This window comes from Haloparvum alkalitolerans, from assembly GCF_055381565.1.
The window spans coordinates 220,357-332,270 of the sequence record NZ_AP043938.1 but is presented as its reverse complement, the minus strand read 5'-3'; the positions used below and the strand labels follow the sequence as shown (position 1 = coordinate 332,270).

The following is a 111,914-nucleotide window of genomic DNA, read 5'->3' as shown; positions in this document are numbered from 1 at the left end:
GCCCGGAGGCCTTCGAGCAGGGCCGCGGGATGGACGCCCACAACGAGGTGATGCGCGACATCCGCGCGGAGAAGTCGGAGACGTACGACCCCCACGAGCCGACCCGCGTCTGGGTCGACGAGGACAACACGCCCGACGGCGTCAAGCAGTCGCTCACGATCATCCTCAACACCGGCGGCTGTCGGTGGGCCCGCGCCGGCGGCTGCACGATGTGCGGCTACGTCGCGGAGTCCGTCGAGGGCGGCAGCGTCGCACACGAGGCGCTGATGGACCAGATTCAGGTCTGTCTCGACCACGAGGCGGAGAACGCGGACGAGCCGGCCGACCTGATCAAGATCTACACGTCCGGCTCCTTCCTCGACGAGCGCGAGGTGCCCGCCGAGACTCGGCGAGCCATCGCCGAGACGTTCGCGGACCGCGAGCGAATCGTCGTCGAGTCGCTGCCGGACTTCGTCGAGGCCGACCGCGTCTCGGACTTCACCGAGGTCGGGCTGGAGACGGACGTGGCGGTCGGGCTGGAGACCGCGACCGACCGCGTGCGCCGCGACTGCGTGAACAAGTACTTCGAGTTCGCGGACTTCGAGGAGGCTTGCGCTGAAGCGCGGTCGGTCGGCGCGGGCGTGAAGGCGTACCTCCTGCTCAAGCCGCCGTTCCTCGCGGAGCCGGAGGCGGCCACGGACATGATCGACTCCATCGAGCGCTGTGCCGGCGTCGAGGGGTGTCACACCGTCTCGATGAACCCCTGCAACGTCCAGCGCTACACGATGGTCGACGAGCTGTTCTTCGAGGGCGGCTACCGCCCGCCGTGGCTCTGGACCGTCGCGCACGTGCTGGAGGCGACCGCGGACGTCGACGCCATCGTCGTCTCGGACCCCGTCGGTCACGGCTCCGAGCGCGGCGCCCACAACTGCGGCGAGTGCGACGACCGCGTCCAGACCGCAATCAAGGACTTCGACCTCCGGCAGGACCCCTCGGTGTTCGATCAGGTCTCCTGCGAGTGCGAGGCGACGTGGGAGTACGTGATGGACGCCGAGACGAGCTACAACATGCCGCTGGTTCGATAAGTCCGCCATCACGCACCGCCGCGGAGAGGGTTCTTCTGAACCGGGACAGAAATGCCCCCTTTTGAACCGGGACAGAAATGCGTCCGCGGTCCTCGTTCGGCGGCCGATTCGCGTCGCGTCCCGCCACAGGCAATCCCGGCCACCGTCGCCGGCCCTTTTTGTCCCGGCCGCCGAGGTACGGGTATGGTTCGCGTCACCGCCGGCGCCCGACTCCACTTCGGGTTCGGGAACCTCAGCCTCTCGCACGAGCGCCTCTACGGCGCGCTCGGGGTTGCGCTCGTGGAGCCGCGCGTGGTCGTGGACGCTGAGCGCTCGGGCGAGCCGTCGGCCACGCTCGGCCTCGACGGCGCGGCGCGGGACCCGGACGCACTCGCGGCGGACCTCGACGCGTACGTCGAGCGCGCCTGCGAGCTGCTGGAGGTGCCGGGCGCGGCGGTGACGCTCCGCGAGACGCTGCCGCGCCACGCCGGCCTGGGGAGCGGGACGCAACTCGCCCTGGCGGTCCTCGCGGGCGTCGCGCGGGCCCACGACCGGGCGCCGGCCGTCCGCGAGCGAGCGCCGGAACTCGGCCGCGGGGGGCGGTCGGGCGTGGGGGTCGCGGCGTTCGAGCGCGGCGGGTTCGTCCTCGACGCCGGCCACCCCACCGCCCGATTCACGACGGACAGACCCGACGTCGGGAGCTGGGAGGTGCCGCCGGTCGCCGCGCGGCACCCGGTCCCGGACGACTGGCGCTTTCTGGTTCTCACGCCCGACGCGCCGCCGGGTCGGAACGGCGACGAGGAGGACGCCAGCATGCGCGCGGCCGTCGAGCGCGCGGAGCCGGGAATCGCCGACCGCGTGGCGGGCGTGGTGACGCGGCGCGTGCTCCCGGCGATCGCGGAGGGACGCGCGGAGGCGTTCGGCGGGGCGGTCGCGGAGGTCGGCCGACTCAACGGCGCGTGGTACGCCGACGAGCAGGGCGGGGTCTACCGCCCGCCCGTGGGGGACCTCGTGGCGACGCTCGACGACGACCCCGCGGTGTTCGGCGCCGGACAGTCGTCGTGGGGACCGGCGGTGTTCGGCGTCACCGACGCCTCGCGGGCGGACGCGGCCGCGGCGGCGGGCGAGGCGGCGCTCGACGCGGCCGGCGTCGACGGGACCGTGCGGATCGTCCGCGGACGGAATCGCGGCGCACGGACCGACGCGGAGTGACGGCGGTCGGCGCGTCCCGTCGGCGAGGGTGGCGGCCGGGCGGTGCATGTGAGTGCCGTAACGGCTAAACCGCCGGCGAGAGGCGTGCACCCATGGCGAGTATTCCGTTCGGCGTCGCCCGGCTCGACTCCATCCTGGGCGGCGGCGCGCCGCCGGGCAACGTCGTGTTGCTGTCGGGGGAATCCGGTGCGGGTGCACGGGAGTTCCTCTACACCAGCGCCGCGATGAACGCGCTCGCGCTCGGCGACCAGGAGCTGTTCGACCTCTACTACGGGGACCTCGAGCCGGACTCGGCCGTCCCCCCGGAGGTCCACTACGTCTCGTTCACCTCGGACAAGGCCGCGATCCGGCGCGAGATGGAGTACACGATGGACGAGGAGATCGTCGACGCCGCCATCGACCGGATCTCCTTCGCCGACCTCTCGGGCGCGTACTTCCAGCTCAGCCCGATCCCGCGGGACTGGTACATGGGCGAGACGACGACCCTCCAGGAGCTCGGCAACCGGTCCGGGCGCGAGGACGTCCTGACCGCACTCGGCGACTACCTGAGCGCCAACGCGGCCGGGAACCTGGTCGTCATCGACTCGATCACCGACCTCGTCTCCTCCGTCTCCGACGAGATCGAGTGGAGCGACATCGCGATGCTGTTGAAGGGACTCAAGAAGGCGGCGTTCCACTGGGAGGGCCTCATCCTGCTTCTGGTCAACGAGGACGCGCTCTCGGCCGAGAAGACGGGCGCGCTGATGGACGCCGTGGGGGGAACGTTCCGCTTCACGTGGGAGACCGGCGGGTCCCAGCGCGCGCGGACGATGGTCGTCCGCGAGTTCCGCGGCGTCCTCTCGCGGCTGGAGGAGGAGAACATCGTCCGCTTCGAGACGGACATCCACGAGGGGGGACTCGACATCAGCGACGTACGGAAGATCCGCTGATGGACCCCCCGGAAGCTTACTTACGTCTGCGTGGTAAACGGGACACAGAGATGGTGGGTGCGCGACGATGACGCTGCCCGAGGAGCTCTCCGGGGGCAATGAGGACCCGACGGAGATGGACCGCGAGGAACTCCTCGCGCAGGCGGTCGTCCGGCTTGCCGACGAGAACGACATCGACGTGCCGGACGCGGAGACCGTCGAGCAGCTTCGGGCGCGCGTCGACGAGCTCACCGACGGCGACGCCGGGGAGCTCCGGTCGGACGTCGAGACGCTGGAGGGCGACCTCGAGTCGCTCGAAGCCGAGGTCGACGACCTCAGGACGACCCTCGAGGGGGACGTACAGGACGTCCGCGAGCGCGTCGTCGAGGTGCTCCGAAAGGTGCAGTCGAAGGCGGCCGAGGACCACTCCCACCCACCGCTTGCGAGCTCGTTGGACTCGCTCCGCGACGACCTGGCCGCCCTGGAGAGTCGGATCGACCGCGTCGAATCGCGGGTCGACGGCCAGCTCGACGAGGTCGAGGGGACCGTCGCGGAGTACGAGGAGACGCTCGACGGAGTCGAGGAGAAGCTGAACCGTCTCGCCGGCGCGGTGGTTCGGCTCCAGCGGCGAACCGGGAAGCTCGACACGGAGCGTGCACAGCGCGAGGCCGCCGCGGAGCTGGCCGCGGTCGCGAACCGCCACGGGGTGACGGACGCCGACTGCGACAACTGCGGGAACACCGTCCACGTCGGCCTGCTGGCGGCGCCGCGGTGTCCGCACTGCGAGAGCACGTTCGAGTCGGTCGAACCGAAGTCCGGCTTCTTCGGAACCGCGCGGTTGATAGTCGGCGACCGCCCGGCGCTGGAAGGCGAGTCGGAGCCGTCGACCGAGGCCGACGACATCCTCGAGGGCGGCACATGACCGACGGTGAGGGGCCGTGGGACGACGACCGCGACGACCGCGACGACCTGTGGAGCGACGACGACCCGCGGAGCGACGACGGCGATCATGACGAGGACGAGGAGGTCGGCTGGACCGCGCCCGACGACGCGGACGGGGACGGCGACCTGACCGAGCTGGACCCGGAGGAGGTCGAAGTCGACGTCGATCCCGGACTCGACGCGGGCGGCGCCCCCGAGAGCCCGTTTGCCGAGGTGGACGCGGACGTCGAGTCCGAAGACCCCTTCGCGGACCTGGACGCGGGCGCCGGCGCGGAGGGGTCAGAGACCGACCCCTTCGAGCAGATGGAGGTCGGCGACCTGGACGAGGACGTGTGGGAGGCGCTCTCCGAGGAGGAGGAGGCGCCGGTCGGTCCGGCGCCGGCCGCGGAGGCCGGCGTCGGTGCGACTCCGGTCGACGAGGACGAGGAAGGGGGCGACCGCGCGGACCACATCGTCGACAAGCGGCAGTACTGCCAGAGCTGTCCGTACTTCACCGATCCGCCGGCCGTCGCCTGCGAGCACGAGGGGACGGCGATCGTCGAGGTGACAGACGAGGACCACTTCCGGGTGCGCGGCTGCCCCATGATCGCGGAGGAGGGGCCGCAGTTCGACCGCGGCTGACCGCGTCCGCGGTCGCCGGCGCGCCGCCGTCACCGCCCAGACGCGGGACATAAGGGCGCCACTCCCCTACGACGACCATGCAGTTTTGCGACGAATGCGGCTCGATGATGGTGTCGGTCGACGGCGAGATGGTCTGTCAGAACGACGACTGCGGCGCCACGTCCGAGCAGGAGGAGGGCCTCGCCGAGCAGTTCACCTCCACCGAGGCGCAGAGCGACGACGACGTGATCGAGACCGAGGAGGGCGCCAACTTCGAGGGGAAGCCGACCGCGACCGACGTGGTCTGCGAGGAGTGCGGCCACGGCGAGGCGTGGTACACGATCAAACAGACCGGCTCCGCCGACGAGCCCCCGACGCGATTCTTCAAGTGCAAGGAGTGCGGCCGGCGGTGGCGGGGGTATAGCTAAGGCTTACCTTAGCCTGCGTATTTCGACAGATACGGGTTATAGGCCGTGGTGAGATTAACCGCCGAGTAGTCTACTTAAAATAAGATTCGGTCAAGTTAGTTATTTACACCCAGATTAATCAAGAACACACACCATAATTGTCTTTGAGTGGGATGTGGTGGGGACCTCAGAGACGACATAACAAATTTACGCTGATGCATCAATTAGAACAGTATGTTTGCAGAATTTCTATCGATGATAATTCTTGTCGCGTTTTGGATATTCGGAGTTTATTATATTTATCTCTCTAATAAAGGGACAGTATGGGAACCACTCGACAAAGCAGTGGTTGTATCCGGTAAAGTTGTCTATTATATCTTATTATCCGCACTTATTCTTGTCATGTCTCCGATAACAGTCATATTATTGCCATTCTTGTACGCACTATCAATAAGTTGGGACGATATAAACTGGTACGGTTAAATATTTTTGAAATATTTGTCATATCTCACAAGCGCAAGAGAGATTAAGCGCGCCCGGCTCCGCCAATCAGGGATCGCCCGCGCTCCCCAACCGCGGCGACAGAAAACGCCCCACGGCCTTTGCGACCTGCCCGCTTTTGCCGACGAAGAAGTGGTCGGCGTCGATCTCCGCGACCGACAGCCCGAGTTCGCGCGCGCGCTCGACGACCGGCTTCCAGTCCGCGGTCGTGTCGCGCGTCGCGTAGACGACGCGCGTGGGGGTGCCGGCGTCCGCGAGCGCGTCGAGCGCCGCGACGGCGTCCGTGTCAGGGTTGAGCCGGGCCGCGGGCGCGAGCGCGGCGACCGCGCGGAGGTCGGGGTTGCTCGCGGCCGTCACGAGCGCGACGCAGCCGCCGAAGGAGAACCCGAACAGGCCGACGCGGTCGTACCGCTCGCGGGCCCACGCCACGGCGTTGTCCGCGTCCGTCGTCTCGCCGTACCCCTCGTCCCAGTCGCCGTAGTCGAAGCGTAGGCAGTCGATCCCGCGCTCCGTCAGGAAGTCGCTCACCGCGCGCAGGCGCTCGTCGCCGCGGTGGCCGCGGTGCTGGGGATGGGGCGGGCAGGCGACGACGCAGGCGTCGGCGTCGGACTTGGCAGCGGACTCGTCGTCGACCGAGTCGAAATCGGCGACGTCCAGACTCGCGCGCACGTCGCGGCCGCCGGGGATCAGGACGGTCTCGCTCATGGGTGGTGGTGCAGAAATGCCGCGGCGGCGTCAGGGGACCTGCGTCACGCGGTCGACGCCGTCGAGGGCCTCGAGCTCCGCGACGACCGCGTCCTGATCGACGTCCGCCTCGTAGTAGAAGACGAGGTCGAAGGTGCCCTGCCGGAGGAGCTGCTGGCACTCCCAGACGAACGCCTCGTCGTCGAGCGTGCGCCCCTGGAACTGGTTCGAGGAGAAGTCGGGGTCGTCGTTGCCGGCCTCGATGTACGCCTCGCCCTTGCCCGAAAGCTCCGCGAGCACGTCGTTGATCGCGACCGTCAGCTCGTGCATCTCCAGATCCTCGTCGCCGCCGAGGTCGGTGTGGACCACGCAGCCGACGAGCTCGATCTCGCCCGGTTCGATCAGCGCGAGCGTCCGCTGGTAGAGGTCCTCGTCGAGGGTCTCGCTCATTGGCCGCTCTTCGCGCGGCCGGGATAAACGGATGGCGGTTCGCGGCCGTCGCGGTGCCACCGCTCCTCGAGGCCGTGGGGCTCCTCGTCGCGTCCCGCAGGCTTGACGTACGCCAGCCGCCAACGTCGGGTATGGACATCGCGCCGTTCGGCCTCGAGCGCTGGTTCGCGGAGTACGAACACGAGGCCGACATCATGCTGGCGGAAAGCGGGATCCGGTCGCTCGACGCCTCGCGGTTCGACCTGAACCCGGGCGAGCTGGGCTACGTCATCCCGACCAACGGCGACCCCGACTTCCGCGCGGCGGTGGCCGAGCGGTACGACCGGAGCGTCGACGAGGTGCTTTTCACCTGCGGCACGCAGGAGGCGAACTTCCTCGCGTTCCTCTCCATCCTCGGGTCGGGCCCGAGCGCGGGGAGCGGAGCGAAGGGCGCCGGCGACCACGCGGTCGTCGTCACGCCGACCTATCAGGCGCTCCATGCCGTCCCCGAGGCGTTCGGCGAGGTGACCGGCGTCGAGCTCTCAGAGGCGGACGACTGGCGGCTCGACCCCGACGCGGTCGCGGACGCCGTCCGCGAGGACACCGCCGTCGTCGTCGTGAACAACCCGAACAACCCGACCGGGCGCTACCACTCAGAGGAGACGATGCGCGCCGTGTACGACGTCGCCGCCGAGAACGACGCCTACCTGCTCTGTGACGAGGTGTACCGCCTCCTCGCGGAGGACCCGCTGCCGCCCGTGGCGTCCTTCGGCGAGCACGGCATCTCCACGGCCAGCCTGACGAAGGCGTACGGGCTCGCGGGTCTGCGCTTCGGCTGGCTCGCCGGCCCGCAGGAGGTCGTCGACGCCGCGTGGGGCTGGAAGGACTACACGACCATCTCCCCGGGGATCATCGACCAGCACGTCGCGAAGCAGGCGCTCGGCCGGCGCGAGGACCGCATCCTCGAGGAGAACCGCGACCTCGCGCGCGAGCACCGCCGCACCGTCGCCGAGTGGGTCGAGGCCCGCGGGCTGGAGTGGCACGACCCGGTCGGCGTCAACGGGTTCGTGACGGTCCCCGACGCCTTCGACGACGCGGAACACTTCTGTCGCACGGTCGTCGAGGAGGCCAGCGTCGTGCTCGCGCCCGGGCACCTGTTCGGCTACCCGAACCGCTTCCGGATCGGGTTCGGGCTCCCGACCGAGGAACTGGAGGAGGGTCTCTCGCGCGTCCGCGAGGTCATCAGGGACCACGGGGGTGCCTGAGATGGGCTTCTTCGGCGAACTCGCCGAGGACGTGAAGGGGTTCGTGACGGATCCGACGGACGAGCAGAAGGCGATCGCGGCCGCGGTGCTGACGATAATCGTCGTCGACCGCTGGGCGTGGTACAACGACATCCCGTTCGTCGTGCAGTCGGTCGGCGCGGTGATGGCCGGGTTCGCGGTGTTCTTCCTCGTCAGCTACCTGCTGACCGGCCAGTTCGTCCCGCCGGACGAGGAGGGCCCCGAGGAGTTCGAGGACGAGTTCCACCCCTGATAGGGGAGAAAAACGGCCGCGACGGCGCGCGTCTGGTCCCCTTTCTGCGGCCGGCTTCTCACCTTTCCGTCGATACCGAACCGAGCGATCAGCGCCGGCCGAGCAGCGCCGCGGCCAGCAGCGCGAGGAGCGCGACGACCGGCCCGAACCCTGGCACCGAAACGCCGCTCTCCGACCCGGACTCCGCGGCGCCGGTCGAGTCGCCATCACCGGTCTCCGCGGGCGCCGACGTCGTCTTCGCTTCCTCCCCCCCGCCGCCGAACGACTCGAACGCCGGCTCCTCGACGTACGCCGGGTCCGCGTCGGGGCCGCCGCCGGAGACGTTCACGTCCGCGTAGGCGTCCGCGACCGGCTGCGGGTACTGACTCGTCAGCAGGACCTCGCTCCGCGAGGCGTCGATCCGCGCCGTCGCCGGGTCGGCCTCATCCCGGACGCGGAAGGTAACCGTCGCGAAGTGGGCGACGCCGGTCGTGGCCTGCTCGCGTGGGTTCCGGAGCGACTGGTCGACGCTCACGACCCCGGACTCCGCGTTTCGGACGCTCTCGGCGTAGTCGGGCGAGTCGGCCGCGTCCGCGGACGCCTCGGCGAACCAGTCCCCGGGCTCGACGCGCTCGACCGCGAGGTGGCTCGTCGGGTAGTCGAGCCACAGGTCCACCGCCGCCACCTCGGCGTCGCCGTAGGCGCCGTGGCTCTCCAGTCCCACCCTGACGGAGACCGTGTCGCCCGGCTCCGCGGTCGTCGTCTCCGGCTCCACGGAGAACACGGCGACGTTGTCGCCCGCCGCGGCCGGGCCGACCGCCGCGCCGAGGCCGACGCCCGCGAACAGCAGACACGCGAGTGTGGCGGCCGCGAGCGGGCGAACGCTCGGGCGGCGGACCTCGGGACCGCCCGCCCCGTCGTCCCCGCCAGCGCCGGCGCGGGTCACTCCGGTACCTCCAACTCGACCTCGACCGGCGGCATCTCGCGAAACGCGGTCTGGTAGCCGGCGTGTCTGGCCGCCTGCGGCGGCGTGTCGACCGTCAGCGTCACCGCGTCTCCCGTCCGGGCGTCCGACAGCGCGGCGCCGTAGTGGTACCCGAGTTCGTGGTCCAGCGTCGCGGTGAGGGAGCCGGACGAGACCGCCTCGCCCGCCCGGCGCTGCTCGTACGAGAGCGCCGTCATCGGGAGCGAACTCCGGTTGTAGGGCGTGCGCGGCGAGACGGCGAGGTACCGCTCGTCGCCGTCGACGAACCGGGATCCCGCCGCGACCAGGGTCGTCGCCAGCACCGCGTCGCCCGTCACGGGACGGCCCTGCAGGGTTCCGGGCAGGGCGTCCGCGGGCGGGAGCTCCCCGGCGTCCGGGGCGCGCTCGTAGGTGCCGTATCTGTGCCCCGCCTCGCCTCCCGCCCAGCGCTCGACGCCGTTGGGGTGCGGCTCCTCCGCCGTGTCGGAGTTCTCCTCGGTCCCCTGCGACCCCATCAGGGCCATCGCGTTCGCCAGCGCGCCGCGGCGGCCGCGGTCGTCCTCCGCGACGTAGACGATGCCCTCGACCACCTCGCTCCGGAACTCGTCGTCAAAGGTGAACGTGAACGTCCCCGTGCCGCTCTCGTCGAAGCGGCCGGCGTAGTCGCCGGTGAGGCGTGCGTCGACCGCTCCGACCCGGACCGCGACCTCGTAGGTGCCGTCCTCCCCGAGCGGCACGTTGTCGCCGGCGTGCAGGCCCATCTCCTGTGAGACCATCGGCCACGGAACGTGCGTCGACCCGGACTCGCCCTCGCGACCGACCGTCAGTTCGAGGCCGGTCTCGGCGGGGATCACCGCGCCCGTCTCGGGGTCGCGGACGGTCACCATCAGGTGGACGTCCTCGGCGCCCGAGGGCTCGGTCCGTTCGACGGTCTCGCCCGTCACGGTCCAGAAGGCGTGCGGATACGTCACCATCGGCACCACCTCGTAGGGGCCGGCCCGGATCGGGTCGAGGTGTCGCATCGCCTCGAAGTGGGTCGGAACGTACACCGCGGCCGGCGGGTCCTCGACGCGCGCGAGCGTCGGGCCGCCCCCGGCGCCCGTCCCGGTGTCCTCCGTCGCCGTTTCGGCCGGGCTCGAGACGCCCGGGTCCGCTTCCGACCCGTCGCCCGCACACCCCGCGAGCGCGCCGGCGAGGCCGGCCGCGCCCGCGGAGAGCGCGCAGCGGCGGGTGAGCCGGGTGGCGATCCCCGTCTGTCGGTCAGGCGACTGCGCGTCGTCGGTCGGTTCGTGCGGAATGTCATCGTCGGTCATGTGGTCGTGTGGGGCGGGGATTCGTGAGGGTCGAGGCAGGCGGCGTTCGTGAGAGTCGCGTTCGTCACTCCGGGGTCGGCGTCGGCAGGGCGCGGTGGCGCCGCGGCGGGAGCAGGTAGTTCCCGCGCCGGCGCACGAAGACGTACTGCAGGATGCCGTTGTTCACGCGGCTCCCGACCGCGGTCTCGTCGGCGATGTCCGCGCCGGTCATCGCCGCCCGCACGCGGACGAACTCCTCGATCCGGCGCTGGTTCGTCAGGAAGTGGACGCCCGCGTGGTCGCCGTCGGTTGTGTCGAAGTCGCGGCGCAACAGGAGCGGCGCGCCGTCCTCGCGGGCGCGGGCGGCCTTCTGCGCGTGGCCGACGACGCCCGACTCGCGGGCGTACGCCACCGCATCCTCCGGCAGGTCAGCGACCGCGGGGTCCGCGCCGAGCTTCTCGCCCCAGTCGCCGACGCGCTCCTCCGCGGCGTGGACCGGGCTGAACAGCTTCGCGACGCGCTGGGCGTGGCTCTCCTGTCGCCACCACGCGTTGAGCTGGAGTCGGAGCGCGGCGACGTGCTGGGTGGTCGCGCCCGAGAACGGGCCCTCGGCGATCGTCACGCGGTCCTCCGTCGCCTGCGACGCGCGGAAGCCGTTCCGGAACCCCATCATCAGCGGCGCGCCCTCCGGGATCGGCGCGTCCTCGGGGAGCCCCGAGACCCCGCGGTGCTCCCGCGGGAGGCCGGCTCCGACGAACCCGGTTCGGCGGTCGACGGGGTCGAGCACGCCGGAGAGGTCCGGAACCGACTCCGCGCGCTCGCCCGACCGCACGGTCGTCGCCTCCCCGAACAGCGCCTCGTCCGCGGACAGAAGCGCCGCGGGCGCGTCGCTGGCGAGGTGGGCCAGGAGTGGCGCCTCGTCGAACGCCGGGTCCTCCATGTCGGTCAGGGCCGTCGGCGCGGGCAGGTCGACGGACGCGGGGAGCGACGCGTCGAACCGGTCGAAGTACGCCGACGCGTAGCCGACCGTGAACAGGAGCCCCTCGTTCGACCACGCGAACGCGCGTTCGAGCGCCGAGAGCGCTTCTCGAAGCGTTTCGCGGGCCGCTTCGCGCTCCTTGTCGTCCGTCGGGTCGACCGCGAGGCCGGCGTACCGGAGGACGTGGTGTCGCGGCGGGCGAACGTTCCCGTCCTCGTCGGTCGGGAGCGCGTCGTTCCACGCGTGCTGCCGGTCGGGCAACGCCGCGGGGTCGCCGGTCGGTACGTCCGCGAGGTCGCTCGCGCCCCCGTCGGTCCCGTCCGCCTCGGCGCCGCCGTCCGCACCGGAACCGGCCCGCGGCGCCTCCAGACACGCCGACAGCCCGGCCGCGCCGCCGAGCGCGACGGCCGCCTTCAGGAACTCGCGGCGCGGCGTCTCCGAGGGGTCGGGGAGGCCGTCTGTCGGGTCCGGGAGGGTCATTCGCGTGTGGGGTGTGGGGTCGCGGATAAATGAGAGCGTCGGGCGTTCCCGCCCGCACGAAGGACGGTCGCCGAGACAGGGCCGACGCGCCGTTCCGCCGACTCGGGGCGGTCGGCGTGCGCCGTTACTCCGACTCGTCGGCCGCGTCGTCGTCCGCGAGCCGGTCGTAGAGGTACGCGCCGCCGGCGACGCCGGCCGCGCCCGCACCGACGCCGAAGCCGGGCGCGGAGTCGCCCGTCTCGCCGCCGGCGTCCGTCTCCTGATCGCTACCGCCGTCCGCCGTGTCGGCCTCGGTGGCCGGCTCGTCGGTGGTTCCCTCCGTCGCCTCGTCGCCGGTCTGTGCCGCCGCGTCGGCGTCGATCCGGCCCTTCAGCTTGAACGCGTCGTAGCCCGAGGAGTTCGGCAGGTCGACCGTCTCGCCGTCGGACTCGTAGCCGTAGTGCTCGTCGTTCGGCTCGAACTCGCCGAAGACGCGGACGACCGGCTCCTCGGCCGAGGTGGCCAGGTCCGCGAGCGCGTCCGCCGCGAAGGTCACCTCGACGGCGTCGTCGGTCTCCGAGACGCCCTCGGCCTGCACGACCGCCCCGGTGCGCGAGACCGCGCGGTAGGTGTCCTCGACGACGCCCTCGGAGGCCTCGGGGTTGGGCAGCGTGACCGTCGTCGTGTCGCCGTCGACGGAGACCTCCGCGTCGCCCAGGTCCTCGTCGACGCGGATCATGCGGTGCTCGCGCTCGGGCGCGACCGTGTCGCGCTCCTCCAGCTTGTCGATGGTGTACGGGCCCTGGAACTGCCCGGACTGGAGGACGAGCTCCCCGTCGCCGATGACGGAGTTGCCCGCGACGTAGTCGTTGGTCGCGACGAGGTACGTCTCGTCCTCGTCGTAGGGCTCGCCGCCGACGAACAGGTTGTCGATCTCCCCCTCGTCGTCGTGGCCGGTCCACTCGTAGGAGACGCCCGACACCTGGATGGCGGGCTGGGCGCCGTACTGGCTCGGGAGCGGGCGCACTTCTCCCTCGAGGTACTCGTACAGCTGTGCGCCCGAGAGCTCGTACACCTCGATCTCGTTGGGGAACGGGAGGATGTCCATCACGTCGAGGCCGGTGATGGGGCCGGGGCCGTACGTGCTCCCCGACCGGATCCCGCCGCCGTTCTGGGTCGCCACGTCGATCTCGCGGTCGAGGTCGCCGACCTCGCGCGCGAGGTCGGTCATCAGGTTCCCCCAGCCGGTCTCGATGGCGTAGTTGTCGAAGGTGGCGTTCAGCTCCACCTCGGACTCGACGATCGGCTCGCCGAGCCGGTCCTCTAGCTGACCGAGGTATTCCTCGGAGAGCGAGGCGAGCTCCTGGTCCGGCTCGACCGACTGCACGTCGACCGGCGTGTAGTTCTCTGTCTCCTCCGGGGGGCTCTCGTCGTCGCCCAGCGCCTCGGAGTTGTAGAAGTCGAGGCGCTCCCAGTCGGACAGGTCCCCGGACTCCATGTCGAACGTGAGCCGGCCGAGGTGGTCGAACTCGTCGCCGAACTCGGCGATGACCGTATCGTTGACCACCTTCGGCCCCGCGAACGTGATCCCGGAGTGGGAGCCCACGATGGCGTCGAGTCCGTCGACCGCCTCCGCGACGCGCTCCTGCTGGCCGCTGGAGATGTGCGCCGCACAGACGACGAAGTCCGCGCCCATGTTCTCCTTGAGCGCGGTCGTCGCCTCCTGGGCCGCCTCCACGTTGTCGATGACCTCGTACTCCTCCGGGTAGTCGGTGATCGAGTAGAAACCGTTGACGACGAGTCCGAAGACGCCCAGCGTGACGGAGCCGGGGTTGATCGTCAGCCAGCGGTCGGTGCCGGGGATGGCGTCGCCGTCCGGCGTCCGGAGGTTCGCGACCGTCCACGGGAACTCGCTGTCCGAGAACCGCTGCTCGGCCACGTCGATGCCGAAGTCGAACTCGTGGTTGCCCGCGCCGACCGCGTCCGGTTCCATGTAGTTGAGCGCCTCGATCATGTGTGCGCCCTCGTACTCCAGTCCCAGCAGCGACGGCGCGAGGTCGTCGCCGTTCCCGATGAAGGCGCTGTTGCCGTACTCCTCGCGGAGCCGAGCCGCCTCGACGTAGTAGCGCGCGAGGGTCTTCTCGGCGTCCGAGGCGTCCTCGAACCGACCGTGGAAGTGCGTGTCGTGAACGATGGTCAGCGTGTCGCCGTCCTGTGCGGCCGCGGCGCCCGGTGCCCCGCCGAGCGCCCCGACCGACAGACCACCCGCGGCCGCCGCGAGCAGGGTCCGTCGGCGCGTCTCGATACGGTCGTCCGCGGGTGTCTCACCCATGGCAATTCGTGTTCAAGGCTCTTTCTTGTATCTTTCCCTCGACGAATCGATGACATTTATCCACATATGGAGGATCGTGGACCCGAACGGAACCACGGGGAGTCGGGGGCGAGAGACACCCGTCGCTCGGCAGTTCGTGCAGAGTTTTTGCGAGGGAAGAACGCCCCGAGAGCGCCCTTCCGCATCACGGGGGGTGGACCCCGGCGATGCGAGGGATGCGATTTGAACGCATGGACCTCTACAGGAGCGGATCTTGAGTCCGCCGCCGTTTCCAGACTTGGCTACCCTCGCACGCGAGTTCCGGTACAGGAGCGTGCGTGTTTAACTCGTCGGTTCGTGGCCGCTCCGTCTCCGAGTCGGACGGTCCGCGGCCGGGGTGACGGGGCGCGGCCGAGTCGCCAACCGACCAGGGGCAACCGTTAGGCGCCCGCGGACCAAACACGGCCCATGGACGACCACACCCGTGATCCGGGCGTCGCCCCGCCGCTCGGCGACCCCTCCGGGTGGCGCGCGGACGACCGCGTCTGGGAGCACGCGACCCTCCGGCGCGCGACCGAGCACGGCGTCCGCCTGTTCAACGCCGGCGAGTACCACGCCGCCCACGACTGCTTCGAGGACGAGTGGTACAACTACGGGGCCGGGCGCGTCGAGTCCGCCTACCTCCACGGGATGGTGCAGGTCGCCGCGGGCGCGTACAAGCGCGCGGACTTCGCGGACGACGACGGCATGCGGAGCCTCTTTACGACCGCGCTGGAGTACCTCCGGGGCGTCCCGGCGGACTTCTACGGCGTCGACGTGGGAGACGTCCGCGCGACCCTGGACGCCGCGCTCGCGGACCCGGCGGCGATCGACGGGTGGCGCATCGAACTCGACGGCGCGCGCCCGGACGCGTACCCGGCCGACCGCGAGTACGCGGAGCGACTCGAACACGGACCGTGAGGCGTCCCCCGGCGCCGGCGGAGGCGCCCGCGGGAGCCGCCGGATCCGAACCCCACTTATCCGCCGGGGTGTTGGGATCCACCATGGAAGTGTTCGAGGTGGGGGAGGGCACCCCGGAGATCGCGGTCGTGGGCGGGATCCACGGCGACGAGCCCTGCGGCGTCCGAGCTGTCGAGCGACTGCTGGCCGACGACGAGGACGTCGAGCGGCCGGTGAAACTGATCATCGCTAACGAGGAGGCGCTGGCGACGGGCGAGCGGTACGTCGACACGGACCTCAACCGCGCGTTTCCCGGGGACCCGGACGGGAACGCCCACGAGGAGCGGCTGGCTCACCGCCTGCAACAGGAGCTGACCGGCTGTACGACGCTGGCGATCCACTCCACGCAGTCGTACGCGGAGCCGTTCGCCGTGATCGACTCGATGGACGAGGTGACCCGCGGCGTCTGTCCCCACCTGCCGGTCGACATCGTCATCCAGACCGACCGGTTCACCGAGGGGCGCCTCATCGAGCACCCGCACACCATCGAGGTGGAGGCGGGCGAGCAGGGGACCGACTCGGCCGCGGACAACGCCTACTGGCTCGCGCGGGCGTTCCTCGCGGCGACGGGCGCGCTCCCGGCGCCGGCCACCGATAGCGTCGTCGACGCCGGCGGCCGGGACGAGATCGACGTCTATCGGCTGTTGGAGCGGATCCCGAAGCCCCCGGCGGCGGACTACGAGGTGTTCGCGCGCAACTTCGAGCGCGTGCGGGCAGGCGAGGCGTTCGCCGCCGCGGACGGCGAGCGGCTCGTCGCCGACGAGGACTTCTACCCGGTGCTGCTGTCGGCGCACGGCTACGAGAACCAGTTCGGCTACGTCGCGGACTACGCCGGGTCGTTCGCCTGACGCGGTCGTCCCGAGCCCCTCAGCGGCACGCGGCGCGTTCTTCCGCTACTCCCGCGTCAGCTCCAGCACCGTGAGCGTCTCGAACGGGAACGACTCCTCGACGGCTTTCTCGTGTTCGAACCCCGCCGCCTCCGCGAGCGCCAGCACCTCCTCGTACCCGGTCAGCGAGCTCACGAGCAGCAGGACGCGTCCGTCCGGCCGGAGGACGCGCCCCACGTCCGCGAGGAACGGCTCGATCAGCTCACGGCCGGTCTCACCGCCCGACAGCGCCGCCTCCATCCAGTCGGACCACTCGTTGTCGGGCTCGGTCGGCAGGTACGGCGGGTTGAACAGGACCGTCTCGAAGCTGCCGTCGGCGAACGGCGAGAGCAGGTCCGCGCGGACGACCGACAGCCCGCGGTCGCGCGCCTCGCGGCAGGCGTGCGGGTTGAGGTCGCTGGCGACCACCTCGCAGTCGGTCCCCGTCGCGACGCGCTCCGCGACCCACCCCGAGCCGGTCCCGACCTCCAGGGTTCGGCCCGCGGCGCGCTCCAGCGCCGCCTCCGCGAGCAGGCCCGAGTCCTCGGCGGGCTGGTAGACCGCCGTCTCGGCACCGCGGCGCTCGGCGAGGTCGGTCATCGGTCGCCGCCCCCGTCCGAGGCCTCTTCACCCCGACCCCGGTCGTCGGCGTCGTCGAGGCGGACCCCGACGCCGCCCTCGCGGGCGGAGTGCGTGCGCTGCGGGAACGGGATGGTGATCCCCTCCTCGGCGAACGCCTCGTGGACCGCGGCGATGACGCCCGTGCGCGTGCGCCACCGCTTCCGGGAACTGGGGTTGTCGATCCAGTAGCGCACGCCGAGCACGACCGCCGAGTCGGCGAACCGCTTGCCGACCACCTGCGGCGACGGCATCTGCAGGACGTTGTCGACGCCCTCGACCGCCTCGACGGCGACCTCTGCGGCGCGCTCCGGGTCGTCCTCGTAGTCGACGCCGACTTCGACCTCGATGCGGAGCCGGTCCTCCTTCGTGCGGTCGAGCACCGGGTTTCCGCCGATCACGTCGTTGGGGATGGTGACGTGCTCCCCGTCGAACGTCCGGATCCGCGTGTTGACGATGGTGATGTCGGTGACGACGCCCTCGTACTCGCCGACCTCGACCCAGTCGCCGATCTCGAACGGCCGCGAGAACATCAGGACGATGCCGGCAAGCACCGCGCCGAGCGTCTGGCGGGCGGCCATCCCGACCACGATGCCGAGGAAGCCGGCCCCCACGAGGAGGCTGCCGAGGTTCTCGGTGAACAGTCCGACCACCACGAGGAACGCGACCGCGTAGATCGTCAGCTGCGTGAGCCGGTAGATCACCTCCTGCTGATGGTCCGAGACCGAGTCGCCCGCGCTCACGATCTCGCGGATCACCTGGCCGACGAAGTCCGTCAGCGCGTAGGCGCCGCCGAGGATGACGATCGCGAGGACGATCTCCGGGACCTGGCCCGCCAGGTCGAGGTTGCCGTACGCGTCGTAGAGGGCGCCGCTCAGCTCCCAGACGCCGAGCATCCCGAGGACGCCCAGCGCGGTGGTCCCCGCAATGGCCGTCGACAACACCAGCCGCTGGACCGCCCCGAGGTCGCCGCCACGGCGCTCGCGGTATCGCCGGACGATGAACCGCACGGCGAGGATCGAGATCACGATGGCGACGGTGACGGCGAGACGCGTCGTCGTGTTCAGCGACAGTTGCGCGAGGTCCGTCACGGTGATCACTCCGGCTGGCCGTGCTCGCGCGCCAGCTCCGCGAGCGCCGCGAAGCCGGCGGGCGCGAGGTCACCCGGCCGCTTGCGGAGCAGGTCCTCGTCTGCCGCCTCGACGACCGCCTCGGGTGCGCCCAGCCCGGAGATGTGGGCGGTGTTCCGGATCGCGTTCCGGACCGTCTTGCGGCGCTGCGTGAACAGCGCCTTCACGAACCCGAGGAAGAACGCCTCGTCGGCGACCTCGTAGTCGGGGTCCCGGGGCGTACACCGCACCACCGCGCTCTGGACCGCCGGCGGCGGCGAGAACGCCTCGCGCGGAACGTGCTCCGCGATCTCCACGTCGGCGTAGTGCTGGGCGGAGACCGAGAGCCGACCGTACTCGCTCGTCCCCGGCTCCGCGACCATCCGCTCGGCGAACTCCTGCTGGAACATCAGGACCATGGGTCGCTTTTCGGGGAACAGGCGGAAGGCGATCTCCGAGGACGCGCCGTACGGCAGATTTGCGACACAGGCGGTGAACTCGGGCAGCGCCACGTCCAGGGCGTCGCCGGTCACCACCTCCAGCCGGCCGGCCGCGACCGCGTCCGCGAACTCCTCGCGGAGGAAGCCGGCGTAGTCGGCGTTGCGCTCCACGACCGTGAGAGTCCCGTGACCGTCGGACTGCCCCCGGTCGCCCGCGTCGTCCCCGACCCCCTCGCCGCCGCCGACCAGAGCGAGCAGGCGGTCGGTCAGCGCGCCCGCACCGCCGCCGATCTCCAGCACGCGGCTCGTGTCGGTCCCGTCGGGGAGGTAGCCCGGGATACGGTCGAGCACGCGGTCGTCGACGAGGAAGTGCTGATCCTGATCGGGATCCACGGCGAGGCCCGCACGGCGGATCAGCGCGTCGGGATCGCGGTCGCCCGTCGGCCGGCCGTCCCCGTCCGCGTCGGGCGACGCCGGTGTCGATGGGTCGGTCATTGCCCGCGGCTACGCGACGATTCCGGGTAAAGCCCCCGTTTTCGGGTGCTGGCTCCTCGACGAGGGGGCCGCGGCTCCGCGGACGGCACTACCCCTCGTAGCCGACGAACCGCTGGTACTTCAGGTCCTCCTCGCGGAGCTCCTCGACGATGCGGTCGACGATCACCTCCCGGGGGCTATGCAGTCCGGAGATGCGCTCTTCGACGTCCGCGAAGCTCTCGAAGGGGCCGCGCTTGCGCTCGTCGAGGATGTCGTTCCTGAGCTTCTCGCCGATGCCCGGCAGCAGGTTGAGCTGGTGGAGTCGGAGGCTGATCGGTCCCGCCTCGTTGTAGAAGTCGACGAAGCGGCGCTCGTTCGCCTCGACGATCGCCTCGACGGCGTACTCCAGTTCCGCGTCCGCGTTGTGCGTCAGGTCACCGAGGTCGACCTCCCGGAAGCGGTCGATCACGTCGGCCGCCTCCGGTCCGATCCGGATCCGGTCACCCACCGAGAGCTCCTCGGCGGACGACAGCGTCAGCTCGTACAGCTGGAACTGGGGCTCGCCGAGCGCGTACGCGACCGGCGACTTCTGGGATGGCGGGCGGTCGTCGCCCGGACGACCCTGCGGAAGCACGTCGAGCAGGACGGCATACTCCCCGCTTTCGCCATCGGAAGCGGCGTCACTCGCGGCCGTGTCGGCCGCAGCGTCCCCGTCTGCGGTGTCCTCGTCCGCGACCGCGCCGGACGCCGAGTCTCCGTCGGACTCCGTGTCGGCGGCCTCGCCGCCGTCCGCGAGGAGGCGGCGGGTGGTCGCCGCGGTCGAGACGCTCCGGCCGGTCCCGGCGTCGTGAGAACTCATGCCCGTCACTACGAGGAGGTGATACTTAAGAAACCGCCCGCGGCGGTCGGCGTTCCGGACCGACCGCACGGACGGGACGCCCCGGTTCCTGCCGGGCGTGGGCCCCGGCGTTCAGGCGTACTTCGCGACGACGTCGAGGATGTCGTCCAGCTCGTCGCCGCTCAGCGAGTAGCGCTCCTGGGCGAACACCGAGCGGAGTTCCGTCCGGTCCTCGGGAAGCAGGTCCGCGATCTTGATCGCGGTCGTCTCGTCGACCTTCTCGAGCTCGACGAGCTCCTCGACGAGTTCGCGGGACTCCTCGCCGTCGAGGAGCGCGAACCGGTTCGCGTGCTCGATGGCGCGCGCGAGCTCGTAGCGGAGGTCGCGCTCCTCGTCGTCGGCGCGCTCGGCCTCGATCTCGGCGAGGATCTCCTTGGCTTCCGCCGTGGTGATCGTCTCCTCGTCGAGCTTCTCCTTGAAGATCGTCATCGCGTCAGTTCTCTTGGAGGCGCATGTGCGCCGCCGTGACGATGAGGGTCTTGTCCTTGCCGCCGTCGGTGATCTCCACCTTGTACGCGGAGCCCTGCTCGCCGATCACGGTCCCGGTTCGGCCGTCGAAGCGGGGGTGGAAGCGGCCCTTCGGCACGCTCGGGTCGATCTTCAGGTGGACGCTGTCGCCCTCGTCGTACTCCTGAATGGCACGCTGCGGCGGCGAAATGCCACGGTTCCGCGGTTTGTTCGCTAGCTTGTTTCGGGTCGCCTTCTGAGGCCCATTGGAACTCGGCATAGTCGTGACCCGAGGTTCCGTCGGGGCGCGTATAAATGGTGCGTTCCGCGACGGGATGCGTCACGGCCTCCCACGGCGCGTTCGCAGTCGAGATCGATGCTGAGTAGTGTAGACTGGTCCAGAACACTTGCATTTCTGAAACTCGCGGCGGTGCTGTGCGGTCACGGTGTGTTTGCGGTGCTGTCGGCGCGCGCCGCGGCGACCGCGGAGCGTGTCGCCGCGACTGCGGAGCGTGTCGCCGCGACCGCGCGAGGTCGCCGGCGCGCCACTGCACGCCGGCTGCTCGAAAATCTCCGATTCGGTGGAGGCGGCGGCACGGCCGCCTGTGGTGTCGTGCGGTTCGCGGCCGGCCCGCGGCCGGGGTTGGGGAGGTGCGAGGCCTGCGGGCGGTTGCGGGGCGGTTGCGGGGCGGTTGCGGGGCGGTTGCGGTGCGGTCGCGGTGCGGTCGCGGTGGGCGGGACTGAAAGGGGCAGCCTGCTCGGGCTTTCTCGGTGTTCCTGTCCCCGGCAGCAGCACCGACCGCAGTCACAAAAACACCACCTAGTGACAAAAAACAGATAAAAACACACCGCTCCACTAAGTTTCGGCGTGGTCACGAGGCGTTTCGAACTTCGGCTGGTTCCGAGTTCCCGATTCGGATGTGGAAAACCGCGAACGCCGTCTCCGGCGGATGTAGCGGCTGAAGCGCTCGGTTACACCGGAAACGTGGTGTGTGAAGAAGTCGCTATCGGAAACGTTCGAAGCGGATTGGCGCGTCGGTCGCGACGCGCGTCGGTCCGCTAGTGGTCCTCGTCCTCGTACACCCAGGCGGCGGTGTCGAGGCCGTAATCGACGAGTTCGTCGTCGTCGAACCAGAGGTCGATCTCACGGACGTTGGCGCCTTCTTCCTCGTGGTCCGAGGCGTGGATGACGTTGTGTCCGAGGTCGAGGCCGAGGTCGCCGCGGATGGTGCCGGGCGCGGACTCGGCGGGGTCGGTCTCGCCGACCATGCTTCGGACCTGGGCGGTCGCGTCGGCGCCCTCCCAGACCATCGCGAAGACGGGCCCGGAGGTGATGAACTCGACGAGGCCCTCGAAGAAGGGCTCCTCGGAGAGCTCCGCGTAGTGCTCGCGCGCGAGCTCCTCGTCGACCTGCATGAACTTGCCGCCGACGAGCTTCAGGCCGCGGTCCTCGAAGCGGGAGACGACCTCGCCGATGAGGCCGCGCTGGACGCCGTCCGGCTTGACCATCACGAAGGTCCGCTCGTCGTGGTGGCTCATTCGTTCTCGCCCTTGGCGGCGCGGCCGGCCTCGGTCCACTCGAGGTCGCGGGCCTCACGCCCCATGAAGTAGTTCTTCTCCGCCTTCGAGTCGACGAAGTGGAGAACGGTGCCGTCGACCTTGACGTACATCGTGCCCGTGCCGGGCTCGATCTCCTCGCCGGTGTAGTCGCACGTTCGTGTCTCTACCATGATCTACTGCCCTCCGATGGAGTCCGCGTCCCGCTGAGTCTCGCGGAGCTGGAGCACGTCGCCCAGCCGCACGGGACCCAGGACGTTTCGCGTGATGATCCGGCCCTGGTTCGAGCCTTCCTGGATGCGGCACTTGACCTGCATGGCCTCGCCGTGCATCCCGGTTTTGCCGACGACCTCGATGACCTCCGCGGCCGTCGAGTCGCCGGTGCCCTCTTCTGCGCTCATGGCGGGTTACCGGAGTTCCTCGACCTTCTCTGCGATGTCCTCGACGTCGTCGGACGCGTCGCCCGCGTCGACGACGGCGGCGGCGGCGGAGCCGACCTCCAGGCCGGCGGCCTGACCGACCTCGTCCTGCGTGTCGACGAAGACGACCGGGATGCCCTTCTCCTCGGCGAGTTCGGGGAGGTGCATCACGATCTCCTCGGGGGAGACGTCCTCGGCGACGAAGACGAGGTCCGCGTTGCCGCGCTCGACGGACTTCGTGGTCTCGTTGGTTCCTTTCTTGACGCTACCGGTGTCTCGGGCGACCTCGAGGGCCTCAAGGGCTCGTTCTGCGAGGTCGGCTGGGGTGTCGTAGTCTACGTAAACTGCCATGGTTGTTCACCTTTCCTCCCCGTGGGCTCGCGTGCTCGTGCCGTGGCCGATCCCTAACGACACTGCACATCATCAACCCCGAAGAGGCTGTACCCCGGAATACTGTGGGACACCATAAAAGCGCTTTCAATGCGATCCGGCCGTGGGACACCGGCTCATGCCCCGACGCGGCGGGGTTCGGGTCACGCGACTGACCGGTCGCGAGCGGTCGCGGCCGCGGTACGTCCCCCCGCGGGGCCTGCCCACTCCGAGTCCTTTTACCCGATGGGGAGCCACTCTCCGCCGAATGGCTCGGCTCCTCCACTACTCCGACATCGAGAACGTCTACGACACTCCGGAGCGGGCCGCCCGCCTCGCCGGCCGGATCCGCGAGCTCGACGGCCCGGACGCGGCGGTCGTCGCGACCGGCGACACGACCGCGCCGGGCGTCCTCTCGCTCGTCGCCAAGGGCCGGCAGGTGACGGACTTCTACGCGGCCACCGACACCCTGCTCGACACCTTCGGCAACCACGAGTTCGACTACGGCCCGGACGCGCTCCGCGACCTCGTGGCGGACGCCGGCCCGACCTTCGTCTCCGCGAACGTCCGCGACGAGAACGGGGACCCCTTCGGCCGCGAGGCGGGCGTGGTCCCGCACGCGGTCCGCGAGGTGGGCGGCGACCGCGTCGGCTTCGTCGGCCTCACCGACCCCGCGACCGACTCGCTGAACCCCCTCGCGGCGCCGCTGACGTTCGACGACCCGCTCCCGGCCGCCCGTGAGGCTGTCGCGGAGCTCCGCGCCGAGGGCGTCGACCACGTCGTCGTCCTCTCGCACCTCGGCTCCGCTGACGACGACCTCGCCCGCGAACTCGACGTGGACGCGGTTCTCGGCGGGCACGTCCACAGCCGCAGACACGAGTACGTCGACGGCGTCCTCCTCGTCCGACCGGGCGTCAACGGCCAGTGCGTGATCGAGGTCGACCTCGACGGTGCCGCCGACGCACCCGAGGACGGAGTCCCCCGAGATGCACCGGCCGCGACCTTCCACGAGCGCGACGGCGCGGCGCCGCACGGTGACCTCCGCGAGGCGCTGGAGCGGCGCATGGCCGCGGCGGACCTCGGCGAGGTCGTCGCGCACGTGGACGAGCCCATCGAACGCGCGGGCGAGGTCGTCCACGGCGGCGAGTGCCGGATCGGGAACTTCGTCGCGGACGCCTTCCGGTGGGCCCACGACGCGGACGTCGGCCTCTCGAACGCCGGCGGACTTCGGCAGGGAGATCCCTTCGCGGGCGCGGTGACGAAGGCGGACACGATCAGCCTGATCCCCTTCGAGGAGCCGGTCGTCGTGACCGAGCTGACGGGCGCCGAACTGCGCGCGGTCCTCCGCGAGATGGCCGCGCCGGACGTGGACTTCGGCGAGGACGACTGGTGGCACGGCCACGTCTCCGGCGCGCGCGTCGTCTGGGACGCCGAGGCGGCGGAACTGGTCGAGGCGACCGTCGACGGCGACCCGATCGCAGCGAACACCACCTACACGCTCGCGACCTCCGAGTACCTGCTCCACTCCGACCACGAGTTCCCGACGCTGGAGGAACGCCACCGCGCGGGCGAGGACGGCATCCAGCACGAGGTGCTGGCGGAGTACGCCCGCGAGCACGGCATCGACCCCGAGATCGAGGGCCGGATCCGGATCGTCGAGGGGGCGCGGTCGACCCCCGCCCCCGACGCCGCGGAGTGAGCCGGCCGGTGCCGAAAGGGGAGACTCTTTGAGGGCGCCGGTCGACTGCCCGGGCATGACGCTGGTCGTGGTTCCCGTTCGGTACCCCCTGTCGAGCCACTCGAAGGCGACCCTCAGCGAGGCGATCCGGATCGCGGACGAGCGCGACGCCGACCTCACGGTGCTGCACGTCGACCTCTATCAGGACAGCCACAACGTCACCCGGATGGCGCTCAAGCGGGCCGTCGAGCGGGAGTTCGGCTCGCTCGACCGCGCGCGCTACGTCGTCCGCAAGGGGTTCCTCGTGGAGGAGTCGATCCTCGACGAGGTCGCCGCGGAGGGCGCGGACGTGGTCGTCATCGGCTCGAAGCAGGCGGGGCGCTGGCGGCGGATGGTCCGGAAACTGCTCTCGGACCCGGACATCGACGCGTTCCTCCGCGAGAAGCTGGACGCGACCGTCATCTCCGTCGAGAACTGAGCGGGGCGAGAACCGGACCGAACGGAGCGCCGCGGCGGCCGACCGTGTGACGGTGGGACTGGGATTTGAACCCAGGAAGCCGTGAGGCTACCTGCTTTCAAGGCAGGCGCAATGGGCCACTCTGCCATCCCACCGCGACTGCGCGTTGGCCGGGCCCCGACTAATGAATGTCGGTCGGCGACCGACCGGCGGCCATCCGTCCGCCGCGACCGTCGCCCCTCACGGCAGCCGGAGACGGGTCGAGACATCGTTCCAGCGTCAGCCTGTCCGCTCCCGTCAGTGATCCCGACATCCCGGCGATATGCGTCGGCGTGCGCGAGGAACGCGCGCTACTGCACGCCGGTTGCTCGAAAAGCTCCGATTTTCGGTGGAGGCGGCGGCGCGGCCGCCTGCTGTGCGGTTGCCGTGCGGTTGCGGGGCGGTTGCGGGGCGGTACTGCCGCGATGCAGTGCGGCGCGGTGGGGATTTCTGGATGCTGCTGTCGAGAGCAGCGGAATCTGCAACAGAAACGGAACAGTCAGAAAACGCGTCGTCCGGAGAGCCGGCTGGGGCGTTCGAACTTGACGACGCCCGCGCGTTCGGACCGTCCCCCTCACCACTGCGTTTTGGACTCCCGAGACTCCCCTCGTGAAGCGCGATCAGTCCCGGATCAGCGTCGGGTCGCCGTCGTCGCCGTCGACCACGTCCAACCCGAGGTCGTGGACGAATCCGGCGACGTGTTTCGGGACGACGCGCTCGGCCGCGAACCGGGCGCGCAGCGTGGCGACCGCGTCGACCAGGTCCTCGCCGGTCGCGAGCGTCGGCGTCGCCTCCAGGAACTCGGTCTCGTTGCCCGCGTCCGCGGAGCGCTCCGCGAGCGTCGTCACCGCGGGCGTCGCGAACGCGTCCGCGAAGTCGATCGGGTCGGTGAAGCCCGCGTAGTAGCACCGGCCGCCGGTCGAGGGGCCGAGCACCGTCTCCGCGGTGCGGAGCTTCATCGCGGCCGCGTCGACGATCTGTCTGGTCAGGAGCGGCGCCGTCGGGCGGACGACCGCGACCGACCGAGCGCCCTCCTCGCGCAGCAGGTGCGTGACGGTGTTGCCCGCGCGCGCCGCGAACGTCGAGCCGACCTGCGGCTCGAACCGCACGTCGTCGAGCGACGCCAGCGTGTCCGCGGCGATGGCGCGCAGTTCGGCCTCCGGCGCGAGGTCGGCCCCGTCGCTCGCGGTGTCGTCACCGCCGCTCGCGTCGCCCGCCCCCTCCGACAGCTGGTCGGCGGTCGGGTGGTTCACGAGCAGGTCCCCCCCGGAGCGGTGGACCGCGAGCATGGTATCGCGCAGCACGGCCTCGTAGCAGTCGGCGGCCTCGGCGGCCGACAGCGGCGAGGTCTCCGCGAGGCGGGTCAGAACGTGCCCCTCCCGGGGCGGCTCGGCCAGCACGGCCACGACGGTCATGAACGCCGGTCGGAGCGGGCGACCCTTCAACCCGCCGCTTCGACGGACCGACCGCGCCGCTCGCCGTGCGAGCGCGGCCGCGTCGACCGCGACGGAATCACCGACTCTGCCGACCCTTCGTCTGTCTGTAGTCGCGGCTGAGCACGTTCTCCCGCATGTGCTCGACGAACGCCGCCACGTCGTCGTCCGTCAGCGTCTCCGGGTCGGCCATCGGGACGAGCTCGAACCCGCGGCCGCGGACCGTGGTGGCGTGTTCCGCAGCCGCGTCGAAGCTCTCCGGGCGGCGCGTGGTGTACTCGACCGCCAACTCCTCCAGCGCGCGCTGCCCCACCGGGACGATGATCTGCGGGTTGATCATCCGGATCTCCGCGTTCAGAAACGGCTCGCACGCGAGGACCTCGTCGTCGGCCGGCGCACGGTCGGGATGCCGACACCGCGTCAGGTAGGTGAAGAAGACGTTCTGGACGTCGGGCTCGACGCCGGCCGACGCGTCGGAGTCCGCGGCACCGTCGGCCCCCTCCGCGACATCGGCCGCCTCCGCGGCGCCGGACCCCTCCAGGCCCGGCCCGGACCGAACGAACCCGAGGTCCGCGAACGCGGACAGGACGCGCTCGCCGGCCGCGTCGCCGACGAAGGGGACGCCCGCCGCGTCCGCGCCCGCGGTGGGTGCCTCCCCGACCACCACGAACTCGCCGCCCACGTCGCCGTAGCCGTGAACGACGTTCTGACGCGTCTCACAGAGCGCCTCGCAGTTGCGGCAGTCGGCGTCCATCCCGAAGGGGTTCGCGAACTCGCGCTGGTGAGCGTCCACGCCCGTACTCCGCCGTCCGGAGCCAAAACCGCACCGGTCGTCGCAGTCCGGTTCCGGCCCGACCGCCGACGGCGTTCGACCCCTCCGCGAATCACGACGAGGCGAAAGTCCGGACTGGCGGCGCCCCGGAACAGGATTTATTAGCACATGTCGATAGCCCAAGGCATGTCCACCGATCCGGGTGATGGGGGAGCGATAGCGACGTTTACCGGGACGCCGGTCCTCGTCCGGTTGCTTGACCGGATCGGGATCCGGCGTCTCCTGCCGGAGCGATTCGCGTCGGAACCGATCAACGCGCTCACCGCGTACAGCGTGCTCGTCGTGTTGCTCGAGAACGGCGTGTTGCAGCTGTACAACCTCTGGGCGGGCTACGAGGTGGTGTACCTCACGAATCCGCTCAGGCTCCTCAACGCCGCGATGCTCGTCGGCGCGGCGATGGCGACGGGCGCGCTGTATCGGCGGTACGGCCGTGCCGTCGAGCGAAGCCACCTCGTCGAGCGCGCGTCGTCAACCGAGCGCTTCGCGCCGCTCGTCCCCGACCGACTCACCGCCGCCCTCGTCCTCGTCGGCGTCGCGTTCACGGTGTATAACGCCGTGGCGATCCTCACGCTCCCGGAGCTGTACGCCGTGGGCGGGCCCGAGCGCGTCCTTCGGTTCGCCGTGATCCTGCCGCTCGGTTACGTGCCGGTGTTCGCGACGTTCCTCGCGACGTACCTCTCGGTCGAGGTGCTGTTGCCGTGGCGACTGCTGCGCTCCGAGGTGGATCTGGACTTCCTCGATCCGGAGAAGCTCGGCGGAATGCGTCCGTTCGGGGAGCTCGTGAAGTTCGCGTACTACTACCTCATGCTCGGGCTCGTCGGCTACGCGGTCGCGCTCTACGGCCCCTTCCTCCTCAGCGGCGTGTTCGCGTACACCGCACTCGAACGGCCGGGGGCGGTCGCGAACCTCGGATTCACCGCGGTCTGGGCCGCGGCCGTGGTGACGATGGGGTGGGGCATCTACGCGCTCCACCGATACATGAACCGGGAGAAGCGCGAGCAGCTCCACCGGCTGGACCGCCGGGCCCGCGAGCATATCGACGACCCCTGGCGGATCGAGAACGTGGACGTCGCGGAGCCGCCCGCGGAGTACGAGCGATACCGCACGCAGGTGGAGTATATCACCTCCACGAAGGAGTACCCCGCGACGTTCACGATGTGGTCGCAGATCGCGGTCGGGATCGTGGCCCCGAAGGCGCTTCAGGTGGTGCTGTCCGTGGTCTGAGTTCGCGCCGACGGGTTCGGTCCGGGAACGCCGTCGGCTGGAGCTCCTGACGGCGTCCGGAACAGGTGGCGGGCCGAGAATCAGGCGTCGTACGGCGCTCGCGTCGAGCCGGTCCCGAACGGTCGGAGGATCGACCGCACCGGGAAGCGGCACACGCCGACGGTTCGGTCGTCGGTCAGGCCAGCGCGTAGCGGTCGTCGGTCCCCTCGACGAGTCCCTCCTTGCGGAGCGTCTTCAGGATGCTGTACAGCGAGATCTTCTTCATCCCCAGCGACTCGGCCATGTCCGCCACGCTGGCGCCGTCGTTCGTCGTCAGGTAGAGATAGACCAGCTTCGCACGCGGCGACTGGAGTTCGGGCGGGAGCGCCGGCGTCGTGGCGCCCGTCGCTGTCTCGGGTTCCATCATCATACTCGACCACTGTGGTTCGACGATAATAAACCCCCTATTCAACGAACGTCGAAAACGGGAGTATCGCCACGAGCGGCCGCCTGACGGGGGATACAGAACTAATCCGCGTTCGAGTTAGTCGCGGTTCGCGCCGCGATCGCCGCAATGCGGGCGAAAAGTTCGACCCGTGACGGACAGCCGCTCTCACGGCGCCCGGTCCTGCGCGGCCCGGAGCCCGCTCAGTACGAGCGGACCTTCGGCTCGTAGGTCTTGTCCTCGCCCTCGAGGATGACCGGCTTGTAGCCGAGCTCCGGCTCGCCGTCGTTCCACGTGATCAGCGTGTGCTTGAGCCAGTTCTCGTCGTCGCGGTGCTGGTTCTCCTTGCGCCAGTGGGCGCCGCGGAACTCGTTGCGCGCGAGCGCGCCCACGGTGAGCGCCTCCGCGATGTCGAGGATGTTCCGCGTCTCCATGGTGTGGATCAGGTCCGTGTTGAACGTCCGCGAGGGGTCCGAGACGCCGACCTCCTGGTAGCGTTCGCGGGCGTCGCGGATGTCCGCGAGCGCCTGCTTGAGTCCCTCCTCCTCGCGGAAGACGTTGACGTTGGCCGTCATCGTCTCCTGTACCTCCGAGCGGACCTCCGCGTGGTTGATCCCCTCCGAGTCGAGCAGCTCCTCGACGCGCTCGCGCTCGGCCTCGACCGCCGTGTCGAGCACCGCGTCCCCGTCCGCGGCCCCGCCATCCGCGGCCGCCGGTTCGGTGCCCTCGTCCGGGTCGACCGCGCCGACGGGCACCGGCGAGTCGATCTCCGCGGGCTCGTAGTCGTCGCTCTTGCCGGTCGTGATCTGCGGCTCGCCGAGGTCGTCGCCGGCCGCGTGTTGCCCGGCGCGCCGTCCGAAGACGATGAGCTCCGGCAGCGCGTTGCCGCCGAGGCGGTTGCCGCCGTGGACGGAGACGCAGGCGCACTCGCCGGCCGCGTAGAGCCCGTCGATGCACGTCTCGCCGTTCTCGTCGGTCTCGACGCCGCCCATCGCGTAGTGCTGGCCGGGCTTGACCGGCATCGGCTCTTCCAGCCCGTCGGCGCCCTCGAAGTCCTCCGCGAGGTGGAGGATGTTCTCCAGCCGGTCGAGGATGCGCTCCTCGCCGAGGTGGCGCATGTCGAGGTGGACGTACTCGTCCTCGATGCCGCGGCCCTCGTTGACCTCCGTCAGCTCGGCGCGGGAGACAACGTCGCGGGAGGCGAGCTCGCCGTCGTTGTTGGCGTAGCCGTGCTCGAACATGAACCGCTCGCCCTCGTCGTTGTAGAGGATGCCGCCCTCGCCGCGGACCCCCTCGGAGATGAGGACGCCCGTGGAGGGGAGCGTCGTCGGGTGGAACTGGATGAACTCCATGTCCTCCATGGGGACGCCCGCGCGGTAGGCCATCGCGACGCCGTCGCCGGTGTTGGCGACCGCGTTGGTGGTGTGGTCGAACACCTGCCCCAGCCCGCCGGTCGCGAGGATGACCCCGTCGTTCGCGCGGAAGCCCTCCACGGAGCCGGTCTTGATGTCGTAGGCGACGACGCCGTGACAGCTCCGGTCCGACGGGCGCTCCTCGTCGGTGACCGCGAGGTTCATCACGTGCCACTCGTCGTAGACGGTGACGCCGCGTTTGACTACCTGCTCGTACATCGTGTGGAGCAGTTGGTGGCCGGTCTCGGCGCCCGCGTACGTCGTCCGCGGGAACGAGAGACCGCCGAACGGTCGCTGGGAGACGCGGCCGTCCTCCTCGCGCGAGAAGGCCATCCCCCAGTGTTCGAGCTGGATCGTCTCCTTCGGGCTGTCCTTACAGAGGGTCTCGACCGCGGGGGCGTCCCCGAGGTAGTCGGACCCCTTCATGGTGTCGTAGGCGTGGTCCGTCCAGTCGTCCCCGTCCCGGAGCGCGGCGTTGATGCCGCCCTCCGCGGCCCCGGTGTGGGACCGGACCGGATGGAGCTTCGTGACGATGGCCACGTCGGCCCCCGCCTCCTGTGCGGCGATGGCCGCGCGGAGGCCGGCGCCGCCCGCGCCGACGACGATGACGTCGTGTTCGTGCATGTGTGATCGTGTGGTTACCAGAACTTGAGGTTGTTCTTGACGGCCTCCCGCTTGAGCTCCTGGATGTGCTCGGTGAGCGGGATGTCCTTCGGGCAGACGTTCGTGCAGGAGAACTGGGTCTGACAGCGCCAGACGCCGTGTTCCTGTTCGAGGATCTCCAGCCGCTTCTGTTTCATCTCCTCGCCCTCCCGTTCGTCCATCGCGAAGCGGTACGCCTTGTTGATCGCCGCCGGCCCGAGGTACTCGTTGTCTCCGGCCGCGATGTTACAGGAGGACATACACGCGCTACACCAGATACAGCGCGTGGACATCTTCACCTTCTCGCGGTTCTCCCGGCTCTGTCGCTGTTCCTCCAGTTCCTCGTCGGGAAGGTCGTCGGTCTGGAAGTACGGCTCGACCGCCTCCATCTGCTCGTAGAAGTGCTCCATGTCGACGACCAGGTCCTTCACGACGTCCGCGTGCGGCAGCGGCTCGATCCGGATCGGCGTCTCCATATCCAAGTCCGACAGCTGGGTCTTACAGCCCAGGCGCTGAGAACCGTCCACGAACAGGGCGTCGGAGCCGCAGATCGCCTGCCGGCAGGAGTGCCGGAAGGTGAGCGAGGAGTCGTAGGTGTCCCGCGCGTACATCAGCGCGTCGAGGACGGTCATCCCCTTCTCGTAGGGGACGTGAAAGTCGTCGAAGCGGGGCTCCTGTTTGCCCTCCACCTCGGGGTCGTACCGGAAGACCTTGAGGTGGACCGTGTTCTCGTCGGCCTCCGCGGCCGCCTCCGCCTCGGCGTCCGCCTGTGCGCGTTCGGCCGCGCGCTCCTGCTTCTCGGCGCGGCGGCGGTCGCCGGCGGAGGGCGCCTCGGCCGGCGCGTCCTCCGTGCTCGTTTCGCTCGTCTCGTCCGTGGTCTGTGGTGCGTCCGTACTCATGTCAGTAGATCCCGATTCCGGCCCACGCGTTCGCGGTGCGGATCCCCTGTGCGATCAGGAGGACGCTCGCGGCGATCAGCGTCCACTTGACCGCGGTGCGTTTGGTGCCCGACAGGCCCTGATTGATCAGCGCGTTGTAGACGCCGTTGACGCCGTGGAACGTCGCCGTGATCAGGAACAGCACCATCAGCGAGTAGTAGCTCCACGTCTCCATGCGGCCGGCGCTCATCAGGAACGACACCTCGTCCGCGTGGTGGACGAAGTGGAGCAGGAAGAAGTGGAACGCCAACACGCCGATCAGGAACGCGGCCGTGATCCGCTGGAGGAGCCACGAGGTCCCGCCCGGCGTGAACGAGGAGTAGCGTTCGGCCATCTCAGAAGGCCCCCGCGATGAACGTCGGCACTGACGCGACGGTGATCGCTCCCGTCAGGATCAGCGACGCGTAGAAGCTCTTGTCTTGCGATTCCAGCCCGATGCCGAGGTCCACGAGCAGGAGCCGCGTCCCGTTCAGGATGTGGAACACGGCCACCGCGAGCAGCCCGACCTCGAGGATCCGAACGAGGAGCAGGTCCTCCAGCGTGACGATCGTCTGCGTGTAGACGTCCTCGCCCGCCGTCAGCACTGCTTCCTCGGCCCCCGCCGCCGGGATCGCGGTACTCAACACGGCAATATGGGTGAACAGATAGCCCACAAGCACCCAGCCGGTGAACTTGTGGAAGATCCAGGCCCACATCCCCGCTGAGAACTCCCGCCACCGGCCGAAGTCCTCGATGAGGCCTCGATTGTACGACTGACTCATGCCGTATGCGGGTCGGTCCCGCGGTGGTTTAGTAGTTTCTAACACGGCGTGTGGCGCGCGGTCCGACCGGGTCGGCACCGTCGCCGCGCCGTCGCCTATGCGCCGCGGGCGTCCGCGGGCGCCTGTTCGGCCTCGACCACGCGGCGGGTCGGCTCGTCCAGCTCGACGAGGTGACAGAGGGGGTTGCCCGGATAGACGACGGGGTTCTCCAGCACGCCGACCAGCAGTCCCGTGAACGGCGCGGCCACCGGCTCGTTGTCGTCCTTGAACGGGTTGGTGATCGTGGCGATGCGGTCGCCCTCGCGGACCAGCGCGCCGGAGTCGTAGTGCATGTCCACGATGCCGCCCGCGTCCGCGCGGATCCACGTCTTCTCGTCCGAGCCGGCGATGATCGTGCGCCACCCCGGCCACCGGACCGACGACTGCTCCAGCAGGCCGTACTCCGCGAAGGCGGACTCGACGCCCGCGAGCGCCGCGTCGATCAGGCCGCGCTGGAACCGGTGGGCCTCGCCCATCTCGACGGTTATCGTGGGGATCCCGGCCGCGGTCGCCTCCCCGCGGAGCGTCCCCGAGGGGCCCTCGCTGTCGATCACGACGTTCGATCCGAACGCCATCCCGAGCCGGTGGACGTCCTCGTCGGCCATGTCCGCGCGGACGTGGAGCATGTTCGTCCGACCGCGCGTGGACGTGTGGAAGTCGATGCCGAGGTCGCACGGCTCGACGAAGTTCGTGAATATCTGGTGGGCCATCCGCTTGGAGCTCGTCGACCCCGCACGTCCCGGGAACGACCGGTTCAGGTCGCGGTCGTAGACGGGCAGGTAGCGCTGCTGGGCCAGGAAGCCCGGCACGTTGAGCACGGGGAGACAGACGATGGTCCCCGCCAGCTCCGAGAGGTCCCACTCGTGGGCCACCTCCCGGACGACCTCGATGCCGTTCAGCTCGTCCCCGTGGGCGGCCGCCGACAGAAACGCGGTCGGCCCGTCGCGCTCGCCGTTGATGATCGTCACGGGGATCCGGACGGGGTCGCCGAGGTACGTCTCGCTGATGCCGTATCGCAGGTTCTGGGTCTCACCCGGCGCGACCGCACCGCCGTTGTAGGTGAAGGACCCGTCGTCGCTCATGCTCGCTCGGAGCACGGCCGCGGGGATATATATGGCGACCGCGGGACCGCGGCGGTCGGCGCCAGCGACCCCGATCCGCCCGGCCGTGACTTTGAGGGAGCGACCGGCCCAAGCGTCGGTATGATCGACCTCACGGACCGAACGGTCGTCGTCACCGGCGGGGCGTCGGGCATCGGCCGCGCGACCTGTCTGCACGCCGCCGAGCGGGGCGCGGACGTGGTCGTGGCGGACGTGCGCGAGGAACCGCGGCTCGACGGGACCCCCACGCACGAGCGGGTTCCCGCGGAGACCGACCGCGACGCCGCGTTCGTGGAGTGCGACGTGACCGTCCCCGCGGACCTGGACCGGGCCGCCGCGGCCGCGGACCGGTTCGGCGGGCTGGACGGCTTCGTCAACAACGCCGGCATCTTCCGGCGCGAGGCGTACGCGGCGGTCGACGAGGCCGACTACGACGCGATGATGGACGTCAACGCCAAGGGGACCTTCTTCGGCGGCCAGGCGGCCGCCCGCCACATGGACGCGGGGGCGATCGTCAACGTCTCCAGCGTCGCCGCCGGCCACGGCAACGCCGACCACCCCGTCTACGACGGCGCGAAGGCCGCCGTCTCGAACTTCACGAAGTCGATGGCCGACGCCTTCGCCCCCGAGATCCGGGTCAACGCGGTCCGACCGGGCGTGATCGAGACCGCGATGACCACCGAGGACGTGCCCACCGTCGGCGCCGAGCGCGAGGAACGCTACGAGGGCGAGATCCCCGCGGAGCGGTTCGGCGACCCCGCGGACGTGGCGCGGGCGGTCTGTTACCTGCTGAGCGACGAGGCCGATTACGTGACCGGCACGGAGCTGGTCGTCGACGGCGGCCTCTCGGCGGTCTGAGCGGACGGAGTCCGACGGTTCGGCCGACCGGTCTCTCGGGGGCCGACCGGCGGTGCGGCCGCGGCCGATCGTTTCCGCGATCCGAGGGAATAACTGAGGAGTTTTTACCGTCCCGTCCGACGACCACGTATGACGACAGATCCGGTGCGGGTGGGTGTGCTGTCGCTGCACAACAGCAAGGAGACGAAGGCGATCCTCAACGCGGTCGAGGACCTCGGTCACGAGCCGGTGTGGCTCAGACAGGAGAACGCCGCGATTTCGGTCGAAGACGGCGAGGTGACGGTCGAGCCGGATGTCGACGTCGTCGCCAACCGGCTGCTGCTGTCGAACACCGAACAGCCAGCGGAACTGCTCGGGCTGGCCTCGACGTTCGAGCGCATTCTGCCGATGCTCAACGAGCCCGAGAGCGTGCTGGGGGCGGTTCACAAGTTCGCGACCGCGGCGACGCTCGCCGACTGGAACATCCGCGTTCCCGACGCCCTGCTCGCGCTCTCGAACGACCGGCTCAACGAGGACCGCGAGCGGTTCGGCGACGTGGGCGTCTACAAGACGGCCATCGGCACCCACGGCGGCGGCACGTGGAAGGTGGACCTCACCGAACGCGTTAACCCGAAGGTCGGCAACCGGCAGGCGTTCCTCCAGAGGCTGATCGAGCGCGACTCGGAGAAACACCGCGACCTCCGAGTGTACACGGTCGGCGACGAGATCGTCGGCGCCATGTACCGCTACGCGCCCGAGGGCGACTGGCGGACGAACGTCGCGCTCGGCGGCGCCGTCGAGGACGCGACCGACGACATGCCCGAGGAGGCGGCCGAGACCGCGCTCTACGCGGCCGAGGTGATGGAACTCGACTACGCCGGCGTCGACCTCGTGGAGGGGTACGACGGCTGGTACGTGCTGGAGGTGAACCCGACCGCGGGGTTCAAGGGGCTGTTCAAGGCAACGGGTCGGAGCCCGGCGCCGTACATCGCCAAACACGCCATCGAGCGAGTCGGCGGCGAGGTCGACGACGAGGACGTCGAGCGGATCGCCGGACAGCTCGACGACTCCCGTCCTGCCTCGGCGCCGGAGCCGAAGGCGACCCCGGACGAGCTCCCGATGATCGGCTACATCGAGGAGGTCGTCGTCACGGGGACCTCCGGCTCCACGCAGGCGCTGGCGAAGTCCGACACCGGCGCGACTCGGACCAGCATCGACACGAAGCTGGCGGCCGAGATCGGCGCCGGCCCGATCAAGAGCATGACGCGCGTGAAGTCCGGCAGCGTGAAGTCCGGCAAGGCGCGGCCGGTCGTCGACCTGGTCATCGGCATCGGCGGCAACCAGCACACCGTCACCGCGAGCGTCGAGGACCGGAGCCACATGGACTACCCGCTCCTCCTCGGCCGCGACATCCTCGAGAACTACCGCGTCGACGTGCGTCGCCGCGCCGACGCGGACGCACAGGAGGAGAAGGAAGTGAAGCGGTACATCGAGGAGTAGGTCCCGGCGTTCGACCGTTCGCGGAGCACCGCGCGAGCCTTTTTGTCCGATACCGCGCCACCCGTCCCGTGACCTGACGACGCGCTCCGCGGCGAACTCGGCGGGCGTCCGGCGCACCGCCGCGGAGTCTGACGGTCGCGGACTCCCGGATCCGCGGGCGACCGAAGCGCCGGCTGTTCGCCACGCCCGAACCGCTGTCGGGGCCTCCGGTCAGTTCTCGTAGGCCGCCCAGATGTACCGCGTCCCGTAGCTCCGGTAGGGGCGCCACCGGTCGCCGATCTCCCGCATCTCCGCCCGCGAGAGCTCCGCGCCGTCCGCGTACACCTGCTCGATCCCCTTCCGCACCGCCAGGTCGCCCAGCGGCAGCACGTCCTCGCGCCCGAGGACGAAGATCAGGAACATGTCCGCGGTCCACGCGCCCACGCCGCGGATCGCGGTCAACTCCTCGCGAACCTCGCCGTCCGAGAGCCCCGTCAACCGGTCGCGCGAGAGGCCGTCCTCGCCCTCGAACGCCGCGGCCGCCGATCGGAGATAGTCGACCTTCGTCCCGCTGAGCCCCGCCTCGCGGAGCGCGTCCTCGTCGGCCGACAGCACCGCGGCCGGCGTCACCTCGTCGTCCAGCAGGGCGAACGCGCGGTCCCGGATCGCGTCCGCGGAGGCCGTCGAGAGCTGTTGGTTGATGATCGAGACGAAGAGCCGCCGGAACGGGTCCGCCGCCGGTTCGACCGACAGCGGGCCGTGTCTGTCCACCAGCGGCGCCAGCGTCTCGTCGCTCCGCAGCGTCGCGGCCACGTCGGGGTCGAGCGCCTCCGCCGAGTCCGGATCGTCGGTCGTCACGGTCGGAATTCGGGGAGCGACGCTCAAACCCCTTTCGCGGCCGTCCGGCCACGAGAAGAAACTTCTTCATCGTTGTTCGTTTCAAAAAGGGAAACGTTGAACCGCGGCGCCGCCGACCGCCCGCACATGGAGATCGAAGACGTCGAGCGGGTCACCGTCCTCGGCGCCGGAAACATGGGCCACGGTATCGCCGAAGTCGCCGCGCTCGCGGGCTACGAGGTCGTGATGCGCGACATCAAGGAGGAGTTCGTGGAGAACGGCTACGAGCAGATCGAGTGGTCGCTCGACAAACTCGCCGAGAAGGACCAGATCTCGTCGGCCGACGCGGAGGCCGCGCTCGACCGCGTCACGCCGCTGGTCGACGTGGAGGAGGCGGTCGCGGACGCCGACGTGGTGATCGAGGCCGTCCCCGAGAAGATGGAGATCAAGAAGGACGTGTACGCGGAGATCGAACAGTACGCGCCCGACGAGGCGGTCTTCGCCACGAACACTTCCAGCCTCTCGATCACGGAGCTCTCTGAGGTCACCGACCGGCCCGCGCAGTTCTGCGGGATGCACTTCTTCAACCCGCCGGTCCGGATGCAGCTCGTCGAGGTCATCTCCGGCGCACACACCGACGACGCGGTGCTCGACCTGATCGAGGACCTCGCCGAGGAGATGGGCAAGACGCCCGTCAGGGTCCGGAAGGACAGCCCCGGCTTCATCGTCAACCGCATCCTGGTTCCGCTGATGAACGAGGCGGCGTGGATCGTCGAGTCCGGCGACGCCACCATCGAGCAGGTCGACTCCACGACCAAGTTCGAGATGGGCCTCCCGATGGGCTCGTTCGAGCTCGCGGACCAGGTCGGGATCGACGTCGGCTATCACGTCCTCGACTACATGCACTCGGAGTTGGGCGAGGCCTATCGCCCGTGTCCCCTGCTCGTCGAGAAGGTCGAGAAGGACGAGCTCGGCAAGAAGGCCGGCAAGGGGTTCTACGACTACGAGAACGGCGGCGTCGACATCCCGACGGACGCCGCGCGCGACGACGTGCGCGACCGCCTGCTCGCGGTCATGGCCAACGAGGTCGCGGGCCTGATCGCGAACGACGTGGCCGACGCCGAGGCGATCGACCGCGCGGTGATGCTCGGCGCCGGGTTCCCGGACGGGCCGGCGAAGCTGGCCGACAGCGCGGGGCTCGACGGGCTCGTCGACACCCTCGACGAGCTCCACGAGGCGACCGGCGAGGCGCGCTACGAGGCCGTCGACTACCTCCGCGAGGCCGCGGCCGCGGGCGGCTTCTACGGCGCGGACGACGCGGACGGGAACGGTCCCGACGGGGCGGACTACGACACGCTCGAGGTGAGCGTCGAGGACCGCGTCGGCCGGATCACGCTCGACCGCCCGCACCGGATGAACACGATAAGCGCCGAGCTGCTCGACGAGCTCGCGGACGCCATCGACGCGCTCGACGCGGACGACGACGTGCGGGCGATCCTGCTCACGGGCGCCGGCGACCGCGCGTTCTCCGCGGGCGCCGACGTACAGAGCATGGCGGCCGGCGGCGCCGACCCCATCTCCGCGGTCGAGCTCTCCCGGAAGGGCCAGGAGACGTTCGGCAAGCTGGAGGAGTCGGACAAGCCGGTCGTCGCGGGCATCGACGGCTACTGTCTCGGCGGCGGCATGGAGCTCGCGACCTGCGCGGACTTCCGGGTCGCCTCCGCGCGCTCCGAGCTCGGCCAGCCGGAGCACAACCTCGGCCTCCTGCCCGGCTGGGGCGGCACCCAGCGGCTCGCCCGCATCGTCGGCGAGGGGCGCGCCAAGGAGATCATCTTCACCGCCGACCGCTACGAGGCGGAGACGCTGGAGGAGTACGGCTTCCTCAACGAGGTCGTCGGGAACGAGGAGCTGGCGGACCGCGCGGTCGAACTCGCCGAGGACCTCGCCGCGGGCCCGCCGATCGCACAGAAGTACACCAAGCGCGCGATGCACGCCGGCCGGACCGACGCCGAGGCCGGCCTCCAGGTGGAGTCCCAGGCGTTCGGCCACCTGATGAACACGGACGACCTGATGGAGGGCGTCACGGCGTTCATGGGCGACGGCGAACCGGAGTTCGAGGGGAAGTAGTTCCGGTCCGCGGTTCGGCTTTTTTTACTCAGGGCGGTGGAGACGTCGACGATGGCGAAACGGTATCGGAGCGGTTGGTGGCTCGAGCTGAAGTATCACCGGGAGGGGTGGACACAGGCCGAAATTGCGGACGAGTGCGGCGTGTCCGCTCGGACGGTCCGAAAGTGGATGGAGAGGCGGGGGATAGAGACGAGGGATCTCGTCGGTGAGGACCACCCGCTGTACGGGACGAGTCGCGACGACGACGTGAGACGACGAATCGCGGAGACAATGGCGGGGCGAGAGTTCTCCGAGGATGAACGGAAACGACTCGCGGAGGGCCAGCGCGGGCGGACGCTCACACGTTCGACGCGCGAGAAGATCGGCGAGGCGCTCTCGGGTCGTCAGCTTCCCGAGTCGACGCGGCAGAAAATGAGCGAGTCGCGGTCGGGTCGCTCGAACCCGATGTGGCGAGGCGGAGGGACCCTCAGATACGGACCCGGCTGGACGCGGGCACGTCGCGAGGCCCGGTCGCGGACGTCCGCTTGCGCCAACTGCGGGCACGATGGGGACGAATACCGACTCGAGGTCCACCACATCGTTCCGGTCCGGCTTTTCGACCGATCGGACACCCATCAACTCAGCGATGCACACGTACAGGGCAATCTCGTCGTGCTCTGCAAACGGTGTCACGCTCGGGCCGAACACGGCGACCTCTCCTTCGAACCCTCTCTCGAAACCGACATCCCTGAGGGGTACGACGAGTTGAATTGACTGGATTTATATATCCATGCTCCCTCCGTCGAGACGCGAGAGGGTAATCGCTCGCTTGGTGTAGCCCGGCCAATCATATCGGCCTTTCGAGCCGATGACAGGGGTTCAAATCCCCTAGCGAGCACTTCTGTCGCCGCTGACCGGCGAGTTGCGGCGCCGTCCGTGCCACCGTTCCTGTCCTGTCGTCACCGCTCCCGTCCTGCGGTCCCCCCGACCGCGGCAGAACGATATTTATGCACTGCCTCGCTACCGGCTGGTGTGTCACGCGCCCGGTTCCTCCCTTCCGTCTCCGACACGTCCGCGAACTCCGCCACGCCCGCGAGAGCGCTGCTCGCGGCCGCGACCGCCATCGCGGCGGTCGCCACCGCCGGGAGCCTCTACTTCAGCGAGGTGCTGGGGCTGGTCCCCTGCGAGTTCTGCTGGTACCAGCGCATCCTGATGTACCCGCTGGTGGTCGTGCTCGGCGTGGCGGCCCTCGAGGGGCGGTCCGGGGTCTGGCGGACGGCGATCCCGCTGTCGACGCTCGGCATCGGGATCGCGGCGTACCACGCGTTCCTCCAGCTATCGCCCGGCGTCTCCTGCGGGGTCGGCGGCGCGTGCTCCGCGGTCCTCTGGGAAGGGTTCTTCGTGTTCACCATCCCCCGGCTCTCGCTGGTCGCGTTTCTGCTCATCAGCGCGGTGCTGGGGGCGGTATGGCGGCTGGACCGCGGCGAGGGGTGACTGCGGCGAACGACGGGCGTGGAGAGCGCCGCCGTCGGCCGCCGACGAGCGCGACGCTTTCAAGTCCCGGCCTCGAACGCGGGGTATGAGCTTCCCGGAGCCGCCCGGCGGCTGGCGCGTCTGGAACGAGGAGTCCGAGGGGCGCGTCATCCTCGCGTACCGGCCCGACGTGTTCACCGAGGACGCGTTCCCGGCCGCGTGTCTCCCGACCATTTATCTCACGAACGGCTCCAGAAAGCGACGCCCGGGCGCGGGCCAGTACGAGACCGACGAGTGGCACGTCGTCCTCTTCCTGGAACCCGAAATCGAGGCGCTCGCGGAGACGTACGACGACCGCGGGGACGCGGTCGCGGGCGCACTGGCGGCGGCGTCACGGTTCGACGAGGGGCAAGTGGACTACCGCGATGCCTATCAGGTGCCGCGAGAGGAGTACTTCGAGCGACTCGACGAGTTGACCGGTCGCGAGGAGTGAGCGTTCCGGCCGCCGGTTCCCGCCGCGGTCACTCCATGTACAGCGAGTAGAAGATCACCGCGAAGCCGACGGCGGTGAGCGCGCTGTCGATGGCCACGCCGACGCTCACTTCGACGCCGATGATCTGGTGGAGGATCCCGCCGACGAGCGCGCCGAAGGTGACGACGCCGAACCCTGCGCCGAGGGCCCGCAGCGAGGGGTCACCAGTCCGGCCGTACGCCCGGAGCGCGTAGTAGGTGATACTCCCACCCAGAAGCAGGATGGCGGTCTTCGCGACGATCAACAGCAGTGACTCGTACATCATCTCAGGTTTCCTCCCGGACCTGTGACCAGAGGTGCGCGAGCCGCTCGTCGGCGCCGCCCTCCGGACGTTCGAACTCGACGACCAGGTCCCTGTCGTCGGTCAGTCCGACGGTGACGGACTCGAACGCGACCGCGTACCGCGTCGTGTGTTGGCCGTCCCGCCGTATCTCGGTCGATTCGTTCAGCAGATCCGCGTCCGTCATCGCGTCCAGCTTCCGGTAGGTGGTCGACAGCGGGATGTCGCACTCCTCCGAGATCTGGCTCGCGGTCATCGGCTCCTCGAGCGCGGCGATGATGCGCTGTGCGGCGTCGTCGCTCAACACGTCCAGTACGTCGCTCGGCGGCGGCGGCTCCTCTCGACGCGACGGGTCCCGCACCATACCCGCGATTTCCTGTCGAGAGGCATAAATCATCTGCGTTACGTCCGTCGGATCGGGGATGAGGCTGGGGGCGAGTTCGGGACGCTCGGACATAAGGCCGTTCCCGATTCTCGGCCCCGGGGAGCCGGTTTTTTGCTTATCAGTCCCGAACTCGAACGTGTTCGTGTATGACTCAGTACGACCGACGAACGGTGCTGCGTGCCGCGGGCGCGACCGCACTCGGCGTGTCACTGGCCGGCTGTTCCGGCGGGGGCGGCGGAGGAGGGACCGAGGACGGCTCCGGTGGCGGAGGCGGGGGCGACGACGGCCCCGAGCCGGTCGACGAGGAGCCGAGCTACGACGGCTGGTTCGACGACGTCGGCAACTACGAGTCGACGCTCGACTACACCGACGCGGACGAGGTGACGGTCGCGGTCGGGGCCGGCAACGGCCTCCAGTTCGAACCGCCGGCGATCCAGGTGGCTGCCGGGACGACGGTCGTCTGGGAGTGGACCGGCGAGGGTGGCGAGCACAACGTCGCCGCTGAGGACGACTCCTTCGAGTCCGATCTGAGCAGCGAGGAGGGCTACACCTTCGAGCAGACGTTCGAGGAGTCGGGCGTCCACAAGTACGCCTGCACGCCCCACCGCGCGTCGGGGATGAAGGGCGCCGTCGTCGTCGAGTAGGCCGGCGCGGACGCCGACCTCCCCTCCCGGTCGCCCCGTGGCCTTCCGGGGCGAAACGCCTATTCTGTCGGCCGCGGAACGCCGGATATGGTCTCCCGCGAGAACCGCGTGATCGCCGCCTGCATCGTGCTGGCCGTGCTCCTTCTGTTCGCGCTGAACGCCGTGACCGACCCGCCGTCGTGGGCGACTCTCGCCGTTCTCCTCGGCGTGGGCGTCCTCGTTCCGACGCTCGTCAACGAGTACCTCGGCCGCCGCGAGGCGTGACGGCTCGCGGTCCGTGACGCCGCCGGCGGCGCCGGCCTCGGCCGCCCGCGAGGTCGCCTACAGCTCCAGGTCCGAGAGGCGCGCGCGGGCGTCGGCCAGCGCGCCCTCGTCGTTCTCCCGGAGATACGTCCCGACCTCGTTGGCGGCGCGGACGAGTTCCTCCGCGTCCCGGGGCTCCACGTCGCCCTGCAGCGACTCGACGCGCTTGACGCGCTCGCGGAGCGACCCGAGCGCCTCGCGCGCCTCGGCGTCCGGATACTCGTCGAGGTAGGTCCGGAGGTCGTCGCGGTAGTCCGCGACCGCGTTCGCGACCGCGAGTCCCCGCGCGGCGTGCATGTTCGGCGGCACGGCCTCGGGGGCGGGCCGCTCGCCGTCGTCGGCGCCCGCGAGCAGGTCGAGCAGGTACGTCCGGTCGTCGTCGGTCGGGTCCCGGAGCCGGTCGTAGATGTCGACGGCCTGCAGCAGTTCGCGGGCCGCGAGCACGCCGTCGTCGAGCGGCAGGAGGTCCCCGCCGCGGACGAACCCCCGCCGGCTGAGGTACTCCCGCAGGTCGCGCTTCAGGTCGCTGACCCCCTCCGCGGGGAGCGTCCCCGCGGCGTCCCCGAAGCGCTCGCGGTGGGGGGTCAAGTCCAGCTCCGCGGGCGCGTCGGTGTGAAGCGTCCGGTCGCCGACGCCGACGCTCAGGAGGCTCCCGCACTCCGGGCAGGCGGTGTCGCCCGTCTCGTAGTAGGACCACCGTGCGCCGCACTCCTTGCACTCGCGCTCGCCGCGGACTTTCATGCCCGTCGGTTCGCTCGCTGGGGGGTAAAGCCCTGCGTCCGCGGTCACGCCGTGGCGTCCTCGGGGGCCGGCTCGACGGGCTCCCTCGCCCGGTCGCGGAGGCCAACCATTTGTACCCGCGGCGAGAACCTCGAGGGCATGACCGACCACGACCTCGCGCCGGAGGTGGCGGAGACCGCCGAGGCGATCGCCTCGATGGAGGTCCGCGGCGCGGCCACCATCGCGGGCGCGGCCGCCGACGCGCTGGCGGCACAGGCTCGCGCGACGGACGCCGACGACGCCGACGAGTTCCGCGAGACGATGCGCGCCGCGGGGCGTCGGCTCCACGAGACCCGCCCGACCGCGGTGTCGCTGCCGAACGCGTTGCGCTACGTGCTCCGCCGGATGGACGGCGCCGACGTCGCGACCGTCCGCGAGAACGTCCTGGACGCTGCGGCGGCGTTCGACGACCGCCTCGACGCCGCGCAGGACGACCTCGGCCAGATCGGCGCCAACCGCCTCCAGGACGGCGACACGATCATGACCCACTGCCACTCCACGGACGCGCTCTCGTGCGTGGAGGCGGCCCTCGAGCAGGGCAAGGAGATCTCGGCGATCGTCAAGGAGACGCGGCCGCGCAACCAGGGCCACATCACGGCGGAGGCGCTCCGGGAGATGGGCGTCCCGGTCACCCTGATCGTCGACTCCGCGGCCCGTCGGTACCTCGACGAGGTCGACCACGTGCTCGTGGGGGCCGACTCCATCGCCGCCGACGGCTCCGTGATCAACAAGATCGGCACCTCCGGGCTGGCCGTCAACGCCCGCGAGCGCGGCGTCCCGATCATGACCGCCGCCCAGACGATCAAGCTCCACCCGGAGACGCTGGCGGGCCACACCGTCGAGATCGAGATGCGCGACGAGGCCGAGGTGATCGGCGAGGACGCCCGCGAGGCCATCGGCGAGGTAACCGTCGAGAACCCCGCCTTCGACGTGACGCCGCCGCGGTACATGGACGCCATCGTCACCGAGAGCGGCCAGTTCCCGCCCGAGAGCATCGTCACGCTGATGCGCGAGCTGTTCGGCGAGGGGGCGACGGAGCCGTGGGCCGAGACGTGAGCGACGCCGCCGACGAGGACGCCGACGGGGACGCCGAGAGCGAGGCCGACGCGGGACCCACAGCGGGCCGGGGCGGCGCCGACCGCGACCCCCCGTCCGTCCTCTGTGCCGGCCACATCAACTGGGACGTGACGATGCAGGTCGCCCGGCTTCCCGAGCCGGACGGCGAGCAGCGGATCGACCACCTCCAGCAGGCCGGCGGGGGAAGCGCCGCCAACGTTGCGGTCGGGCTGACCGGACTCAACGCCGAGACGCTGCTGTTCGGGAGCGTGGGCGGAGACGACTCCGGCGCGCTCGCGCTCCAGGAACTGGACCGCGCGGGCGTCGACCCCGGGAACGTGATGGTGGCGAACGACCGCGCCACCTCGGTCAAGTACCTCATCGTCGACGAGACGGGCGAGGTGATGGTGCTCGCCAACGAGGGAGCAAACGAGGCGTTCGGCGCGGCCGACCTCGACCCCGACGACCTCGCCGGGAGCGACCACCTCCACCTCACGGGACAGAACGCCGCCTCCGCGAGCGACCTGGCGGCGCTCGCGCACGAGCGGGGCGTCCCGGTCAGCTTCGATCCGGGGCGACAGGTGGGGAACCGGGCCTACGCGGACGCCATCGCGGCGAGCGACCTGCTGTTCGTCAACGACCGCGAGGCGGCCGCGCTCGGACGGACGGGGACGCTCGACCCCGAAGCCCCCGAGTCGACCGCGCTCGTCGTCAAACTCGGCGCTGGCGGGGCGGAGGTCCGGCTCCCCGGCGGCGAACGCGTGCACGCACCCGCCTACGACGTGGACGTGGTGGACACGACCGGCGCGGGCGACGCGTTCGCCGCCGGCTTCCTCGGCGCCTGCTTCGAGTCCGCGCGGAACCACGAGCCGGAACGCGAGGTCGACGGCGGTCGCTCCGTCGAGGGAGGCGTCGGCGGACGCACCGCGGAGACCGCGTCGGAAACGGACGCCGACCGCCCACGCGGGATCCCCGGCACCGAAGCCCCTCATCTCCGCGACGCCGACCTGCCGTACGCGCTCGGGATCGCCAACGCCGCCGGTGCGCTCGCGGCGCGCGAACGCGGCGCCCGGACGACGCTCACCTGGGAACGCATCGACGCGTTTCTCGCCGAGCACGCCTGATCCGGGGGGACGTTCGACGCCGCGCCCGCCCGTCGAGCAGCGCCGAATTCCCGAGGCCCGGAACGGTCCGACAAGGGTTTGCCCGCCGTTCCCCAATTGCGGGCAATGGATCGCCGCATCCTGTTCGCGTCGCTCGTGATCGGTGCCGCCGTCGTGGCCGGCGTGGGAACCGCGGTCTTCGCGTTCGTGGGGGCCGACGGCGGCGCGACCGAACCGACCGTCCTCTGGGAGACCGAGCCGACCGACGACGCCGTCACGGCCCACGAGTCGGCCGTGGCGACGACCGGCGGGGAGGTCCGGATCGCGCTCCCGCTCGTCGCGGAGGGCGACGCCTGTACGCTCCGCGTCGTCGACGGTGCGGGCGAGTCCGCCTGGAACGCGTCCCTGCCGACGGCTGCCTGTGACGCCGACGGGGAGACCGCCGGAGCGCCGATCGGCGGCGTGACGGCCGGAACGGTCGGCGGCGAGCAGGCGTTCGTTCTGACGACCGCGGAGCCGGGGGTCCGGGCGTTCGCCGCGGCCGACGGGGCGTCGCTCTTCGCGGCCGAGTTGGCCGCCCCGTCCATCGCTCCGCCGGCGGTCGGCGACGTGACGGGCGACGGCGCGAACGAGGTCGCGGTCGGGACCGCGGCCGGGACGCTCCGCGTGCTCGAGGCCGACGGGGAGACGGCGTGGACGCGCGAGGTGGACGGTCCGGTCGGACTGCCGCCGCTCGTGGGGTCGTTCTCCGACGACGGCGGGGCGACGAGCGCCGCTGACCCCGCGGTCGTCGTCTCCGCCGGCGCCGAGGACGGGTCGTACGTCCGCTTCGACGGCGCGGGCGAGCGGGTCTGGACCGCGCCGAGGAACGGCACGCCGACGGCGTGGACGGCCGCGGAGACGCGGCGTGGCGCGGTGCTCGCCGTCGGGACCGAGGAGGGATCGATCGCCACGATCGAGACGGTCGACGGGAGTACCCGGTTCGACGCGCGCCTGCAGGGCACGTCGATCGCTCCCGGAGGGACGGACGCCGGCCGGGTCGCGGTCGGCGGCACCGGCGCCGTCTGGGCGGTCGACTTGCTCGACGGCGAGGTGGTCTGGAAACAGCAGTTCGGCGGGGACGCCCCCGTCGCACCCCCCGCGACCGGCGACGTCACCGGCGACGACACGCCCGAGACGGTCGCGGTCACCGAGGCGGGGTCCGTCGTCGCGATGAACCGCGACGGCGGGGTCCTCGCCCGCGGCGTCCTCGACGCGACGGTCACGGTTCGGCCCCTCCTGGTGGACCTGAACGACGACGGGGACCGGGAGGTCGTCCTGCTGGCGAGCGACGGCCGGGCGATCGCGCTCGAGTTCTGAGACGGCTCTGAGCGCGCCCCCGACACAGCCGACAGAAATGCCCGCCGCGACCAGCCGATCAGGGAAGGGTCACGTCGACGCCGCGCTGCTCGCTGGCGGCCTTGACCGTGTTGTACAGGAGCATCGCGCGCGTCATCGGGCCGACGCCGCCGGGGACCGGCGTGATCTTCCCGGCGACAGCCTTCGCGGAGTCGTAGTCCACGTCGCCGACCAGCTCGTACCCCTTCTCCGTGTCGGCGTCGACGCGGTTGATCCCCACGTCGATCACCGTCGCGCCCGCCTTGAGCTGGTCGCCGTCGATAAATTCGGGGAGTCCGGCGGCCGCGACGACGACGTCGGCGGTCGCGAGCTTCGCGTCGAGGTCCTCGGTCCGGGAGTGACAGACCGTCACCGTCGCGTTCCCCTGCGGCGCCTTCTGGAGCAGGAGGTTCGCCATCGGCTTGCCGACGATGTCCGAGCGGCCGACCACGACCGCGTCGGCGCCCTCGGTCTCCACGTCGTACGCCTCCAGCAGCTTCTGGACGCCGTGCGGTGTGCAGGGCTTGAACCGGGCGTTCCCGGCGACGAGCCGACCGACGTTCTCGGGGTGGAAGCCGTCCACGTCCTTCTCGGGGCGGATCCGGCGCAGCACCTCCCGCTTGTCGACGTGGTCGGGGACCGGGAGCTGGACGAGGATGCCGTGGACCGACTCGTCGGCGTTCAACTCGTCGATGGTGGCGTACAGCTCCTCGGCGGGCGCCTCGGGGTCGACCTCGACGTGGATCCCCTCGATGCCGACCTCCTCGCAGTCGCGCTGCTTCATCGAGACGTACGTCTCGCTCGCGGGGTCGTCGCTCATCAGCACGGTGGCGAGCCCCGGTTCGACGCCCGCGGCCGCGAGGTCGTCGACGCGGTCGGCGATCTCCGCGCGGAGTTCGCCCGCGACGGCGTCGCCGTCGATGATCTCGGTCATACCTCCCCGTCGCGCCGCCGCGGATAAAAGAGCACGGGATCGTGTCTAAACCCACCGTCATAGGGGACAGAAATATGCACATAAATGCATTTATCGGGGCCGGACGGACCTCCCGCCCCGCTGACTGGAAGCGGCAAGGATCGCGGAGGTTTTGTTATCCGAGGCTGGACGGAACCCGTAGCAATGGCAGATTCCGCAACCGACGAGGGTCCCGCGACGGAGTTCGGCGGGTCGGACGCGGACGACGGGCCGGCGATGGAGTTCTACGGCGGGCGGGGCGCGAGCGCGTTCCCCATCGCCTTCTTCATCGTCTGGGCGGTCGTCCAGACGGCGCTGCTGCGCGTCTCCGACACCACCGGGCTCGTGGCCGGCATGTTGCTCGGCCTCATCGCCGGGATGTTCCTCGTGAAGGGCTCGTGGACCGGGTACGCGAACACCATCTTCGACGGCATGACCCAGCGCGTCGCCGCCACCGCCATCGTGGCGTGGATGTGGGCGGGGATGTTCACGGAGACGCTGCAGGCCGGCGGCTTCGTCGGCGGACTGGTCTGGATCGCCGACCTGCTCGGCGTCGGGCCGACCGTCTTCCCCGCCGTGACGTTCGTGCTCGCGGCCGTCCTCGCGACGGGCATCGGCACGGGCTACGGCACCGCCGTCGCGTTCGTCGGCCTGTTCTTCCCGGCGGGCGTCCTGCTGGGCGCCAGCCCCGTACTGACGTTCGGCGCGATCCTCTCGGGCGCCATCTTCGGCGACAACCTCGCGCCGGTCTCGGACACGACGATCGTCTCCGCGGTGACGCAGGACGCCGACATCGGCGGCGTCGTCGCCTCGCGGTTCAAGTACGCGATCGTCGCCGCCGGGATCGCGCTCCCGGCGTACGTGGTCGCGAGCTCGCTCATGCCGGGCATCGAGGTCGCGGGCGACCCCCGGCAGGTGCTGCTGGAGGGCGCGCGCCCGCTCGCCTTGGTCCACCTGCTCTCGGTCGGGGTCGTCATCGCGACCGCGGTCGCGGGCCGGCACATCATCGAGGCCATCTCGTGGGGGATCATCGTCGCCGCGGCGCTGAACCTCCTGCTCGGCCTCTCCTCGGCCGCGGACATCCTGCTGTTCCGCGCGCCCGCCGACGCGCCCGCCGCCGACCTGCTCGGCGGACTGCCGATCGTCGAGATCGTCTCCGACCCGAGCAACGCCGGCGTCGGCGGGTCCATCTACGCCGGCGCGGCCGGCTTCTTCGCGCTCTCGATCCTCGTCCTCCTCATCATCGCGGCCGCCCAGATCATGATCGAGGGCGGCGCGTTCGAGGCGATGCTGGACTGGTCGATCGAGCACCTCGCGACGACCGTCCGCCGCGCCGAGCTGACGATGGTCGGCGTCGCGGCGCTGGTCAACGCGGCGATCACGATCAACACCGCCGCGGAGATCGCCATCGGGCCGTACATCGCCAAGATCGGTGAGCGGTTCAACATCAACGGCTACCGCCGCGCGAACATCCTCGACGCACAGACGGCGGCGCTCGGCTACATCTTCCCGTGGTCCGGCGGCGTCCTCGCGGGCTACACCACGATGACGGGACTGCCCGACACGTTCGACTGGATCGACCAGGGGATGCTCGTCAACCCCGCCGAGGTGTGGCCGTTCGTCTTCCACGGCTGGGTGCTCGTGGCGGTGTTCGTCGTCGCCGCGCTCACCGGCTTCGGCCTCGAGTACGTTCCCGACCGCGAGAGCGAGGAGGTGGCTCGCGCATGAGCCTGTTCGAGAAGTACCTGAAGGGCTGGTCGTTCCGGACCAACACCCCCTCGCTGGAGCCGGGCGCGACGGTGCGCGTCTTCGTCACCGAGTACGACCCCGCCAGCGGCGAGGGGATCGCGTTCATCGGCGACACCGAGTTGCGCGTCGAGGACTTCGACCCCGAGGCCCTCGACGGCCTCGTCGCGGTCCGCGTTCTGGAGTTCGACCCGGAGCGGTCGGTCGGCCGCGGCGAGTTCCGCGAGGTCGTCGGCGAGACGGCTTACGAGGTGTAGGGCGGCGTCGGACCCCGTGTCGGCGCGCGGCCGCCGGGGTCCGGACGCACCCCCACGGTCCCGCCACCGACAGCGTTTTTCGCGGCCGGCGTCTGGCTCCCTCCGTGACGCTTCGGGGCCCCATCGTGGACGTCGGCGACGTGCGCACCGTCTCGACCCAGTACGGCGACCGCGAGGTCTGCGAGCTCCGCGTGCGCCCCGACGAGGGCGCCGGCGACCCCGTGCGGGTGACGCTGTGGGGCAAGTGGACCCACACCGGCGAACACGCCGAGGTCGGGATGGAGCTGCTGGTGACTGACCCCGAGGAGGACGACTTCGGCGACGAGGCGGGATACACCACCTCGGAGGAGTCGTGGGTCGTCCTCGAACCGGACTTCCTCGTGGACGTGACGGGCGTCCGCTCGTGGGTGCAGTGTCCGCGGATGTACTACCTGAACAAGCTCTCGGGGATCCCGCTGAACTACCCCGTCGTGAAGGGGACCGTCGTCCACGAGGTGTTCGGCGACCTGCTGCGCGGCGTCGACCTCGACGAGGCGGTCGCGGACCGCGTCGAGGAAGCCGGCCTCGAACTCGGCCTGCTCGGCTACGAGCCGACGGAGGTGGAAGACGAGGTGCGCCGGAACGCGGCCGCCGTGGAGGGGTGGCTCGAACAGGGGACGCTGACGGAGACGGACACGTGGCGCTCTGAGTACACGCTCATCTCGCCGACGTTCGGGCTGAAGGGCCGCGCGGACGCGCTCCGGCGCGGCGCGCCCGTGGAGCTGAAGACGGGGAAGAACACCAAGCGCGAACCGCGGTTCCACGACAAGATGCAGGCGGCCTGCTACGCGCTGATGTTGGCCGACCGCGGTGAGACGCCCGACACCGGGACGCTGCTGTACACCAAGAACACCGCGCTGGACAGGAACGAGGAGACCGGCGACCTCTCGCCGGCAAAGGAGTTCTCGGTCGGGACGGGGCTTCTGAAGTTCGTCGTCCGCACGCGCAACGAACTCGCGGCGATGGAGTGGCGGACGCTCAACGACCCGGACCCCGAGGCCGGCATCCCGACCGGCTACGAGGCGGACGCCAAGTGTCAGTACTGCTTCGAGCAGGACACCTGCATGGTCGTCTCCGGCCGGCTGAACCAGGAGTCGAAGGCCGGCCAGATCGGCGAGCCCCTGCCCGAGGAGGAGCGCGCGTACCTCTCGCGGTTCTACCGTGCGCTGGAGGAGGAGCGCCGCGAGACCCACGCCGAGTACAGGAAGCTCTGGGAGCAGACCGCCGCCGAGCGCGCCGAGGACGACCGCGCGCTGATCGACCTCGACCCCCGCGGGCAGACCGAGATCGAGGGCGGGCGCTGGCGGCTCCGCGCCGGAACGCCCGGCGACGCGGTCTCGAAGCTCCGCGAGGGCGACGTGGCGCTCGCCTCCGACGGCGACCCCGTCGCGGGCCACGCGGAGCTCGGCCGGATCACGAGCCTCGGCGAGGACGAGGTGGTCGTGGAGACCGACGAACCGGTCGAACTGCGGCGGATCGACGTCTACCCCTCCGAGATCTCGGTCGACCGATCGCTGACCGCGCTCCACGACGCGGTGCTGAAAGGCGACGAGCGCCGGAAGGACGTGCTGTTCGGGCGCCGAGACCCCGAGTTCTCCGCGGCGCCCGCCGACCGCGACCCCTTCATCGACAACAACGAGGCGCAGGACGAGGCCGTGGCGCGCGCGGTCGACGCGGAGGACTTCGCGCTCGTCCACGGCCCGCCGGGGACCGGCAAGACCTACACCATCGCGCGGACGATCCGCGCGCTCGTGGACGCCGGCGAGCGCGTCCTGCTGGCGGCGTTCACCAACCGCGCGGTCGACAACGCGCTCGAGGCCCTCCGCGATCAGGGGTTCGAGGACGTCGTCAGGGTGGGTAGCCAGCAGGGCGTCCGCGGCGACATGCAGGACGTGCGGCTGGTGCGCCGTGGCGACCCCGGCGAGAAGGCCGGCGAGCTCGGCGACGCGCCGGTCGTCGCGGCCACGACCGCGGCCTGCGGCTCCCGCGTGATGCGCGAGCAGGCGTTCGACGTCGCGGTCGTCGACGAGGCCTCGCAGCTCACCGAGCCGGGGACGCTCGCGGCGACGAACCTCGCGGAGCGGTTCGTGCTCGTGGGCGACCACAAGCAGTTACCGCCGGTCGTCCGTGCGGAGAACGACCTGCAGCGCTCGCTGTTTCAGCGGCTCATCGAGGATCACCCCGAGGCGGGCGTCATGCTCGACCGGCAGTACCGCATGAGTCAGCGCATCCAGTCGTTCGCCTCCGCGGAGTTCTACGACGGCGACCTCAGGCCCGCCACGCCGGCGGTCGCGGGCCAGTCGCTCGCGGACCTGGGCGCCGACGCCGCCGACCTCCCGCCGGCGCTCCGCGGCGGGGTCAACTTCGTCGATCCCGACGGCGACCGGGACGGGAACAGGAACGTCCGCGAGGCGGAGCGCGTCGCGGGCGTCGTCGACGCGTACGTCGACGCCGGCGTCGACGTCGAGGACATCGGCGTCATCGCCCCGTTCCGCGCGCAGGTCGCGGAGATCGGCCGCCGGACGGACGCAACCGTCGACACGGTCGACCGCTTCCAAGGCTCCTCGAAGGAGGTGATCGTGATCTCGCTCGTCGCGACCGGCGACCTCGACGGGCCGATATTCGAGGACCACCGGCGGATGAACGTCGCGCTCACGCGGGCGAAGAAGGCGCTCACGCTCGTCGGCGACGCGGAGGCGCTCGCCTCGGAGCCGTTCTACGAGCGGCTGCTCGACTGGGCGCGGCGATGAGCCACTGAGACGGACTTCTCTCGATGCCGGCCGCGACGCAGTCGATCAGCACGGCCGACGCGGCCGACGTGGCTCCGACCGCCGAGCGCTTGTCGACCCCCCGGGGGTTCAGGGACTATCGAGGGTCGACGGAAAGATTCATCCGGAAACGGTCACGTTACCTGGGTGGCTGCCGCATATTCGGCACGGTTTCAGACGAACCCTTGTGGGGTTGAAGCTCGTGACATCCGACCTCGGTCCATTCGATCCCGAGCGTTTCAGACGAACCCTTGTGGGGTTGAAGCTAGTTCTCCCGACGAGCCCGCGGTGGTCGCTGACGGGTTTCAGACGAACCCTTGTGGGGTTGAAGCGCGCTCACGTCGGGCGGCGGAGCAGTCGCGGGAGCGGTGTCGAGTTTCAGACGAACCCTTGTGGGGTTGAAGCGGCGGCCGAGAGGCCGCGCCTGTACACGGTCCTGGGGGTTTCAGACGAACCCTTGTGGGGTTGAAGCAGGCCGAGCTTCGCGGCGACGGTCCAGACGACCCGTTTCAGACGAACCCTTGTGGGGTTGAAGCTTCCGCTCGTCGAACTCGAAGTCGAAGCGCGGGCGCCGTTTCAGACGAACCCTTGTGGGGTTGAAGCTTCGCGGATCCACCGACCCGGATTCTCGACGAAGGTTTCAGACGAACCCTTGTGGGGTTGAAGCGTCCCCGGCCTTGGAGGGCTGATCTAGATGCCAAAGTTTCAGACGAACCCTTGTGGGGTTGAAGCTGATCGTCCCGCAGGATCTATCCAGCATCCGGGACGGTTTCAGACGAACCCTTGTGGGGTTGAAGCAACATCATCGCGTCAAGTGTCACATCCGTCATCAGTTTCAGACGAACCCTTGTGGGGTTGAAGCGCCATGTCGTGTCAGGCATCGCGATGGAACGGAATGTTTCAGACGAACCCTTGTGGGGTTGAAGCCTGATTCAAGCTGGAGAAGTTCACACGGGGTATCCGTTTCAGACGAACCCTTGTGGGGTTGAAGCCAGTCCGCGCTCGGGTTTATCCGTCGGCAGACGGCGGTTTCAGACGAACCCTTGTGGGGTTGAAGCGGGTCGTCGACGCCGATGGCGGGGCTGAAGGTCGCGTTTCAGACGAACCCTTGTGGGGTTGAAGCCGAGCTCGAGGTCGGTGAGGAGGTCAACCCGTCAGGTTTCAGACGAACCCTTGTGGGATTGAAGCCGAGTATCGCCCCGATGATGACGACACCGACCAGCATCGTTTCAGACGAACCCTTGTGGGGTTGAAGCACCTCGGACCGCCTACGCCCGAGTGCGTCCCGTCGCGTTTCAGACGAACCCTTGTGGGGTTGAAGCCGTGACCCCTCGCTCCTCGAGGACCTCCGCGATCGTCGTTTCAGACGAACCCTTGTGGGGTTGAAGCAAGCGCGTGCGTGGGTTAGTGCGGGCGACGGTTGGCTGTTTCAGACGAACCCTTGTGGGGTTGAAGCCGCTTTACGCTCTCCCCGCGGCCGAACCCCTACGAGTTTCAGACGAACCCTTGTGGGGTTGAAGCCGTCGCGACGGCTACCGCTGTCGTCGGTGCGGCGCGTTTCAGACGAACCCTTGTGGGGTTGAAGCCCGTGTCAGTATTCACACTAGCCGACTGCGCGTCTCGTTTCAGACGAACCCTTGTGGGGTTGAAGCCTCGAGCGCGGCCTCGCGGACGAACCGCTCCAACCCGTTTCAGACGAACCCTTGTGGGGTTGAAGCTGACGAGAGTATCTACGGCGACCAGCCCGATGTCAAGTTTCAGACGAACCCTTGTGGGGTTGAAGCTCGTCCTGGTCGGTGTCGCTGGGCATACCTGACGTATGTTTCAGACGAACCCTTGTGGGGTTGAAGCTTGATGGCGTGCATGTCCCAGAGTTCGAGCTCCCGGTTTCAGACGAACCCTTGTGGGGTTGAAGCACGTTACCGTCCTCAAGATGACTCTCCGACCACCGGTTTCAGACGAACCCTTGTGGGGTTGAAGCGGCCTCGCTGACACACTCAAGCGGGATGCGCTTAGGGTTTCAGACGAACCCTTGTGGGGTTGAAGCGACCGCGGTCATGTCGATGTTGCTGGGCACGAGGTGTTTCAGACGAACCCTTGTGGGGTTGAAGCCGCGGACCTCTGACCCGTCGAGTCCGGACGGCGGCAGTTTCAGACGAACCCTTGTGGGGTTGAAGCGTCACGCGACGCGAGCGGCTCACGGAGGCCGAGCTTGTTTCAGACGAACTCTGCCGGGGTTGAAGTATCGCGCTGCTGCTACTGATGGCGTTCGCATCGCGCTTTAGACGGACCTCTTGGGAACGATTGGACACTTAACCGAAGGAAGAGAGCCAGAGCAGGGATTTGAACCCCGGAAGTCTCGATTACAAGTCGAGTGCATGAACCGCCCATGCTCCTCTGGCGCGTCCCCGGCTTGGCGGGCCTCCTTTGAGTCAGTATCGCTTCCGGGTCGGGCGGTCCCACGCCGACCCGCCGCGCGTCGTCCACCGGTCAGCGGTCGCCGTCCGCGGCGACGTCCCGGCCGTTTTCTCCACGTCCGCCCCCCTCACGGCCGCCGTTCTCGATCGATCGCTTTTCTACCTCCACGCGGTGCGGTTCGTAGCCGTGGCGCTCGTAGAAGCGGCGGGCGGCCGCGTTGTCGGCCATCACCTCCAGCGCGACGGCATCGACGCCGGCGTCGAGGAGCGCAGCCTCCGCCGCCGCGAGCAGGTCGCCGCCGACGCCGCGGTCGCGGGCGTCGGGCTCGACGTAGAGGTTGTCGATGACGCCCCGCGTCACGTCCTGCTCGTAGGTCCCCGACTCGACCGCGGCCGAGACGAACCCGCGGATCGGTCCCTCGCCGCTTTCGGAGGCGACCCGCCCTTCGCTCCCGTCGACGTCGTCCGCGTCCGACGCCCGCGCCACGAGCAGCACGTCGACGACGGCCCGCCGCGCGACCGTCTCACGAACGGCCTCGCGGTTCGCGGCGGCGAGCAGGTGCGAGCCGTGCGCCCGCTGGTCCGCCGCGAGGTCCACCCAGAGGTCGGCGACCGCGTCGACGTCGTCCGTCGTCGCGGGGAGGATCTCCATGTTCGGGTCGTTCGGCGGGCCCGCATTTGGACCTGACGCTCAGCCGGCCGATCCCCCCCACCCCGTTTCGCCCGCAGTCGCCGACGGAACCGCGACCGGCGGAGCGAAGGGTTATTTAGGTAGGCCCGTTCCTTTTCGTGTGACTATCACGCATGGGTGTCAATGAATCACTACAACGCGGGCGGGCGGCCGTCCGCGGGAAACCGTTTCTGTTCCTCGCGGGGGTCGCCGGGCTGGTGCTGCTGGCGGACCTCCTCGCTCGCCTCGCCGGCGTCGAGGTCCCGATCACGGCCCAGCGCTCGTTCGGCGGATCGCTGTCGGCGCTCCGGTTCGGCGGGCTCGTCTGGAACGGGATCGTCGTCGGGCTCATCTTCGGGCTGGCCGGGATCGGGCTCTCGATGACGTACAGCATTCTCAACTTCGCGAACTTCTCACACGGCGACCTGGTGACGACGGGGGCGTTCACCGGCTGGGGCGCCGCGCTCCTGATCGCGGGCTGGGGCGGGTCCAGCGCCGGTCACCTGCTGTCGGTCCGGGCCGGGAGCGGCGCGGGACCGAACGCCATCGGCGCCTCGGTCGTTCAGGCCCCCGTCGCGATCCTGGTGGGCGTGATCGTGGCGGCGGTCGCGACGGTGCTCGTCACGGTGGCGGCCGACCGGATCGTCTACAAGCCGATGCGCGACCGCGGGGGGATCCCGCTCCTGATCGCCAGCATCGGGGTCGCGCTGGCGCTCCGGTACTCGATCCAGTTCGTCTACGGGGCGCGCAACCGGGGCGTCACCGCGACGGAGGGGGTCGGGGTTCCCTTCTACGGCGTGAGCATCGACCTCCACGAGATAACCCTCGTGATCGTCGCGATCGGGTTGATGCTGGGGACCCACTTCCTGCTCCAGCGGACCAAACTCGGCAAGGCGATGCGCGCGATGGCCGACAATAAGGACCTCGCGCTGGTGACGGGGATCCCGACCGAGCGCGTCGTCACCGCGACGTGGGTGCTCGGCGGCGCGCTCGCGGGGGTTTCCGGCTACCTCTACGTGCTCGAGCGCGGCACCATCGAGTTCAACCTCGGCTGGTTCCTCCTGCTGTTCATCTTCGCCGCGGTGATCCTCGGCGGGATCGGGTCCATCTACGGCGCCATCGCGGGCGGGCTCGTCATCGGGCTCGTCCACGAGGTCTCGCTGATCTGGATCTCCTCGGACTTCAACGCGGCCGCCGCGTTCGTCATCATGATCCTCGTGCTGCTGTACCGGCCCGAGGGGCTGTTCGGGGGGGTGACGACCGCATGAGCGCCGCCACCGACGCCGGGGGTGACCCGGCCGCGGACGGCGGCGGCCCCGCCGAGGGGGAGGAGCCGGCGACGGTGACGGATGCCGTCGTGGGCGCCCTCCAGGAGTCCGACCTGCGGATCGTCGGCGCGACGATGCTCGCGATGTACCTCCTGTTCTTCGTGTTGACGATCGCCTCCGAAGGGGTCGGCCCGCGCACGGTGAACGCGCTCGTGTCCACGTGGGTCCGGCTCACGTTCCTGTTCGCGGCCTACTCCACGCTCGCGCTCGCGTTGAACCTCCACTGGGGATACACCGGCCTGTTCAACATCGGCGTGGCCGGGTTCATGGCGATGGGCGTCTACGGCATGGCGCTCCTGTCCACCTCTCCGGATGCGGTCTCCGGGATGGGACTCGGGCTCCCGCTACCGATCGGCGTCGTCGGCGGGATGGCGCTCGCCGCGGTCGTCGGCCTGCTCGCCGCGCTGCCGGCGCTCCGCCTGCGTGCGGACTACCTCGCCATCGTGACGCTCGGGCTCTCGGAGATCATCCGGCTGACGCTCAACTCCGCGACGCTGTCGAGTTGGACCGTCGCCACGTTCGGCTTCGGGACCGGCGGCGGCAGCGGTCTCGACCTGCCGGACACGCCCACGGACGCGCTGTTCGCGGCCGGCGGACCGCTCGACATGACGTTCCCGCTGGTCCAGACCTCGGTCGTTCGGCGCGCGGCGTGGGTCGTGGTGATGGCCGTCTTCGTCGTCCTCGTCTACTGGCTGCTGCGGCGGGTCGGTAACTCGCCGTTCGGCCGCGTGCTGAAGGCGATCCGCGAGGACGAACTCGTCGCGCAGTCGCTCGGCAAGGACACGCGCTGGTTCAAGATCAAGGTGTTCATGCTGGGCTGTGCGCTGATGGGGCTCGGCGGCATCCTCTGGCAGGGGTCACAGGGGTTCGTCAGCCCGAACTCCTTCCGACCGATCGTGACGTTCTACGTGTTCGTCGCGGTGATCGTCGGCGGCTCCGGGTCGAACACCGGAAGCGTCGTCGGCTCGATCCTGTTCGTCGGCCTGCTGTTCGAGGGGCCGCGGACGATCGGCAGCATCCTCGGTAACGCGCTGGAACTCGGCGGGTCGCCGGGGACGTTCCCGGCCGCCGTCGCGCCGCTCGGGTCGCTCGACCCGATGCCGCTTTTGGCGTACACGGTCGGAAATATCTCGGCGTTCCGCTTCATCCTGCTCGGCGTCGTGCTAGTGCTGCTGATGCAGCACCGCCCCGAGGGAGTGCTCGGCCACCGGACGGAGACGGCCGCGGCCGTGGACCTGCACCGCTCGGGATCGGGGGGTGAGACCGATGAGTGAACCCGAGACGAACGTGCCCGAGGACGCGGACGTGGAGGCGCCCGACGAGCCCGAAACGCAGGACTCGCCCGTCGAGCAACAGGCCGCCTCGGTGCCCGCGGAGATCCCGCTTCGCGTTCGCAACCTGCGAAAGACGTTCGGCGGGATCGTCGCGGTCGACGACGCCAGCTTCGAGGTGGAAGCCGGGACGATCACCGGCCTGATCGGGCCGAACGGCGCCGGCAAGTCGACGACGTTCAACTGCATCGCGGGGGCGCACACCCCCGATTCGGGCACCGTCCAGTTCCAGGGCGAGGAGATCACGGGGCTCCGCCCCGACGCGATCGCCAACCGCGGGCTCGTCCGGACGTTCCAGATCGCCCGCGAGCTCGCGGAGATGACCGTGCTGGAGAACCTGATGCTCGCGCCGAGGGGACAGGTCGGCGAACAGCTCTGGAAGTCGGTGACGCCGGTCGCGCGCGGCGACGTGATCGAACAGGAGGCGGAGATCCGCGAGCGCGTCTGGGAGACGCTGGACTTCTTCGAGATCGACCACCTCGCCCACCAGGAGGCGGGGACGCTGTCGGGGGGCCAGCGGAAGCTGCTGGAGATGGCCCGCGCGATGATGACCGACCCCGACATGCTGCTGCTCGACGAACCGCTCGCGGGCGTCAACCCAACGCTGGAGGAGAAGCTGCTCGACCGCATCCACGAGCTGCGCGAGCAGGGGTACACGTTCCTGCTCGTGGAACACGACATGGACGTCATCATGGAGAACTGCGAACACGTCATCGTCATGCATCAGGGGTCCGTCCTCGCGGAGGGACCGCCCGAGGAGATCCGGTCGAACGAACGCGTCGTCGAGGCCTACCTCGGGGAGGACGAGCTATGAGCGCCCCCGAGGACGCCCCCGCAGGGGTCATCCCTGACGCGGAGGGCGGCGAAGCCTCCGTCGGGGACGCGGCCGCCTCGTCGGGCGAGGCGTCGGAAGGCGGCGGCGCTCCCGACCGCGACGTGGACGCCGAGAGCGACCCGCTCGCGAACGTCCCCGACGACGTGCTGTTGCAGGTGCGCGACCTCGACGCCGGCTACGGCGACCTCCAGATCCTGACCGACGTGGACCTGGACGTGGGCGACGGCGAGTACGTCACCATCGTCGGCCCGAACGGCGCCGGCAAGTCGACCGTGATGAAGTCCGTCTTCGGGCTGACGACGTACATGGGCGGGACGATCACCTTCAACGGTACCGAGATCCACGAGCGCGCGCCCGAGGAGATCATCCACGAGGGGATCAGCTACGTCCCGCAAAACGAGAACGTCTTCGACGGGCTCACCGTCAGGGAGAACCTGGAGATGGGCGCGTACATCCTCGACGAGGTGCCCGAGGAGCGGATCGAGGAGATCTACGACCGCTTCCCGGTGCTGCGAGAGCGCTCCGACCAGAAGGCCGGCACGATGTCCGGTGGCCAGCGACAGATGGTCGCGATGGGCCGGGCGCTGATGTTGGACCCCGACCTCCTGTTGCTCGACGAGCCCTCCGCGGGACTGGCCCCCGACCTCGTCCAGGACATGTTCGACCGCATCGACCGCATCAACGACGACGGGACGGCGATCCTGATGGTCGAACAGAACGCGAAGGCGGCGCTCCGGCGCTGCGACCGCGGTTACGTGCTCGCGCAGGGCGAGAACAGCTACACCGACACCGGCGACCGCCTGCTCGCGGACGACGACGTGCGCCAGCAGTTCCTCGGCGGATAGCCGTCCCCGTCTCGGTCCTTCTGTCACGTTGCCGTCCTACGCCGCCGTCCTACGCCGCCGTCCTTCTGTCACGTTGCCGTCCTACGCCGCCGTCCTTCTGTCACGTCGCCGTCCTTCTGTCACGCGCGAACCCCCTCCTGCGTCGGCGCAAATATCCCTGATCCAGGAGGACTGTCGACCCCGAAACGCGCCGCTCGTGGCGTGAGTCGTCGAAAAAGTCGAGTGTGACGGCGCGGCGCTTCAGTTCTCGAACTCGATGGTCCGCTGGACCTCGAGGCCGCCGTCCAGGTACCGAGACACGTCGTAGCTGACCGCGCGCATGTCGCCGTTGTCGTCGAAGTCGACCGGGGAGGACGCGCCGACGTAGTTGACCGACTCGCCGTCGGCGACCATGCTCACGGCGTCGGCCAACTCTGACGGGCCGACCTCGGTGCCGTCCGGGTTGGCGACGGTCCGGAGGTTGTCGCGGATCGCGGTGCCGTCCGGTTGGTCGGCGTCGGCGGCGACGCTGGCGAGGATGGCCACCGCGGCCGCGTCGTACGACTGCGCGTTGAACACCTCCGGGCTGTTGCCCCACTCCTCCTCGTAGAGGTTGGCGAAGAAGTCCGCGCCGGGGCCGGCCGCGCTCGGCGCGGTCCCCCACACGTCCTCCATGTCGTTGCCGACCTCCTCGGGCAGCGAGGAGTCGATCAGACCGTCCGGCACGATGATCGACCCGCCGTAGTCGCTCGCGTAGTTGCTGTAGTAGTCGCGGAACAGCGTGATCCCGGACTGCGGGAAGCCGACGACCATCAGCACGTCGGGATTGTCGTTGAGCGCCGTGCCGAGCTGGGAGGCGTACGAGGACTGCTCCGGCTCGAAGGAGACCCGGTTCGGAACCTGGCCGTCGTGTTCCGACTCGAAGGCGTTGACGAACGACTCCTCGAGCGCCTGTCCGTAGTTGTCGTTGAGGTACAGCGTCGCGGCCGTGCTCGCGTCGAACTCGTCGACGACGACCTGCGCCATCACCGGCCCCTGGAGCGCGTCGCTCGGACAGGTCCGGAAGATGTAGTCGTCGTCCTCCAGGTCCGTCACCGCGGGCGCGGTCGACGACGGCGAGATGCCGACCGTCTCGTTCGGGATGAACACTTCGCGAGTCACCTGCAGGTTGACGTTCGACGCCGCCGGGCCGACGACGGCCGGATAGCCGGAGTCGACGAGCGACTGGGCGCTGGAGATCCCCGCCTGCGGATTCGTCTCCGTGTCCTCCGTCTGGACGTCGAGCGAGTAATCGATCTCGTCTTCGATCTGCCGGGCCGGGAGCCGGCCGCCGTCCCGCATCGTCGTCCCGAGACTGCCGAGGTCGCCGGTTTCCGGCATCAACACGCCGTAGCGGATCGTCGGTCCGCCACCGCCGCCACCCGTACAGCCGGCGAGGCCCACCGCACCTGCGGTCGCTGCACCTTTCAAGAAGTCGCGCCGTTGGATACCACGTACCATGTGGCAAGAAATAACGCAGGGGGATATAAAACTGCCGCGCGACCATCGCGCCGCCGCCGAGTTCCCGCCCCCGCCTCGTCCGGTCCCGTCACACCTCCTGACAGTCCGGACACAGCATCTGCCCGTTCGACGGCGAGAGCTCGGCCGTCAGCGTGCCGCAGACTTCACAGATGCTCTGGGTCGCCTCCGCGGTGGGCGCGTCCGCGCTCTCGGCGTCGACCGCCGCCTCCTCGGCGGCCCCCACGTCGGCGGCACTTCCCCGCACGGCGTGCTCGGCCCCGGCGGACGGATGCGTGGTCCCGGCCGCGAGCACGTCGCGCTCCGTGAGGATCCCGACCGCCTCCCCGTCCCGGGTGACGACCAGTCGACTCGACCCCTCCGCGACGAGGCGCTCCTCGGCGGCAGCGATGCGGCTGTCCGCGGGGACGGTCGGCGCCGGCGGCGCCATCACCTCGTCGACCGTCGTCTCCCCGGGGTCGGCGCCGTCGAGGATCGCGCCGAGGGCGTCCCGCGGGGAGAGGCAGCCGACCGGCTCGCCGCCGCGGACGACGACCAGGCAGTCGGCCCCCTCCGCCAACATCAGCTCGGCCGCGTCGCCGAGCGTGTCGGACTCGCTGACGCCCAGGAACGCCCTGTGCATCACGTCGCGGACAGTGGTACCGTCTTGCATAGTCGGGGAGACGGACGGGAGGGTGTAAAACTTGCCTCCACTACAGTTATCAACGCGGCGAGCCAAGTTCCTCGGCCGCCGCCGAACGCGAAAGAGAGGCTTCAAGCCTCGGCCTCTCCGAGAGGCGTTCATGACCATCCCGTCGTTCGTGATCGGGATCGCCGGGGGGACGGGCGCGGGCAAGACGACGGTCGCCCGGCTCGTCACGGAGAACGTCGACGACTCCGTCACCCGGATCCCCATCGACAACTACTACGAGGACCTCTCGCACCTCGACTACGAGGAGCGCGCGGACGTCAACTACGACCACCCGTCGGCGTTCGAGTGGGACCTGCTGCGCGAGCAGTTGGAAACGCTTCTGGAGGGCCAGTCCGTGGAGATGCCCCAGTACGACTTCGAGATCCACAACCGCAAGCCGGAGCGGATCACGGTCGAGCCGACGGACGTGATCGTGCTGGAGGGGATCCTCGCGCTGTACGACGAGGCCGTCAACGACATGCTCGACCTCCGCCTGTACGTCGAGACGGACGCGGACGTGCGGATCCTCCGCCGCATCCAGCGGGACGTGGTCGAGCGCGGCCGCGACCTGGAGGGCGTCATCGACCAGTACCTCTCGACGGTGAAGCCGATGCACGAGCAGTTCATCGAGCCGACGAAGAAGCACGCGGACCTGATCATCCCGGAGGGCGCCAACACCGTCGCCGTCAACCTCTTGGAGGAGAAGATCCGCTCGGAGGTGGAGGGCGAGGGCGTCCGCGACTGGGAGCGGGGCACGCTCGAACAACAGCTCGCCGAGGGCGTCTCGCTGGACCACGAGTAGCCGGCCGCGCTCGGACGCGACATCTCGAGCGCCCAGCCGGCTCCCGATACGGCGCGTGTTCTGTTTCTGTCACAGATTCATGCTGCTGGGGGCGGCACCGTCCGGAAAGCCCCTGCCGGCTCTCCCTGATACAGAAACTGTTCTGCTGCAGACCTCGCTAATCGGGCCAGCAACACTCAGAAAGTCTCACCCAGCACCGCGACCGCCCCGCACCGCCCCGCCCCGCACCGCCCCGCCCCGCACCGCCCCGCACAGCAGCCTCGTACCTCCCCAGCCTCGGCCACGGGCCGGCCGCGGAACGGCACCGCACAGCAGGCGGCCGGCCCGCGACCTCCACCGAAAATCGGAGATTTTCGAGCAGCCGGCGTGCAGTAGCGCGCCGGCGACCTCGCGCGCGTTGCTCGCGCGCGCCGACCGCGCCGCCACGATCGTTGATCGAACGGACGGCCGTAGCTGACTCCCATCGCGTCCGCGGCGTATGCTCACACCTCGTCGCGGTCGGTGTAGGTGTCCCGACGAGCGATCAGGCCGTCCTCGAACTCGTGGAAGTCCGCGAAGCCGAACGACACCGTCTCGCCGTCCTGCACGCCGGAGAAGGTCCCGCGGACCGCCACGGTCGTCCCGTCGAGGCCGTCGCCGTCCGCGACGACGCGCCGGACCTCGTGGCGCCCGTCCTCCAGCGGCCGCCCCTCGAAGTAGAACTCGCGGAACGCTTCCATCCCCTCGATGGCGCCCTGTCCGGGGCGCTCGTAGACCACGTCCTCGGCGAACAGCGCGAACAGGTCCTCGTACGCCTCCGCGTCGACGTGGTCGTAGTACGCGCGCACCGCCGCCTCGGGGTCGTCGTGGCCGTGAGTCATGTCGGCGCATCGACGCGCCACCGCGCTAATCGCTCGGATACCGGCGACTTTCGCTGGAGTATCGAGAGGGAGCAAAGCGGGTCTCAGCGACCGCGACCGGTCCGGCCTGCCGCGTGACCGAACCTTTTGGGGGTGCCCCGCGAACGGACGCGCATGACCGAGACGGACCCGGACGTCGTCGTCCTGCGACAGAAGATCCACGGCCTCGACGCGTCGGACTACGCGGCGGCCCTCCGCGAGCGCCTGCCCGACCACGAGGTGGCGCTGGCGACGACGCCCGCCGAGGAGCGCGAACTGGTCCGAAACGCGCGCGTCGCGACCGGCTTCTCGATGGGGCCGGAGCTGCTCGACGCCGCGGAGAACCTGGAGCTGTTCGCGTGCGTCTACGCGGGCACGGGCCACCTCGACCTCGAGGCGTTCGACGAGCGCGGCGTCGCGGTGACGAACGCCTCGGGCGTCCACGGCCCGAACATCGCCGAGTACGCCCTCGGGTCGATGATCGCTCACGCCCGGGACTTCCCGCGGGCGTGGGACCAGAAGGCCGACCGGCAGTGGAACAGCTACCCGACGACGGAGGTGTACGGGTCGACCGTCGCGGTCGTGGGCCTCGGCGCCATCGGCGAGACCCTCGTGGACCGGCTGGAGCCGTTCGACGTGCACACCGTCGGCGTGCGCTACTCGCCGGAGAAGGGCGGCCCGACCGACGAGGTGTACGGCTTCGACCGGATCCACGAGGCGGTGGCGGACGCGGCGTACGTCGTCCTCGCGTGCCCCCTCACGGACGCGACCGCGGGCCTGATCGACGACGACGTGTTCCGGACGATGCGCGCGGACGCCGTCCTCGTCAACGTCGCGCGCGGGAAGGTGGTCGACGCCGACGCGCTCGTCTCGGCGCTCCGCTCGAACGCCATCGGGAGCGCCGCGCTCGACGTGACCGACCCGGAGCCGCTGCCGGAGGACCACCCCCTCTGGCGGCTCGACGACGTGACCATCACCCCCCACAACGCCGGCCACACGCCCGACTACTTCGAGCGCTGCGGCGACATCCTCGCGGCGAACGTCCGCGAACTCGACGCGGCCGGCGGGCCGGCGGACGCCGAGATCGAGAACCGGGTTAATTGAGGATTTTTCGCAGTCGTTCGCGCCGATCCTGATCGATCTTCCGTTGACCGTTCTGTTGTCGATCCTGCTGATCAGGTCAACAACACCTAGCAAGCCCCAGCCGACTCTCCCTACTACTGATCTGCTTCTGCTGTAGATCCTGCTGATCTGGGCAACAACACCCAGAAAGCCCCAGCCGGCTCGACCGCGCCGGGTTCCGGCAGACGGTCCGGGCTGCCTGCGGTGGCGGGCTGCCGGGCTGCGACTGCCGTCGTCCCGCTCGTTCCTCGCGGGACCCTCGCTGCGCTCCTCGCTCTCCACACAGCCCGCTGCGGTGCTTGCGTCGTCCGGGCGGGATCGAGCCGACTGCCCCTTTCAGTCCCACCCACAGCCCCGCACCGCGACCGCACAGCACCGCAGCCTCTCGCCTCCCCAACCTCGGCCGCGGGCCGGCCGCGAAACCGCACCGCAGTGCGGCCGGCCCGCGGCCTCCCTCGCGCGGTCGCGGCGACACGCTTCGCGGTCGCCGCGGCGCGCGCCGACCGCACAGCACCGCGGCAGCACCGCAACCGTAGCGCAATCGCACCGCCACAGCACCGCACTCGCCCGGACGTCTTCAGCGGTCCGGCGCGACGACCTCGTTCTCCAGCGTCCCGACGCCCTCGTAGGTGATCGAGACGGTCTCGCCCGGCTCCACGAGGCCGGGGTTCGCGGGGCTGCCGAACGCCACGCAGTCGCCCGGTTCGAACGTCACGCGCTCGGAGAGGTGCGCCATCAGCTCGTAGGGGTCGAACAGCATCAACTCCGTGTTGGCCTCCTGCCGCTTCTCGCCGCCGACGTACGTCTCCATGTCGATGCTCCGGGGGTCCAGATCGGTCTCGATCCACGGGCCGAGCGGGCCGGAACCGTCGAACGCCTTTCTGGCGGTGCGACCCACCTGATCGAGCGCGTCGAGGTCGTTCATGACCGTGTAGCCGCGGACGACCTCCGGCACGTCTTCCGGGTCGAGGTCCCGGCACCGCTCGTCGATCACCGCGACGAGCTCGCCGGCGTAGGTGAGCTCGTCGGTCCAGTCGGGGTACCGTATCCGCTCGCCGTGGGCCGCGAGGCTCGTCGGCGGCTTGATGAACCAGTCCGGCTCCTCCGGGCGCTCGTACTCCATCTGGTCCAGCGTCTCCGCGTAGTTGCGCCCGACGCAGTAGCACGCCGAGGGACTCGCGGGCGGGAGCAGCCGGCCGTCGCGACCGACCGCGTACTCGCCGTCCGCGGCGTGCACGACCCCGTCCTCGTAGCGTCCCTCAACCGGCCCGTCGGGCGTCAGCAGGCGCGCGCGTCGCATGCGGCCTTCTGCCACGCTCGCGAGCAAAAGGGCGTCGGTCGCGGACGGGGCGGTCGCGGACGAGCCTGTCCCGGACGAGTCGGTCCCGGGTCCGTCACGGCGTGGGACGGCCGACCGCCACCCGCCGTGCCCGCGGGTGTTGAACCGACCCACACGCTTATCGCCGGGCGACCATCACGAACGTTCATGGGAGTTGACGACGCCCGCGGGGCCGCGGAGTCGGACGCCGCCGAGGCCATCGACCCGGACGCCGTCTCCGCGGCCTCTCTGGGGCACGACCGGCCGGACGACCCGGAGTACGCCCCGCTGGCGGCCGACCTCCGCGAGCGCGTGGCCGGCGAGGTGGCGTTCGACGAGTACGCGCAGGTGCTGTACGCCACCGACGGGAGCGTCTACGGGGCGCGGCCCGCGGGCGTGGTCTGCCCGCGCTCGGTCGCGGACGTGCGCGCGGCGGTCGCGGTCGCCGCCGAGCACGACGCCCCCGTGCTGCCGCGCGGCACGGGCTCCTCGCTCGCGGGCCAGGCGGTCGGGCCGGGCTGTGTCGTCCTCGACCTGAGCCGCCACATGGACGAGATACTGGAGGTCCGACCGGAGGAGCGCCGCGCGGTCGTCCAGCCCGGCGTCGTGCAGGACCACCTCGACGACAGGCTGGCCGAGCACGGGCTGAAGTTCGCGCCGGACCCGGCCTCCTCCGGCCGGGCGACGATCGGCGGCGGCATCGGGAACAACTCGACGGGCGCGCACTCGGTGCGGTACGGCATCACCGACGCCTACACCGAGGAGCTCCGGGTCGTGCTCGCGGACGGGTCGCTGATCCACACCCGCGACGTGGTCGTCGACTCGCCGGAGTACGAGTCGATCGTCGAGAAGGACGACCGCGAGGCGGCCATTTACGAAACCGTCCGCGGACTCGTCGCGGAGCACGAGGCGGAGATCGAGGCGCGCTACCCCGAGTTGAAGCGCTCCGTCTCGGGTTACAACCTCCACAAGGTCGTGCGGGAGAACGAGGACGGCGAGGCGGTCCTCAACCTCTCGAAGCTGTTCGTCGGCGCGGAGGGGACCCTCGGCGTGGTCGTGGAGGCGGAGCTGTCGCTGGTGAGCCGGCCCGCGGAGACGGCGCTCGCGCTCTACTGCTTCGACGACCTCGTCGACGCGATGCGGGCGGTCCCCGAAGCGTTGGAGTTCCCCGTGAGCGCGGTCGAGCTGATGGACGACGAGGTGTTCGCGCTCGCGGCCGGCTCCGAGGAGTTCGCGGCGTACGCCGAGCCGATCCCCGACCGCGCCGCGGCGGCGCTGATGGTCGAGTTCGACGACGAGTGCGTCGACGACTTCGCGGCCGCGGTCGCGGAGACCTCCGCGGCGTTCCTGGACGAGGGCGACGCCTTCGACGTGATCGAGGCGTACGACTCCGACGCGCAGGCGGACCTCTGGAAGCTCCGGAAGGCGGCCATCCCCCTCCTGATGAGCATGGGGGGCGACCCGAAGCCGTACCCATTCATCGAGGACGCCTCCGTTCCGCCCGCGGAGTTGGCCGAGTACGTGGGCAAGTTCGAGGAGGTCCTGGCCGACCACGGCACCTCCGCCGCGTACTTCGCGCACGCCGGCTCCGGAACGCTCCACATCCGCCCCATTCTGAATCTGAAGGAGGAGCGGGGCGTCGAGACGATGCACGACATCGCGGACGCGGTGACGGACCTCGTGCTGGAGCACCACGGCGCCTTCTCCGGGGAGCACGGCGACGGCCTCGCGCGCACGGAGTTCAACCCCAAGATGTACGGTCCGGCGCTGTGGGGCGCGTTCCAGGACCTGAAGTCGGCGTTCGACCCCGACTGGCGCATGAATCCCGGGAAAGTCGTCTACGTCGACGGCGAGACGGCCGCGGCGGAGGGCTACCCCGAGACGGCCGCCGACACGGACATGCGCGAGCACCTGCGCTACGGCCCCGCCTACAGCAGCGTCGAGCCGACGACGACGCTCGACTTCTCCGCGGAGGGCGGCTTCTCGCACCTCGTGGAGCTGTGTAACGGCTGCGGCACCTGCCGGGAGCGGGAGTCCGGCGGGACGATGTGTCCGACCTTCCGAGCCTCCCGCGAGGAGGTCCAGTCGACGCGGGGACGCGCGAACATGCTCCGCGCGGCGATAAGCGGCGACCTCCCGGAGGGGGAGATCCACTCGGACCGGTTTCAGGAGGAGGTACTGGACCTCTGTGTCGGCTGCAAGGGCTGCAAGCGCGACTGCCCGACCGGCGTCGACCTCGCGAAGCTCAAAGCCGAGGTGAAACACGACCATCACGAGGAGACGGGCGCCGGCCTGCGCGAGAAACTGTTCCGCGACATCGACCGGCTCTCGGCGCTCGGGAGTCGGCTCGCGCCCCTCTCGAACGCGGCCGCGAAGGTCCCCGGCGCGCGGGCGCTCATGGACCGCGTCCTCGGCGTCGCTCCCGACAGGGACCTGCCGCCGTTCCGCCGCGAGAGCCTGCGCGACTGGTTCGCGGCGCGGGGCGGCCCCGCGGTCCCGGAGGCGGACGCGGCCGCGACCGTCCTGCTGTTCCCGGACACGTACACGACCTACAGCTATCCCGCCGCGGGGAAGGCCGCGGTGGCGGTGCTCGAGGCCGCGAACGTGCGCGTCGAGATTCCGGGAGACCTGGCTCCCTCCGGGCGCGCGGCCTACTCCGGCGGCTTTCTGGACGTGGCCCGCGAGCGCGCGGTCGAGAACGTCGAGGCGCTCGCGCCCCGTGTCCGGGAGGGCGCGGCGGTCGTCTTCGTCGAGCCCTCGGACGCGGCCGTGTTCCAGGACGAGTACCGCGACCTGCTGACCCCCGAGGCGGTCGGCGAGGCGACCGCGAGCGACGGTGCGGTCGTCTCGGAGGCCGCTTTCGGGGTCCTGGAGTACCTCGACGTTCACCGTGTCGACGAGCGGCTCGCCTTCGACGCGCCCGCGGAGACGCTGACGTATCACGGCCACTGCAACCAGAAGGCGCTCAAGAAGGACCACCACGCGGTCGGCGTGCTCCGGCGGGCGGGCTACGAGGTCGACCCCCTCGACTCGGGCTGTTGCGGCATGGCCGGCTCGTTCGGCTACGAGAGCGAGCACTACGACCTCTCGCGGGCCATCGGCCGCCTGCTGTTCGACGAGGTCGCGGAGAGTCCCGGAGACACGGTCACGGCGCCCGGGGGCTCCTGTCGCACCCAGTTGGGCGACCGCGAGGGGGCGGACCATCCGCCGCACCCGATTCAGAAGCTCGCCGCCGCGCTGTCCGCCGACGGTAGCCGCGCCGATCCGTGACTGACGCTCCGAGGAGCGAATCGGTCCGCGATCGTGGCACCCATACGCAAAAGTCATACTGCTGATGGACCAATCCTCCGAGAACCATGTCCACACCGGACCAGCCGGGGTCGGCCGCCCCCGTCGCCGAGGTCGAGTTCTCGCTTCGCGAGGGGAGCTACCCGTTCCTCAGGGGGTCGGCCGTCGAGGAATGCACGTTCGAACTCGCGAAGATGGTGCCGCGCAGCGAGGGCGGGCACACGGAGTACTTCAGCGTCACCGACGCGGATCCGGGGCGCATCGCTTCGCTCGCCGAGGAGCACGAAACGGCCGAGGTGCGTCTCCTCACGGAGTACGACCGCGGGGGGCTGTTCGAGTTTCAGGTTCGGGGGAACTGCCCCGCCCACCGGCTCGCGGAGCTCGGCGCCCTCCCGCAGGTGGTGGAGGCCACCGACGGGACGGGCCGCATCGTCGCCGACATCCCGGCCGGCCGTGACACCGGCGCGGTCATCGAGGCGTTCCTCACGGCCGTTCCCGCGGCCGATCTGACCGCAAAGCGCGGGAAGGAGTCGGTGACGCCGCTTTTCACCGTGTCGGGCGTCCAGCAGGTGCTCCGCACGCGACTCACGGACAGACAGTTCGAGGTCCTCGTGACCGCCCTCGAGGCGGGGTACTACGAGTGGCCGCGCGAATGTAGCGGCGAGGAGGTGGCCGACGAACTGGGGATCTCCTCGGCGACGTTCGCCGAACACATCCGCACCGCGGAGCGAAAACTGCTCACCCTGCTTTTCGAGCGGTCGGCGTTCGGGGCACCGGAACGCCGATAGCGATCGCCGGCGCACTTCGGCACCTCCGGCACCTCGCTCGTCCTCGATCGGCGAGACGACCGTCCGCCCGCTCGCCCCGTTGGCCACCCTACAGCCGGTGCGGAGCTCTCTCTTCGGTCGGTTCGACTCGAGGGGGAGCGCCCGCGCCGAGCGGTGTCGGCCGCCTCAGACCCAGCCCTCTTCGACGAGCAGTTCGCCGTTCAGCAGGGAGGCGCCGGCCGCGCCGCGGACGGTGTTGTGCGCGAGGCAGTTGTACTGGACGCCGTCGGCGGTCGTGGCGACGCCGCCGGCGGAGATGCCCATCCCGCCGGCGTAAGTGCGGTCGAGGCGGGGCTGCGGGCGGTCCGGCTCGGAGGGCCCGAACACCTGGATCAGCTGGTCGGGCGAGCTGTGGAGGTCGCCGCGGCCCTCGAAGGAGCGCATCGCCTCGCGGACCTCGCCCGCGCTCGGGTCCTCGGCCAGTTCCGCGAACACGTTCTCCAGGTGGCCGTCGAGCGTCGGGATGCGGTTACAGGAGGCGGAGACGGCGGCCTCGTGGAGCGCGACCTCTGCGCCGTCGAACTCGCCGAGGAGCTTCCGGGACTCCGTCTCCATCTTGTCCTCCTCGCCGCCGATGTGCGGGATGGCGTTGTCGATGATCTCCATCGAGGTGACGCCCGAGTAGCCCGCGCCGGAGACTGCCTGCAGCGTGGAGACGTTGACCGTCTCGAGGCCGAACTCGTCGAGCGCGGCGAGCGTCGGGACCATCGTGATCGTCGAGCAGTTCGGGTTCTTGACGAGGGCGCCGTCCCAGCCCCGCTCGTCGCGCTGGACCTCGATCAGATCGAGGTGGTCGGGGTTGATCTCGGGGATGGTGAGGGGAACGTCGTCGGCCATGCGGTCGTTCGAGGAGTTCGAGGAGACGACGTACCCCTCCTCCAGAAACGCGGGTTCGACGTCCGCAGCGACGCCCGAGGGGAGCGAGGAGAACAGCAGGTCCACGTCGTCGGGGACCGCGTCGGGGTCGGTCGCGCCGACCTCCATCTTCCCCACGTCCTCGGGAATGGGCGTGTCGACGCGCCACTTGGCCGCCTCGCGGTAGGTCTTTCCGGCGCTCTCGTCGCTCGCGGTGACGGCCGCGAGGTCGAAGGTCGGATGGTCGTCGAGCAGCTGGATGAATCGCTGGCCCACGGCGCCGGTTGCGCCGAGGATGCCGACTCGTACGGACATTGCGTGTGGTTGGGTCGCAGGGACGTAAGTGCGTTCGGATAGCGACCGAATCCGCCGCTCGTGGCGCCCTCTCGGCGATATCCGAGTTTCGCCGAGGGACCGCCGCCGAGCGAGCACATCCGCCGAGAACTCCTCACCGGAGCGGTCGTTCGACCCCGAAAGCCGCGGTTTCGTGAGGCCACCCTTAAGCGTCTGGCCCCGGAACCGAACGGGCATGGCAGCAGAAACGTTCGGCGCGTTGTCGCTGGTTCCACCGCTCCTGGCGATCGGACTGGCAATCGTCACGCGCAAGGCCGTCCCGTCGCTGTTCGTCGGCGTCTGGGCCGGCGCCGTCATCTTCACCGGCGGGCTCGGCGTGGTACAGACGTTCGACTGGATCGTCGCGGCGATCATCGCGGACGACGGCTTCCAGGCGACGATCATCGTCTTCACCCTGCTGCTCGGGTCGGGCGTCGCCATGGTGTGGAACCTCGGCGGCTCCTACGCCGTCCGCGACTGGGCGATCGAGCACCTCGACACCCAGCGCAAGGCGGGCCTCGCGGCGTGGGTCCTGGGACTGATCATGTTCTTCGACGACTACGCCAACACCGCCATCGTCGGCTCCTCGATGAAGGACGTCTCCGACGAGTTGCGCGTCTCCCGCGAGAAGCTCTCGTACATCGTCGACTCGACGGCCGCGCCCGTCGCGACGCTGGGCATCTCCTCGTGGGTCGCGTTCCAGATCGGGCTGATCTCGGACGCGTACGGCAACCTCGGTGTCGAGAACGCCCCGAGCGCGTTCGAGGTGTTCGTGCGCTCGATCCCGTTCAACGCCTACTCGCTCCTGGCCATCGTCATGGTGCTCATCGTCGTCGCGTCGCGGCGCGACTTCGGGGAGATGCTCGACGCCGAGCACCGCTCGTACACGACCGGCGCCGTCAACCGCGAGGACGCGGTGCCGATGCAGGACGTGAAAGACGACCTCGGCGAACCCCACGCCGAGAACCCCCGGCTGGTCAACTTCTTCGCGCCGGTCGCGGTCCTGATCGCGGTGACGCTCGGCGCCGCGCTGTGGACCGGCGGCCTCACCGCGGGCGGGTTCGCGGCCGACCCCCTCGGCGCGCTCTGGGAGGCGATGACCGGCGCGGACTACGCCGGCGCGCTCGTGTACGGCTCCTTCGCGATGGTGCTGTCCGGCTTCGCGCTCGGGAAGGCCTACGACATCCTCGACTTCGGCGAGGCGACGGACGCCACCATCGACGGCTTCGGGATCATGCTCACCGCGGTGACGGTGCTGGTGCTGGCGTGGTCCATCGGCGAGGTCGTCGCCGCGCTCGGCACCGCCGAGTACGTCGAGGGCTTCATCGGCGAGGGCTTCCCGGCCGCGGTGCTCCCGGTCGTCGTCCTGCTGTTCGCCGCGTTCGTCGCCTTCTCGACCGGCACCTCGTGGGGCGCGATGGGGATCATCACCCCCGTCGCCATCCCGGTCGCGTGGTCGGTGACGGGCGACCACACGATGGTCGCGGCCGTGGTCGGCGCCGTCTTCTCGGGCGCCATCTTCGGCGACCACACCTCGCCCATCTCCGACACGACCGTCCTCTCGGCGACCTTCACGGGCGCGGACCTGATCGACCACGTGCGGACGCAGCTCTACTACGCCGTGACCGTCGTCGTCGTCGCGATCGCCGTCCTGCTCGCGTGGGGGGTCACCGGCGTCACGCCGTTCGTCTGGCTCCCGCTGGGCGCGCTCGCGCTCGTCGGCCTCGTCTACGGGCTCTCGGAGCTCGACGCCCGCCGAAAGGGTGTTTCTCCGATCGCGACCGACTCCTCACAGCGCGAGAAGTAAGCGGTTCCGTACGGCGGTTTTCGCTTCTACGCCGGTCGATCCGTGTTCGGAAGCTCGCGATCAGTGATTCTGGGAGCAGTGGGAGATGCTACCGTTTCTGTCTCGGATGTAGATATCGTCGCACTGGGCGGTAACCTCCGGAGGGTACCAACCGGCATTCCTCGCTACTGACCTGGTTCTGCTGCTTATGCTGCTTGGGACAGCAACACCCAGAAAGCCCCAGCCGGCTCGACCGGCCGCCGCACACTCTGCGCGCTCGCGCCTCTCCACACCGCCCGGCGCGAGTGCTTGAGGCGCCGGGGCCGGATCGAGCCGGCTGCCCCTTTCAGTCCCACCCACCGCCCCGCACTGCGACCGCACAGCACCGCAGCCTCATCCCTCCCCAGCCTCGACGGCGCCGCGGCCGCGAGACCGCACCGCAGTGCGGCCGCGCCGCCGTCTCCCTCGCGCGGTCGCGGCGACACGCTTCGCGGTCGCCGCGGCGCGCGCCAACCGCACCGCTCCGCCACAGCACCGCACGCCGACGGACGTTTTTCGCGGATGGGGCGGAACTCCCGCCGTGAGTGCAGCTCTGTCGCGCCGATCGCGGGGCATCGCCCCGCCGGCTGTCCAACGTCTGGCGCGCGCGACCTCGACGCGCGCGAGGGAAGCCCGGCCGCGGCCGGAGCAACGCGGAGGCCGCGGGCGGCTGAGGCTGGGGAGGTGTGAGGCCACGCTTGCCTCGACAGCCGAGGTAGAGACCCATCGAACAATCCGCGGCGACGACTGATTCGAAAGACCGCGCCCTGGCGGACTGAAAGGGCGAGGCCGGTCGCGCCCTCTCAGACGGGCCCTATCTGCGCGGGCGGTGCTGAGAGCGCAGATATCCCGCTGAGAGGGCTCGAGCGGTCGAGGGCTTTCTGGATGTTGGCAACAAGCGTAGCAAGGCGCTTGACCGATCAAATGCCGGCGTACAGCGAGCGGTCGAGGGCTTTCTAAGTGTTGCTGTCTCAAGCAGCAGGACGCTTGTTCACACAACCATCAACGTACAGCGACCGGTCACCGCATCCCTCGAACTGCCACCCTTTTTGTCCCGGCGCGCCGGAACCTCTCCCAATGACCGACCACGACTACGATTACGAGGAGTTGGGCCTCGTCGCCGGGCTGGAGATCCACCAGCAGCTCGACACCGCGACGAAGCTCTTCTGTGACTCCCCGACCGTGCAGCGCGAGCCGGAGGCGGCCGACCGCGAGCTGACGCGGTACCTCCACCCGACCAAGAGCGAACTCGGGGAGCTCGACCAGGCGGCCGTCGAGGAGAGCCGCGTCGACCGCGAGTTCACCTACCTCGCGTACGACACCACCTGCCTCGTGGAGGAGGACGACGAGCCGCCCCGTCGCGTCGACGAGGAGGCGCTCTCGGTCGCGCTCCAGATCGCGGACCTGATGGACCTCACCGTGGTCGACCAGGCGCACGTCATGCGGAAGCTCGTCATCGACGGGTCGAACACCTCCGGCTTCCAGCGCACGATGCTGGTCGGACAGCACGGCGAGATCTCGACGAGCGAGGGCCCCGTCTCCGTCGTCGACCTGATGCTTGAGGAGGAGTCCGCCCAGCGCGTCGAGGAGACCGACGAGGGCGTCGTCTACTCGCTCGACCGCCTCGGCGTCCCCCTCGTGGAGATCGGCACCGGGCCGGACATCCGGAGCCCCGCGCAGGCGAAGGAGGCCGCCGAGCGCATCGGGATGCTCCTCCGCTCGACCGGCTCGGTCAAGCGCGGACTCGGCACCATCCGGCAGGACGTGAACGTCTCCATCGCGGAGGGCGCCCGCGTCGAGGTGAAGGGCGTCCAGGACCTGCAGGGCATCGAGGACATCGTCCGCGGCGAGGTCCGCCGGCAGGCCGAACTCGTCGAGATCGCCGAGGAACTCCGCGAGCGCGACGCCGCCGTGGGCGACGTGCAGGACGTGACCGCGGTCTTCGCGGACACCGACTCCGGCGTGATCAGCGGCGCGCTCGACTCCGGCGGCAAGGTGACCGCCGTCCCGCTGTACGGCTTCGACGGGCTCGTGGGGCGCGAGATACAGGCGGACCGCCGGCTCGGCACGGAGCTGTCGGACCACGCGAAGCGCCACGGCGCGGGCGGCATCTTCCACACCGACGAGCTGCCGGCCTACGGCGTGACGGCGGCCGAGGTGGCGGATCTCCGCGAGGCGGTCGGCGCCGGCGAGGGGGACGCGGTCGCCATCGTCGCCGCCGACCCCGAGACCGCAGACCTGGCCATCGAGGCGGCCGCGGACCGCGCCGAGTCGGCCGTCGAGGGCGTCCCGGAGGAGACTCGCGGCGCCAACGAGGACGGCACGACTCGCTACCTGCGCCCGCTGCCGGGCGCGGCGCGGATGTACCCCGAGACCGACGTGCCGCCGGTCGAGCCGGACCCGAGCGACGTGGAGACGCCGGAACTGCTCGACGAGAAGGCCGAGCGGTACGTCGCGGAGTTCGGGCTCGACGAGGGCCTCGCCGAACAGGTCGCGTTCGGGCACCGGTTCCCGCTGTTCGAGGAGGCCGTCGAGGCGGGCGTCGACCCGACCTTCGCGGCCGCGACGCTGGAGTCCACCACGACCGAGCTCCGTCGGGACGGCGTCCCGGTAGAGAACCTGACCGACGAGCAGTTCCTCGGCCTGTTCGCGCTGGTCGAGGACGGCGACCTCGCGAAGGAGGGCGTCAACGAGGTGCTGACGGTGCTCGCGGAGAACCCCGGCATGTCCCCTGAGGCGGCCGTCGAGGAGGCGGGCCTCGCGGGCGTGAGCGAGGAGGCGGTCCGCGAGGCGGTCGTCGAGGTCGTCGAGCGCAACGCCGAGCAGGTCGAGGCGGAGGGCATGGGCGCCTTCTCCGGCCTGATGGGCGAGGCGATGGGCGCGCTCCGCGGGAAGGCGGACGGCGAGGTCGTCTCCGCGGTGCTGCGCGAGGAGATCGGCAAGCGGTCGTGACCGGGCGCTCGGCCGGCGGCCGTCGCGAGGTCGGCGGCAGGCTGCCGACGGCCACCCGTGACAGAAGGTAAGTAGTCGGGGGGAGAATCCCGGTCCGTTCGCGTGAGCTCAGACACCGACCCGACGGCCGACGAGGAGGACGCGGAGGCGGGCCAGGACCGCGACGCCTCCCCGAGGCGCGCCGACGCGACGCTCGCCGACCGGTTCGCCGCCGAGACCGACCGGTTCGTCCACCTCGTCGAACTGGCCGCGGCCGCGGTGTTCGCGCTGCTCTTCGGGATCGGCGTGGTGGATCTCGCGATCCAGATCGCGCGTGCGGTCCCGACCGGCGAGATAACCGACCCCCTCGTCGTCATCGGGTTCGTGGAGACCGGGCTCCTGCTGCTGATCATCGTCGAGGTGTACGAGACGGTCGTCGCGTACGTGCAGGGGCGGTCCACGCGCACGGTGGTCCGGCTCGTCGTCTACACCGGCGTCATCGCGATGGTCCGGAAGGCGATCATCTTCCGGACGACGGAGTACGCGACGGTGCTCGACGCGCTGCTCGCGGCGCTCGCGTACGCGGTCCTGATCCTCGGGCTGGTGAGCCTGCTGCTCGTCGAACGGCGAACGGAGGAGAGCGACGACTCGTTCCTCGGCTAATCCGTCAGCGCCGCGACGAGCGACTCGAGGTCGTAGGTCGCGGGCGCTCGCGGCTCGTCCTGCGCGGTCGCGATGACGAACGTCGAGTTGGTGCGCTCGACCTCCGGGATCGCCTCGAAGTCGCCGATCAGGCGCTCGACGGCGTCCGAGGAGGGGAGCCGCGCGAGCACGATGAAGTCCGTCTCGCCCATCGTGAAGAAGGTCTGCGTGACGCCCTCGACCGCCATCAACTCCTCCGCGAACTCCTCGTAGGAGCCCTCGTAGTCGGCCAGCACCTCGACGATGACGGTGACGCCGAGCCCCAGTTTCTCGTGGTCGAGGTCATAGAGGTCGTTCTCGATCACGCCGGCCTCGCGGAGGTTGTTCAGCCGGTAATGGATCGTCGACACCGGAATGTCCGTCTCCTCGTGGAGCGCCTCCGGGCTGCCGGTCCCCAGGTCCGAAATCGCCTTCAGCAGTCGCACGTCGCGCTCGTCCATACACCCACGTCGTTCCCGGTTCTGCATGTATCTGTCGCCCGACAGACTTGGAGCAGAGTTCAACCTCCGCGGAGAATTCGGCGGTAGATTCGGACCAGAAACATATGTCCGGTCGTTCATCCGGGTAATCCGATGATCTTGGAGTCAGTCTTAAGAGTCTCGGAGGATTTCGAACGAACAACCAATGACGCGAGATTTCTCCCTCTCAAATCCGGCCGTGTCGGTCACGGCGTTTCTGACGCTCGCCGTGCTGTGGGGCGGGTCGTTCGTCGCCATCGAGGCCGGACTGCACTTCTTCCCTCCGCTGCTGTTCGCGGGGGTGCGCTACCTGCTGGCGGGGCTCGTCGTGCTGGGGTACGCCGCGGTCGTCTCCGACCGATGGATCCCGCGGGACCGCACCGAGTGGGGCGCGGTCGCGGTCGCCGGCACGCTGGTCATCGCCGCGTACCACGCGCTGCTGTACGTCGGCGAGCTGCACATCTCGGGCGCGGTCGCGGCGGTGCTGGTGAGCCTCTCGCCGGTGCTGACCGCCGCCTTCGCCGCCGCGCTGCTCCCGAGCCAGCGGCTCGGGCCGGTCGAGCTCGGCGGCTTCCTGCTCGGCGTCGTGGGGGTCGTCGTCGTCGCCGACCCCTCCCTCGAAACGCTGCTGTCGGGCGGCTCGACGGAGCTGTTCGGCGCCGGGCTGGTGCTGGCCGGGGCGGCGACGTTCGCGCTGGGCGCGGTCCTGTTGCGGCCGCTCCGCAACGACTTCTCGATCGTCCCCATGCAGGGCTGGGCGATGGTCGTCGGCGCGGTCGTGCTGTTCGCGGGCGCCGGCGTCCGCGGCGAGTCACCGGCCGCGGTCGTCTGGAACGCCACCACCGTGACGACGCTGGCGTACCTGACGCTGCTGTCGGGCGTCATCGCCTTCCTGATCTACTTCGCGCTGCTCGACGAGGTCGGGCCCGCACAGCTCCACCTCGTCGGCTACGCCGAGCCGATAACCGCGGCGCTCATCAGCTGGCTCGTGCTCGGGCACCTGATCGAGAGCCGGGCGATGGTCGGCTTCCTCGTCATCCTCGCCGGGTTCCTCGTGGTGGAGCGGCACGCGGTGCGGCGGGTCGTCGACGCCAGGGTCCCGCGCGACGCGGACGCCTGAGTCGGACCGAACCACCGGAGATAAGCCGAGCCCCGCGCTGGGTTCGACCATGCCACGCACCTTCTCGACGTTCTCGGTCGGCGACACGTTCGACCACGGGACCCGAACGGTGGACGAACCCGAGGTCCGTGAGTTCGCTGAGCGGTACGACCCCCAGTCGATCCACGTCGACCCGGAGGCGGCCGCGGCGTCGATGTACGGCGGCCTCATCGCCTCCGGCTGGCACACCGCGGCGATGACCATGCGGCTGCTCGTCGACGACCTGCTCTCCGAGACCGCCGCGCTCGGCGCGAAGGGCGTCGACGAACTGCGCTGGTACGCGCCGGTCCGACCGGGCGACACCCTCCGGGCGCGCACCGAGATCGTCGAGACGGTTCCCGAGACGGCGGACCGCGGACTGGTCCACGCCCGGACGACGACCGCGGTCGCCGACGCCGCCGACCCGGACGACGACCGCGTGGGCGAGGACGTCTTCTCGATGGTCGGGCTGGTGATGGTCGCACGGGAGTGACGGCGGTCGCCGCTCCGGGGCCGTACTGCGGCCCGGCCCCTCGCGGCGCGCCGCTCGGACACGCTTTTGAGGGCGGGGACGAACGGGGGACCGTGAACCCTCTCGCCGCGCTCGCGCGCCCCGAGCACACCGGGGCGAACCGGTGCTGGCCGTGTACCGCCATCAACCTCGTCGCCGTCCTCCTCGCGGCGGCGCTCGTCTCCGGGCTGTTCCCGTTCGCCGGCCCCCTCGTGCTGGCGGGCGGACTCGCGCTCGTCTATCTCCGGGGCTACGTCGTGCCCTACACCCCCGAATTCGGCCCGAAGGTCGCCGCGTACCTCCCGTGGGAGTTCGGCCACGCGACCGACGACGGCGTCGACTCGAACTCGCTGGCGGACGGCGCCGACGCCGAGGACCTCCTCGCCGCCCTGTTCGATGCGGGCGTGCTGGTGGAGGCGGCCGACGGCGACATCGCGCTCGAGGAGACGTTCCGCGCGGACTGGACGGACCGGATGGCGGAGGTCCGGACGCTCTCGGACCCGGCGCTGGCGGACCGGGTGGGCGATGCCGCGCCCCCGGGCGTGACGGCGAGCGCGCACGGCGACCGGATCCTGCTCGACGGCGACCGCGACAACTGGCTCTCGCGTGCGGTCGCGATCGCGGAGGTCGCGGCCATCGAGACGCTCGCCGAGCGCGACGTCCCCGAGTCGGTTCGCGTGCCCGCCGCGGAGCCGCTCCGGACCCTCCTCGGGACGTGTCCGGTCTGCGGCGGCGACGTGCGCGAGACGACGCTCCGAAACTGCTGTGGCGGCCCCGGGTCCACGCAGCGCAAGCCCGGACGGCTGGTGCTCGCGTGCGCCGACTGCGACACCGTCGTCCACGAGTTCCGCGAGACCGCGGCCGAACGGGCGGCCGAGGCCGACGCGGAGTGACGGGTGCCGACGCGGAGTGACGGGGGTGATTTTTAAGCACCGGCGAACCGACTCCCGAGCGATGGCTCCCTCTCGCCGGAACGGCCCGCCGGGGCGCGCGACGGACGCCGCCGAGTCCCGCGAGCGACGCGGCTGGCGCGGGTACGGGACGACCGAGCGGGGTGAGAAGGACCCCGTCGGGCTCCTGCTCCACGACGCCGTGACCGCGTACGCGGACGTGGCGGTGTTCTCGCTGCCCGTGCTGGTCTCTCTGATGGACCTCCCGCCCACGGGGACGTACAGCTACAAGTTCGCGGGACTGGTGGCGCTGGCGACGATGGCGGGGACGGCGACGCTCCTGCGGGGCGGCTGGGTCCCGCCACTCGCGTCCGAAACGCGCGGTTGGGTCACCTACGCCCCCGCCCTTCTCGCGCTGCGGGCCGGCTACTACAACGCCGTTCTCCTGGCCGCGACGGTCGGCGCGGTCGGGGTCGCGTCCGCGGTCGGCGTTCCCCTCCTCGCCGGAGTGCTGGCGTTCCTCCTCGCCCTGGTCGCGACACTGCTGTTCCCGCGGGTCGCGGAGGAGACCGCGCGCAGAACGTAGCGGGCGGCACGCGCGGTTGCAGGTGCCGACACGACGCGCGTCGCCGTCCGAGGGTTTTTGACGGATGCCGGGACCAGCCTCGCCCGGGCGTTCGCGGTGTCGCGCCGGTCGACACCCACAGTCCGAATAGGCCGACTCGTCCCGCCGGGACTCCCGGATCTCGGCACCCGAGTCGGTCGCGCCAGCACCGGGGGGCTGAAGCCGGGCCGCGAGCGGCGGCTACAGCGCCGCCGGCTCGTCGCGACCGATGACGATCTCCTGTCCCTCCACGTCCTCCAGCGCGGCGACGCGCCCGCCGATCTCGACGCGCTCGCCCGCCTCGGTCTCGACGACCAGCGACGCGACCTCCTCGGAGTCCTCGAAGGCCACGTCGACGACGGAGCCCTGCACCGTCACGGGGTCACCCGACTCGATGTCTCGCCCCTCGACCGTGGCGTAGAAGTCGCCGTCGAGTTCGCGCACGTCCTTGACCGCGCGGCGGATCGACGCGTAGCGTCGGGGGAACGGCCGGTCCTTCCCGTCCGCGGCCAGCGTCTCCGCCGTCGTCCACAGGACCGTCCCGAAGAACCCGGAGACGAGGAACCCCAGCGCCGAGCGGTTGAAGATGACGCCGTACCGCTCCTGGTCGTCGCGGATCGCGTCCTGCGTCGCGTACACCGAGTAGCTGCCGTCGCCGACCGCCAGCACCGGCGTCGTGATGCCGCGGCGAGCGCGCGCGATGGTCGCCACCGAGAGGTAGTCGTACTCGGCCGGGTTCGGCGCGCGCTTGGCCGGCGTCACGAGCAGTTCGACGCTGACGCCGTCGTCGACCTTCGCCGCGAGCAGGTCCTCGAACCGCCGGAGCAAGTCCGGCGTGAGCGAGACGGCCAGCTCGTACTCCGCAGACTCGATGACCTCCTCCAGATACCGGAGGATCGTGGACCGCGACTTCACGAGGGAGACGGCCTCCGTCTCGCGGGCCGGGGCCGTGTAGCGGGCTTCCAACTCGTCGACTAGCTGGTCGAAGGAGGTCTGTATCTCGCCGAACGCGTCGTCCGGATCGACCGCGACGATCTTCATCGGGCGCGACTCGCGGAGCTCCACCAGCCCGCGGTCCGAGAGGCTCCGGACGGTGTCGTACACCCGCGGCTGCGGGATGTCGGTTCGGTCGGCGATCTCGCTGGCGGTGAGTTCGCCGTGTTCCAGCACCGCGAGGTACGCGTCGATCTCGTACTCGCCGAGGTTGAAGCGGTCCCCGACGCGTTCGAGCGTCCCGCGAAGGTCGTCGGTCATGTCTTCCTCATTCCGCCCGGGACGTAAGTTATTTACTATGAGCCGAGTTGCACCCGGTTCCGAAACCCGGTTCGTCAGCTCGGACAGCTCCCGTTCGGTTCCCCGGCGCCGACCTACATGTACATCCGGTCGTCCGGTGCGTCCGACTCCCTGCGCTCCATCCGCTCGGCGAGTTCCGCGTAGTGCTGTTCGACCTCCGCGGCGAACGCCCGCAACGGACCGGAGTCCACGTCCAGGTCGTACACCGTCTCGACCGTCTCCACGAGCCGTACCGCCGCCTCGACGTCGGGGACCTGCGCGTGGACCGGGGTGACGTACACCGCTGCGCCGAGCGGCGACTCGATGCCGCGTTCGATGAGCGCCGCGTTCGTCCCGTCGAGGAACCCGGATCCCATCGGCGGCACGTCGCCGTCCGTCAACCGAGTGGCGCGGTAGTCCTCGGTCGCGACGTAGAAGGTGCGGTGGTCGTCCGGCGCGTGCGCTGTGGGGACGCCGGCGAGGACGGCCACCTCCTCGACGCCCTCGGCCTCGGTCCAGTCGATGACGGCGTCCGCGAACGCCTCGCCCAGCTGGACTGGGACGAACAGTTCGCCCACGAGCACCGTCACGTCGAGGTCGGGCCGCGAGAACAGCCGCGTCGGGTGTCTCGGCTCACCGTTCGTGAACGGCGTGATCGTCGGGAGCCCCTCCGTGCGGACGTGACCCGTCGGTTCGAGGTCGAGATGGTCGACCAGATAGTCGACCGCGGTCAGGCCGGCCAGCCCGTAGGCTGAGAAGCCGGCCAGCAACACGTCGCTCGGTGTGGAGTCGTGGGATACCTCGAACGCGGGCGACTGGCGGAACGTCCCGGACATGGACGCACGTTCAGCAGGCGCGCTCTTAGCCGTTCGGTCCGAGGCGAGCCGGACTCCCGCCGCCGGAGGAAACGCTTTTTCGAGTGGGGGACGCGGGAGGTGCATGGACGCGTTGGCACAGGCCGGAGGCGTGGTCGGGGACCGACTCCCCGACTGGCTCGCAGTTCCGGGAGTCCGTCTCGGGATCGCGCTCCTCATCCTCGCGCTCGGCGTCTGGGTCTCGAAGCTGACGATCCGGCTGATCGGCCGCCCGGTCGCGCGGCGGTTCGAGCGACAGAGCGTCGCCCAGACCGTGCTCCGTGGCGTCCGCGTGGCGATCATCGTCGGCGCGGCCGCGGCCGGGTTCTCCATCGCGGGGGTCCAGCTCCCGAGCCTCGTCGTGTCGGCCGCCGTGTTCTCGGCCGTGGCCGGCGTGATCCTCGCGCCGCTCATCGGGAGCGTCATCAGCGGCTTCTTCGTCCTGTGGGACCAGCCGTTCGAGATCGGTGACCTGATCGAACTCGACGACGGCACGATGGGGTTCGTCGAGGACATCACCATCCGCTACACGAAGATCCTCACGCTCGACAACACCTTCCTCGTCATCCCGAACGGTAACGTCCGCGAGCGGGACGTGACCAACTACTCCGCGGAGGACGAGCGGACCCGCCGCTCGCTCGACGTGCTCGTCACCTACGAGTCCGACGTGACCGAGGCACGGCGGCTGATCGAGCGCGCCGCTCGCGGCTGCGAGGCCGTCGTCTCCGGCGGGCCCGACATCCGGATCGGCGCCGCGCGCTACGTCGCCAGCCCCGACTGCCGGGTCCACGAGTTCGGCGACAACGGCGTCCTGCTCCGGCTCCGGTACTGGGTGAAAAAGCCCTACAAGCTGAACAAGGTCCAGTCGACTGTCAACATCCGCATCCGAGAGATAACCGCGGACGCCGACGTGGAGATGGCGTACCCCCACCGCCATCTCGTCTTCGACGACACCTCCGGCGTGGCGCGCGTCGACGCCGACGGGCGGGCGGTCGCGGAGACCGCCGAGGAGCGCGACCGGGCCGCGAAGCCGCCCGAAGACGAGGAGGGGGAGCACGGCGACGACGCGTGAGCCCGGTCGAGACGAGCGGGTCGTGATGAGTGCCGCGGGGCGACGTCCGCCCCACGCGGCGCTACGGGAACGGGTGGTACGGCGCATCGAGGCGGGGCTCGAACCCCATCGACGCGGGGACCTCGCGTGCCCGCTCTCCGAAGAAGGGGTCACCGGTGAACAGCGGCTGCGCGGCCGGCACGAGTGCGCGGACGGCTTCGAACCCGAGCGCCGCCACGTCCCGCGTCGTCGTCCGCGCCGCGTAGGCGTCGAGGTCCGCATCGGCGAGTCTGTCGAGCACCGCGTCGAGTTCGGCGGTTCCGGCCGCGTCCGGGACGCCGAGCCCCTCGGCCGGCACCGCCGCGTCCGCGTCGAAGAACGCGCGCGTTTCCGCCGGGTAGTCGGCGTGGTCCCCGATCGCGGCGCCCTGCTCGGCGGCGGCATCGGGCCCCATCGCGCGCAGTTCCATCCAGTTCTGAAGCGCCTCCGACAGCGCGGAGCGGGCGGCCGCGTACGGGTCGAGATCCGCCGCGGAGCCGGCGGCGAACCGCGGCCAGTCGCCCTCGCGGTGGACGCCGACCGCGACCACGGGCACGTCCACGTCGGCGGTGACGAGCAGCGGCGTCACCGAGAGGTCCACGGCGTTCGCCCGCGCACGGAGCTCCGCGAAGGCCGGGTCCTCGTCCCCCTCGATCCGGAGTTCGAGCGGGTCGAGCGTCGAGTACCACGCGATCATCGTCGCGTCGCGCTCGACCGTCTCGTAGAGCCCGGAAAGCACCGCCTCGACGCCCGAGTTGCCGAGTCCGAGCCCCGTCGTGATCGACGGGCGGAAGCGACGCTCGTGGGGCGGGAACCGGACGAACTCCGCGGGGAGCGCGGCGGCCTCACCGGTCGCGAGGTCCTCGCCGGTCACCCACGCGAGGGAGTCGTCGTCCTCCGCCCCGACCGTCTCGCGGTCGTCCGGCGTCACGAAGCGGGCGGGCGGGACCGGGTTCTCCACGGCCGTCGGGGGTCCCTCCGCGAAGTCGTCGGTCCGGTAGACCCCCGCGGCGTACCGCTCCAACCCCTCGCCGATCGCCTTCATGAACGCCGCGTCCCAGTCGCGGTCGACGCCGGCCGCGAACTCCGCGGCGCGCGCGTCGCTGAACCCGGTCGTGTCCGCGACCCGGCCGATGTAGTACGGGACCGGGAACGACTCGCGCTCGCCCACCTCCGAGAGGATCCCGACGCGGTCGTCGACCGACCGCTCGGCGCGTTCGAGCGCGTCGTCGACCGAGACGTCGCGGTGCTCCCGCGGGACGGCGCCCTCGGGGTCTGACCCGCAGTCACAGAAGGGAACGGGGAGGAACCTGCGCTCCGCCCCTGGAACTTCGACGACCGTGTCGCCGACCGCCTCGCCGGAGAGGGCTTGGATCGTTCGTCGCCCCGCGACCGCACCCGCGTAGCGCACCGCCGAGCGGACCCCGGCGGGGCGCTCTTCCGTCTCCGAGTCGCTCGCCGCGATGCGCCGGCGCAGGCAGTCGTAGCAGGCGTCCTCGAAGACGGTCACGGCGGCGTCGACGTCCGCGACGGGGGCCCCTCCGACCCCGCCGACCTCGACGGCGACCCACCGCTCGAGCGCCTCGTTCGCGCGCGCGAACGCGTCGGCGCCGGCCGTGCCGACGACCACCGCGAAGTCGAAACCGTCCAGCAGGTCCGCCGCGACGGGCATGACGTTCACGTCGACGTCACCGAGCGCGGCGTCGACCGCGTCGACGGCCGGCCCGTCACCGACGAGTCCGATGTCCATGGACGCGGCAACGACGAGCGGGGAGAAAAAGCCACGGGAGGGCACGACGCCGGGCCGGCAGGCGGCCGCGGCGCGACCGCCGTCAGTTGAGTGCGCTCTGAACGACGTCCGCGAGCTGGTCGACGGAGGCGTCCTTCAGCCGGTCGTCGCCGAGCTTCAGGCGGAGCCGGGGGCGGCCGACGTCGATGGGCACCTTCTCGGTGTCGATGAGGCCGAGGTCCTCGAGGCGGGTCTTCGTCCGGGAGAACGTCGCCTTCGAGGCGATCCCCACGTCCTCGCCCCACTTCGAGATGTCGTACAGCAGCACGTCGTTCTTCGCGGCGACGAGCAGCGAGACGGTCACCTCGTCGAGGCCGTCGCCGTTGCCGCGGGCGGTCTCCATCGAGGCGAGCACGTCGTCGAAGTCCTCGCGTGTGGCATCGCCGATCTCCTCGGTCATCGTCTCGCGGACGCGACTGATCGCGGGCGTCCGGAGTCGGTACTCCTCGGCTTCCTCGAAGGCGTCGCGGTACGTCGAGAAGACCTCCTCGACGAATTCCGCGTCGTCGCTGGAAAGCGCGGCGACGCGACCGCCGGTCGAGACGAGCGCGACGACCCGGTCCGCCGAGACGAACAGCGCGTTGTCGGCGTCGGTCGAGAGGACCCGCAGCGAGAGCGATCCCCCCTCGACGAGGTCCGCCGCCTTCGAGGCGATCAGGAAGTCGTCCATCACGTCCTTCAGTACGTCCTCGTCGGCGAGCAGACACAGCTCGGGGAGCGTGTCGCTCTCGATGCCCGCCTCCACGATCGCTTCGACGGTTTCGGCCGAGGGATCCACGACGAGGAGCTCGCCCTCCGTCTCCGCGAACGCGTCCTCGAGGATATTCTCGAGATCGGTTTCGAGTAAATTCGACACCATAATTCTATGCGTATAACGGCGCGTGAGATATTTAATATTAACGGGATCACCCACCTGGAGAATCCCCAATAGAGGCGTCAACGGCTCCGATTTCTGGCTTATTCCGATCACCGAAGTCGGACGTCCGGTCCGCGGCGGCCGGTCAGATGGCCTCGGCCAGCTCCGACGACCACCGGAGGTCCCCCTCGTACAGTACCGGCATCACGTCGAGCGACAGGAGGTCCCGAAGCCGGGAGGCGTCGACGAGGAATTCCCGCCGCGTTCCGCACAGCTGCGAGACGCCGTCGGTCTGCAACGGCGACCGATAGACGCCGCCGTGAGCCCTCGGCGTGTACGCGTCGTGGACCACGCGGTACCCGCCGTCGGCCGGTTCGACCTCCAGGACCGTCGGCACCTCGTCCCCTCGCGGTGTGAGCGCGTGGGTTCCGTCGCCCACGACCACGTAGTCCTTGCCGGTCATCACCCGGCGACGGGCCAGCGAGAGGGCGCGCTCGAACCCGAACCCGGCCATCAGCAGGCGCGCGAACGCGGTCCCGACGAGCGCGGCGTTGCCGTCCAGCACGCGGTTGAACGTGACGCCGCCGGCGACGCTGCCGCGGCGGATCAGGTCGAGCCCCTCGTAGTAGGAGCCGCACGCGTTGAGGAAGAACGTCTGCGCGTTCGATTCGTCCAGCTCCGCGGCCGCGAAGTGACCGTCCGGGCAGACGAACCCCGCCGGCTCGCAGTGGCCGATGAAGTGGATCAGGTCGTGTGACTCCTCGAAGAGCGCGGCCAGCTCGTCGGTCGTGACCTGCTCGCGAACCGTCACGTCGACGTCGAGCTCCGCGGCCCGCTTCCGGTACACTTCCACCGCGGCGTCGCCCTCGGTCGACATCTCGAGGTCGTTGACGACCGCGACGACCGAGATGGACTCCCCCGAGCGGTCGCGGTAGCGGGCGCGGTTCTCGTAGGCCTCGGGGAGCGCCTTGAACACGTCTATCGGCGCGGAGTCGGCGAGCCAGCCGTGGGTCCGTCCGGAGCCGAGCGAGGGCTTCGAGAGGTCGACGCTCACGGAGTCCCGACCGCGGATGAAGTCGTCCAGGGACCGCTTCAGCCACTCGGCGTCGGGGAGCGGTTCGACCTCCGGCGCGAACACCTGCGGCACGTTGGACAGCAGGTGCGGCAGCGTCCGCACGCTCTCGTAGTCCGGCCGGAGGTACATCGAGAGGTGCCAGTCCGGTAGCTCGCCGGCTATCGCGTCGTAGTCGGCGGCCATGTACCGGTCGACGCGTTCGGCCACGGGCAACGGATACGTCCCGTCCGGGTCCAGGGCCAGCCGGTCGAGCAGCCGCGTCTCGGCGAGGTCCGTTCCCCGCGGTCCGGCGCTTCGGACGAGGCAGTCGAGGTGGAAGACGCGCCTGAGCGCGGCGGCCGCGGTGAGGCCCCCCGAGCCGTCCGTGAGGCTCCACTCGCGACCGGCCCGGAGCACGGGGGCGGCGTCGGTGTCGGTCTCCACCCGCGCCCCGACGTAGTGCGTGAGCGGCGCGACCCGGAGCAGCACGCCCAGGTCCGGCGGAACGGCGATCTCCGGGCGGGGCCCTTCGAGCGGCGACTCGCGCGCGGCCGGCGGGATCGACTTCCCCTCGCCGAACCTCACCGTCGGCGGCTGCGTCCGCATCTCGGGGCGGGATCGATCCGGCGACGCCGTCCGGTGGCTCGTCGCCATCGCGGTGAGCGCGGTCGCGACTCCCGACGGGGTCGCCGGAACGGTCATCGACGCCCGAGGGCGCCTCGTTCCCGTCCCGAAGCCCACGGCCACCGGGGTCGCAGCCGGGAACGTCAGGACGACGGCGTCGACCGCCGGCTTCGCGACCGTCGCCGCGCCGTCGAACCGGAGGACCGTCCCGACCGGCGTCGCGATCCGGACGCGGTGGGCGGCGGCGTCCAGGTCGACCGGACCGGGATCGCCGGCTAGCTCCCGCCGACCGCCGTCGTCGAGGTTCTCGACCGTCACGAGCGTCCCGTCGAGTCGGAGTCGCCGCGCGGTGACCGTCGTTCGGCCGTCGACCGCGCGGTCGAACGCGGGCGCGGTTCCGCCGGGTTCGAACCGCCCCGCGACGGTCGCCGAGCGCCCCTCGGCGTCGACCACGCGGAGTTCATTCCGCGACGATTCGACCTGCACCATTGGGTCGGAGAGACCCTCCGTGCGCCTAAATGCGTGTCGGCACCGGAGGGGTACGGGGGCCATCGCGATCGCATGCGGGAGCGGCCGCGACCCGCTCTCACGGACGCCGGAGCGCCGCCCCCGGCAACCGTCCGCGGGACGGACAGCTTTTTGGTCGCGTCACACGCGGTTCGCGTATGGACTACGACACGGTGCGGGAGACGGACCCGGCGGTCGCGGACGCGCTGTCCGGCGAGGTCGAGCGACAGCAGGAGACGCTCGCGATGATCGCCAGCGAGAACCACGTCAGCGAGGCCGTCATGGAGGCGCAGGGGAGCGCGCTCACCAACAAGTACGCGGAGGGGTACCCCGACCAGCGCTACTACGCGGGCTGTGAGTACGCCGACGAGGTCGAGGAGCTGGCCATCGAGCGCGCGAAGGAGCTCTACGGCGCCGAGCACGTCAACGTCCAGCCGCACTCGGGCTCCAGCGCGAACATCGCCGTCTACGTCGCCGCCCTGGAGCCTGGCGACTCGATCCTGAGCCTGGACCTGACCCACGGCGGCCACCTCTCGCACGGCCACCACGCCAACTTCGTGGGCGAGCACTTCGACGTGACCCACTACGAGGTGGACCCCGAAACGGGCTACATCGATTACGCCGCGCTCCGCGAGACGGCCGAGGAGATCGAGCCGGACATGATCGTCTCCGGCTACTCCGCGTACCCCCGAGAGGTCGAGTGGGAGCGCATCCAGGCCGCCGCGGAAGCGGCCGACGCCTACCACCTCGCCGACATCGCCCACATCACCGGCCTGGTCGCCGCGGGCGAGCACCCCTCGCCGGTCGGCATCGCCGACTTCGTCACCGGATCGACGCACAAGACCATTCGCGCCGGTCGCGGCGGGATCATCATGTGCGGCGAGGAGTTCGCCTCCGCGGTCGATAAGGCGATCATCCCCGGCACGCAGGGCGGTCCCCTGATGCACAACGTCGCCGGCAAGGCGGTCGGCTTCAAGGAGGCGCTCCAACCGGAGTTCGACTCGTACGCCGCACAGGTCGTGAGCAATGCCGAGGCGCTCGCCGAGCGCTTCCGCGAGCACGGCTACGAGCTGGTCTCCGGCGGCACGGACACCCACCTCGTGCTCATCGACCTCCGGGAGTCCCACCCGGACACCTCCGGCGGCGACGCCGAGGAGGCGCTCGCGGCCGCGAACATCGTCCTCAACGCCAACACCGTGCCGGGCGAGACCCGGACCCCCTTCGACCCCTCCGGCATCCGCGTCGGCACGCCCGCGCTCACCACGCGCGGCTTCGAGGAGGCGGAGATGCGCGAGGTCGCGGACCTGATCCACCGCGTGGTCGACAACGTCGACGAGGAGGACGTGGTCTACGAGGTCGGCGAGCGCGTCGCCGAACTCTGCGAGCAGTTCCCGCTGTACGAGTAGGGCTGGGGTGTGGCCGTGCTCTGCGGCCGACCCGTCCCCACCCCGTGCGGGCCTTCTCCGTCCTGCGGTCGGCTATTTCTCTCCTCGGTGGCACGGACCGATTCGAAGGGGGCAGTGTCACCGAGTTTTGCTGAGCCAGCCGAGACAGTAGGGACGTGTCCGAGAGAGGGGAAGTCAGTCGTTTAACCGAGCCGGCGTCCGTAGCCAGGTTGACGGCGTATCGGCCGGGTTCACCGTTTCCACGCCGTCACAGCTCAGTTAACGGCCTTCGAGAGTTCCGCACCCGCTTTGAACTCGACCACGTTCTTCGCCGCGGTCTGGATCCCTTTTCCTGTCTGCGGATTTCGCCCGGTTCGGGCGGAGCGCTTCGAGATGCTGAACGTGCCGAACCCCTCGTTCTGGTCCTCCCGTCCACCCAACGACAGCCGATCACCTTTTTTCAGTGCCTTCGTCGTCGCGTTGATGAACGCGTCGAGCGCTCGCCTCGCGTCGTCCTCCGATAGCCCCTCGGGCGAGTCGCGTCCCGTTTCGCTCGCGACGTACTCCGCGTCGATCACCACGTCGGCGTTCCGGCACTTTGCGCTGGCCTCGTCACCCTTGCCGGGGTTGAGACCGAGGGCGGCCGCGAACTCCGGGCAGGCGTCGAACGTCACCGGCGAGTCGTCTGCAGGCCCGTTTCGGGACCCCGGATTTCCCCGTCCGGGCGGAGCGCTTCGAGATACTGAACGACCCGAAGCCGACCAGCACGGCGCTGTCGTCCTTCTCCAAGGCTTTCGTCGTCGCGTCGGTGAACGTGTCGAGCGCCCGCTTCGCATCCGACCCGCTCAGTCCGGCCTCGCTCGCCATCGCCTCGATCAGTTCCGCTTTGTTCATCGCCGCGGCCTGTCCCGTCGCGGTCAACAGGCCCACTCCGAGCGCTGTCGAGAGGACAGCGCCCCTCCGCAGAACGGTTCGCCGGGACAGAACGTTTTGAGACATGATACCTTTACTCACAACCCTCTGACGCTGCATACGTATATAAATATATTTTAAATTTCTATTTTTGTATTATCGTATCGTGATCACTTCTGTTCAAAACCGAACGCGAACAGGAACGGTTTCGGTGGAACGGAGGCACTTTGCGACGCCGGACTTCGCCCCGTCTCTGAGTGCACACGGCTCTGAGCAACCGTCGAATCTCGCGGAAGATCCACGGCCTCATCCGACACCTTCGGTCCGGACTGCGGGAACCGCGGCACTCCCCCGGCCGCCGTCGCTTCGGGCAGTCCCTCGGCCGCCGTCGCTTAGAAGTCCCCGGCGTGCGAGGCGTCGGACATGCCCGAGGAGACCCCGATCAGCGGCTTCGAGTCGTCGACCGCGGCGGAGCTCGAGGATGGCGAGTGGACCGGCGACCGCGCGGTCGAGGAAGTCGTCGGCGACCTGCTCTCGGAGCGCGGCGAGACGGTCGCGGTCGCGGAGTCGCTCACCGGCGGCCTGATCGGCTCGACGATCACGGACGTACCCGGCTCCAGCGACTACTTCGACCGGAGCCTCGCCACCTACGCCTACGACGCGAAGCGACAGGAACTGGCGGTCCCGCGCGAGGACCTGGACGCCTACGGCGCCGTGAGCGCGCCGGTCGCGCGCGCGATGGCGCAGGGCGTCCGCGACCGGTCGGACACGACGTGGGGCGTCTCCGCAACCGGCGTGGCGGGCCCCGGCGGCGGGCAGCGCGACAAGCCGGTCGGCCTGCTGTACGTGGGCGTCGCCTTCGCCGCGCCGTGGGGGACCGAGGCGTCGTTCACCCGGTCGCGGCGCTTCGAACTCGACGGCGACCGCGCGGCGATCAAGCGGAAGAGCGTCGTCTGCGCGCTCGCGGAGCTGGTCCGGGCGGTCCGCGAGACGGCGCCCACGAGCGAATTCGGGGACGAGTGACCGAGTCAGACACAAGCCGCTCGACCGCCGTCTCGTCGGAGCCGCGATTTACGCGGTTCCGTACGCGCGTTCGGACAGCCTTTTGTCCGGATCCGTCGAGGATCCGGTGATGGACGAAGAGGACCTCCGCGTCGGCCTGCTCGTCGCGGGCGCGGCCGGACCGGGAGAGACGGCCGCGCGGAACTGGTGCCGCGAGCGGTTCGCGGACGTCGAGACCGCGTCGCTCGCGGCGGTCGCGGACGGCTCGGTCGACCTCGACCGGTTCGACGTCTGCTGGTGGCACGCCGTCGAGCCGGTGGCGAACCCCCGGACCGTCGCCGCCTGTGAGCCCCGCGTGACCGACTACGTCGAGAGCGGCGGCGGACTGCTGCTCTCGGCGCGCGCGATGGGGCAGGTCGCGGCGCTCGGGGTCGACGAGGTGCCGCCGGACGCGACCGGCACCGAGGCGGTCCACGAGCCGGTCGGCCCGCTCTGGAAGTCGGCGTACGCCGACCACCCCGCACACGAGGGGTTCGAGACGCTCCGCCACCACACGCGCCCCGCGGGCGAGGAGGCGCCGTTCGCGCGCTACGAGGACGTGTTGCCCGCGGCCGGCGACGTGCTCGCGTCGACGCACCGCGGCGCGGACGACGTGCCGCACGAGGTGACAACGGTGAGCTGGCGGCGCGGCGCGGGGACCGTCGTCGGCGTCGGCGTCGGCCTCGACTTCGAGCGCGCGGACGACCACACGCGCGCCAAGCGCGACCGACTGACGGGGAACCTGCTGCGGTTCCTCGCGGACGGCGGAGCGGACGGGACCGCCGGAATCGGCGGCGAGACCGACCCCGAGACCGCGGCGACCGCGCTCACGACGGGCCGGCCGCACGACGCCGAGACGCTCGCGCGCCACCGCGCGGCGCTCGCGGGCGACCGCCATCGCACCAGCTACCACCTCTCGCCGCCCGCCAACTGGCTCAACGACCCGAACGGCTGTCTGTACTACGACGGGCAGTATCACGTCTTCTACCAGTACAACCCCGGCGGCCCCTACCACGAGACCATCCACTGGGGGCACTTCGTCAGCGACGACCTGCTGACGTGGCGGGACGTGCCGGTCGCGCTGGCGCCCGACCCCGGCGGCCCGGACCGCGACGGCTGCTGGTCCGGCTGCGCGTTCGTCACCGACGAGGCCCACGCCGGGTGGCGCACCGACGCGCCGGCGGGCGACGGATCCGACGTGCGGGTCCTGTACACCGGCGGCCGCGAGGGGTGGCAGCTCCCGTGTCTGGGCTCGGCCGTCGACGGCGACCTCTCCCGGTTCGAGACCGACCCCGCGAACCCCGTCATCGACGACCCGCCGGCGGCGCTCGACGTGTTGACGACCGACCACTGGAACGGGGAGTTCCGCGACCACTGCGTCTGGGTCGCGGACGGCTGGTGGTACCAGCTCGTCGGCGCCGGGCTGGAGGACGTGGGCGGGGCCGTCGTCTGCTACCGCTCGCGCGACTGCCGCGAGTGGGAGTACCTCGGCCCGTCGCTGGTCGGCGACTGGGAGTCGCCCGGCACCGTCTGGGAGTGTCCGGAGCTGCTCCGGTTCGCGGACGGCGACCTCCTCCACGTCTCCAACTACGAGGACGTGGTCGGCTTCGTCGGCGAGTGGGACGAGGAGACCGGCACCTTCGAGCGCGAGGCGACCGAGGTGCTCGACCCCGGCGAGTTCTACGCGCCGCAGTCGCTGGAGGCGCCCGACGGCCGGACGCTCATGTTCGGCTGGATCAAGGAGGCGCGGACGCTCCGCCGACAGTGGGACGCCGGCTGGTCCGGCCTCATGTCGCTCCCGCGGGAGGTGTCGGTCGAGAACGGCGACGTCCGCCAGCGCCCCGCCCGGGAGGTGCGCGACCTCCGCGAGGCGACGCTGTTCGACGGCACGGTCACCGTCACCGACGGTCGCGAGCTACTGGACGCCGAGGGTGACGCCCTGGAGATCGAGGCGACGGTCGACCCCGACGCGGCCGACGCGGTCGGCGTCGTGGTCCGGCTCTCGCCGGACGGCGCCGAGAGCACGCAACTCAAGCTCGTGGACGGGCGGCTCGTGCTGGACCGGACCGGCAGCAGCCTCGACCGCGAGGTCAACGACCACCCGGTCTCGGTCCCCGTCGACGACCTCGAAACCCCGCTCGACCTGCGGGTCTTCGTCGACGGCTCCGTGGTCGAGGCGTTCGTCAACGGTCGGCGGTGCCTGACCGGCCGGATCTACCCGACCCGGCACGACGCCACCGGCGTCGGCCTGCTCGCGGACGGGGCGTCGGAGGGCGTCGACGTGGATCTGACGGTCCACGCGATGGGCAGCATCTGGCCGACGGAACTGCGGGGGCGCGACCCCGGCGACCCGGCGCGGACCGCCCCCGAAGCGGACGACTGATCGCGCCTCAGGGACGTTCTCGCCTTTTTCGACGGGGCGTGGTGACCGGGACGGTCCGATCGCGGGGATGGTCCGGCGGACGGTGGGCCGCAGTCGGAGCTCCGTACGACGGATGTTCTGTTTCTGTGTCTGCCGTCGATCCTGCTGCGGCGGACAGCACCACCTAGAGAGCCGACGGGATCGAGCCGGCTGCCCTTTCAGTCCCACCCCGCACCGGAACCGCTCCGCAACCGCTCCGCACCGCAACCGCTCCGCAACCGCACGGCAGCCTCGCACCTCCCCAGCCTCGGCGGCGGCGCGGCCGCGGAACCGCACGGCACCGCAGGCGGCCGCGCCGCCGCCTCCCTCGCGCACGTTCCTCGCGCGCGCCGACCGCCTCCGCACCGCCGCGGTCACTGGCGGCCACTGGTGATCACTGGCGGCCGCTGGTGATCACTGGCGGCCACTGGCAGTCGCTGATCCGGGCGCGTGATCGGTCCCTCAGTTGGTAGCGTACTGAGTACCGACCCCTGACGCCGGGGGCTACCGCCGTCGGGTCGACCCGAACTCGCCCGCGAGTCGCAGCAGGTACCACAGCAGCGCGAGCGCGACGAGGAGGCCACCGCCGAGCGCGGCCCCGACCCCCGCCGGTGAGGCCCCGACCTGAAACGCCACCAGCCCCGCGGAGGCGGTGACCAGCGCGACGAAGGCGACCTTCAGCTTCGCGTTTCCGGCGGCGCGGTCCTCGTCGCTCAGCGGGCCGACCATCAGCGCGGCCTCCCGGTGGATCCCCCGCGTCCGTCCGGCGTCGTCGCGTCCGCGTTCATGCCCTCCGATTCGGGCGGCGCGGGCTAAAACCCCGCGACCCGCGCCGGCCGCGGAGCACCGTTCGCTCGGCCGCGGAGCACCGTTCGCTCGGCCACGGAGTGCCGTTCGCTCGGCCGCGGTGGGGTCGGAGTCGGAACGGAGCAGCGGGCGTTCCACGCTCCTTTTTACGAGTCCGGGCGAACGGCCCGCTAATGGACGATCAACTCCGCGAGCGCGTCCGCGAGGCGGCCGAGACGGCCGCGCTGTTCAACGCGCTCAAACACGGCAGCGACCCGGACGTGGGCGCGATCATGGGCCCGCTGATGGGCGAGAACCCCGACTTCCGCCCGCACGGCGACGAGATCCCCGGCGTCGTCGCGCCCGTGGTGAACGAGATCGCGGGCATGGACGAGGCCGAGCGCCGCGAGCGGCTCGGCGAGCTCGACCCCGACGCGCTCGCGGAGCTGGAGGCCGAGGACGAGGCGGACGAACACGAACTGCCCGACCTCCCGAACGCCGAGGCGGGGGAGGTCGTCATGCGCGCCGCGCCGAACCCCAACGGCCCGTGGCACATCGGCCACGCGCGGATGCCCTCCGTCATCGGCACCTACGCCGAGCGCTACGACGGGGAGTTCATCTGCCGGTTCGACGACACCGACCCCGAGACGAAGCGCCCGGACCTGGACGCCTACGACGCGATCCTCGACGACATCGGCTACCTCGGCTTCGAGCCGGACGTGGTCCTGAAGGCCTCGGACCGGCTGGAGACCTACTACGAGCACGCCCGCGAGCTGATCGACCTGGACGGCGCCTACACCTGCTCGTGTCCCGCCGAGGAGTTCCGCGAACTGAAGGCGGACGCGGAGCCGTGCCCCCACCGCGAGAAGGACGCCGCGACCGTCCGCGAGGAGTTCGAGGCGATGATCGCCGGCGAGTACGACGCCGGCGAGATGGTCCTCCGCGTCAAGACCGACATCGAGCACAAGAACCCCGCCCTGCGCGACTGGGTCGCGTTCCGGATGGTCGACGCCGCCCACCCCCGCGAGGAGGCGGCTCACTACGACTGCTGGCCCATGCTGGACTTCCAGTCCGGCGTCGACGACCACCTGACGGGCGTCACGCACATCATCCGCGGCATCGACCTGCAGGACTCCGCGAAGCGCCAGCGGTTCGTCTACGACTACTTCGGCTGGGAGTACCCCGAGGTGCTCCACTGGGGCCACGTCCAACTCGACGAGTACGACGTGAAACTCTCGACCTCCACGATCAAGGCGCTGATCGAGGAGGGCGAACTGACGGGGTGGGACGACCCGCGCGCGCCGACGATCAAGTCGGTCCGCCGGCGCGGCATCCGCGGGCAGGCGCTCGTGGACGCGATGACCGGGCTCGGCATGTCCACCTCCGACGTGGACCTGGCGATGTCCTCGGTGTACGCCACCAACCGCGAGCTGATCGACGACGCGGCCGACCGCTACTTCCTCGTGCGCGACCGCGGCGACGACCCCGCGATCGAGCGCGAGATCGCGGGCGGCCCGGACGCCGGCCACCCGCCGCGACACCCCAACCACGAGGACCGCGGCCGGCGCGAGATCCCCGCCGGGACGGTGCTGATCGAGGAGCGCGACCTCCCCGCCGACGGCGACCGCGTCTGGCTGAAGGGGTACGGCTGCGTCCGCGAGGCCGACGGCGCCTTCGAGTGGGTGAGCGACGACATCGACCTGGTCCGCGAGGAGGGCGTCGACGTGATTCACTGGGTCCCCGCCGCGGAGAGCCTGGTCACCCGAATGCGCACCGTCGAGGGCGACGTGCTCGGCTACGCCGAACCGGAGGTCGCGGACCTCGAGGTGGGCGAGTCGATCCAGTTCGAGCGCGTCGGCTTCGTGCGCGTCGACGCGTTTGACCCCGCGCCAACGCCCGAGGACGGCGGCCCGACCGGCGAGGAGGACGTGGTCGTCTACTTCAGCCACGACTGAGTTCGAAGGCGACCGCGGCGCCGTCGCCCGCGGCCGCGGGAGGGCACTCGTCGTCTCGAAGTAAGGGTATCGAGGCCAACACATCTCGCCGAAGCGAACACCGCCCGGTCCGCGATGGGACGGCGGAGATCCGACGCCGGTCGGTTCGCTGACAGAGCCCGACGGCCCCGTCAGCTGTCGACCTGCTCGGGCGGCGAAAGCATGCCGCGTTGCCACATCCACCGTGCCGCGGCCGTCGTGCCGAACACGGAGACGATTATCACGGCATAGAGTGGGTAACTCGGAAGGAACGACAGATATCCGAGTTCCAGGAGGACCGTCATGAGCAGCGCTATCGAGAAGCCGATACCCGCGACCTTCGGGTAATCCCGGCCGAATTGTGCGAAGATGGCACCGAAGACCGCCGGGACGAGATACGACTCGAGCGCGTTCTGCCACAGTTCCGGAAGCGCCTGAAACACCGAGACGAGCGTCACCGAGCCGACGCCCAAAACGGCCGTGTTGACGAATATCGAGGCGGCGATCGCGACCGTCGAGATGATGCTCGCCCGGGACGTCCCCGTCTCGATGTCCGTCGCCTCCTGGGCAGCCGCCGCACAGGGCAACCGGAGGTTCGAGATGTTCCCCGACAGGAACGCCATGTACGTTCCGGGAATCCCCAGTACGGGATAGTACGACACCGGCTCGATGAACCAGGCCCAACCGAACGTGACCGCCACCGAAACGAACGCACCGAGGATCGCCGCTCTCGGAGGCATGATGTCGAAGACGGTCAGCAGCGCCACCGCCGGCCCCAACGACAACGCGACTGCGAGGAGGTTGGTTCGCCGCCCCCACTTGTTGACGTAGGGAACGAAGCTGTCCTCGTAGACCCCGCCGTCGGACGCCTGAGACCCGCCGTCTCGCTCGCTGTGTCGGCTCCCCATGTCACCACCAGCTCCCGACGGCCACCTGGATCGCGACGCCAGTCAGTAGTCCGACGAGCATGGCCACGCCGAGCGCCCATTCTCTGACCCACTGCACGCTTCGACTGTCGGCGACGTACAGCAGTGCGAGCATCGCGAGCCCCCCGACGGCAGCGGAGCCCGTTTCCGGGGTTCCGGCGGTGACCTCTCCGCTCAGAAAGTACGCGAACGCCCCCAACATCGCCGCAGCACTGATGACCGGAACGAGCCGCTCGTTGCCGTTGCTGATCCTCGTTCTGACGGTCTCCATGTGTCTGGTGCCGAACGCCGAGACGAGCAACCAACCGGTGCCGCCGAGCGTCATCGCCCACACCGCCGTGGCGTAGGCCTCCTCGGAGATCCCCTCGTCGCCGAGGCTGTAGCCGTACTGACTGACTCCCAACTCGGCGGCCGGGAGTTCGAACGCCACCGACCCGATCACCGTGAGCCGCATCCACGCGACGGGACCGCCCACGGTCGCGATCAGCGCCAACATCCCGGCCAGCACCGCGATCGACGGGCCGATCGCGGAGATGAGCCCCGTTTTGAACCCGGTCTTCAGCTTCCGCTCGGGGATCCCCATCTCCTTCCCGTCGCGCCACGCGCGACGGAGGAAGATCGCGGCCTGTAGCAGCACGACCGACACGACGGGCACCGTCGACAGCCACAGCCATCGACTGTTGGCGACGTCCATGTATGCTGGCGCAAGCGAGACCAGCTCGTATCCTACCATAGCGGTCGACCGTGCACAAAAAGAACAGAAATGCCTGTGGGATCGCGTTAAATTCGGTGGTGAAAGGGGACGATCCGCGGGCAACGGGAGGGATACTGCACGGTCCGATCCCTCGCGGTTCCGAAGCCCACCGTGGAGAGCGACCATTCGGAAACCCAACCACTTTTACTGACTGACCGGTTAGTCAGTCACAACTCGATGACTCGATCGACACGCCGGCCGTCCCTCCGGGCCGGCTTGGAGGGCAGACGGTGAGCTTTCGCGAACGCGTCGGGAGCCTGTTCAAGGGCCGCGAGGAGTTCGACCTGACCGAGGGAGATATCGGGAAGCCGCTGTTCTACCTCTCCCTGCCCATCGTCGTCACGAACCTGCTCCAGACGGCGTACAACCTCGCGGACACGTTCTGGCTCGGCCGATACAGCACCGAGGCGCTGGCGGCGATCAGCTTCGCGTTCCCGATGGTGTTTCTGCTCATCTCGCTGGGCATGGGGATCTCGGTCGCGGGGAGCGTGCTCGTCGCGCAGTACACGGGCGCGGGCGCGGAGCGCGAGGCCGAGTACGCCGCCTCCCAGACGGTCGGTTTCGCGGTGATCGGCTCGCTCCTGCTCGGGGCGGTCGGCTACTTGCTGGTCGACGACTTCCTCGCGCTGATGGGTGCCTCCGACGCGGTGTTGCCCGGCGCGACCGCCTACATGCAGGTGATCTCCGCGGGCCTCGTCTTCATGTTCGGCTTCTTCGTGTTCATCGCGCTGATGCGCGGCTACGGTGACACGATCACGCCGATGCTCGTCATGGCCGGGTCGGTCGGCATCAACATCGTCCTCGACCCGTTCCTGATCTTCGGCTGGTGGGTGTTCCCGGAGCTGGGCATCGAGGGCGCCGCGGTCGCGACCGTCTTCTCGCGGGCGCTCGCGCTGGTCGTCGGCCTCTGGGTCATGTTCGCCGGGCGGCGGGGCGTGAAGATCCGCCTCTCCGAGATGCTGCCCGAGATGAACTACGCCCGGCGACTCGTCCGGATCGGCGCGCCCGCGTCGATAGAGGGGACCGGCCGCGCGCTGTCGATAAACGCCCTGCTGTTCATCGTCGCGATGTTCCCCGACACGGTCGTCGCCGCCTACGGGATCGGGACGCGCGTGTTCTCGGTCGTGTTCCTGCCGGCCATCGCGGTCGCGCGGGGTGTCGAGACGATGACCGGACAGAACATCGGCGCCGGCAATCCCGACCGCGCCGAGCGGGCCGCGGACCTCGCCGCGAAGACCCTGTTCGGCATCCTCGCGCTGGTGGGCGTCGTGACGTGGTTCGCCGCCGGCGCCATCGCGAGCGTCTTCTCGCCCGACCCCGAGGTCGTCGCGGTCAGCGCGGAGTTCCTGCGATACGTCGCGTTCTCGTTCGGGTTCATCGGCGTGATGCGGGCGTACACCGGGAGCTTCCGCGGGGCCGGCAAGACGCTCACCGCGGCGGCCATCTCCGTGCTGATGCTCGGCGTCATCCGGCTGCCGGTGGCGTGGTTCGCGGTCGGGCCGTACGGCGAGACGGGCATCTGGATGGCGTTCGCTGTCTCGAACGTCGCCGGCGCCCTGATCGCCTACGCATGGTACCGCCGCGGAACGTGGCGCGAGGGCGACCTGACCGAGCCGGACGTGGTCGACGACGACGCGATTCCCGGAGACGACGGCGTCGTCACCGACGACTGAGTCGCCCCGGGCTGTCCCCGCTCGACCGGTTTCGGCCGATCGGCTCCGCTCGGTCGACCCGCCGGCCGCAACCGCTTTTTCCCTCCCCGACTGACGCGGCCCATGGACACGCGCCGCGCGCTGCTGGACGCGCTGGAGGAGGGCCCCGTCTCCGGCCCCGCCCTCGCCGACCGCCTCGGCGTCTCCCGCGCCGCCGTCTGGAAACAGGTGGAGGCGCTCCGCGAGGCCGGGTTCGCGGTCGAGAGCGGCGAGGAGGGCTACGAGGTCCGCGACGTTCCCGACTACGGCGGCGACGCGATCGCCTTCGGGCTCAAGGCGCCCTACGAGGTCGAGTTCCACGAGACGCTCGGCTCGACGAACGACCGCGCCCGCGAACTCGCCGAGGGGGGCGCCGGGGGGGTCGCCGTCGTCGCGGCCGAACAGACCGGCAGCCGGGGCCGGCTCGACCGCGAGTGGGTCTCCCCGCCGGGGAGCGTCTCGCTGTCGGTCCTCGTCCGGCCCGACCTGCCGCCCGCGCACGCCCCGGTGATTACGCTCGCGGCCGCGGTGGCGACGACCGAGGCCGCCCGCGAAGCCGGCGTCGACGCGGCGATCAAGTGGCCGAACGACGTGCTCGTCCCCGACCCGGAGAGCGGCGAGGCGGGCGACCGCGGCGGCGCCAAGCTCGCGGGGATCCTCACGGAGATGGAGGGCGAGGCGGACCGCGTCAACTGGCTGGTCGTCGGGGTCGGCGTCAACGCGAACGTCGACCCCGAGGCGCTCCCGGTCGACGCCACGAGCCTGCGGGCCGAAGCCGGGGCGGACGTGGACCGCCGGGCGTTCGTCCAGCGCCTGCTCGAACGCTTCCACGACCTGACCGCGGACCCGGACGCGGTGCTGCCCGCGTGGCGGGAGCACGCGGCGACGCTCGGGCGGCGCGTCCGCGTCGAAACTCCCGGCGGCGTCGTGGAGGGCGAGGCGGTCGACGTCGAGTTCCCGGGGGCGCTCGTCGTCGAGACCGACGACGGCCGCGAACGCGTGCTGGCGGGCGACTGCGAACACCTCCGACGGGCGGAGTGAGACGCGGCGGCCGAAATGAGAACTGGGGAACGGAAAGAGCGGGAGGACGCACCCGAGAGCGACGCGTCTAGCTGCTGCTTGAGGCCTCCGGCCCCGCGGCTCCCTCCTCCGAGGTCGCAGCCTCGGCCTCTCCGTCGCCATCGCCGACCCGGACGGTCAGCACGGGAACGCTGGACCCGCGGACGACCTTCTCCGCGACGCTGCCGAGCAGGAGGCGATCGATGCCGCCGCGGCCGTGGGTCCCCATCACGACCACGTCACAGCCCTCGTCCTCGGCGTAGCGGATGATCTCGCGGCTCGGCGACCCCTCGACGACCGCGGTCGTCACGTCCACGTCGAAGGAGTCGCCCAGCTCCCCGACCGTGTTCACGGCCGCCTTGGCGTCGGCGCGCAGCAGGTCGTCGACCCCCTCCCAGGAGGTCTCCATCGGCATCCCCGCGTAGCTCGCTGTGTTTATCACGTAGAGGGCGTGGACGTCCGCGCCGTGTGCGGCCGCCAGCTCCAGCGCGTGCGCGACCGCTCGCTCCCCCTCCGGCGATCCGTCCGTCGGAACCAGAACCCGCTCGTAGAGCGCCATGGTATGTCAAACCATGATAGATGGCTCGGAGATATAACTCTTTGCACGCTTTGCCGGTTCCTGCCGACGATGGGGGCGAGAGCGCCCGTCAGGAGCTCTCGCTGCGCTCGTCGACCACCGCGTCCGTCGGGTCGGCGGTCGCGTCACGGTAGATCGCGGGGGTCCGGAGCAGGAGTCCGACGAGCAACGCGGTCACGAGCACGCCGGCCACCGACCCGCCGCCCGGGAGGAGGTCCGGGCGGAACAGCGCGAGCAGCACGGCCGGGACGACGCCCAGTTTCGCGGAGCCCCAGCCGAAGTAGCGCGCGGCGTCGAGCGCGTACTCGGGCGCGGTCGCGGCCGTGAGCGGCGGCGGTGACACCGGTTTCTCGACGCGGACCCGGGCGCCGTCGGGGTGGTCGAGCGACACGCGTTCCCCCGTCGACTCCCCGGCGCCGTCGACGATCTCGAGGTCGCTGACGGTGCCGTCCGCGGAGTGGTACACGTCGAGCCCGTCCGCGGCGTCGTCCGCGGGTTCCACGGTCGAGACCTCGGCATCGCTCTCCGCGGTGAGGTCGACGCCGCGCGAGGAGATCGCCCCGAGCAATCCCGTCGCCCGCGGCCGGACGGCGACGCGGTGATACGCCGACGTGCGCGGGACGAAGTCGTTGTCGAGCAGCAGTCGGTGCAGGGACGACTCCGCCCGCCGGGCGGTTTCGGCGCTCGTCGGAACCGTGTAGGCCGTGACCGCGTTTGCGTTCTCGTCGGGGGCGCTGAACGCCGTCAGTCGCCGCACGTCAGTCGCGAGGTCGGGCGCGTCGATCGGCTCCCTGATGACGGAAACGCGGTCGTCCGCGTACTCGTTGGGGAACAGTTCGGCGCGCCCGGCGGTGCCGCTGATCGCGTCCACGTCCGGATGCATCAGCGCGTGGCAGTCGCCGCACAGGCCGACGAGGTTCTCGAGCGCGTTCGAGCCGCCGTCCGCGAGGTGGACGACGTGATGGACCTCGTTCACCGAGGCGTCGCCCTTGTACGTCCCGCAGCGTCCGCACTGGTACTTCTGGCGCTCCCAGACCGCCTCCCGCCGCTGTTCCCAGTCCGGCGGATAGCGGCCGTTCCCGTAGTGGGACTCCCGCTCCCCGTAGCTTCCGGGGTCGTCGTACCTGCTCTCGATGCCGTGGTCCCGGTACGCCGTCGAGGATCGACTCACGGTTTGTACCCCTCCGTTGCCCCACCGGTGGCTAAAGCCTGACTCACGACCCCCACGCTTGCCGTCAGTTCGCGAGCGGTCGCTCCCGGGGGACCGGCGGTGACCGAACTCCCGACCGCGGTCGGCGGTCGCGGGCTCACCGCTCGACCTCCCGGCCGAACGGCTGCACCCGGTAGCGGTCCTCGCCGCGGGACGCCGGAATCCGGCCGATCCCCCGTTCCCCGGGTTCGAGCGTCAGGGCGACCCCCTCCGGGAGGAACGGCCAGTCGGACGCGGTGGGTCGGTCGGCGTGGAACTGCGCGGCCCCGCGGAACGTCCCCGGCGCGTCCCCGGTGTTCTCGACGGTCACCTCGACGACCGGGTCGCCGCCGTCGGCCGTCGCGTCGACGCGAGCGTCCACGAGGTCGAACGCCGGGAGCGCGGGCGCCTCCGCGTAGGACTCGACCACCACGTCGGCCGTCTCCCCGTCGAGGGAGATCGAGACGGTCCCCTCCGCGAGGGCGTCGTCCGGAAGCTCCTGTACCGCGGCGAGCTCGACCGTCTCGCCGGGCTCGACGACGTTGTTCGCGAAGGGCACCGCATCCTCGGGGATCACGAGCGCGGACAGGCCGTCGCGCAGCACCTCGCCGTCGACGGGGTCGGCCGGCTCGCCCCCGAGCCGCGCGTTCACGAAGTGGTTATCGGCGAGGACGCTCCCGAACCCGACCGACCGCTCCGCGTTGGTGTTAGTGACCGCGAACCGATGGACGAGGAGCGCGTTCCCCTCCTCGGCGGACAGGAGGCCCGTCGCCTCCTCGGAGAACAGGCCGACGCCGCCCTCTTCCGTTTCGTAGTGGAGCGCGCGCTCGACCGACGGTTCGCGGGCCGCGATCTCGAAGCCGCCGACCTCGGAGGCGACCGCCTCTCCGGGAGCGAGGCGCCGGGGGGCGACGTCGATCCGGCGCTCGAACTCCGGGTGCTCCGGGGCGTCGGTCGTCACTCGCCACTCCCCGGCCGCGTTGACCCGAAGGCCGGCCTCGACGACCGTCCAGTCGCCGGACTCCACGTCGGAGACGCTGACAGAAACGGGAGCCGGCTCCGAAACGGTCGCCCTCGTCAGCCCGTCCTCCTCGCGGACCCGTTCGACCCCGACCTCGATCGACAGATCGGAGATGGCGGCGCCCCCGACGTTGGCAACGGCGACCTCGACGGGGAACTCGTCGAGGAACGCGATCGATTCGGCGTCGCCCGTCACGGCCGCGTCGAGCACCATCGGTCGGGGCTGTGCGTCCTCGTCGACGCTGAACTCGGGGAGCGCCGACTCCCGGACTCCCGCCTCGGTTTCGGCCGCGCCCGCGTTCCCGTCGGTCCCGGCCGAGGTACAGCCTGCGAGCAGCCCCAGGCCGGCGGCGGTCGCCGTCAGGCACGACCGCCGGGTCACTCCGTCGGTCGGTCCGTCGGTCGGCTCGGGACTCACTGCGACCCCTCCCCGTCCGCGGCGGTGTAGCCGGGGTCGTAACACTCGCGGCCGAGCAGCGCGACTGCCGACCGGACGAGTTCGACGAAGTAGGCGCGGTAGCGCGTGAGGTCGCCGGGACACAGCGCCGACCGCCGGAACAGCCGCCGGACCTGATCGGTGTCGTGGCGCGCCCACCAGATGAGGTGGTTGATAAGTGCGAGCCGCGCGTGGCGGGGCTTCTCGTACACCTCCCTGACGGCCGGCGACTCCCAGCCGTGGTCGAACAGCAGGTGGAACCGCCGACCGTTCTCGGCGGAGCGCGCCTTCCGCACCAGTTCGTCGTCCTCCAGCACCGAGATACCGAGTTCGGGTGGGTTCGTCGTCATGCACTCGGTGCGTGGGCCGCCGGAACGGTAAATACTGTCAATTTTTATAAATGTAATCGGCTCGCCGGCGTAAAGCGGCTCGCGCCGTGGAAGCATTTACGGTATCAGAATCGGTTGGGAATACCAAAGCGATGCAACACGACTGGACGATGTTCTACCAGGAGGAGGTGAAATCCGACCGGAAGATCCCGCTTCCGCCGGAGGTCCACACCGTCGTCGGTGACGACCACGAGGTCCACGGCCACTCGGTCTACTGGAACTACGAGCGGAACGCCGACTACATCGTCCTCTCACAGTACGCCCTGCGGGAGCCGAACTACGGCGACGTGACGCGAACGAAGGTGTACGGCGCCGACCACGGCGAGGAGGCGACCGGCTACATCCGGATCCCGGAGGGGCTCGACGAGCTCGTCCGCTCCAACTACCTCGAGGGGACCCGGGTGAACTACATGGCCTACGAGGAGATGCTCGCGGGGGACAACCCCACGGTGTTCCTGCTCTCGAACGCCCAGTTCCAGCGGCTGCTCCCCTCCGGCGTCCGCGCGTCGGTCGACGACCGCGAGGACGCGGACGACCGCGACCTCGAGGAGTCGCTGCTGAACCTGCCGGCGTTCCTCCCGTCGCCGTGACGCTCGCGCGGGTCGCCGGGTCGCTCGCCGGCCCGTGGGACCTGGTGCGCCGGGAACTCGACGCCGCGCTCGGCGAACCGACGCGCGAGAGCGGGAACGAGACCGAGCCCGAGTGGCGCTGGTCACGAGCCTCGCGGCTGTTCACCCTGCGCGCGAGCGCGAACCCCGCCGCGGGGCGGGTAGAGGTCGCGGTCGACACCCGCCTCCCGTACGCGTCGCTGGCCGCGCTGGCGGGCGTCCTCGCGGCCGCCGTTTTTCTCTCGCCGGCCCCTGCCGTCCCGCTGACGGGCGCCGCGCTGAGCCTCTGCCTCCTCCTGACGCTCGTCCCGCTCGTCCCCGGATGGGTCCACTTCCGGCGGTTCCACCGCCGGACCGGCTCCGTCGTCGATATCGACACCTACCGGATCACGCCGGCGGCGCTGCCGCCGCTCGGGGGGGTCCTGATCGGACTGTGGACCGCCGGAACGGGCGGCTTCCGGTGGCCGGTGCTGCTGCTATCGATGTTTCTGTGTGCAGTCTTCGCGTACGCCACTGCGCCCGGATCGGTGACGCTGCGACGGCAGTTCCCGGTGTGGGCGCTCGCCTTCTTCTCGGGCGTCCCGCTCCTGCTCACTGGCGGCAACGTCGCCCTACTCGTCGTCGCGTCGGACGCGGTCGGTCCCGCGGGCGTCGCCGCCCTGACCGCGGCTCTTGTCGTCAACACGCTCGCGGCGCTATACGCCTACGTGCGGCTCTGTCGGCGGTTCCTCGAGGGGGTCGACAGCGTTCCGAACCGACCGATCGACTCGCGTCCGCTCCGCGTGGCGTGGTTCGGGGCCTTCCTCACGCTGAACGTGCTCTCGGTCGGCGCCGTCGTCGCTTTCCTGGCCGGCACGTGGCCGGTCTCAACCGCGGCCGAATCGGCCGATCCGACCGCCGTCGCGACCGCCGCGACCGCCGCGTTCACCGCGGTCGGCGTGCCGTTCCCGCGGGCCGCGGCGCTCGTCGCGCTCGCGGTCCTCACGCTGCCGCTCGTCGGCCTACTGGGACTGTGGGGGGTCCACCTCGTCCGACGGATGCAGACGTACCGGACGCTCCGCGCTCGCACACGCCCGATCGAGTCGACCGAAATCGGCGTGGCGGGAGCGGCGGTCGGAGCCGAGAGGACCGTCGGGACCGGGGCGACCGCCCGGATGGGGTCGGAAAGCGGCGCGACCGCCGCCGTCGAGGCGGTCGAGGCCGGCGAGGGGAGCGTTCCGGTCCGCGTCCTCGCGACGCCGCGCGCCGTCGCGTTCGCGACCCAGTCCCTCCCCGGTCGCGACGCCATCGTCGTGAGCACCGGGTTGCTCGAGGAACTCACCGACGAGGAGGTCGCGGCCGTGATCGCCCACGAGGAGTATCACGTCCGAAACGGCGACCCGCGCTGGAACCTGCTCGCCTCCCTGTTCGGCGCCGCGGTCGGCGGCCGGAACGCCCTCGTCGTCGCCCGCGACTATCCGCGCGTGGAGCGTGAAGCCGACCGGCACGCCGCACGCGAACACGGAACCGAGACGTTCGTCCGGGCGCTGCGTCGCCTCGAGCGCCTCCGAGCGACGCTGCCACCCGCGGGCGGTGCGGGCGGCGCGGACGCCGAGCCGGCAGAGACGGGACCGCTCCCGCGGTTCCTCGCGGCCCCGTACCGCGTGCTGTTCGGGGCCGTCGTGCTGGAGAACGCCCACGCGAGCACGGACGAACGGATCGCGGCGGTGCTGGCCGACGAGGAGGGGTGAGGCGCCGAGACGGGCCCGGTCCCCTACGCTCGGAGCCGAACGGTCGCCTCCTCGCCGTCCCCCTCCACGTCGACCAGCCCGTCGTCCGCGAGGTCCTCGACCAGCCCGCGGAGCCACTCGCGGCCGTACTCGCCGCCGGGCGCGTAGTCCACGCGGACGCGCGGTCCGAGCTCGTCCAGCGTCAGCTCGTCGAACTCGCCGAGGACGCTCACCGCGCGGCCGCGCATCTGGCGCCGGCTCCCCTCGAACTCGGGCTGTTCGGGCACGTCCGGCGCGGTGAAGTCGCCCGTCTCGTAGGCGTGACACCAGCGCCGCCACGGACAGCCCGCCTCGTCGCACCGCGGTTTCGTCCCGCAGGCGACGCCGCCCAGTTCCATGATCGCGTTGTTCCAGACGCGGGACTCGCCCTCGGGCATGAGCAACGACGCGACGCGCTCGAACGCGTCGTCGTCGTCCGGCACGGCGAAGGCGCGGTGGAGCACCCGCTTGACGTTCGTGTCGACGACCGCGTCGCCCGCGTTGAACGCGAAGGAGGCGACCGCGTTCGCGGTGTAGGGGCCGACGCCCATCAGCTCCTGCAGTTCCTCGGGCGTCTCCGGGAACGTCCCGCCGTGCTCCTCGAGGACCTGCGTCGCCGCCTCGTGGAGGTACTTCGCGCGGTTGTTGTAGCCGAGCGAGTGGCTCGACCAGAACGCCACCACCTCGCTGCGGTCCGCGGCCGCCAGGTCCTCGATCGTCGGCCACTCGTCCAGGAACGCCTCCCACGCCGGCACCACGCGGTCGAGCTGGGTCTGCTGGCTCATCACCTCGCTCACGAGGATCTCGTAGGCGTCCTCGGTTCGGCGCCACGGGAAGTCCCGGTGGTCGTCCTCGTACCACGCGGTCAGCGCCTCGCGGACCGCGTCGCGGTCGTCCGGCAGGGCCGGCGCGTCGCCGTCCGCGAGGGCGCTGCCGTCGCCGTGGGTCCCCGCGGTCGCGCCGTCTTCGTTCATGGTCGCGGATCGGACCGGCCGCGGTTTAGCGGTGCTGGTTCGGGCGGGCTGTCGGCGGAGTCGTCGCCGGGATCGGTCGCCGGCCGTGCTCCGCCCCGTCGCCGGGATCGGTCGCCGGCGGCGGTCCGCGCCGTCGCCGAGGCCGGGGCCGGCTCAGACGGCGTCCTCGATGGCGGCCGACAGCAGTTCGCAGCCGAGTTCGATCTCGCGTTCGGTCACGTCCATCGGCGGGAGGATCCGGAGCACCTTGTAGCCGCACGCGAGCGTGAGCAGGCCGTGCTGGAGCGCCGCCTCCAGCACGTCGTCGCGGAGGGCCTTGCTCTCGAACTCCACCGCGAGCATCAGTCCCTTGCCGCGCACGTCGACGACGCCCTCGTGGTCGGCGTCGCGCATCGTCTCGAGGAACTGGCGACCGCGGACCGTCGCGTTGTCCATCAGGTCGTGCTCGTGGATGGCGTCGAGCGTCAGCGAGCCCTGCAGCGCGGCGATCACGTCGCCCGCGCCCCACGTCGAGGAGAGTCGCCCCTTCTCGTCGGGGAACACGTCCGAACGCGAGATGGTCGCACCGACGCGGAGCCCCTTCGCGCTGGTGATCACGTCCGGCTCGATGGGGTAGTGGTCCGAGGCCCACATCTCGCCGGTCCGGCCCACGCCCGACTGGATCTCGTCGGCGATCAGCGTAATGTCGTGTTCCTCGGTCAGTGCCGCGACCTCCTCCATGAAGGCGTCGGAGGGGAACCGGTAGCCGCCCTCGCCCTGGATCGGCTCCATGATGAGGTACGCCACCTCCTCGGGATTGATGTGGCCGCGGTCGGGGTCGATCTTCCGCCGGAGCCGCGAGACGCCGTCAGCGAAGAAGCCGCACGAGCAGGACGCGGGGTCACAGCCGGCGTCGTCACAGAAAGGCACGTCGTGGACGCCCGAGATCTCCGGGAACTTCCGGCGGTAGACCTCCTTCGAGCGGTTGAGCGAGAGCGCGCCGAGCGTGCGGCCGTGGAACGCGCCCTCGAAGGTGATCGCGTACTTCGCGCCGCCGCTCTCGTCGTAGGCGATCTTGATCCCGTTCTCGACCGCCTCCGCGCCGGAGTTCGACAGGAACACCATGTCCATGTCGTAGTGGTCGGTCGCGGCCGTCAGCCGGTCCATCAGGCCGGCCGGGCCGGGGAGGGGGTCGCCCGGCGACCCGCCGCCGGAGACGTAGAAGTCCTGTCCGGCGATCTTCAGGGGGTCGACGAGGTCGAACTCCCGGAGGTCGTCCATGATCTTCGGGTTGTTGTAGCCGAGCGGCGCGGCCGCGACGTGGCTGGTGAAGTCCATGAGGACGTTGCCGTCCACGTCGGTACAGAAGGGTCCCTCCGCCGGCGCGGAGCGGTCCCACACGAAGTCGTAGACGTAGGTGCTCGGCGCGGCGGACTCGTGGTGGTACTCGACCCACTCGCGGGCCCGCGGGCCGGGGAACGCCTCGACCTCGGGGCGTGCGGTGTTCCTGTCCATGCCGATCCGTGTCTCGCGAGGGGGAGTTAAATCCGGGCCTCACACCGGAACGTTGGAGAGAACTGCAACCGACACCGGCCGGGGGCTCAGAGGAGCACCATGGCCGCGGTCGCCAGGAAGCCGACCGCGAGCGTCACGGCGCTCCAGACGCCGACCCGGCGGAGAAAGTCCCGCGGTGCGCCGGCCGCGAGGAGCACCTTCACGAGGATGCTCGCGGCGGTCGCCAGCAGGATCGCGATCACGGCCTCCTGGCTGCCGATGGTTCCGCTCCGGTACAGGAGCACGGCGGAGGTGGCGACGCCGGCCGACGAGACCAGTCCGGAGACGAGCGCGCTGACGAAGAGGCCGGCCGCCCCGAACTCGGACTGCGCGACCGACGAGCCGGCGAGGATGAACAGGAACACCGAGCCGAACGCGAGCGCGTTCCGCATCGAGAAGGGGTTCTCAAGTTCCATCTCGATCTGCGCGTCCCACTCCGCGACGAGGTAGGCGATGACGACGCTGGCGACGATGATCGCGCCGAGGGGGACCGCCGTCTCCCACAGCACCGCGGAGCCGACCGTGACCGTGAACGCGACGGCGATGGCGAGGTTCCGCAGCGCCATCGCGGCGTTGGACAGCAGGACGCCCGCGACGCCGTAGTTGGTGCTTTCGGGGTGGCTCTTGATGTGGTCGAGCATCGCGCCCACGACCGCGGCCGAGGAGGCGAGGCCGCCGAAGAAGCCGGTGACGGCGATGCCGCGGCCGCCGTAGGTCCGCACCAGCACGTAGTTGGCCATGCCGATGGCGGCCACGGTGACGACCATCAGCCACGCGACGCGCGGTTCGAGCGGGACGCCGAGCACGTCCACCTGCCCGGTCGGCAGCAGGGGATAGATCACGAACGCGAGGATGGCGAACTCCGTCGCCGACCGGATCTCCCGGCGCGAGAGGTTGCCCGCGAACGAGTGCAGCTCCCGCTTGAGCACCAGGAGGGTCGAGGAGAGCACCGACACCACGACCCCCTCGAGGACGAACCCGACCGCGACGAGCACGCCGACGCCGTACGTCACGAGCAGGGAGACGGTGGTGGTAAGCGCCAGCGGGCTGTGACCGCCCTGCCGGAGCCCCTCCGCGGACAAAAGCACGCCCAGCGTGAGCGCCGCCACCGCTCCGACGACGACGAGGAGCCCGCCGAACGAGGACTCCAGCGCGATCGTGGTGAACACCGCCGCGAGCAGGCTGGTCAGCGAGAAGGTCCGGATCCCGGCGTCCTTGTCCGACCACTCGCGCTCCAGTCCCAGGAACAGCCCCAGCGCCGCCGCCAGCGCCAGCCGGACCACCGGCTCCTCGAAGGAGACGCCGAAGAACGTCTGTGCCGGCGCGGGGAGGAGGGACACCGCGCCGGTCGCGACCGCGTCGATCATGGAGACCGCCTACTCGGTCGGGGGGCATAAGCGCCCGGTCTCCGGGGACGGACTCCGAGAGAAGGTTCGCGGGCGGCGTGAAACGTCCGGATCAGGCGTCGACGTACTCCGCTTCCCACTCCTGGCGCGCCTCGATCTCGCGGCGGCCCCGACGGGTCAGCGTGTAGTAGTTCGTCCGCCGGTCGCGCTGGCCCTTCTCGACGAGCCCCTTCTCGACGAGCGTGTCGAGGTTCGGGTAGAGGCGCCCGTGGTGGATCTCCTTCTCGTAGTAGTCCTCCAGTTCGTCCTTGATCGCGAGACCGTGGGGTTCGTCGAGACCGGCGATCACGTAGAGGAGGTCACGTTGAAAACCTGTCAAGTCGTACATTGGCGTGGTCGTGCCGAACGTTCTTGTCGAGATACCATAAAAATATCGTTCTAAACCCTCAAATACGGCCTTAGACCTCACGTAAGGGCACAATACCGTTCGGTATTTCTGTCATACAGACCGAGAATACTGGTGGCACGACGTGAAGGGAGACCGGTATTACCTTCCTTCGGAGAGATCTACGAACGGGGACGAACGGTCGAGTCGCTCGGCGGAGTGATCGGTTCGGGGCGGGTCGACGGAGCGGCCGCTCGGAGTCAGTGGGTCGATGCAGCGACCGCC

Annotated in this window: 105 protein-coding genes, 4 tRNA genes and 1 CRISPR repeat array (1 of these 110 running past the window's edge); of the genes, 52 read left to right on the top strand and 57 right to left on the bottom strand. The window is 70.3% G+C overall.

Features of this window, described 5'->3' with window-relative positions; translation table 11 throughout:
• The 6 genes from ACZ432_RS04050 to ACZ432_RS04025 form a co-directional block, all read left to right on the top strand.
• Positions 1-1,064 carry the 3' portion of an archaeosine biosynthesis radical SAM protein RaSEA gene (locus ACZ432_RS04050; protein ID WP_426963513.1) on the top strand. The gene continues 13 nt to the left of window position 1, outside the view, so 1,064 of the gene's 1,077 nt are visible here — the last part of the coding sequence; its start codon lies off the left edge, out of view; the stop codon is at positions 1,062-1,064.
• A 183-nt stretch (positions 1,065-1,247) separates the two neighbouring features.
• A complete protein-coding gene (locus tag ACZ432_RS04045; RefSeq protein ID WP_426963514.1) occupies positions 1,248-2,255 on the top strand; it encodes a beta-ribofuranosylaminobenzene 5'-phosphate synthase family protein in 1,008 nt (335 codons plus the stop codon).
• Positions 2,256-2,347: 92 nt separating this feature from the next.
• Positions 2,348-3,184 (top strand): RAD55 family ATPase, encoded by an 837-nt coding sequence (locus ACZ432_RS04040; RefSeq protein WP_426963515.1) that lies wholly within the window; start codon positions 2,348-2,350, stop codon positions 3,182-3,184.
• Between the two features lie 67 nt (positions 3,185-3,251).
• Entirely contained in the window at positions 3,252-4,085 is an 834-nt protein-coding gene (locus ACZ432_RS04035) for a hypothetical protein (RefSeq protein ID WP_426963517.1), read from the top strand.
• Complete coding sequence (locus ACZ432_RS04030; RefSeq protein WP_426963519.1) at positions 4,082-4,726, top strand: hypothetical protein; 645 nt, start codon at positions 4,082-4,084, stop codon at positions 4,724-4,726. Before ACZ432_RS04035 ends, ACZ432_RS04030 begins: the two co-directional genes overlap by 4 nt.
• 77 nt (positions 4,727-4,803) lie before the next feature.
• A complete protein-coding gene (locus ACZ432_RS04025; RefSeq protein WP_426963520.1) occupies positions 4,804-5,133 on the top strand; it encodes a transcription factor S in 330 nt (109 codons plus the stop codon).
• A gap of 528 nt (positions 5,134-5,661) precedes the next feature.
• Here ACZ432_RS04025 and ACZ432_RS04020 read toward each other — a convergent pair.
• Both ACZ432_RS04020 and ACZ432_RS04015 read right to left on the bottom strand, forming a co-directional pair.
• Entirely contained in the window at positions 5,662-6,318 is a 657-nt protein-coding gene (locus ACZ432_RS04020) for a CocE/NonD family hydrolase (protein WP_426963522.1), read from the bottom strand.
• 30 nt (positions 6,319-6,348) lie between these two features.
• Complete coding sequence (locus ACZ432_RS04015; RefSeq protein ID WP_426963523.1) at positions 6,349-6,747, bottom strand: DUF5778 family protein; 399 nt, start codon at positions 6,745-6,747, stop codon at positions 6,349-6,351.
• A gap of 131 nt (positions 6,748-6,878) precedes the next feature.
• Between ACZ432_RS04015 and ACZ432_RS04010 the strand changes: the two genes are divergently transcribed.
• Positions 6,879-7,991, top strand: a complete 1,113-nt coding sequence (locus ACZ432_RS04010; protein WP_426963524.1) for an aminotransferase class I/II-fold pyridoxal phosphate-dependent enzyme — start codon at positions 6,879-6,881, stop codon at positions 7,989-7,991.
• Between the two features lies 1 nt (position 7,992).
• Positions 7,993-8,262, top strand: coding sequence for a hypothetical protein (locus ACZ432_RS04005; protein WP_426963525.1), 270 nt, complete (start codon positions 7,993-7,995; stop codon positions 8,260-8,262).
• Positions 8,263-8,350: 88 nt separating this feature from the next.
• Here the strand turns inward: ACZ432_RS04005 and ACZ432_RS04000 are convergent, their stop codons facing one another.
• The 5 genes from ACZ432_RS04000 to ACZ432_RS03980 all read right to left on the bottom strand — a co-directional run bounded on the left by ACZ432_RS04000 (position 8,351) and on the right by ACZ432_RS03980 (position 14,558).
• On the bottom strand, positions 8,351-9,187 hold the full coding sequence (locus ACZ432_RS04000) for a PGF-CTERM sorting domain-containing protein (protein ID WP_426963526.1): 837 nt from the start codon (positions 9,185-9,187) through the stop codon (positions 8,351-8,353).
• Positions 9,184-10,518, bottom strand: a complete 1,335-nt coding sequence (locus ACZ432_RS03995) for a DUF7350 domain-containing protein (protein WP_426963528.1) — start codon at positions 10,516-10,518, stop codon at positions 9,184-9,186. The genes ACZ432_RS04000 and ACZ432_RS03995 overlap by 4 nt, the downstream gene beginning before the upstream one ends.
• 64 nt (positions 10,519-10,582) lie before the next feature.
• Entirely contained in the window at positions 10,583-11,956 is a 1,374-nt protein-coding gene (locus ACZ432_RS03990; protein ID WP_426963529.1) for a DUF7405 family protein, read from the bottom strand.
• 124 nt (positions 11,957-12,080) lie between these two features.
• Positions 12,081-14,267, bottom strand: coding sequence for a bifunctional metallophosphatase/5'-nucleotidase (locus ACZ432_RS03985; RefSeq protein ID WP_426963531.1), 2,187 nt, complete (start codon positions 14,265-14,267; stop codon positions 12,081-12,083).
• A 207-nt stretch (positions 14,268-14,474) separates the two neighbouring features.
• Positions 14,475-14,558, bottom strand: a tRNA-Leu gene (locus tag ACZ432_RS03980).
• Between the two features lie 156 nt (positions 14,559-14,714).
• On the opposite strand from ACZ432_RS03980, the gene ACZ432_RS03975 reads away from it, so the two are divergent.
• Both ACZ432_RS03975 and ACZ432_RS03970 read left to right on the top strand, forming a co-directional pair.
• Complete coding sequence (locus ACZ432_RS03975; RefSeq protein WP_426963532.1) at positions 14,715-15,206, top strand: DUF309 domain-containing protein; 492 nt, start codon at positions 14,715-14,717, stop codon at positions 15,204-15,206.
• Positions 15,207-15,289: 83 nt separating this feature from the next.
• A complete protein-coding gene (locus tag ACZ432_RS03970; protein ID WP_426963534.1) occupies positions 15,290-16,093 on the top strand; it encodes a M14 family metallopeptidase in 804 nt (267 codons plus the stop codon).
• Positions 16,094-16,138: 45 nt separating this feature from the next.
• Here ACZ432_RS03970 and ACZ432_RS03965 read toward each other — a convergent pair whose 3' ends face one another.
• The 10 genes from ACZ432_RS03965 to rpl7ae all read right to left on the bottom strand — a co-directional run bounded on the left by ACZ432_RS03965 (position 16,139) and on the right by rpl7ae (position 22,424).
• Positions 16,139-16,711 carry a HemK2/MTQ2 family protein methyltransferase gene (locus ACZ432_RS03965; protein ID WP_426963535.1) on the bottom strand — a complete coding sequence of 191 codons (573 nt, stop codon included), beginning with the start codon at positions 16,709-16,711 and terminating at the stop codon, positions 16,139-16,141.
• Positions 16,708-17,820, bottom strand: coding sequence for a mechanosensitive ion channel family protein (locus ACZ432_RS03960; RefSeq protein ID WP_426963536.1), 1,113 nt, complete (start codon positions 17,818-17,820; stop codon positions 16,708-16,710). The genes ACZ432_RS03965 and ACZ432_RS03960 overlap by 4 nt, the downstream gene beginning before the upstream one ends.
• Positions 17,821-17,825: 5 nt before the next feature.
• Complete coding sequence (locus ACZ432_RS03955; protein WP_426963537.1) at positions 17,826-18,773, bottom strand: 16S ribosomal RNA methyltransferase A; 948 nt, start codon at positions 18,771-18,773, stop codon at positions 17,826-17,828.
• An 88-nt stretch (positions 18,774-18,861) separates the two neighbouring features.
• Positions 18,862-19,611 (bottom strand): DUF655 domain-containing protein, encoded by a 750-nt coding sequence (locus ACZ432_RS03950; RefSeq protein ID WP_426963538.1) that lies wholly within the window; start codon positions 19,609-19,611, stop codon positions 18,862-18,864.
• Between the two features lie 111 nt (positions 19,612-19,722).
• Positions 19,723-20,079: an RNA polymerase Rpb4 family protein gene (locus tag ACZ432_RS03945; RefSeq protein ID WP_426963539.1), complete on the bottom strand. Its 357-nt coding sequence runs from the start codon at positions 20,077-20,079 to the stop codon at positions 19,723-19,725.
• A gap of 4 nt (positions 20,080-20,083) precedes the next feature.
• Entirely contained in the window at positions 20,084-20,377 is a 294-nt protein-coding gene (locus ACZ432_RS03940) for a 50S ribosomal protein L21e (protein WP_426963540.1), read from the bottom strand.
• Between the two features lie 779 nt (positions 20,378-21,156).
• Positions 21,157-21,636, bottom strand: coding sequence for a nucleoside-diphosphate kinase (gene ndk, locus ACZ432_RS03935; protein ID WP_426963541.1), 480 nt, complete (start codon positions 21,634-21,636; stop codon positions 21,157-21,159).
• Positions 21,633-21,827: a 50S ribosomal protein L24e gene (locus ACZ432_RS03930; protein WP_426963542.1), complete on the bottom strand. Its 195-nt coding sequence runs from the start codon at positions 21,825-21,827 to the stop codon at positions 21,633-21,635. The genes ndk and ACZ432_RS03930 overlap by 4 nt, the downstream gene beginning before the upstream one ends.
• Before the next feature lie 3 nt (positions 21,828-21,830).
• Positions 21,831-22,055 (bottom strand): 30S ribosomal protein S28e, encoded by a 225-nt coding sequence (locus ACZ432_RS03925; RefSeq protein WP_058366107.1) that lies wholly within the window; start codon positions 22,053-22,055, stop codon positions 21,831-21,833.
• Positions 22,056-22,061: 6 nt separating this feature from the next.
• Positions 22,062-22,424 (bottom strand): 50S ribosomal protein L7Ae, encoded by a 363-nt coding sequence (gene rpl7ae / locus ACZ432_RS03920; protein ID WP_058366108.1) that lies wholly within the window; start codon positions 22,422-22,424, stop codon positions 22,062-22,064.
• A gap of 286 nt (positions 22,425-22,710) precedes the next feature.
• On the opposite strand from rpl7ae, the gene ACZ432_RS03915 reads away from it, so the two are divergent.
• Both ACZ432_RS03915 and ACZ432_RS03910 read left to right on the top strand, forming a co-directional pair.
• Positions 22,711-24,141: a bifunctional metallophosphatase/5'-nucleotidase gene (locus ACZ432_RS03915; protein WP_426963543.1), complete on the top strand. Its 1,431-nt coding sequence runs from the start codon at positions 22,711-22,713 to the stop codon at positions 24,139-24,141.
• Positions 24,142-24,196: 55 nt separating this feature from the next.
• The gene (locus tag ACZ432_RS03910; protein WP_058366110.1) at positions 24,197-24,598 is read left to right on the top strand and encodes a universal stress protein; all 402 of its coding nucleotides are present in this window, start codon (positions 24,197-24,199) and stop codon (positions 24,596-24,598) included.
• A gap of 50 nt (positions 24,599-24,648) precedes the next feature.
• Here ACZ432_RS03910 and ACZ432_RS03905 read toward each other — a convergent pair.
• The 3 genes from ACZ432_RS03905 to ACZ432_RS03895 all read right to left on the bottom strand — a co-directional run bounded on the left by ACZ432_RS03905 (position 24,649) and on the right by ACZ432_RS03895 (position 26,842).
• Positions 24,649-24,732: transfer RNA gene (locus ACZ432_RS03905), tRNA-Ser, on the bottom strand.
• A 504-nt stretch (positions 24,733-25,236) separates the two neighbouring features.
• Positions 25,237-26,031: a DUF2064 domain-containing protein gene (locus ACZ432_RS03900; protein WP_426963544.1), complete on the bottom strand. Its 795-nt coding sequence runs from the start codon at positions 26,029-26,031 to the stop codon at positions 25,237-25,239.
• Between the two features lie 97 nt (positions 26,032-26,128).
• The gene (locus tag ACZ432_RS03895) at positions 26,129-26,842 is read right to left on the bottom strand and encodes a uracil-DNA glycosylase (protein ID WP_426963545.1); all 714 of its coding nucleotides are present in this window, start codon (positions 26,840-26,842) and stop codon (positions 26,129-26,131) included.
• 165 nt (positions 26,843-27,007) lie between these two features.
• Here ACZ432_RS03895 and ACZ432_RS03890 point away from each other — a divergent pair, with 165 nt between their 5' ends.
• A complete protein-coding gene (locus ACZ432_RS03890) occupies positions 27,008-28,105 on the top strand; it encodes a hypothetical protein (RefSeq protein WP_426963546.1) in 1,098 nt (365 codons plus the stop codon).
• A 175-nt stretch (positions 28,106-28,280) separates the two neighbouring features.
• Here ACZ432_RS03890 and ACZ432_RS03885 read toward each other — a convergent pair whose 3' ends face one another.
• From ACZ432_RS03885 to ACZ432_RS03860, 6 genes are all read right to left on the bottom strand, one after another.
• Positions 28,281-28,511: a helix-turn-helix domain-containing protein gene (locus ACZ432_RS03885; protein WP_058366062.1), complete on the bottom strand. Its 231-nt coding sequence runs from the start codon at positions 28,509-28,511 to the stop codon at positions 28,281-28,283.
• Between the two features lie 221 nt (positions 28,512-28,732).
• The gene (locus ACZ432_RS03880; RefSeq protein WP_426963547.1) at positions 28,733-30,565 is read right to left on the bottom strand and encodes an FAD-binding protein; all 1,833 of its coding nucleotides are present in this window, start codon (positions 30,563-30,565) and stop codon (positions 28,733-28,735) included.
• Between the two features lie 14 nt (positions 30,566-30,579).
• Positions 30,580-31,482: a succinate dehydrogenase/fumarate reductase iron-sulfur subunit gene (locus tag ACZ432_RS03875; RefSeq protein ID WP_426963548.1), complete on the bottom strand. Its 903-nt coding sequence runs from the start codon at positions 31,480-31,482 to the stop codon at positions 30,580-30,582.
• Position 31,483: 1 nt separating this feature from the next.
• Positions 31,484-31,855: a succinate dehydrogenase/fumarate reductase transmembrane subunit gene (locus ACZ432_RS03870; protein WP_426963550.1), complete on the bottom strand. Its 372-nt coding sequence runs from the start codon at positions 31,853-31,855 to the stop codon at positions 31,484-31,486.
• Position 31,856: 1 nt separating this feature from the next.
• Positions 31,857-32,282, bottom strand: a complete 426-nt coding sequence (gene sdhC, locus ACZ432_RS03865; protein ID WP_058366052.1) for a succinate dehydrogenase, cytochrome b556 subunit — start codon at positions 32,280-32,282, stop codon at positions 31,857-31,859.
• Between the two features lie 95 nt (positions 32,283-32,377).
• A complete protein-coding gene (locus ACZ432_RS03860; RefSeq protein WP_426963551.1) occupies positions 32,378-33,403 on the bottom strand; it encodes a succinylglutamate desuccinylase/aspartoacylase family protein in 1,026 nt (341 codons plus the stop codon).
• 120 nt (positions 33,404-33,523) lie between these two features.
• On the opposite strand from ACZ432_RS03860, the gene ACZ432_RS03855 reads away from it, so the two are divergent.
• Positions 33,524-34,279, top strand: coding sequence for an SDR family NAD(P)-dependent oxidoreductase (locus ACZ432_RS03855; RefSeq protein ID WP_426963552.1), 756 nt, complete (start codon positions 33,524-33,526; stop codon positions 34,277-34,279).
• A gap of 129 nt (positions 34,280-34,408) precedes the next feature.
• Positions 34,409-35,758: a putative ATP-dependent zinc protease gene (locus tag ACZ432_RS03850; protein WP_426963553.1), complete on the top strand. Its 1,350-nt coding sequence runs from the start codon at positions 34,409-34,411 to the stop codon at positions 35,756-35,758.
• Between the two features lie 210 nt (positions 35,759-35,968).
• Here ACZ432_RS03850 and ACZ432_RS03845 read toward each other — a convergent pair whose 3' ends face one another.
• A complete protein-coding gene (locus ACZ432_RS03845; RefSeq protein WP_426963554.1) occupies positions 35,969-36,595 on the bottom strand; it encodes a DNA-3-methyladenine glycosylase family protein in 627 nt (208 codons plus the stop codon).
• Positions 36,596-36,721: 126 nt separating this feature from the next.
• Here ACZ432_RS03845 and ACZ432_RS03840 point away from each other — a divergent pair, with 126 nt between their 5' ends.
• The 5 genes from ACZ432_RS03840 (at position 36,722) to ACZ432_RS03820 (ending at position 40,646) form a co-directional block, all read left to right on the top strand.
• On the top strand, positions 36,722-38,701 hold the full coding sequence (locus ACZ432_RS03840; RefSeq protein WP_426963555.1) for a 3-hydroxyacyl-CoA dehydrogenase/enoyl-CoA hydratase family protein: 1,980 nt from the start codon (positions 36,722-36,724) through the stop codon (positions 38,699-38,701).
• A gap of 51 nt (positions 38,702-38,752) precedes the next feature.
• On the top strand, positions 38,753-39,454 hold the full coding sequence (locus ACZ432_RS03835; protein WP_058366541.1) for an NUMOD3 domain-containing DNA-binding protein: 702 nt from the start codon (positions 38,753-38,755) through the stop codon (positions 39,452-39,454).
• 49 nt (positions 39,455-39,503) lie between these two features.
• Positions 39,504-39,578 (top strand) — tRNA-Glu (locus ACZ432_RS03830).
• 203 nt (positions 39,579-39,781) lie between these two features.
• The gene (locus ACZ432_RS03825; protein ID WP_426963606.1) at positions 39,782-40,174 is read left to right on the top strand and encodes a disulfide bond formation protein B; all 393 of its coding nucleotides are present in this window, start codon (positions 39,782-39,784) and stop codon (positions 40,172-40,174) included.
• An 85-nt stretch (positions 40,175-40,259) separates the two neighbouring features.
• Positions 40,260-40,646, top strand: a complete 387-nt coding sequence (locus tag ACZ432_RS03820) for a DUF5820 family protein (protein ID WP_426963556.1) — start codon at positions 40,260-40,262, stop codon at positions 40,644-40,646.
• Positions 40,647-40,674: 28 nt separating this feature from the next.
• Here the strand turns inward: ACZ432_RS03820 and ACZ432_RS03815 are convergent, their stop codons facing one another.
• Complete coding sequence (locus ACZ432_RS03815) at positions 40,675-40,950, bottom strand: DUF7521 family protein (RefSeq protein WP_426963557.1); 276 nt, start codon at positions 40,948-40,950, stop codon at positions 40,675-40,677.
• A 1-nt stretch (position 40,951) separates the two neighbouring features.
• Positions 40,952-41,329, bottom strand: a complete 378-nt coding sequence (locus tag ACZ432_RS03810) for a helix-turn-helix domain-containing protein (RefSeq protein ID WP_426963558.1) — start codon at positions 41,327-41,329, stop codon at positions 40,952-40,954.
• A gap of 167 nt (positions 41,330-41,496) precedes the next feature.
• On the opposite strand from ACZ432_RS03810, the gene ACZ432_RS03805 reads away from it, so the two are divergent.
• A complete protein-coding gene (locus ACZ432_RS03805; RefSeq protein WP_426963559.1) occupies positions 41,497-41,994 on the top strand; it encodes a halocyanin domain-containing protein in 498 nt (165 codons plus the stop codon).
• 87 nt (positions 41,995-42,081) lie between these two features.
• The gene (locus ACZ432_RS03800; RefSeq protein WP_426963560.1) at positions 42,082-42,258 is read left to right on the top strand and encodes a hypothetical protein; all 177 of its coding nucleotides are present in this window, start codon (positions 42,082-42,084) and stop codon (positions 42,256-42,258) included.
• Between the two features lie 57 nt (positions 42,259-42,315).
• On the opposite strand, the gene ACZ432_RS03795 is transcribed toward ACZ432_RS03800, so the two are convergent.
• Positions 42,316-43,038: a DUF7117 family protein gene (locus ACZ432_RS03795; RefSeq protein WP_426963561.1), complete on the bottom strand. Its 723-nt coding sequence runs from the start codon at positions 43,036-43,038 to the stop codon at positions 42,316-42,318.
• 138 nt (positions 43,039-43,176) lie between these two features.
• On the opposite strand from ACZ432_RS03795, the gene ACZ432_RS03790 reads away from it, so the two are divergent.
• The 3 genes from ACZ432_RS03790 to ACZ432_RS03780 all read left to right on the top strand — a co-directional run bounded on the left by ACZ432_RS03790 (position 43,177) and on the right by ACZ432_RS03780 (position 46,595).
• On the top strand, positions 43,177-44,133 hold the full coding sequence (locus ACZ432_RS03790; protein ID WP_426963562.1) for a ribose 1,5-bisphosphate isomerase: 957 nt from the start codon (positions 43,177-43,179) through the stop codon (positions 44,131-44,133).
• A complete protein-coding gene (locus tag ACZ432_RS03785; protein WP_426963563.1) occupies positions 44,130-45,257 on the top strand; it encodes an ATP-dependent ribose-1-phosphate kinase in 1,128 nt (375 codons plus the stop codon). The genes ACZ432_RS03790 and ACZ432_RS03785 overlap by 4 nt, the downstream gene beginning before the upstream one ends.
• 105 nt (positions 45,258-45,362) lie before the next feature.
• Entirely contained in the window at positions 45,363-46,595 is a 1,233-nt protein-coding gene (locus ACZ432_RS03780; RefSeq protein WP_426963564.1) for an outer membrane protein assembly factor BamB family protein, read from the top strand.
• 58 nt (positions 46,596-46,653) lie between these two features.
• On the opposite strand, the gene ACZ432_RS03775 is transcribed toward ACZ432_RS03780, so the two are convergent.
• Entirely contained in the window at positions 46,654-47,547 is an 894-nt protein-coding gene (locus ACZ432_RS03775; RefSeq protein ID WP_426963565.1) for a tetrahydrofolate dehydrogenase/cyclohydrolase catalytic domain-containing protein, read from the bottom strand.
• Between the two features lie 183 nt (positions 47,548-47,730).
• Here ACZ432_RS03775 and ACZ432_RS03770 point away from each other — a divergent pair, with 183 nt between their 5' ends.
• The 3 genes from ACZ432_RS03770 (at position 47,731) to ACZ432_RS03760 (ending at position 52,357) form a co-directional block, all read left to right on the top strand.
• Positions 47,731-49,293 carry a Na+/H+ antiporter NhaC family protein gene (locus ACZ432_RS03770; protein ID WP_426963567.1) on the top strand — a complete coding sequence of 521 codons (1,563 nt, stop codon included), beginning with the start codon at positions 47,731-47,733 and terminating at the stop codon, positions 49,291-49,293.
• Positions 49,290-49,568, top strand: coding sequence for a DUF7513 family protein (locus tag ACZ432_RS03765; protein WP_426963568.1), 279 nt, complete (start codon positions 49,290-49,292; stop codon positions 49,566-49,568). The genes ACZ432_RS03770 and ACZ432_RS03765 overlap by 4 nt, the downstream gene beginning before the upstream one ends.
• Positions 49,569-49,672: 104 nt before the next feature.
• Complete coding sequence (locus ACZ432_RS03760; RefSeq protein WP_426963570.1) at positions 49,673-52,357, top strand: AAA domain-containing protein; 2,685 nt, start codon at positions 49,673-49,675, stop codon at positions 52,355-52,357.
• 188 nt (positions 52,358-52,545) lie between these two features.
• Positions 52,546-54,619: a CRISPR direct-repeat array (repeat unit 30 nt; unit sequence GTTTCAGACGAACCCTTGTGGGGTTGAAGC).
• 84 nt (positions 54,620-54,703) lie between these two features.
• On the opposite strand, the gene ACZ432_RS03755 is transcribed toward ACZ432_RS03760, so the two are convergent.
• Both ACZ432_RS03755 and ACZ432_RS03750 read right to left on the bottom strand, forming a co-directional pair.
• Positions 54,704-54,777: transfer RNA gene (locus ACZ432_RS03755), tRNA-Thr, on the bottom strand.
• Positions 54,778-54,865: 88 nt separating this feature from the next.
• Positions 54,866-55,444: a GNAT family N-acetyltransferase gene (locus ACZ432_RS03750; protein WP_426963571.1), complete on the bottom strand. Its 579-nt coding sequence runs from the start codon at positions 55,442-55,444 to the stop codon at positions 54,866-54,868.
• Positions 55,445-55,596: 152 nt separating this feature from the next.
• On the opposite strand from ACZ432_RS03750, the gene ACZ432_RS03745 reads away from it, so the two are divergent.
• The 4 genes from ACZ432_RS03745 to ACZ432_RS03730 are packed head-to-tail and all read left to right on the top strand — an operon-like array spanning position 55,597 to position 59,801.
• Positions 55,597-56,730: a branched-chain amino acid ABC transporter permease gene (locus ACZ432_RS03745; protein ID WP_426963572.1), complete on the top strand. Its 1,134-nt coding sequence runs from the start codon at positions 55,597-55,599 to the stop codon at positions 56,728-56,730.
• Complete coding sequence (locus ACZ432_RS03740; protein WP_426963573.1) at positions 56,727-58,064, top strand: branched-chain amino acid ABC transporter permease; 1,338 nt, start codon at positions 56,727-56,729, stop codon at positions 58,062-58,064. Before ACZ432_RS03745 ends, ACZ432_RS03740 begins: the two co-directional genes overlap by 4 nt.
• On the top strand, positions 58,057-58,935 hold the full coding sequence (locus ACZ432_RS03735) for an ABC transporter ATP-binding protein (protein ID WP_426963574.1): 879 nt from the start codon (positions 58,057-58,059) through the stop codon (positions 58,933-58,935). The genes ACZ432_RS03740 and ACZ432_RS03735 overlap by 8 nt, the downstream gene beginning before the upstream one ends.
• Positions 58,932-59,801, top strand: coding sequence for an ABC transporter ATP-binding protein (locus ACZ432_RS03730; protein WP_426963575.1), 870 nt, complete (start codon positions 58,932-58,934; stop codon positions 59,799-59,801). Before ACZ432_RS03735 ends, ACZ432_RS03730 begins: the two co-directional genes overlap by 4 nt.
• Positions 59,802-60,041: 240 nt before the next feature.
• Here the strand turns inward: ACZ432_RS03730 and ACZ432_RS03725 are convergent, their stop codons facing one another.
• On the bottom strand, positions 60,042-61,280 hold the full coding sequence (locus ACZ432_RS03725; protein ID WP_426963576.1) for an ABC transporter substrate-binding protein: 1,239 nt from the start codon (positions 61,278-61,280) through the stop codon (positions 60,042-60,044).
• An 88-nt stretch (positions 61,281-61,368) separates the two neighbouring features.
• Positions 61,369-61,950, bottom strand: a complete 582-nt coding sequence (locus ACZ432_RS03720; RefSeq protein WP_426963577.1) for a CBS domain-containing protein — start codon at positions 61,948-61,950, stop codon at positions 61,369-61,371.
• 130 nt (positions 61,951-62,080) lie between these two features.
• Between ACZ432_RS03720 and udk the strand changes: the two genes are divergently transcribed.
• Entirely contained in the window at positions 62,081-62,770 is a 690-nt protein-coding gene (gene udk / locus ACZ432_RS03715) for a uridine kinase (protein ID WP_426963578.1), read from the top strand.
• Positions 62,771-63,252: 482 nt separating this feature from the next.
• On the opposite strand, the gene ACZ432_RS03710 is transcribed toward udk, so the two are convergent.
• The gene (locus ACZ432_RS03710) at positions 63,253-63,630 is read right to left on the bottom strand and encodes a nuclear transport factor 2 family protein (protein ID WP_426963579.1); all 378 of its coding nucleotides are present in this window, start codon (positions 63,628-63,630) and stop codon (positions 63,253-63,255) included.
• Positions 63,631-63,783: 153 nt separating this feature from the next.
• On the opposite strand from ACZ432_RS03710, the gene ACZ432_RS03705 reads away from it, so the two are divergent.
• Complete coding sequence (locus tag ACZ432_RS03705; protein WP_426963580.1) at positions 63,784-64,752, top strand: D-2-hydroxyacid dehydrogenase; 969 nt, start codon at positions 63,784-63,786, stop codon at positions 64,750-64,752.
• Between the two features lie 595 nt (positions 64,753-65,347).
• Here ACZ432_RS03705 and ACZ432_RS03700 read toward each other — a convergent pair.
• A complete protein-coding gene (locus tag ACZ432_RS03700) occupies positions 65,348-66,070 on the bottom strand; it encodes a fumarylacetoacetate hydrolase family protein (protein ID WP_426963582.1) in 723 nt (240 codons plus the stop codon).
• A gap of 186 nt (positions 66,071-66,256) precedes the next feature.
• On the opposite strand from ACZ432_RS03700, the gene ACZ432_RS03695 reads away from it, so the two are divergent.
• Positions 66,257-69,358 (top strand): FAD-binding and (Fe-S)-binding domain-containing protein, encoded by a 3,102-nt coding sequence (locus tag ACZ432_RS03695; protein ID WP_426963583.1) that lies wholly within the window; start codon positions 66,257-66,259, stop codon positions 69,356-69,358.
• Between the two features lie 86 nt (positions 69,359-69,444).
• Positions 69,445-70,164 (top strand): helix-turn-helix domain-containing protein, encoded by a 720-nt coding sequence (locus ACZ432_RS03690; protein WP_426963584.1) that lies wholly within the window; start codon positions 69,445-69,447, stop codon positions 70,162-70,164.
• A gap of 165 nt (positions 70,165-70,329) precedes the next feature.
• On the opposite strand, the gene asd is transcribed toward ACZ432_RS03690, so the two are convergent.
• On the bottom strand, positions 70,330-71,373 hold the full coding sequence (gene asd, locus ACZ432_RS03685) for an aspartate-semialdehyde dehydrogenase (protein WP_426963585.1): 1,044 nt from the start codon (positions 71,371-71,373) through the stop codon (positions 70,330-70,332).
• 214 nt (positions 71,374-71,587) lie between these two features.
• Between asd and ACZ432_RS03680 the strand changes: the two genes are divergently transcribed.
• From ACZ432_RS03680 to ACZ432_RS03670, 3 genes are all read left to right on the top strand, one after another.
• Positions 71,588-73,198 (top strand): DUF401 family protein, encoded by a 1,611-nt coding sequence (locus ACZ432_RS03680; RefSeq protein WP_426963586.1) that lies wholly within the window; start codon positions 71,588-71,590, stop codon positions 73,196-73,198.
• A 1,095-nt stretch (positions 73,199-74,293) separates the two neighbouring features.
• Positions 74,294-76,168 (top strand): Glu-tRNA(Gln) amidotransferase subunit GatE, encoded by a 1,875-nt coding sequence (gene gatE, locus ACZ432_RS03675; RefSeq protein ID WP_426963587.1) that lies wholly within the window; start codon positions 74,294-74,296, stop codon positions 76,166-76,168.
• 102 nt (positions 76,169-76,270) lie between these two features.
• The gene (locus ACZ432_RS03670) at positions 76,271-76,810 is read left to right on the top strand and encodes a phosphate-starvation-inducible PsiE family protein (RefSeq protein ID WP_426963588.1); all 540 of its coding nucleotides are present in this window, start codon (positions 76,271-76,273) and stop codon (positions 76,808-76,810) included.
• On the opposite strand, the gene ACZ432_RS03665 is transcribed toward ACZ432_RS03670, so the two are convergent.
• Entirely contained in the window at positions 76,807-77,289 is a 483-nt protein-coding gene (locus ACZ432_RS03665; RefSeq protein WP_426963589.1) for an Lrp/AsnC family transcriptional regulator, read from the bottom strand. The genes ACZ432_RS03670 and ACZ432_RS03665 overlap by 4 nt on opposite strands.
• 184 nt (positions 77,290-77,473) lie before the next feature.
• On the opposite strand from ACZ432_RS03665, the gene ACZ432_RS03660 reads away from it, so the two are divergent.
• From ACZ432_RS03660 to ACZ432_RS03645, 4 genes are all read left to right on the top strand, one after another.
• Entirely contained in the window at positions 77,474-78,427 is a 954-nt protein-coding gene (locus ACZ432_RS03660; protein ID WP_426963590.1) for a DMT family transporter, read from the top strand.
• Between the two features lie 49 nt (positions 78,428-78,476).
• On the top strand, positions 78,477-78,938 hold the full coding sequence (locus tag ACZ432_RS03655) for a MaoC/PaaZ C-terminal domain-containing protein (RefSeq protein ID WP_426963591.1): 462 nt from the start codon (positions 78,477-78,479) through the stop codon (positions 78,936-78,938).
• A 92-nt stretch (positions 78,939-79,030) separates the two neighbouring features.
• Positions 79,031-79,849 (top strand): hypothetical protein, encoded by an 819-nt coding sequence (locus tag ACZ432_RS03650; RefSeq protein WP_426963592.1) that lies wholly within the window; start codon positions 79,031-79,033, stop codon positions 79,847-79,849.
• Positions 79,850-79,910: 61 nt separating this feature from the next.
• Positions 79,911-80,432, top strand: coding sequence for a hypothetical protein (locus ACZ432_RS03645; protein WP_426963593.1), 522 nt, complete (start codon positions 79,911-79,913; stop codon positions 80,430-80,432).
• A gap of 219 nt (positions 80,433-80,651) precedes the next feature.
• Here the strand turns inward: ACZ432_RS03645 and trmB are convergent, their stop codons facing one another.
• Entirely contained in the window at positions 80,652-81,704 is a 1,053-nt protein-coding gene (trmB, locus tag ACZ432_RS03640) for an HTH-type sugar sensing transcriptional regulator TrmB (RefSeq protein ID WP_426963594.1), read from the bottom strand.
• A gap of 113 nt (positions 81,705-81,817) precedes the next feature.
• Positions 81,818-82,558 (bottom strand): proteasome assembly chaperone family protein, encoded by a 741-nt coding sequence (locus ACZ432_RS03635; protein WP_426963595.1) that lies wholly within the window; start codon positions 82,556-82,558, stop codon positions 81,818-81,820.
• 103 nt (positions 82,559-82,661) lie between these two features.
• On the opposite strand from ACZ432_RS03635, the gene ACZ432_RS03630 reads away from it, so the two are divergent.
• Positions 82,662-83,648 (top strand): mechanosensitive ion channel family protein, encoded by a 987-nt coding sequence (locus tag ACZ432_RS03630; RefSeq protein ID WP_426963596.1) that lies wholly within the window; start codon positions 82,662-82,664, stop codon positions 83,646-83,648.
• A 61-nt stretch (positions 83,649-83,709) separates the two neighbouring features.
• Here the strand turns inward: ACZ432_RS03630 and ACZ432_RS03625 are convergent, their stop codons facing one another.
• The 3 genes from ACZ432_RS03625 to ACZ432_RS03615 form a co-directional block, all read right to left on the bottom strand.
• The gene (locus ACZ432_RS03625; protein ID WP_426963597.1) at positions 83,710-85,416 is read right to left on the bottom strand and encodes a YcaO-like family protein; all 1,707 of its coding nucleotides are present in this window, start codon (positions 85,414-85,416) and stop codon (positions 83,710-83,712) included.
• An 82-nt stretch (positions 85,417-85,498) separates the two neighbouring features.
• The gene (gene tbsP / locus ACZ432_RS03620; RefSeq protein WP_426963598.1) at positions 85,499-86,314 is read right to left on the bottom strand and encodes a transcriptional regulator TbsP; all 816 of its coding nucleotides are present in this window, start codon (positions 86,312-86,314) and stop codon (positions 85,499-85,501) included.
• A 142-nt stretch (positions 86,315-86,456) separates the two neighbouring features.
• Positions 86,457-88,478: a hypothetical protein gene (locus ACZ432_RS03615; RefSeq protein ID WP_426963599.1), complete on the bottom strand. Its 2,022-nt coding sequence runs from the start codon at positions 88,476-88,478 to the stop codon at positions 86,457-86,459.
• Between the two features lie 176 nt (positions 88,479-88,654).
• On the opposite strand from ACZ432_RS03615, the gene glyA reads away from it, so the two are divergent.
• Complete coding sequence (glyA, locus tag ACZ432_RS03610) at positions 88,655-89,902, top strand: serine hydroxymethyltransferase (protein WP_426963600.1); 1,248 nt, start codon at positions 88,655-88,657, stop codon at positions 89,900-89,902.
• A 254-nt stretch (positions 89,903-90,156) separates the two neighbouring features.
• Here the strand turns inward: glyA and ACZ432_RS03605 are convergent, their stop codons facing one another.
• On the bottom strand, positions 90,157-90,555 hold the full coding sequence (locus ACZ432_RS03605; protein ID WP_426963601.1) for an HU family DNA-binding protein: 399 nt from the start codon (positions 90,553-90,555) through the stop codon (positions 90,157-90,159).
• Entirely contained in the window at positions 90,494-90,748 is a 255-nt protein-coding gene (locus ACZ432_RS03600) for an HU family DNA-binding protein (RefSeq protein ID WP_464378872.1), read from the bottom strand. The genes ACZ432_RS03605 and ACZ432_RS03600 overlap by 62 nt, the downstream gene beginning before the upstream one ends.
• A 468-nt stretch (positions 90,749-91,216) precedes the next feature.
• Here ACZ432_RS03600 and ACZ432_RS03595 point away from each other — a divergent pair, with 468 nt between their 5' ends.
• Positions 91,217-91,816: a CinA family protein gene (locus ACZ432_RS03595; protein WP_426963603.1), complete on the top strand. Its 600-nt coding sequence runs from the start codon at positions 91,217-91,219 to the stop codon at positions 91,814-91,816.
• A 109-nt stretch (positions 91,817-91,925) separates the two neighbouring features.
• A complete protein-coding gene (locus ACZ432_RS03590; RefSeq protein WP_426963604.1) occupies positions 91,926-94,217 on the top strand; it encodes a GH32 C-terminal domain-containing protein in 2,292 nt (763 codons plus the stop codon).
• A gap of 522 nt (positions 94,218-94,739) precedes the next feature.
• Here the strand turns inward: ACZ432_RS03590 and ACZ432_RS03585 are convergent.
• Positions 94,740-94,964: a hypothetical protein gene (locus tag ACZ432_RS03585; protein WP_426963607.1), complete on the bottom strand. Its 225-nt coding sequence runs from the start codon at positions 94,962-94,964 to the stop codon at positions 94,740-94,742.
• A gap of 251 nt (positions 94,965-95,215) precedes the next feature.
• Between ACZ432_RS03585 and ACZ432_RS03580 the strand changes: the two genes are divergently transcribed.
• Positions 95,216-96,976 carry a glutamate--tRNA ligase gene (locus tag ACZ432_RS03580; protein WP_426963608.1) on the top strand — a complete coding sequence of 587 codons (1,761 nt, stop codon included), beginning with the start codon at positions 95,216-95,218 and terminating at the stop codon, positions 96,974-96,976.
• Between the two features lie 170 nt (positions 96,977-97,146).
• Here the strand turns inward: ACZ432_RS03580 and ACZ432_RS03575 are convergent, their stop codons facing one another.
• Entirely contained in the window at positions 97,147-97,761 is a 615-nt protein-coding gene (locus tag ACZ432_RS03575; RefSeq protein WP_426963610.1) for a hypothetical protein, read from the bottom strand.
• A 142-nt stretch (positions 97,762-97,903) separates the two neighbouring features.
• Positions 97,904-98,653: a DUF5058 family protein gene (locus ACZ432_RS03570; protein ID WP_426963611.1), complete on the bottom strand. Its 750-nt coding sequence runs from the start codon at positions 98,651-98,653 to the stop codon at positions 97,904-97,906.
• 251 nt (positions 98,654-98,904) lie between these two features.
• Between ACZ432_RS03570 and ACZ432_RS03565 the strand changes: the two genes are divergently transcribed.
• Positions 98,905-100,347, top strand: a complete 1,443-nt coding sequence (locus ACZ432_RS03565; protein WP_426963612.1) for an MATE family efflux transporter — start codon at positions 98,905-98,907, stop codon at positions 100,345-100,347.
• A gap of 102 nt (positions 100,348-100,449) precedes the next feature.
• Entirely contained in the window at positions 100,450-101,406 is a 957-nt protein-coding gene (locus tag ACZ432_RS03560; protein WP_426963613.1) for a biotin--[acetyl-CoA-carboxylase] ligase, read from the top strand.
• A 67-nt stretch (positions 101,407-101,473) separates the two neighbouring features.
• Here ACZ432_RS03560 and ACZ432_RS03555 read toward each other — a convergent pair whose 3' ends face one another.
• From ACZ432_RS03555 to ACZ432_RS03540, 4 genes are all read right to left on the bottom strand, one after another.
• The gene (locus ACZ432_RS03555) at positions 101,474-101,983 is read right to left on the bottom strand and encodes a universal stress protein (protein WP_426963614.1); all 510 of its coding nucleotides are present in this window, start codon (positions 101,981-101,983) and stop codon (positions 101,474-101,476) included.
• Positions 101,984-102,071: 88 nt separating this feature from the next.
• Positions 102,072-103,172, bottom strand: a complete 1,101-nt coding sequence (locus ACZ432_RS03550) for an HNH endonuclease (protein WP_426963615.1) — start codon at positions 103,170-103,172, stop codon at positions 102,072-102,074.
• A 136-nt stretch (positions 103,173-103,308) separates the two neighbouring features.
• Positions 103,309-104,628 carry a hypothetical protein gene (locus tag ACZ432_RS03545; RefSeq protein ID WP_426963616.1) on the bottom strand — a complete coding sequence of 440 codons (1,320 nt, stop codon included), beginning with the start codon at positions 104,626-104,628 and terminating at the stop codon, positions 103,309-103,311.
• Positions 104,625-104,996, bottom strand: a complete 372-nt coding sequence (locus ACZ432_RS03540; RefSeq protein ID WP_426963617.1) for a phage NrS-1 polymerase family protein — start codon at positions 104,994-104,996, stop codon at positions 104,625-104,627. The genes ACZ432_RS03545 and ACZ432_RS03540 overlap by 4 nt, the downstream gene beginning before the upstream one ends.
• 131 nt (positions 104,997-105,127) lie before the next feature.
• On the opposite strand from ACZ432_RS03540, the gene ACZ432_RS03535 reads away from it, so the two are divergent.
• Both ACZ432_RS03535 and ACZ432_RS03530 read left to right on the top strand, forming a co-directional pair.
• Complete coding sequence (locus ACZ432_RS03535) at positions 105,128-105,625, top strand: hypothetical protein (protein ID WP_426963618.1); 498 nt, start codon at positions 105,128-105,130, stop codon at positions 105,623-105,625.
• Positions 105,622-107,373: a M56 family metallopeptidase gene (locus tag ACZ432_RS03530; RefSeq protein ID WP_426963619.1), complete on the top strand. Its 1,752-nt coding sequence runs from the start codon at positions 105,622-105,624 to the stop codon at positions 107,371-107,373. Before ACZ432_RS03535 ends, ACZ432_RS03530 begins: the two co-directional genes overlap by 4 nt.
• Before the next feature lie 23 nt (positions 107,374-107,396).
• Here the strand turns inward: ACZ432_RS03530 and ACZ432_RS03525 are convergent, their stop codons facing one another.
• From ACZ432_RS03525 to ACZ432_RS03510, 4 genes are all read right to left on the bottom strand, one after another.
• Positions 107,397-108,365 carry an HhH-GPD family protein gene (locus ACZ432_RS03525; RefSeq protein WP_426963620.1) on the bottom strand — a complete coding sequence of 323 codons (969 nt, stop codon included), beginning with the start codon at positions 108,363-108,365 and terminating at the stop codon, positions 107,397-107,399.
• 153 nt (positions 108,366-108,518) lie between these two features.
• Positions 108,519-109,859 (bottom strand): class-III pyridoxal-phosphate-dependent aminotransferase, encoded by a 1,341-nt coding sequence (locus ACZ432_RS03520; RefSeq protein WP_426963622.1) that lies wholly within the window; start codon positions 109,857-109,859, stop codon positions 108,519-108,521.
• Between the two features lie 86 nt (positions 109,860-109,945).
• On the bottom strand, positions 109,946-111,265 hold the full coding sequence (locus tag ACZ432_RS03515) for an MgtC/SapB family protein (protein WP_426963623.1): 1,320 nt from the start codon (positions 111,263-111,265) through the stop codon (positions 109,946-109,948).
• Positions 111,266-111,356: 91 nt separating this feature from the next.
• Positions 111,357-111,632 carry a PadR family transcriptional regulator gene (locus ACZ432_RS03510; protein ID WP_058366900.1) on the bottom strand — a complete coding sequence of 92 codons (276 nt, stop codon included), beginning with the start codon at positions 111,630-111,632 and terminating at the stop codon, positions 111,357-111,359.
• Positions 111,633-111,914: the final 282 nt, after the last annotated feature.

Coding starts and splice junctions, on each gene's coding strand:
- ACZ432_RS04045 (WP_426963514.1), top strand. CDS start 1,248: ATGGTTCGCGTCACCGCCGGCGCCCGACTCCACTTCGGGTTCGGGAAC.
- ACZ432_RS03710 (WP_426963579.1), bottom strand. CDS start 63,630: ATGACTCACGGCCACGACGACCCCGAGGCGGCGGTGCGCGCGTACTAC.
- ACZ432_RS03840 (WP_426963555.1), top strand. CDS start 36,722: ATGGAGATCGAAGACGTCGAGCGGGTCACCGTCCTCGGCGCCGGAAAC.
- ACZ432_RS03970 (WP_426963534.1), top strand. CDS start 15,290: ATGGAAGTGTTCGAGGTGGGGGAGGGCACCCCGGAGATCGCGGTCGTG.
- ACZ432_RS03950 (WP_426963538.1), bottom strand. CDS start 19,611: ATGAGTTCTCACGACGCCGGGACCGGCCGGAGCGTCTCGACCGCGGCG.
- ACZ432_RS03735 (WP_426963574.1), top strand. CDS start 58,057: ATGAGTGAACCCGAGACGAACGTGCCCGAGGACGCGGACGTGGAGGCG.
- ACZ432_RS04030 (WP_426963519.1), top strand. CDS start 4,082: ATGACCGACGGTGAGGGGCCGTGGGACGACGACCGCGACGACCGCGAC.
- ACZ432_RS03990 (WP_426963529.1), bottom strand. CDS start 11,956: ATGACCCTCCCGGACCCGACAGACGGCCTCCCCGACCCCTCGGAGACG.
- sdhC (WP_058366052.1), bottom strand. CDS start 32,282: ATGAGTCAGTCGTACAATCGAGGCCTCATCGAGGACTTCGGCCGGTGG.
- ACZ432_RS03965 (WP_426963535.1), bottom strand. CDS start 16,711: ATGACCGACCTCGCCGAGCGCCGCGGTGCCGAGACGGCGGTCTACCAG.
- ACZ432_RS03520 (WP_426963622.1), bottom strand. CDS start 109,859: ATGGACAGGAACACCGCACGCCCCGAGGTCGAGGCGTTCCCCGGCCCG.
- ACZ432_RS03765 (WP_426963568.1), top strand. CDS start 49,290: ATGAGCCTGTTCGAGAAGTACCTGAAGGGCTGGTCGTTCCGGACCAAC.
- ACZ432_RS03875 (WP_426963548.1), bottom strand. CDS start 31,482: ATGAGTACGGACGCACCACAGACCACGGACGAGACGAGCGAAACGAGC.
- gatE (WP_426963587.1), top strand. CDS start 74,294: ATGACCGACCACGACTACGATTACGAGGAGTTGGGCCTCGTCGCCGGG.
- ACZ432_RS04025 (WP_426963520.1), top strand. CDS start 4,804: ATGCAGTTTTGCGACGAATGCGGCTCGATGATGGTGTCGGTCGACGGC.
- ACZ432_RS03725 (WP_426963576.1), bottom strand. CDS start 61,280: ATGGTACGTGGTATCCAACGGCGCGACTTCTTGAAAGGTGCAGCGACC.
- ACZ432_RS03945 (WP_426963539.1), bottom strand. CDS start 20,079: ATGACGATCTTCAAGGAGAAGCTCGACGAGGAGACGATCACCACGGCG.
- ACZ432_RS03860 (WP_426963551.1), bottom strand. CDS start 33,403: ATGAGCGACGACGGGTCCTTCACCTACAACGGCGGTGCGGTCGCGCCG.
- ACZ432_RS03585 (WP_426963607.1), bottom strand. CDS start 94,964: ATGGTCGGCCCGCTGAGCGACGAGGACCGCGCCGCCGGAAACGCGAAG.
- trmB (WP_426963594.1), bottom strand. CDS start 81,704: ATGACCGACGACCTTCGCGGGACGCTCGAACGCGTCGGGGACCGCTTC.
- ACZ432_RS03560 (WP_426963613.1), top strand. CDS start 100,450: ATGGACACGCGCCGCGCGCTGCTGGACGCGCTGGAGGAGGGCCCCGTC.
- ACZ432_RS03570 (WP_426963611.1), bottom strand. CDS start 98,653: ATGGTAGGATACGAGCTGGTCTCGCTTGCGCCAGCATACATGGACGTC.
- ACZ432_RS03910 (WP_058366110.1), top strand. CDS start 24,197: ATGACGCTGGTCGTGGTTCCCGTTCGGTACCCCCTGTCGAGCCACTCG.
- ACZ432_RS03655 (WP_426963591.1), top strand. CDS start 78,477: ATGCCACGCACCTTCTCGACGTTCTCGGTCGGCGACACGTTCGACCAC.
- ACZ432_RS03940 (WP_426963540.1), bottom strand. CDS start 20,377: ATGCCGAGTTCCAATGGGCCTCAGAAGGCGACCCGAAACAAGCTAGCG.
- ACZ432_RS03870 (WP_426963550.1), bottom strand. CDS start 31,855: ATGGCCGAACGCTACTCCTCGTTCACGCCGGGCGGGACCTCGTGGCTC.
- ACZ432_RS03815 (WP_426963557.1), bottom strand. CDS start 40,950: ATGATGTACGAGTCACTGCTGTTGATCGTCGCGAAGACCGCCATCCTG.
- ACZ432_RS03580 (WP_426963608.1), top strand. CDS start 95,216: ATGGACGATCAACTCCGCGAGCGCGTCCGCGAGGCGGCCGAGACGGCC.
- ACZ432_RS03925 (WP_058366107.1), bottom strand. CDS start 22,055: ATGAGCGCAGAAGAGGGCACCGGCGACTCGACGGCCGCGGAGGTCATC.
- ACZ432_RS03750 (WP_426963571.1), bottom strand. CDS start 55,444: ATGGAGATCCTCCCCGCGACGACGGACGACGTCGACGCGGTCGCCGAC.
- ACZ432_RS03850 (WP_426963553.1), top strand. CDS start 34,409: ATGACGACAGATCCGGTGCGGGTGGGTGTGCTGTCGCTGCACAACAGC.
- ACZ432_RS03790 (WP_426963562.1), top strand. CDS start 43,177: ATGACCGACCACGACCTCGCGCCGGAGGTGGCGGAGACCGCCGAGGCG.
- ACZ432_RS03890 (WP_426963546.1), top strand. CDS start 27,008: ATGTCCACCGATCCGGGTGATGGGGGAGCGATAGCGACGTTTACCGGG.
- ACZ432_RS04005 (WP_426963525.1), top strand. CDS start 7,993: ATGGGCTTCTTCGGCGAACTCGCCGAGGACGTGAAGGGGTTCGTGACG.
- glyA (WP_426963600.1), top strand. CDS start 88,655: ATGGACTACGACACGGTGCGGGAGACGGACCCGGCGGTCGCGGACGCG.
- ACZ432_RS03805 (WP_426963559.1), top strand. CDS start 41,497: ATGACTCAGTACGACCGACGAACGGTGCTGCGTGCCGCGGGCGCGACC.
- tbsP (WP_426963598.1), bottom strand. CDS start 86,314: ATGGTGTCGAATTTACTCGAAACCGATCTCGAGAATATCCTCGAGGAC.
- ACZ432_RS04010 (WP_426963524.1), top strand. CDS start 6,879: ATGGACATCGCGCCGTTCGGCCTCGAGCGCTGGTTCGCGGAGTACGAA.
- ACZ432_RS03645 (WP_426963593.1), top strand. CDS start 79,911: ATGGCTCCCTCTCGCCGGAACGGCCCGCCGGGGCGCGCGACGGACGCC.
- udk (WP_426963578.1), top strand. CDS start 62,081: ATGACCATCCCGTCGTTCGTGATCGGGATCGCCGGGGGGACGGGCGCG.
- ACZ432_RS03535 (WP_426963618.1), top strand. CDS start 105,128: ATGCAACACGACTGGACGATGTTCTACCAGGAGGAGGTGAAATCCGAC.
- ACZ432_RS03780 (WP_426963564.1), top strand. CDS start 45,363: ATGGATCGCCGCATCCTGTTCGCGTCGCTCGTGATCGGTGCCGCCGTC.
- ACZ432_RS03730 (WP_426963575.1), top strand. CDS start 58,932: ATGAGCGCCCCCGAGGACGCCCCCGCAGGGGTCATCCCTGACGCGGAG.
- ACZ432_RS03885 (WP_058366062.1), bottom strand. CDS start 28,511: ATGATGGAACCCGAGACAGCGACGGGCGCCACGACGCCGGCGCTCCCG.
- ACZ432_RS03660 (WP_426963590.1), top strand. CDS start 77,474: ATGACGCGAGATTTCTCCCTCTCAAATCCGGCCGTGTCGGTCACGGCG.
- ACZ432_RS03995 (WP_426963528.1), bottom strand. CDS start 10,518: ATGACCGACGATGACATTCCGCACGAACCGACCGACGACGCGCAGTCG.
- ACZ432_RS03770 (WP_426963567.1), top strand. CDS start 47,731: ATGGCAGATTCCGCAACCGACGAGGGTCCCGCGACGGAGTTCGGCGGG.
- ACZ432_RS03515 (WP_426963623.1), bottom strand. CDS start 111,265: ATGATCGACGCGGTCGCGACCGGCGCGGTGTCCCTCCTCCCCGCGCCG.
- ACZ432_RS03625 (WP_426963597.1), bottom strand. CDS start 85,416: ATGGACATCGGACTCGTCGGTGACGGGCCGGCCGTCGACGCGGTCGAC.
- ACZ432_RS03540 (WP_426963617.1), bottom strand. CDS start 104,996: ATGACGACGAACCCACCCGAACTCGGTATCTCGGTGCTGGAGGACGAC.
- ACZ432_RS03745 (WP_426963572.1), top strand. CDS start 55,597: ATGGGTGTCAATGAATCACTACAACGCGGGCGGGCGGCCGTCCGCGGG.
- ACZ432_RS03525 (WP_426963620.1), bottom strand. CDS start 108,365: ATGAACGAAGACGGCGCGACCGCGGGGACCCACGGCGACGGCAGCGCC.
- ACZ432_RS03955 (WP_426963537.1), bottom strand. CDS start 18,773: ATGACCGACCCATCGACACCGGCGTCGCCCGACGCGGACGGGGACGGC.
- rpl7ae (WP_058366108.1), bottom strand. CDS start 22,424: ATGGCAGTTTACGTAGACTACGACACCCCAGCCGACCTCGCAGAACGA.
- ACZ432_RS03985 (WP_426963531.1), bottom strand. CDS start 14,267: ATGGGTGAGACACCCGCGGACGACCGTATCGAGACGCGCCGACGGACC.
- ACZ432_RS03810 (WP_426963558.1), bottom strand. CDS start 41,329: ATGGTGCGGGACCCGTCGCGTCGAGAGGAGCCGCCGCCGCCGAGCGAC.
- ACZ432_RS03555 (WP_426963614.1), bottom strand. CDS start 101,983: ATGGCGCTCTACGAGCGGGTTCTGGTTCCGACGGACGGATCGCCGGAG.
- ACZ432_RS03820 (WP_426963556.1), top strand. CDS start 40,260: ATGAGCTTCCCGGAGCCGCCCGGCGGCTGGCGCGTCTGGAACGAGGAG.
- ACZ432_RS03615 (WP_426963599.1), bottom strand. CDS start 88,478: ATGGTGCAGGTCGAATCGTCGCGGAATGAACTCCGCGTGGTCGACGCC.
- ACZ432_RS03690 (WP_426963584.1), top strand. CDS start 69,445: ATGTCCACACCGGACCAGCCGGGGTCGGCCGCCCCCGTCGCCGAGGTC.
- ACZ432_RS03695 (WP_426963583.1), top strand. CDS start 66,257: ATGGGAGTTGACGACGCCCGCGGGGCCGCGGAGTCGGACGCCGCCGAG.
- ACZ432_RS03795 (WP_426963561.1), bottom strand. CDS start 43,038: ATGAAAGTCCGCGGCGAGCGCGAGTGCAAGGAGTGCGGCGCACGGTGG.
- ACZ432_RS04015 (WP_426963523.1), bottom strand. CDS start 6,747: ATGAGCGAGACCCTCGACGAGGACCTCTACCAGCGGACGCTCGCGCTG.
- ACZ432_RS03720 (WP_426963577.1), bottom strand. CDS start 61,950: ATGCAAGACGGTACCACTGTCCGCGACGTGATGCACAGGGCGTTCCTG.
- ACZ432_RS04035 (WP_426963517.1), top strand. CDS start 3,252: ATGACGCTGCCCGAGGAGCTCTCCGGGGGCAATGAGGACCCGACGGAG.
- asd (WP_426963585.1), bottom strand. CDS start 71,373: ATGTCCGTACGAGTCGGCATCCTCGGCGCAACCGGCGCCGTGGGCCAG.
- ndk (WP_426963541.1), bottom strand. CDS start 21,636: ATGAGCCACCACGACGAGCGGACCTTCGTGATGGTCAAGCCGGACGGC.
- ACZ432_RS03880 (WP_426963547.1), bottom strand. CDS start 30,565: ATGCACGAACACGACGTCATCGTCGTCGGCGCGGGCGGCGCCGGCCTC.
- ACZ432_RS03930 (WP_426963542.1), bottom strand. CDS start 21,827: ATGGTAGAGACACGAACGTGCGACTACACCGGCGAGGAGATCGAGCCC.
- ACZ432_RS03700 (WP_426963582.1), bottom strand. CDS start 66,070: ATGCGACGCGCGCGCCTGCTGACGCCCGACGGGCCGGTTGAGGGACGC.
- ACZ432_RS03900 (WP_426963544.1), bottom strand. CDS start 26,031: ATGACCGTCGTGGCCGTGCTGGCCGAGCCGCCCCGGGAGGGGCACGTT.
- ACZ432_RS03595 (WP_426963603.1), top strand. CDS start 91,217: ATGCCCGAGGAGACCCCGATCAGCGGCTTCGAGTCGTCGACCGCGGCG.
- ACZ432_RS03590 (WP_426963604.1), top strand. CDS start 91,926: ATGGACGAAGAGGACCTCCGCGTCGGCCTGCTCGTCGCGGGCGCGGCC.
- ACZ432_RS03775 (WP_426963565.1), bottom strand. CDS start 47,547: ATGACCGAGATCATCGACGGCGACGCCGTCGCGGGCGAACTCCGCGCG.
- ACZ432_RS03600 (WP_464378872.1), bottom strand. CDS start 90,748: ATGGCGAGCGAGGCCGGACTGAGCGGGTCGGATGCGAAGCGGGCGCTC.
- ACZ432_RS03855 (WP_426963552.1), top strand. CDS start 33,524: ATGATCGACCTCACGGACCGAACGGTCGTCGTCACCGGCGGGGCGTCG.
- ACZ432_RS04020 (WP_426963522.1), bottom strand. CDS start 6,318: ATGAGCGAGACCGTCCTGATCCCCGGCGGCCGCGACGTGCGCGCGAGT.
- ACZ432_RS03915 (WP_426963543.1), top strand. CDS start 22,711: ATGGCTCGGCTCCTCCACTACTCCGACATCGAGAACGTCTACGACACT.
- ACZ432_RS03800 (WP_426963560.1), top strand. CDS start 42,082: ATGGTCTCCCGCGAGAACCGCGTGATCGCCGCCTGCATCGTGCTGGCC.
- ACZ432_RS03510 (WP_058366900.1), bottom strand. CDS start 111,632: ATGTACGACTTGACAGGTTTTCAACGTGACCTCCTCTACGTGATCGCC.
- ACZ432_RS03635 (WP_426963595.1), bottom strand. CDS start 82,558: ATGTCCGGGACGTTCCGCCAGTCGCCCGCGTTCGAGGTATCCCACGAC.
- ACZ432_RS03665 (WP_426963589.1), bottom strand. CDS start 77,289: ATGGACGAGCGCGACGTGCGACTGCTGAAGGCGATTTCGGACCTGGGG.
- ACZ432_RS03680 (WP_426963586.1), top strand. CDS start 71,588: ATGGCAGCAGAAACGTTCGGCGCGTTGTCGCTGGTTCCACCGCTCCTG.
- ACZ432_RS04040 (WP_426963515.1), top strand. CDS start 2,348: ATGGCGAGTATTCCGTTCGGCGTCGCCCGGCTCGACTCCATCCTGGGC.
- ACZ432_RS03975 (WP_426963532.1), top strand. CDS start 14,715: ATGGACGACCACACCCGTGATCCGGGCGTCGCCCCGCCGCTCGGCGAC.
- ACZ432_RS03835 (WP_058366541.1), top strand. CDS start 38,753: ATGGCGAAACGGTATCGGAGCGGTTGGTGGCTCGAGCTGAAGTATCAC.
- ACZ432_RS03630 (WP_426963596.1), top strand. CDS start 82,662: ATGGACGCGTTGGCACAGGCCGGAGGCGTGGTCGGGGACCGACTCCCC.
- ACZ432_RS03740 (WP_426963573.1), top strand. CDS start 56,727: ATGAGCGCCGCCACCGACGCCGGGGGTGACCCGGCCGCGGACGGCGGC.
- ACZ432_RS03705 (WP_426963580.1), top strand. CDS start 63,784: ATGACCGAGACGGACCCGGACGTCGTCGTCCTGCGACAGAAGATCCAC.